The organism is Chryseobacterium pyrolae (assembly GCF_025153485.1).
Taxonomy (GTDB): domain Bacteria; phylum Bacteroidota; class Bacteroidia; order Flavobacteriales; family Weeksellaceae; genus Chryseobacterium; species Chryseobacterium antibioticum.
The window spans coordinates 230,686-345,045 of sequence record NZ_JANZQH010000005.1 but is presented as its reverse complement, the minus strand read 5'-3'; the positions used below and the strand labels follow the sequence as shown (position 1 = coordinate 345,045).

At 38.1% G+C, this 114,360-nt stretch carries 106 protein-coding genes and 2 tRNA genes (1 of these 108 only partly in view); 44 read left to right on the top strand and 64 right to left on the bottom strand.

Annotation, left to right across the window (positions count from 1 at the left end; translation table 11 throughout):
- Positions 1-207 precede the first annotated feature (207 nt).
- The 3 genes from NZD88_RS13075 (at position 208) to NZD88_RS13065 (ending at position 2,791) form a co-directional block, all read left to right on the top strand.
- The gene (locus NZD88_RS13075) at positions 208-573 is read left to right on the top strand and encodes a hypothetical protein (RefSeq protein WP_259829733.1); all 366 of its coding nucleotides are present in this window, start codon (positions 208-210) and stop codon (positions 571-573) included.
- Positions 574-614: 41 nt separating this feature from the next.
- Positions 615-2,033, top strand: coding sequence for an aminotransferase-like domain-containing protein (locus NZD88_RS13070; protein WP_259829732.1), 1,419 nt, complete (start codon positions 615-617; stop codon positions 2,031-2,033).
- A 272-nt stretch (positions 2,034-2,305) separates the two neighbouring features.
- On the top strand, positions 2,306-2,791 hold the full coding sequence (locus tag NZD88_RS13065; RefSeq protein ID WP_259829731.1) for a GNAT family N-acetyltransferase: 486 nt from the start codon (positions 2,306-2,308) through the stop codon (positions 2,789-2,791).
- Between the two features lie 222 nt (positions 2,792-3,013).
- On the opposite strand, the gene NZD88_RS13060 is transcribed toward NZD88_RS13065, so the two are convergent.
- The 6 genes from NZD88_RS13060 to NZD88_RS13035 form a co-directional block, all read right to left on the bottom strand.
- The gene (locus tag NZD88_RS13060) at positions 3,014-4,867 is read right to left on the bottom strand and encodes a LamG-like jellyroll fold domain-containing protein (protein WP_259829730.1); all 1,854 of its coding nucleotides are present in this window, start codon (positions 4,865-4,867) and stop codon (positions 3,014-3,016) included.
- A gap of 265 nt (positions 4,868-5,132) precedes the next feature.
- Positions 5,133-5,801, bottom strand: coding sequence for an HAD-IA family hydrolase (locus NZD88_RS13055; protein ID WP_259829729.1), 669 nt, complete (start codon positions 5,799-5,801; stop codon positions 5,133-5,135).
- 6 nt (positions 5,802-5,807) lie between these two features.
- A complete protein-coding gene (locus tag NZD88_RS13050; RefSeq protein WP_259829728.1) occupies positions 5,808-6,962 on the bottom strand; it encodes a TIGR03364 family FAD-dependent oxidoreductase in 1,155 nt (384 codons plus the stop codon).
- 2 nt (positions 6,963-6,964) lie between these two features.
- A complete protein-coding gene (locus NZD88_RS13045) occupies positions 6,965-8,272 on the bottom strand; it encodes a DUF5690 family protein (protein ID WP_259829727.1) in 1,308 nt (435 codons plus the stop codon).
- Positions 8,273-8,282: 10 nt separating this feature from the next.
- Positions 8,283-11,108 (bottom strand): TonB-dependent receptor, encoded by a 2,826-nt coding sequence (locus NZD88_RS13040; protein WP_259829726.1) that lies wholly within the window; start codon positions 11,106-11,108, stop codon positions 8,283-8,285.
- A gap of 358 nt (positions 11,109-11,466) precedes the next feature.
- On the bottom strand, positions 11,467-12,036 hold the full coding sequence (locus NZD88_RS13035) for a helix-turn-helix domain-containing protein (protein ID WP_259829725.1): 570 nt from the start codon (positions 12,034-12,036) through the stop codon (positions 11,467-11,469).
- A gap of 162 nt (positions 12,037-12,198) precedes the next feature.
- Here NZD88_RS13035 and NZD88_RS13030 point away from each other — a divergent pair, with 162 nt between their 5' ends.
- The 10 genes from NZD88_RS13030 to NZD88_RS12985 all read left to right on the top strand — a co-directional run bounded on the left by NZD88_RS13030 (position 12,199) and on the right by NZD88_RS12985 (position 21,949).
- Positions 12,199-12,906, top strand: a complete 708-nt coding sequence (locus NZD88_RS13030; protein WP_259829724.1) for a response regulator transcription factor — start codon at positions 12,199-12,201, stop codon at positions 12,904-12,906.
- Between the two features lie 3 nt (positions 12,907-12,909).
- Entirely contained in the window at positions 12,910-14,328 is a 1,419-nt protein-coding gene (locus NZD88_RS13025; RefSeq protein WP_259829723.1) for a sensor histidine kinase, read from the top strand.
- Positions 14,329-14,608: 280 nt separating this feature from the next.
- Complete coding sequence (locus NZD88_RS13020; protein ID WP_259829722.1) at positions 14,609-15,103, top strand: hypothetical protein; 495 nt, start codon at positions 14,609-14,611, stop codon at positions 15,101-15,103.
- Positions 15,104-15,136: 33 nt separating this feature from the next.
- Complete coding sequence (locus NZD88_RS13015) at positions 15,137-15,964, top strand: YoaK family protein (RefSeq protein ID WP_259829720.1); 828 nt, start codon at positions 15,137-15,139, stop codon at positions 15,962-15,964.
- A 623-nt stretch (positions 15,965-16,587) separates the two neighbouring features.
- Positions 16,588-18,384 (top strand): DNA mismatch repair endonuclease MutL, encoded by a 1,797-nt coding sequence (gene mutL / locus NZD88_RS13010; protein WP_259829719.1) that lies wholly within the window; start codon positions 16,588-16,590, stop codon positions 18,382-18,384.
- 2 nt (positions 18,385-18,386) lie between these two features.
- Positions 18,387-19,112: a rhomboid family intramembrane serine protease gene (locus NZD88_RS13005; protein WP_259829717.1), complete on the top strand. Its 726-nt coding sequence runs from the start codon at positions 18,387-18,389 to the stop codon at positions 19,110-19,112.
- Positions 19,113-19,120: 8 nt separating this feature from the next.
- Entirely contained in the window at positions 19,121-20,110 is a 990-nt protein-coding gene (locus tag NZD88_RS13000) for an endonuclease/exonuclease/phosphatase family protein (protein WP_259829715.1), read from the top strand.
- Between the two features lie 78 nt (positions 20,111-20,188).
- Positions 20,189-21,163, top strand: coding sequence for an endonuclease/exonuclease/phosphatase family protein (locus NZD88_RS12995; protein ID WP_259829714.1), 975 nt, complete (start codon positions 20,189-20,191; stop codon positions 21,161-21,163).
- Between the two features lie 4 nt (positions 21,164-21,167).
- A complete protein-coding gene (locus tag NZD88_RS12990) occupies positions 21,168-21,530 on the top strand; it encodes a hypothetical protein (protein WP_259829713.1) in 363 nt (120 codons plus the stop codon).
- 38 nt (positions 21,531-21,568) lie between these two features.
- Entirely contained in the window at positions 21,569-21,949 is a 381-nt protein-coding gene (locus NZD88_RS12985; RefSeq protein WP_259829711.1) for a hypothetical protein, read from the top strand.
- Positions 21,950-22,134: 185 nt separating this feature from the next.
- Here the strand turns inward: NZD88_RS12985 and NZD88_RS12980 are convergent, their stop codons facing one another.
- From NZD88_RS12980 to mraZ, 17 genes are all read right to left on the bottom strand, one after another.
- Positions 22,135-23,649 carry a GH3 auxin-responsive promoter family protein gene (locus NZD88_RS12980; RefSeq protein WP_259829709.1) on the bottom strand — a complete coding sequence of 505 codons (1,515 nt, stop codon included), beginning with the start codon at positions 23,647-23,649 and terminating at the stop codon, positions 22,135-22,137.
- A 105-nt stretch (positions 23,650-23,754) separates the two neighbouring features.
- The gene (locus tag NZD88_RS12975; RefSeq protein ID WP_073328644.1) at positions 23,755-24,165 is read right to left on the bottom strand and encodes a BrxA/BrxB family bacilliredoxin; all 411 of its coding nucleotides are present in this window, start codon (positions 24,163-24,165) and stop codon (positions 23,755-23,757) included.
- A gap of 458 nt (positions 24,166-24,623) precedes the next feature.
- A complete protein-coding gene (locus NZD88_RS12970; RefSeq protein WP_259829704.1) occupies positions 24,624-25,070 on the bottom strand; it encodes a GatB/YqeY domain-containing protein in 447 nt (148 codons plus the stop codon).
- Between the two features lie 90 nt (positions 25,071-25,160).
- Positions 25,161-27,083, bottom strand: coding sequence for a cell division protein FtsZ (ftsZ, locus tag NZD88_RS12965; protein ID WP_259829699.1), 1,923 nt, complete (start codon positions 27,081-27,083; stop codon positions 25,161-25,163).
- 120 nt (positions 27,084-27,203) lie between these two features.
- A complete protein-coding gene (gene ftsA / locus NZD88_RS12960) occupies positions 27,204-28,589 on the bottom strand; it encodes a cell division protein FtsA (protein WP_259829697.1) in 1,386 nt (461 codons plus the stop codon).
- A 112-nt stretch (positions 28,590-28,701) separates the two neighbouring features.
- Complete coding sequence (locus tag NZD88_RS12955; RefSeq protein ID WP_259829696.1) at positions 28,702-29,667, bottom strand: cell division protein FtsQ/DivIB; 966 nt, start codon at positions 29,665-29,667, stop codon at positions 28,702-28,704.
- A gap of 72 nt (positions 29,668-29,739) precedes the next feature.
- Positions 29,740-31,098 carry a UDP-N-acetylmuramate--L-alanine ligase gene (gene murC, locus NZD88_RS12950; protein ID WP_259829695.1) on the bottom strand — a complete coding sequence of 453 codons (1,359 nt, stop codon included), beginning with the start codon at positions 31,096-31,098 and terminating at the stop codon, positions 29,740-29,742.
- A 60-nt stretch (positions 31,099-31,158) separates the two neighbouring features.
- Entirely contained in the window at positions 31,159-32,268 is a 1,110-nt protein-coding gene (murG, locus tag NZD88_RS12945; RefSeq protein ID WP_259829694.1) for an undecaprenyldiphospho-muramoylpentapeptide beta-N-acetylglucosaminyltransferase, read from the bottom strand.
- A 105-nt stretch (positions 32,269-32,373) separates the two neighbouring features.
- Positions 32,374-33,627: an FtsW/RodA/SpoVE family cell cycle protein gene (locus NZD88_RS12940; protein ID WP_259829693.1), complete on the bottom strand. Its 1,254-nt coding sequence runs from the start codon at positions 33,625-33,627 to the stop codon at positions 32,374-32,376.
- 55 nt (positions 33,628-33,682) lie between these two features.
- A complete protein-coding gene (gene murD, locus NZD88_RS12935) occupies positions 33,683-35,008 on the bottom strand; it encodes a UDP-N-acetylmuramoyl-L-alanine--D-glutamate ligase (RefSeq protein WP_259829692.1) in 1,326 nt (441 codons plus the stop codon).
- Between the two features lie 84 nt (positions 35,009-35,092).
- The gene (mraY, locus tag NZD88_RS12930; RefSeq protein WP_259829691.1) at positions 35,093-36,334 is read right to left on the bottom strand and encodes a phospho-N-acetylmuramoyl-pentapeptide-transferase; all 1,242 of its coding nucleotides are present in this window, start codon (positions 36,332-36,334) and stop codon (positions 35,093-35,095) included.
- A 50-nt stretch (positions 36,335-36,384) separates the two neighbouring features.
- The gene (locus tag NZD88_RS12925) at positions 36,385-36,753 is read right to left on the bottom strand and encodes a four helix bundle protein (protein ID WP_259829688.1); all 369 of its coding nucleotides are present in this window, start codon (positions 36,751-36,753) and stop codon (positions 36,385-36,387) included.
- A 23-nt stretch (positions 36,754-36,776) separates the two neighbouring features.
- Positions 36,777-38,237 carry a UDP-N-acetylmuramoyl-L-alanyl-D-glutamate--2,6-diaminopimelate ligase gene (locus NZD88_RS12920; RefSeq protein WP_259829686.1) on the bottom strand — a complete coding sequence of 487 codons (1,461 nt, stop codon included), beginning with the start codon at positions 38,235-38,237 and terminating at the stop codon, positions 36,777-36,779.
- 65 nt (positions 38,238-38,302) lie between these two features.
- Positions 38,303-40,294: a penicillin-binding transpeptidase domain-containing protein gene (locus tag NZD88_RS12915; RefSeq protein ID WP_259829685.1), complete on the bottom strand. Its 1,992-nt coding sequence runs from the start codon at positions 40,292-40,294 to the stop codon at positions 38,303-38,305.
- Positions 40,278-40,643 carry an FtsL-like putative cell division protein gene (locus tag NZD88_RS12910; protein ID WP_259829684.1) on the bottom strand — a complete coding sequence of 122 codons (366 nt, stop codon included), beginning with the start codon at positions 40,641-40,643 and terminating at the stop codon, positions 40,278-40,280. The genes NZD88_RS12915 and NZD88_RS12910 overlap by 17 nt, the downstream gene beginning before the upstream one ends.
- A 100-nt stretch (positions 40,644-40,743) precedes the next feature.
- Positions 40,744-41,637 (bottom strand): 16S rRNA (cytosine(1402)-N(4))-methyltransferase RsmH, encoded by an 894-nt coding sequence (rsmH, locus tag NZD88_RS12905; RefSeq protein WP_259829682.1) that lies wholly within the window; start codon positions 41,635-41,637, stop codon positions 40,744-40,746.
- A 43-nt stretch (positions 41,638-41,680) separates the two neighbouring features.
- Entirely contained in the window at positions 41,681-42,139 is a 459-nt protein-coding gene (mraZ, locus tag NZD88_RS12900) for a division/cell wall cluster transcriptional repressor MraZ (protein WP_073328675.1), read from the bottom strand.
- Positions 42,140-42,411: 272 nt separating this feature from the next.
- Between mraZ and NZD88_RS12895 the strand changes: the two genes are divergently transcribed.
- The 3 genes from NZD88_RS12895 (at position 42,412) to NZD88_RS12885 (ending at position 44,301) form a co-directional block, all read left to right on the top strand.
- A complete protein-coding gene (locus tag NZD88_RS12895) occupies positions 42,412-43,173 on the top strand; it encodes an alpha/beta fold hydrolase (RefSeq protein WP_169233374.1) in 762 nt (253 codons plus the stop codon).
- A 64-nt stretch (positions 43,174-43,237) separates the two neighbouring features.
- Positions 43,238-43,861 (top strand): ribosome biogenesis GTP-binding protein YihA/YsxC, encoded by a 624-nt coding sequence (gene yihA, locus NZD88_RS12890; protein WP_259829679.1) that lies wholly within the window; start codon positions 43,238-43,240, stop codon positions 43,859-43,861.
- Positions 43,861-44,301 carry a GNAT family N-acetyltransferase gene (locus NZD88_RS12885; RefSeq protein WP_259829675.1) on the top strand — a complete coding sequence of 147 codons (441 nt, stop codon included), beginning with the start codon at positions 43,861-43,863 and terminating at the stop codon, positions 44,299-44,301. The genes yihA and NZD88_RS12885 overlap by 1 nt, the downstream gene beginning before the upstream one ends.
- A gap of 79 nt (positions 44,302-44,380) precedes the next feature.
- Here NZD88_RS12885 and NZD88_RS12880 read toward each other — a convergent pair whose 3' ends face one another.
- The 6 genes from NZD88_RS12880 to NZD88_RS12855 form a co-directional block, all read right to left on the bottom strand.
- The gene (locus NZD88_RS12880) at positions 44,381-44,683 is read right to left on the bottom strand and encodes a hypothetical protein (RefSeq protein ID WP_259829673.1); all 303 of its coding nucleotides are present in this window, start codon (positions 44,681-44,683) and stop codon (positions 44,381-44,383) included.
- A gap of 49 nt (positions 44,684-44,732) precedes the next feature.
- Positions 44,733-45,107, bottom strand: a complete 375-nt coding sequence (locus tag NZD88_RS12875; RefSeq protein ID WP_259829671.1) for a DUF6232 family protein — start codon at positions 45,105-45,107, stop codon at positions 44,733-44,735.
- Between the two features lie 12 nt (positions 45,108-45,119).
- Positions 45,120-45,425, bottom strand: coding sequence for a DUF3892 domain-containing protein (locus tag NZD88_RS12870; RefSeq protein ID WP_259829669.1), 306 nt, complete (start codon positions 45,423-45,425; stop codon positions 45,120-45,122).
- Between the two features lie 123 nt (positions 45,426-45,548).
- Positions 45,549-46,214: a response regulator gene (locus NZD88_RS12865; protein WP_169233365.1), complete on the bottom strand. Its 666-nt coding sequence runs from the start codon at positions 46,212-46,214 to the stop codon at positions 45,549-45,551.
- A gap of 15 nt (positions 46,215-46,229) precedes the next feature.
- Positions 46,230-47,855 (bottom strand): tetratricopeptide repeat-containing sensor histidine kinase, encoded by a 1,626-nt coding sequence (locus tag NZD88_RS12860; protein WP_259829667.1) that lies wholly within the window; start codon positions 47,853-47,855, stop codon positions 46,230-46,232.
- Between the two features lie 77 nt (positions 47,856-47,932).
- Positions 47,933-48,157: a hypothetical protein gene (locus NZD88_RS12855; RefSeq protein WP_259829664.1), complete on the bottom strand. Its 225-nt coding sequence runs from the start codon at positions 48,155-48,157 to the stop codon at positions 47,933-47,935.
- 376 nt (positions 48,158-48,533) lie between these two features.
- On the opposite strand from NZD88_RS12855, the gene NZD88_RS12850 reads away from it, so the two are divergent.
- A complete protein-coding gene (locus NZD88_RS12850; RefSeq protein ID WP_259829663.1) occupies positions 48,534-49,349 on the top strand; it encodes a hypothetical protein in 816 nt (271 codons plus the stop codon).
- Positions 49,350-49,401: 52 nt separating this feature from the next.
- On the opposite strand, the gene msrA is transcribed toward NZD88_RS12850, so the two are convergent.
- The 9 genes from msrA to NZD88_RS12805 form a co-directional block, all read right to left on the bottom strand.
- The gene (gene msrA, locus NZD88_RS12845) at positions 49,402-49,956 is read right to left on the bottom strand and encodes a peptide-methionine (S)-S-oxide reductase MsrA (protein ID WP_259829662.1); all 555 of its coding nucleotides are present in this window, start codon (positions 49,954-49,956) and stop codon (positions 49,402-49,404) included.
- A 382-nt stretch (positions 49,957-50,338) separates the two neighbouring features.
- A complete protein-coding gene (locus NZD88_RS12840) occupies positions 50,339-51,307 on the bottom strand; it encodes an ROK family protein (protein WP_259829661.1) in 969 nt (322 codons plus the stop codon).
- A gap of 84 nt (positions 51,308-51,391) precedes the next feature.
- Positions 51,392-52,603, bottom strand: a complete 1,212-nt coding sequence (locus tag NZD88_RS12835) for a PepSY-associated TM helix domain-containing protein (RefSeq protein ID WP_259829660.1) — start codon at positions 52,601-52,603, stop codon at positions 51,392-51,394.
- Between the two features lie 51 nt (positions 52,604-52,654).
- Positions 52,655-54,772, bottom strand: a complete 2,118-nt coding sequence (locus NZD88_RS12830; RefSeq protein ID WP_259829659.1) for a TonB-dependent receptor — start codon at positions 54,770-54,772, stop codon at positions 52,655-52,657.
- Positions 54,772-55,968 carry a PepSY-associated TM helix domain-containing protein gene (locus NZD88_RS12825; protein ID WP_259829658.1) on the bottom strand — a complete coding sequence of 399 codons (1,197 nt, stop codon included), beginning with the start codon at positions 55,966-55,968 and terminating at the stop codon, positions 54,772-54,774. The genes NZD88_RS12830 and NZD88_RS12825 overlap by 1 nt, the downstream gene beginning before the upstream one ends.
- Before the next feature lie 40 nt (positions 55,969-56,008).
- Positions 56,009-58,153, bottom strand: a complete 2,145-nt coding sequence (locus NZD88_RS12820; protein ID WP_259829657.1) for a TonB-dependent siderophore receptor — start codon at positions 58,151-58,153, stop codon at positions 56,009-56,011.
- A 153-nt stretch (positions 58,154-58,306) separates the two neighbouring features.
- Positions 58,307-61,381 (bottom strand): preprotein translocase subunit SecA, encoded by a 3,075-nt coding sequence (gene secA, locus NZD88_RS12815; RefSeq protein WP_169233355.1) that lies wholly within the window; start codon positions 61,379-61,381, stop codon positions 58,307-58,309.
- A gap of 125 nt (positions 61,382-61,506) precedes the next feature.
- Positions 61,507-61,728 (bottom strand): DUF2795 domain-containing protein, encoded by a 222-nt coding sequence (locus tag NZD88_RS12810; RefSeq protein ID WP_002662059.1) that lies wholly within the window; start codon positions 61,726-61,728, stop codon positions 61,507-61,509.
- A gap of 142 nt (positions 61,729-61,870) precedes the next feature.
- Positions 61,871-62,893 carry a GDP-mannose 4,6-dehydratase gene (locus tag NZD88_RS12805; protein WP_259829656.1) on the bottom strand — a complete coding sequence of 341 codons (1,023 nt, stop codon included), beginning with the start codon at positions 62,891-62,893 and terminating at the stop codon, positions 61,871-61,873.
- 75 nt (positions 62,894-62,968) lie between these two features.
- Between NZD88_RS12805 and NZD88_RS12800 the strand changes: the two genes are divergently transcribed.
- Genes NZD88_RS12800 through NZD88_RS12790 form a run of 3 tightly spaced genes read left to right on the top strand, consistent with a single transcriptional unit; the run spans position 62,969 to position 67,554 of the window.
- Positions 62,969-64,027, top strand: a complete 1,059-nt coding sequence (locus NZD88_RS12800; RefSeq protein ID WP_259829655.1) for a DUF389 domain-containing protein — start codon at positions 62,969-62,971, stop codon at positions 64,025-64,027.
- 38 nt (positions 64,028-64,065) lie between these two features.
- Positions 64,066-64,863: a DUF2797 domain-containing protein gene (locus NZD88_RS12795; protein ID WP_259829654.1), complete on the top strand. Its 798-nt coding sequence runs from the start codon at positions 64,066-64,068 to the stop codon at positions 64,861-64,863.
- 36 nt (positions 64,864-64,899) lie between these two features.
- Complete coding sequence (locus tag NZD88_RS12790) at positions 64,900-67,554, top strand: hypothetical protein (protein WP_259829648.1); 2,655 nt, start codon at positions 64,900-64,902, stop codon at positions 67,552-67,554.
- 37 nt (positions 67,555-67,591) lie between these two features.
- Here NZD88_RS12790 and NZD88_RS12785 read toward each other — a convergent pair whose 3' ends face one another.
- Positions 67,592-67,942, bottom strand: coding sequence for a hypothetical protein (locus tag NZD88_RS12785; RefSeq protein WP_259829643.1), 351 nt, complete (start codon positions 67,940-67,942; stop codon positions 67,592-67,594).
- 172 nt (positions 67,943-68,114) lie between these two features.
- Between NZD88_RS12785 and NZD88_RS12780 the strand changes: the two genes are divergently transcribed.
- Positions 68,115-68,309: a hypothetical protein gene (locus NZD88_RS12780; RefSeq protein WP_259829641.1), complete on the top strand. Its 195-nt coding sequence runs from the start codon at positions 68,115-68,117 to the stop codon at positions 68,307-68,309.
- Between the two features lie 126 nt (positions 68,310-68,435).
- A complete protein-coding gene (locus NZD88_RS12775; protein WP_259829639.1) occupies positions 68,436-69,482 on the top strand; it encodes a PA0069 family radical SAM protein in 1,047 nt (348 codons plus the stop codon).
- A gap of 84 nt (positions 69,483-69,566) precedes the next feature.
- On the opposite strand, the gene NZD88_RS21380 is transcribed toward NZD88_RS12775, so the two are convergent.
- Positions 69,567-69,737: a bacteriocin-like protein gene (locus tag NZD88_RS21380; protein WP_423738666.1), complete on the bottom strand. Its 171-nt coding sequence runs from the start codon at positions 69,735-69,737 to the stop codon at positions 69,567-69,569.
- A gap of 239 nt (positions 69,738-69,976) precedes the next feature.
- Positions 69,977-70,138 (bottom strand): bacteriocin-like protein, encoded by a 162-nt coding sequence (locus NZD88_RS12770; RefSeq protein WP_164466347.1) that lies wholly within the window; start codon positions 70,136-70,138, stop codon positions 69,977-69,979.
- A 241-nt stretch (positions 70,139-70,379) separates the two neighbouring features.
- On the opposite strand from NZD88_RS12770, the gene NZD88_RS12765 reads away from it, so the two are divergent.
- Positions 70,380-70,646 carry a bacteriocin-like protein gene (locus NZD88_RS12765; protein WP_259829638.1) on the top strand — a complete coding sequence of 89 codons (267 nt, stop codon included), beginning with the start codon at positions 70,380-70,382 and terminating at the stop codon, positions 70,644-70,646.
- Between the two features lie 305 nt (positions 70,647-70,951).
- Here the strand turns inward: NZD88_RS12765 and NZD88_RS12760 are convergent, their stop codons facing one another.
- Positions 70,952-71,902, bottom strand: a complete 951-nt coding sequence (locus tag NZD88_RS12760; protein ID WP_259829635.1) for an isopenicillin N synthase family dioxygenase — start codon at positions 71,900-71,902, stop codon at positions 70,952-70,954.
- Between the two features lie 86 nt (positions 71,903-71,988).
- Between NZD88_RS12760 and menD the strand changes: the two genes are divergently transcribed.
- Positions 71,989-73,665: a 2-succinyl-5-enolpyruvyl-6-hydroxy-3-cyclohexene-1-carboxylic-acid synthase gene (gene menD, locus NZD88_RS12755; protein WP_259829634.1), complete on the top strand. Its 1,677-nt coding sequence runs from the start codon at positions 71,989-71,991 to the stop codon at positions 73,663-73,665.
- On the opposite strand, the gene NZD88_RS12750 is transcribed toward menD, so the two are convergent.
- Both NZD88_RS12750 and NZD88_RS12745 read right to left on the bottom strand, forming a co-directional pair.
- Positions 73,662-74,288: an aminotransferase class IV gene (locus tag NZD88_RS12750; RefSeq protein ID WP_259829633.1), complete on the bottom strand. Its 627-nt coding sequence runs from the start codon at positions 74,286-74,288 to the stop codon at positions 73,662-73,664. The genes menD and NZD88_RS12750 overlap by 4 nt on opposite strands.
- Positions 74,272-75,249, bottom strand: coding sequence for an aminodeoxychorismate synthase component I (locus NZD88_RS12745; RefSeq protein ID WP_259829631.1), 978 nt, complete (start codon positions 75,247-75,249; stop codon positions 74,272-74,274). Before NZD88_RS12745 ends, NZD88_RS12750 begins: the two co-directional genes overlap by 17 nt.
- Positions 75,250-75,296: 47 nt before the next feature.
- Here NZD88_RS12745 and NZD88_RS12740 point away from each other — a divergent pair, with 47 nt between their 5' ends.
- The 4 genes from NZD88_RS12740 (at position 75,297) to NZD88_RS12725 (ending at position 78,150) form a co-directional block, all read left to right on the top strand.
- Complete coding sequence (locus tag NZD88_RS12740) at positions 75,297-76,016, top strand: hypothetical protein (RefSeq protein ID WP_259829629.1); 720 nt, start codon at positions 75,297-75,299, stop codon at positions 76,014-76,016.
- Between the two features lie 72 nt (positions 76,017-76,088).
- The gene (locus NZD88_RS12735) at positions 76,089-76,826 is read left to right on the top strand and encodes a beta-carotene 15,15'-monooxygenase (protein ID WP_259829627.1); all 738 of its coding nucleotides are present in this window, start codon (positions 76,089-76,091) and stop codon (positions 76,824-76,826) included.
- A 2-nt stretch (positions 76,827-76,828) separates the two neighbouring features.
- A complete protein-coding gene (locus NZD88_RS12730; RefSeq protein WP_259829625.1) occupies positions 76,829-77,920 on the top strand; it encodes an AI-2E family transporter in 1,092 nt (363 codons plus the stop codon).
- A 2-nt stretch (positions 77,921-77,922) separates the two neighbouring features.
- Positions 77,923-78,150: a DUF3820 family protein gene (locus NZD88_RS12725; RefSeq protein ID WP_259829623.1), complete on the top strand. Its 228-nt coding sequence runs from the start codon at positions 77,923-77,925 to the stop codon at positions 78,148-78,150.
- 76 nt (positions 78,151-78,226) lie between these two features.
- Here the strand turns inward: NZD88_RS12725 and uvrB are convergent, their stop codons facing one another.
- The 3 genes from uvrB to NZD88_RS12710 form a co-directional block, all read right to left on the bottom strand.
- Positions 78,227-80,218, bottom strand: coding sequence for an excinuclease ABC subunit UvrB (gene uvrB / locus NZD88_RS12720; protein WP_169233337.1), 1,992 nt, complete (start codon positions 80,216-80,218; stop codon positions 78,227-78,229).
- A gap of 154 nt (positions 80,219-80,372) precedes the next feature.
- On the bottom strand, positions 80,373-81,809 hold the full coding sequence (locus tag NZD88_RS12715) for a M56 family metallopeptidase (protein WP_259829622.1): 1,437 nt from the start codon (positions 81,807-81,809) through the stop codon (positions 80,373-80,375).
- 1 nt (position 81,810) lies between these two features.
- Positions 81,811-82,182 (bottom strand): BlaI/MecI/CopY family transcriptional regulator, encoded by a 372-nt coding sequence (locus tag NZD88_RS12710; protein WP_259829621.1) that lies wholly within the window; start codon positions 82,180-82,182, stop codon positions 81,811-81,813.
- 107 nt (positions 82,183-82,289) lie between these two features.
- Between NZD88_RS12710 and NZD88_RS12705 the strand changes: the two genes are divergently transcribed.
- Complete coding sequence (locus tag NZD88_RS12705; protein WP_259829620.1) at positions 82,290-83,507, top strand: PQQ-dependent sugar dehydrogenase; 1,218 nt, start codon at positions 82,290-82,292, stop codon at positions 83,505-83,507.
- A 48-nt stretch (positions 83,508-83,555) separates the two neighbouring features.
- Here NZD88_RS12705 and NZD88_RS12700 read toward each other — a convergent pair whose 3' ends face one another.
- The 8 genes from NZD88_RS12700 to NZD88_RS12665 form a co-directional block, all read right to left on the bottom strand.
- Positions 83,556-85,985, bottom strand: a complete 2,430-nt coding sequence (locus tag NZD88_RS12700) for a TonB-dependent receptor plug domain-containing protein (protein WP_259829619.1) — start codon at positions 85,983-85,985, stop codon at positions 83,556-83,558.
- A gap of 162 nt (positions 85,986-86,147) precedes the next feature.
- A complete protein-coding gene (locus NZD88_RS12695) occupies positions 86,148-87,305 on the bottom strand; it encodes a pyridoxal phosphate-dependent aminotransferase (RefSeq protein WP_259829618.1) in 1,158 nt (385 codons plus the stop codon).
- 4 nt (positions 87,306-87,309) lie between these two features.
- Positions 87,310-88,395, bottom strand: a complete 1,086-nt coding sequence (locus NZD88_RS12690; protein ID WP_259829617.1) for an FAD-dependent oxidoreductase — start codon at positions 88,393-88,395, stop codon at positions 87,310-87,312.
- 23 nt (positions 88,396-88,418) lie between these two features.
- Entirely contained in the window at positions 88,419-89,339 is a 921-nt protein-coding gene (locus NZD88_RS12685) for a DsbA family protein (protein WP_259829616.1), read from the bottom strand.
- Positions 89,340-89,486: 147 nt separating this feature from the next.
- Positions 89,487-90,104, bottom strand: a complete 618-nt coding sequence (locus tag NZD88_RS12680; RefSeq protein WP_259829614.1) for a DUF502 domain-containing protein — start codon at positions 90,102-90,104, stop codon at positions 89,487-89,489.
- A 24-nt stretch (positions 90,105-90,128) separates the two neighbouring features.
- A complete protein-coding gene (locus NZD88_RS12675) occupies positions 90,129-90,707 on the bottom strand; it encodes a MiaE family protein (protein ID WP_169233328.1) in 579 nt (192 codons plus the stop codon).
- 75 nt (positions 90,708-90,782) lie between these two features.
- Positions 90,783-91,871 carry an acyltransferase gene (locus tag NZD88_RS12670; protein WP_259829613.1) on the bottom strand — a complete coding sequence of 363 codons (1,089 nt, stop codon included), beginning with the start codon at positions 91,869-91,871 and terminating at the stop codon, positions 90,783-90,785.
- A 114-nt stretch (positions 91,872-91,985) separates the two neighbouring features.
- Positions 91,986-92,873 (bottom strand): neutral zinc metallopeptidase, encoded by an 888-nt coding sequence (locus tag NZD88_RS12665; RefSeq protein WP_259829612.1) that lies wholly within the window; start codon positions 92,871-92,873, stop codon positions 91,986-91,988.
- A gap of 405 nt (positions 92,874-93,278) precedes the next feature.
- Between NZD88_RS12665 and rplU the strand changes: the two genes are divergently transcribed.
- From rplU to NZD88_RS12650, 4 genes are all read left to right on the top strand, one after another.
- Positions 93,279-93,854 (top strand): 50S ribosomal protein L21, encoded by a 576-nt coding sequence (rplU, locus tag NZD88_RS12660; RefSeq protein ID WP_259829610.1) that lies wholly within the window; start codon positions 93,279-93,281, stop codon positions 93,852-93,854.
- Positions 93,855-93,866: 12 nt separating this feature from the next.
- Entirely contained in the window at positions 93,867-94,124 is a 258-nt protein-coding gene (gene rpmA, locus NZD88_RS12655) for a 50S ribosomal protein L27 (protein ID WP_034726841.1), read from the top strand.
- Positions 94,125-94,321: 197 nt separating this feature from the next.
- The gene (locus NZD88_RS21375) at positions 94,322-94,489 is read left to right on the top strand and encodes a bacteriocin-like protein (RefSeq protein ID WP_423738665.1); all 168 of its coding nucleotides are present in this window, start codon (positions 94,322-94,324) and stop codon (positions 94,487-94,489) included.
- Between the two features lie 118 nt (positions 94,490-94,607).
- Complete coding sequence (locus tag NZD88_RS12650) at positions 94,608-94,775, top strand: bacteriocin-like protein (protein ID WP_259829608.1); 168 nt, start codon at positions 94,608-94,610, stop codon at positions 94,773-94,775.
- Between the two features lie 46 nt (positions 94,776-94,821).
- Here NZD88_RS12650 and NZD88_RS12645 read toward each other — a convergent pair whose 3' ends face one another.
- From NZD88_RS12645 to NZD88_RS12620, 6 genes are all read right to left on the bottom strand, one after another.
- Entirely contained in the window at positions 94,822-97,350 is a 2,529-nt protein-coding gene (locus NZD88_RS12645; RefSeq protein ID WP_259829606.1) for a DUF5686 family protein, read from the bottom strand.
- 619 nt (positions 97,351-97,969) lie between these two features.
- Positions 97,970-98,043: transfer RNA gene (locus NZD88_RS12640), tRNA-Asn, on the bottom strand.
- A gap of 137 nt (positions 98,044-98,180) precedes the next feature.
- Positions 98,181-98,900, bottom strand: coding sequence for an AAA family ATPase (locus NZD88_RS12635; protein ID WP_259829605.1), 720 nt, complete (start codon positions 98,898-98,900; stop codon positions 98,181-98,183).
- 86 nt (positions 98,901-98,986) lie between these two features.
- Positions 98,987-99,063, bottom strand: a tRNA-Asn gene (locus NZD88_RS12630).
- 81 nt (positions 99,064-99,144) lie between these two features.
- Positions 99,145-100,626, bottom strand: a complete 1,482-nt coding sequence (gene rseP / locus NZD88_RS12625) for an RIP metalloprotease RseP (RefSeq protein WP_259829604.1) — start codon at positions 100,624-100,626, stop codon at positions 99,145-99,147.
- 103 nt (positions 100,627-100,729) lie between these two features.
- Entirely contained in the window at positions 100,730-101,170 is a 441-nt protein-coding gene (locus NZD88_RS12620) for a DUF6646 family protein (protein WP_169233323.1), read from the bottom strand.
- 101 nt (positions 101,171-101,271) lie between these two features.
- Between NZD88_RS12620 and NZD88_RS12615 the strand changes: the two genes are divergently transcribed.
- Together NZD88_RS12615 and NZD88_RS12610 are read left to right on the top strand one after the other, a co-directional pair.
- The gene (locus tag NZD88_RS12615) at positions 101,272-102,027 is read left to right on the top strand and encodes a nitrilase-related carbon-nitrogen hydrolase (RefSeq protein ID WP_259829740.1); all 756 of its coding nucleotides are present in this window, start codon (positions 101,272-101,274) and stop codon (positions 102,025-102,027) included.
- 117 nt (positions 102,028-102,144) lie between these two features.
- The gene (locus tag NZD88_RS12610) at positions 102,145-102,966 is read left to right on the top strand and encodes a hypothetical protein (RefSeq protein ID WP_259829598.1); all 822 of its coding nucleotides are present in this window, start codon (positions 102,145-102,147) and stop codon (positions 102,964-102,966) included.
- Between the two features lie 120 nt (positions 102,967-103,086).
- Here NZD88_RS12610 and NZD88_RS12605 read toward each other — a convergent pair whose 3' ends face one another.
- The 3 genes from NZD88_RS12605 to NZD88_RS12595 form a co-directional block, all read right to left on the bottom strand.
- Positions 103,087-103,386, bottom strand: a complete 300-nt coding sequence (locus NZD88_RS12605) for a thioredoxin family protein (protein ID WP_034701246.1) — start codon at positions 103,384-103,386, stop codon at positions 103,087-103,089.
- Positions 103,387-103,451: 65 nt separating this feature from the next.
- Positions 103,452-103,826 (bottom strand): rhodanese-like domain-containing protein, encoded by a 375-nt coding sequence (locus NZD88_RS12600; protein ID WP_259829589.1) that lies wholly within the window; start codon positions 103,824-103,826, stop codon positions 103,452-103,454.
- Positions 103,827-103,830: 4 nt separating this feature from the next.
- Complete coding sequence (locus NZD88_RS12595; RefSeq protein WP_259829583.1) at positions 103,831-105,240, bottom strand: MBL fold metallo-hydrolase; 1,410 nt, start codon at positions 105,238-105,240, stop codon at positions 103,831-103,833.
- 377 nt (positions 105,241-105,617) lie between these two features.
- Here NZD88_RS12595 and NZD88_RS12590 point away from each other — a divergent pair, with 377 nt between their 5' ends.
- The 9 genes from NZD88_RS12590 to NZD88_RS12550 all read left to right on the top strand — a co-directional run.
- Positions 105,618-107,144 carry a DUF853 domain-containing protein gene (locus tag NZD88_RS12590; RefSeq protein WP_259829581.1) on the top strand — a complete coding sequence of 509 codons (1,527 nt, stop codon included), beginning with the start codon at positions 105,618-105,620 and terminating at the stop codon, positions 107,142-107,144.
- 35 nt (positions 107,145-107,179) lie between these two features.
- Positions 107,180-107,344 carry a hypothetical protein gene (locus tag NZD88_RS12585; RefSeq protein ID WP_259829580.1) on the top strand — a complete coding sequence of 55 codons (165 nt, stop codon included), beginning with the start codon at positions 107,180-107,182 and terminating at the stop codon, positions 107,342-107,344.
- Positions 107,316-107,528: a hypothetical protein gene (locus tag NZD88_RS12580; RefSeq protein WP_259829579.1), complete on the top strand. Its 213-nt coding sequence runs from the start codon at positions 107,316-107,318 to the stop codon at positions 107,526-107,528. The genes NZD88_RS12585 and NZD88_RS12580 overlap by 29 nt, the downstream gene beginning before the upstream one ends.
- Before the next feature lie 11 nt (positions 107,529-107,539).
- Complete coding sequence (locus NZD88_RS12575; RefSeq protein ID WP_259829578.1) at positions 107,540-108,763, top strand: 3'-5' exonuclease; 1,224 nt, start codon at positions 107,540-107,542, stop codon at positions 108,761-108,763.
- Positions 108,764-109,023: 260 nt separating this feature from the next.
- Complete coding sequence (gene lysA, locus NZD88_RS12570) at positions 109,024-110,223, top strand: diaminopimelate decarboxylase (protein ID WP_259829577.1); 1,200 nt, start codon at positions 109,024-109,026, stop codon at positions 110,221-110,223.
- 330 nt (positions 110,224-110,553) lie between these two features.
- Entirely contained in the window at positions 110,554-112,287 is a 1,734-nt protein-coding gene (locus tag NZD88_RS12565) for a thiamine pyrophosphate-dependent enzyme (protein WP_259829576.1), read from the top strand.
- A 1-nt stretch (position 112,288) separates the two neighbouring features.
- Positions 112,289-113,533 (top strand): MFS transporter, encoded by a 1,245-nt coding sequence (locus NZD88_RS12560; RefSeq protein ID WP_259829575.1) that lies wholly within the window; start codon positions 112,289-112,291, stop codon positions 113,531-113,533.
- 117 nt (positions 113,534-113,650) lie between these two features.
- Complete coding sequence (locus NZD88_RS12555) at positions 113,651-114,136, top strand: hypothetical protein (protein ID WP_259829573.1); 486 nt, start codon at positions 113,651-113,653, stop codon at positions 114,134-114,136.
- Positions 114,137-114,145: 9 nt separating this feature from the next.
- On the top strand, positions 114,146-114,360 hold the 5' portion of the coding sequence (locus NZD88_RS12550; RefSeq protein WP_259829569.1) for an energy transducer TonB. The gene runs 196 nt beyond the window's last position; 215 of the gene's 411 nt are visible here — the first part of the coding sequence; it begins with the start codon at positions 114,146-114,148; its stop codon lies beyond the right edge, outside the window.

The window sequence follows — 114,360 nt, the reverse complement described above, 5'->3', positions numbered from 1 at the left end:
AAAGCAAAAACAAATTTGCTCTGGTTTAATTATTTATTTTTGTCCTGTAATATGTATCGGATTTTCAGGACTAGTCACCAAATAATAACTTTCTTCCTTCCTCTTCCAACTTCCCTCTTTACAATCTGTACCCAATATAATGGTAACTTCTGTATCTGTATCCAAATTTGAATACTCCATAACTTTGCTAAAGTAAAGCAGAACACTATGGAAACGTTACGACAAACCCCCAATCAGCTTCTTTATGCTGAAGTTTATATTTCAGACATGTTGTCTCTGAAAAATATTTTTCTACAGACACAGACCCTTAAAAAACTGAATCAGAACTTTGGTGTACCCTTTCTTTTGGTGAAAAAGAAGACTGAGGTGGCAGCATTTGCCAGCCTCGTGATCAATGAAAAAGGAGAAATTGCTTTTAAAATATATGAAAACAGCCTTTCCGATGCTGAAAAAAGAAATTTTACTACGCGCACAGAAAGTTATTTCAGAAAAAACAATACAGCCAATTTCCGTGATCCGGAGCAGCTTAAAAGCAGTATCAGCAGACTAGTTAGTTGGCTGAACGTTGGATAACCCTGAATGAAATTTGTACATTTACTTAAAATCCAGATCGCATGTCCAGAGACGTTCTCTACCTTAAAATAGCAAAATCTGTCACCGAGCAGATTAAAAGTGATACTCTGCAGTTTGGAGACAGGCTGCCTTCGCTCAGAAGTGCCCAGAAGCTCTATAATGTGAGTCTTAATACGGTAAAACAGGCTTACATGGAGCTTGAAAGCCGTTCCCTGGTAGAATCACGCCCGAAATACGGCTATTTTGTGAGCCAGAGTTCCCAAAGAAAGCTGGCGCTGCCGTCTGTGGCGCCTATGAAAGTGGCGGAAAGAGAAAATACCGCTGAGGTTCTTATCGATAAAGTGTTCGGAACCATTGATGGATCCGATGATGTTACGCAGTTTGCTTTAGGGATTCCCGGGAAGAGCTTTCTCCCATTGGCTAAGCTGAAGAAATCTATGATCAATGTGATTAATAGAAAGACTGACAGCGGAACAGATTATGAACCGGTGCAAGGAAACGAATACCTGCGACGGGAATCTGCAAAATGGGCTTTGGTGCTGGAAGGGAAGATCTCGGAAGACGACCTGGTGATCACCTCAGGCGCGATGAATGCAGTGTATACCTGCCTGATGGCGGTAACGAAACCCGGAGATTCTGTTGCGGTGGAAAGCCCTGTCTATTTCGGAGTTCTTCAAGCTATTCAGCAATTGGGACTGAAAGTGGTGGAAATTCCTACCCATCCTATTTACGGTGTTGATCTGGATGCATTGAAAAAAGTACTGCCTTCGCTTTCTGCCTGTTGTTTTGTGACGAATTTCAACAATCCATTAGGCTTTCAAATGCCTGATGAAAACAAAAAAGAATTGGTAAAACTGATCACGGAATATAATGTTCCGCTGATCGAGGATGATATCTACGGCAACCTGTATTTTGGAGCAGAAAGGCCGAAACCCTGTAAATTCTATGATGAGGCAGGACTTGTGATGTGGATAGGATCGGTTTCTAAGACTCTTGCCCCGGGGTACCGGGTGGGATGGGTCGCTCCGGGAAAATTTAAAGAACAGGTGATCCGGCAGAAATTGGTGCAGACGGTATGCAGCCCGTCCATATATCCGGATGTCATTGCAGATTTTCTGGAACACGGGCGGTATGACCATCATTTGAGGACATTCAGGAAAAAATTATACGCCAATTATCTTCAGATCCAGAAGTCGGTGACAGAATATTTTCCGGATAATACCAAAATTTCAGAACCGAAAGGAGGTTTTATGCTGTGGCTGGAACTGGACAAAAGAATCTGTACGGAAGATTTATTTGATGAAGCGATGAGTCAGAAAATCAATTTTGCCCCGGGAAGAATGTTTTCCCAGTACAATCAGTATCAGAACTGTATGCGCCTGAACTATGCGCTGGAATGGACGGACAGGGTAGAAAGTGATCTGGAGAAATTAGCAAAAATGGTAAAAAAAAGGATCTAATTTTCGGTAATCCGATATAAAAAGGACGCTTAAGATTAAAAAAAAAATTGGAGATTTTTAAAAAAATGCTTTGAAACATTAAGTGAGATTAAGGTTTTAAGATCATTAAGTGAGCTTCGCATTAAGGATTACAGCTTATAAAATCTTTAGATTTTCTCTTAACGATCCTTACCTCCTTAACAGATCTTAATGTTTAAAAAATATTAGAAAACACTGCGGTATCTGAAACCTGCGCAAAATATAAATAATAATATCAATTAAACCCTATAGTGATGAATGATACAAACAATGAAGTACAAATTATAAACTACGTACCTCAATATAAAGAAGCTTTCAAGGCATTAAATGAAGAATGGATTAAAACGTTCTTTACAATGGAAGCCGGAGATTACAAGCTGCTGGACAACCCCGAAGAACATATTATAAATAAAGGAGGACACATTGTTTTTGCACTTCTGGATAACGAAGCCGTAGGAACCTGTGCATTGGTGAAAATATCAGATGAGCCGCTTAGATTTGAACTGTCCAAGATGGCTGTAAGCCCAAAAGCGCAAGGGAAGAAAATAGGATATCTGGTAGGGCAGGCATTGGTGGATAAAGCAAGGGAGCTAGACGCTGAAAGCATTTTTCTTGAAACGAATTCCGTGCTGGTTCCTGCCATAAAACTATACGAAAAACTGGGTTTTAAGCATATGCCGGTTTCAGGTTCGGCCTATGAGCGGTGTGATACTCAAATGTTACTGAAATTCAATGATTAAGCAAAAAAAGATATTAGAACTTGGATACAAATATCTTTGTTCTAATATCAAAAAATTAAATCTAATGCGTCGGTAGAGTTAGGAAGCTGGAAGAGGGAGGATGGAAGTTTCTGTTAGCCATTCATCTCAACAGTTTCCATAAAAAGTGATTAAAACCCACTGCAATTTTGGCTTTAGGCTAAGATAACTTCCATCTTCGAGCTTCAAGCTTCCAATCTTCACCTATTTCTTAATGAAAGTCTTGGTCAGAGAATTTTTATTTCCGCTGATTTTTATGAAATACATTCCTGCCGTAAGACTTTGAATGTTTATTTTTTCATGAAACAAACCGTTGGAAGATTTTAAGTTTTTTGTTGAAATCAGCGATCCGTTTGTATCAATGATTTCTAATTTAATTTCCTTATAATCAGATTGATATTGTACGTTGATGCTCTCTGAAGCAGGGTTAGGATAGAGCTTGAAATCATTCATGGCCACTTTAGTGTCTTTCACGGCCAAAGCTCCGTTGATACATACCGGAATTCGGTTTACCCCATCGATTCCCCAAGATGGCTGTACCGGAATACACATCCAGTTCAGAACGGTTGGGAAATGATCCGTTTCTCTTGTTGTAGAGGTGTAATCATGGATTTTAAATGTATTGGTAGTACCTGCAGCATACGCAGGAGATCCTGTTACTGTCAGGTTATTGGCATTTGGGCTTGAATCAGTTAAAATATTTCCTGAAGTTCCGTTGCATTTCCAGTCTGCCAGTAATTGAGTGTAATAAGGATGGGAAGGAGTAATATCCTGGTTGGCCCAGTTGACAATCACATCATTCGGAAGAGCAGATTTCCAGATTCTTATATCTTTATAGGATGCGGCAAGATTCTCTCCATATACATTTGTTCCGTCCTGGTTGATGGTAAATGGCAGCCCGGAATCTATATTCCCAATCGTATTCATTTTAGCAAAAGTCACCGGAACACCGTCTTCATACATGGTTACAAGTCCGTCTCTGTCGAGACTTACTGCAATATGTTTCCACTTTCCCGTTTCCACTTTTCCACCTGTCATGTCAATTCTGTTCACACCATCACCGATGTTCATTTTGAAGTTCTGTCCCGAACTGCCGGATATCACAAACCCTTTGTTTTTTCCATTCGCCCAGTTTTTATTGCTGATCATTACCGGGTCACTTGAATAGGCCGCATTTGGCTTTACCCAAAATTCAACCGTAAAATCCTGAGTGGCTCCGAAATTGAAAGGCCCCTGATTAGCCGGTTTTGCATAGGTACCTGCCGGAAAACTAAGCTGGTTGAAAGTTTTATTAGACTCCAGAATCGTTTTGCTGATCTGTTGAGGGGTAAATCCAGGATTGGAATATATGTTAAAGATATTACGTTCAGAAAGGTTTCCGCCACCGTGAGAACTTTGGATGGCACCGTGATCTGTTGTTAGCACCATTAGCCAGTCTTCATTATGATAAGTTGGTCTGCTTTTCATGGCGTTCACGATCTCTCCGATATAAGAATCGGTAGTCTGGATAGAGGAAACATACTGAGGAACCGTACCTGCGAATCCGTAAGAATGTCCGGCGTGGTCTACATCATCGAAATCTACGAAAAGAATATCAGGATTGTCATTCTGCATAGCACTCACGGCTGCATTTTTTACGGCCAGATCAGATCCAAGATTGCTCTTTACATCAGCAGTCTTTACAATCTTGTCATTAAGCGGAGCCCAATTGACCAAAGACATCGTTCTTAAGTTAGGATTGTACGTTTCGGCTCTTGTAAGAAAATCAGGATAGTTGACATAATTGGGGCTCGTGAAATTGTTGTCCTGAACATTGTGTTTTGTGTGCCATACGCCTGTAAGCATGGTGCTCCAGCCGTTTCCGCTCCAGGTTGTAGCGGCGCATAGACCGTCCAGAGAGTAAATGGATTGATTGACAAGGTTTTGGATGTTTGGGATATTGCTGGACATCATGACGTCTGCGCGACATCCGTCAATACCAATGAAAAGAACTTTTTTAGTCTGAGCTCCGAGGAAACAGCTCATAAAAACGGTCATTGAGAATAATTTTGTTTTCATAGATAAAGATTTTAAAAGAAAAAGTTTACAAATAGTAATTTATTTTTAATAATTGTAAAATTAATTTACTATTTGTAAACAAGTGTAAATTTAAAGTTAATAAATTGACAACTAAATGTTTAGAGGTTTTTAAACACAAACAGCACAAATAACCTCACGAATTTCCACAAATAATAGCGTGGTGTCATTAGTGGAAAGTATTTGTGCCATTAGTGTTTAAATAAAAATGAGGCTGAAAAAAGTAAGTATGATTTGAAAGAAGAGTTTAAAGTAGATCTTCAGCCTCAGAAATTGTATTAAAAATATAGTCAGGATTGGCCTTTTCCAGTTCTGCTCTGTTTTGCGCTCCGGAGAGAACGGCAATGGTAAGCCCGCAGCCTGCATTCTTCCCTTCTTCAATATCAATCACAGAATCACCCGCTTTTAAAACTTTGCTGGCCTCAAGGATATTGAACTTTTTCATCGCAAGGTTGATCATATCAGGACTTGGACGGCTTTCAGAGACATCATCGGCTGTGATCAGGGCATCGAAATGGATATTTTCTTTCCACTGTAGTTTATCTAAAAGCTGCTGTGCGATCTCGAAAGTGTAGCCTGTATTCAGAACGACTTTTTTATTTTGAGCTTTCATTTTTAGAAGAAAAGCTTCCGTACCATTGATCGGTTTTACTTCCAGTTTTTGATAGGCTTCTTTTAATTGTTCAGAAAAGTTTTGGAAAATAACAGAAGCATCTTCTTCATTTCCATGGATCTCTTTCAGTAAACTGGTAATGGCTTCCAGTTTTTCCATTCCGGCACAGGTTGAAAGAACCTTATCCAAAGTCACAGGATAGCCGTGATTGTTCACAGCCTGAGCTAACGTTTTGTACACTACATTGTCTTCGTCAATCGTTGTTCCGGCCATATCCAGAACCAGTAATTCTATATTCTTCATTGAAATTTATGTGTAAATTTTATCTATATTAAATTTGGAAAAGCCTCCGCTTCCCGTCATTCCTTTTCCTCCGATTCCTGTTACGATGTGGATATTTGGGGAAGGATTGTGTTCGAAAATATCTTTTGTTTTGCACTGGGAATAGACCCCGAACCATCTCCTCTGAATTTCGTAAGTGGGGAGATCTATAATTTTTTTGGCTTCGTGGATCATGAATTCGTCGATTTCCATGCTCAGATCGTACCCAAGATCATCGGCATTTTTAGCATCCGCATACTCGTGGGAGTCTCCCAGAATGATAGATCCGTCAAGCGCCTGTTTAAATAGAATATGAATTCCGAACTTTTTTTCAAATGATTTCGGGTCTTCAGATTCCTTAATCTTCTGAAAGGAAGCACATTCACTGAAGGACTCATACCTTCTAATGGATAACCCTGTCAAAATATTCCCCGGCAGCGAATAAATACCCTGAGGTTTCGTCTGCAGCATCTGCAGTTTACTCACTTCTAAATCACTTTCATCGAATACTTTAGGATATAATGTTTTGAACTCATGCCCACCACAAATGATGATCTTCGAAGCCGTAAATTTCGTTCCATCTGCACTTATGGCGGAACAGTTATGACCGTTTTCACCCGTTTCAATAATGGTGGTATTGTAAAAGATTTGAAGTCCCAGTTTTTCCTGCAACAGCTTATGAAGCTTGACGATCATGTCTGCAGAGTCTACCGAAAGTTCCTGCGGGAAAAAGAGTCCTCCTTTACAGTAATCCGAGCGGAGGCCATCAAATTTCTTGATGCAGTCATTCTTGGATAACAGAACAGATTCATACTCATTATTCCTGTTAATCTCATACAATTCTTCAATGAGCTGAATTTCTTCATCATTCGAAGCGATATATACAGAGCCGTTTTTTCTGATAGTAAGGTCTGCCTGGGTATGAAGTTCATTATATATGGCCAGACTTTCTCTTCCGTAGTTCTGCCATGTAAGATCCATTCCGGAGGGAACTACCTGTCCGAAATTTCTCGCCGTTGCGCCCTGGGGAACAGAGTTTCTTTCCAGTAAAGCGACCTTCAGACCTTTCTTTAGGGCATGATAGGCGTGGAATGTTCCCAGAATTCCGCCTCCCACAACGATTAAATCAAATTTTGCTGTCATTGTTATTTTAATTTATAAAATTTCGACGGATCGAAATTGATGAATTGATTAGAGTTTGAGTTCGGTTTTGCCTTTTTTTTGAAAGCTAAAAAAGCAGTGACCGAAAGAATAAAAACGGCGGCTGTAATGATATAATTCAGATGAATATAAAAACTAAGCCACGAAGTCTGTGCAGAACCGAAGTTTTTGTACAGCAGGATAAGAACACTTCCCAGGTAACCGAAAGAGTCTACGGTATAGATCAGAAACCCTACATTTCCCTTGATGTCAAAGGCTGCAATCATCCGGTCAAAATAAATTCCGTTGAAGGGAATATAGCAGATGTACATTCCAAAACCGGAGATGACCATCCATAAAAAAGGGGATAAGGAGCCGTTCTGAAATAAATACGTTGACAATCCGACTGTAAGAATGCCTGCAAAAAGGATGTAGTGGTAATACGCAAAGGCTTTTTTATTGTTTTTCACCTTAACCATAAAGCTTAAAATTAAAAGCACCATTACTGCTATTGGAATTTCTGTTAGGGTGAAAATGGAGCTGTTAAAAGTAAAATGCAGCCCGTCCCAGATCTCGCGGTTGAAATTATCTCTGAAATCTCTTAAAACCGTTAAACAGATATACAGAAAAATAATACACACAATGGGAATGAAAAACTGACGGATCAGCTTTTTTCTTTCTGCGCGAAGTAAGGGTTGTCTTTTGTTTTTTAGCAGGATATCTTCTTCTGAAGGCTTAGGAATCCTATTTAAAAGGAACGCAAAAATAATAAGTGGAATGATGAAAATCAATCCTGTGCAAAATGGCATCCAGAATTCGGAAACAGGGAAAGTATCCATTAAAAATTTCCCTGCAGATTTTGTAAACCCTGAAGAAACCACAAAGCTTGAACACAGGAAAAGTCCGATGATTTCTGTTGTTTTCCGGCCTTCAATATAGGAAAATACGATTCCCCAGATCATTCCCAGCGGAATACCGTTGATGAACATAAAAATGATATTGTAGGGAGCGGGAACCAATGCAAAACCCAGCAAGGCCAGTTCTGCCACTCCGATGAATGTCAATAAGTAAGCTATTCTATTCTTCGGTTTCAGCTCTGAAATAAATTTAATGCCGATGAATTTTGAAATAAAATAACCGACAGCCTGCGCAATGATGATCAGAATTTTATAGTCAACCCCGAAATAGGTGAGCCCTTCAAAAGAGGCTACCGTAAAAGGTTTTCTGAAACCGTACATGCAGAAGTAGACCCCGAAAGCGGCTAGGGCAGCCTTCAGTGTTACTAATTTTTTTTTATTGATACTTTGAGCCATTGATGGTGGTTTAGAAGTTCAGTTTTATTCCCAGATTACATCTTACTCCGTAATATTCTACCTGCTCAGGACGGTCTTCATTCTTTCCGAAATGATAAATCAGCGGTTTGTTCAGGATGTTGTTGACATCTGCATAGAGCATAATATGTTTCGTGAACTGGTATGATCCTCCGAAATCCAAGCTGCTGTATTTTCCGTAGTATGAATGATTGATGTCATCTTCAGAATATTCTACAGCATACTTTCCTTTGTAGTTGTAGGCCAGTCTTGCATTGAATCCTTTTTTCTCAAAGAAGACCTGTACGTTATACAGCTGTTTAGCCTGATAAGGAAGAGCTACTTTTCTTCCGCTCGGTTTCTCCATTTCCGAAGTCATGAACGTCGCATTCAGCTGTGTTCCGAAATACTGAAGAAACCCGGGTAAAAAGTCGAATCTTCTGTTGATTCCCAGTTCAACGCCGCCCAGCCATGCTGCATTTCCGTTATTGGGTGCCGTAAACTGTACACCTGTCATTCCGTTGTAGTTTCCGATGAAAGAATCCTGGAAAATAGGATCTGTGATGGATTTATAGAAAACACCACCGCTTACGATCCCGACATTGGAGAAATAATATTCTCCCATCAGGTCAAAATTTAAGGAATAGGTTGGATTAAGGTTTGGATTTCCCCCTTTGAATTCGTTGTCTGCTTCGCTGTACGTTCCGCCTGGTGTGATATCCCCGAAGTTCGGTCTTGAAAAGGTTCTGGTTGCTGCAAAACGAAGATTGGTTTTCTCGTTCAGAGTATATTTGATGTGAAGCATCGGAAGAACTGCCAGATAGTTTTTGGTATGTTCAACGGGTGTCAGAACATCCTCAACTACATTATATCCTTTTACTCTTGTATGGGTATTGGATAATCTGATTCCTCCTAAAATGGTGACCTTGTCACTCAATTTATACGTTCCCATTCCGTAAGCATCCGCATGTTTCTCAAAAACATCAAAGTTTCTTCCTAAGGCCTTATTATATTCCAAAGCTTCAGAATCAGTAGGATTAATCTTCAAATTTCCCTGGTTTTGAATCCAGAACTGATCCATGCCTGTTGTAGAAAGTACCGGTCCGAAAGTGTTTCCGATATGGGCATTCATTTCACTTAAATATTTCGGTCCGTTCGCCTGTGTGGTGATGTAGGGAGCGTAATCAGACAGAAGAGGAGCTGTTCCACCATTCCAGTTGTAGAAAATATCCGAGAATCTGGCATTTCTTTCTTTGTCTCTGTATTTGAACCCGTATTTTAAAGTCAGTTGATCTGATGCGTTGATTTCATGATTGAAAGCCGCTACGATCTTGTCCTTTTCCTCAACAAAAACTTTATAAAATTCAAGGTCTGTAAATTTCATTTGCGAGGCGTCCATCTTGAAGCCGGGATCGTTGTAGAAACCAAATAAAGCATCAGGATTTTTATAGTCTAATTTTCCGCCATCTGCTTTCCAGTAAGCTCTCGGGCCACTTCCATGGTTGGAAATATAATCAGGGTTAATGCCTACTCCGGATTGCGTGTATTTAATGACATAATACGAATTGTTTTGCTTGTCAGGAATGTTTCCGTATTTGAAACGGTTGTCATAATAGGATAGATCCCAATCGATTTTTCCTTTATTTAAAGTATGAACTCCACCTAAGGATACAGAAGTAAGTTCTGTGATCAGTAAGTTGTGGATGTTCTGAAGTTCCACTCTTGCGGTATTATTCGCAGAGCTGAATTTATCAAACCTGATTCTGTGCTTGTAATGGGTTTCATCATCTGAAAGCGTTCCGTACATTCCTTTTAGATAGAATGTGTTTTTTGGAGAAAGGACGTATTCAAAAGCTGCATTCACACCCGTTGTTTTTCGTACTCCGTTATAATCGCGGAGTTCCATTCTGAAAACGCCTTCGTCACCACTTCTTCTCGCCTCAAAATTGTCTGTAGACCAGTTTCTGATAAAGTGGGCCACATTAAATAAGTACCCGAATTTTTTATCTTTCGTTCGGCCTCCGTAAAGAAGTCCAAGATTGTAAACCCCTTTGTCAGCTTTTGCATTGTAGCCGCTTCCCAGAGTCGCTTTGAACTCTGTTTTCATCGGTGGTGTTTTCGTGATGAAATTAACACCGCCTCCGATTCCGTCTGCTTCCATATCAGGGGTAAACGACTTGTTTACATGAACATAGGAGATCAGTTCGGTTGGGAAAAAGTCGAATGCTGTCGCTCTTGAAGTCGTTTCTTCCTCTGCAGTTGGCAATCTGTTTCCGTTGATAGTAGTGGACGCCCAAAACGGGGGAAGTCCTCTTAAGGAAACAAATCTTCCTTCGCCCTGATCTCTCTCGATAGACACTCCCTGAACACGCTGAACGGTTTCTGCGGCATTTCTGTCCGGAAGCTTTCCGATTCCGTCTGAGGCAATGACATTGGTAATATTCACCGCATTTTTCTGAAGGTTTAAGGCTCTTGCTTCCGTGTTTTTTAAAGTTCCGGTCACCAAAACTTCGTCGATGTTCTTTCTCTGCTGGGATAATTTGATAGAACCTAAGTCTACCGTTTCTCCGGATTTTACATCCACATTAATGTCTGCTGTTTCGTAACCGATATAGCTTATCTGCAGATTGTATTGCCCTTCTTTGATATCATTCACCGTGAATTTTCCATCAATATCTGTAGCGGTATTTTTTGATAAACCTTTTATTTTGACTGACGCGCCTGGAAGGGGTTGGCTGTCGTCAAAAACAGTTCCTATAATTAATTGCTTCTGTGCTGACACAAAGAATATGAAACAGACAAAAGCAAGGGTAAGTAATTTCTCTAATTGGGTCTTCATTTTTACATATATTAAATTTTCACTGCAAATCAAGCTAATAATTTTAATATATATAAATATTTTGTATTAAGTATTGTTTAACAAATAAGGGGAATTTGTTACTTATATTTTACTTTATCAGGCGTTAAGAAAATCAGAACTAAAATCATCAATTGTAAGTTTATGCCTTTATTGTAAAGGTTTTTACGTGTATTGAAGAAATGTTTCTATAACAGGTAACTGCAACAGAAATAATCCTGTTGGTTAACATAATGTTAATTTTGTCGAAAAATAAAGAAACAAAAAGTTTACTATTTGTAAACTTTTATCGTAAAATTTAGAAATAAACAGATCTAAATTGGGTTAAAAAAAATGAGTTTTATGCCGTATAAAAATAAAGGACAAGCATAATACAGCTTTCATCGCTGATGCTTACGGGAACGTGTGGAAATTTTCCGTTAAAATAAAGAGAATCACCTTCCTTTAAGATGATTTCTTCGTTATCGATGAGGTATTTTACTTCGCCTTTCAGAATGTATTTGAATTCCCAGGCATCTGTAATCACTTTTTCCCTTTTGGAATTCGGCTCAATGGTCAGTAATACCGCTTCAAAACCTAAAGAGTGCAGGCTTTTGCTGAAAATATGCATATACTTAAACCCTTCGGCTTCCACTTCTTTTTCAATGACCTGTTGGTTGTCTTTGGGAAGATAAATGAATTTAGCGCTGGATTTTTTCTCAACGCCTTCAAAGAAATAGCTGGCATCAATCTCCAGGGACTGGATCATATCCAGCAGCACAGGAAGTGAAGGAATGGTTCTTCCGTTTTCGATCCGGGAAACAAGGCCGTTGCTTACATTAGCTTTGGAAGCCAGTTCATTAATGGTTAAATTATTCTTTTTTCTGATATCCTTCAGTCTCTTACCGATACCTATTAAAAAATCATTCATAGTGTTTACAATTTAACCTTCAATTATTTTTCGTCATGATAGATGAAAAGCAAAGTTAGTATTATTCTATATAGCTTTTGTAAAGTCCGGAATCAATTCATTGAAAATTGTTATTGAGGCTATTCGCTCTTTTTCCCTATTTTTGTAAAATTCCTTATTTCAATGAAAAAGATTATCCTCATCGAAGACGAAACCAGCGTTGTATCTTTTATAAAGAAAGGGCTTCAGGAAAGCGGGTACGAAATTTCCGTTGCTTTTGACGGCCGTACAGGCGTACAGCTTGTACAGGCGAATGATTTCGATCTCGTGATTTTGGATATTATGCTGCCGGAAATGAATGGCCTGGATGTCTGCAAAGAGATCAGGAAAACCAATCAGCATGTTCCGATTCTGTTTCTGACTGCTTTGGGTACTTCTGAAAATATTGTGCTGGGACTGGAAAGCGGAGGAGATGATTATCTCGTAAAACCTTTTAAATTTATCGAACTGGTAGCAAGAGTAAAATCTCTGCTGAGAAGAAGTAACGGAATAAGTCCTCAGGAAATTACTGAACCGGAACCGGATAATGAACATGTATTTCAGTTTTCTGACCTGATCGTTAATGATTACACAAAGAAAGTGACCCGCAGCGGTGATGAAATTTCACTGACTTCCACAGAGTATAAACTTCTGCTGTATTTCCTGAATAATCCAGAAAAAGTAATTTCCAGAGCCGAAATTCTGGATGCTGTTTGGGGTGTCAATTACGAGCTGGGAACCAACGTAGTCGATGTTTACGTGAATTATTTACGAAAAAAGCTGGACAGCCAGGATGATAATAAGTTGATTCATACCGTAATAGGGATGGGATATGTACTGAAAAAAGCTTAATAAATGTTTAATAAAGTTGTCACAAATCAGACCAAAACAATGGTGCTTTTAATGCTGGTGTTTACGGCCATCATTCTGCTTTTCAGTGGTTTGGTTTATTTTTCGATTGTCAACTTTTCGCATCAGAGGTTTTATGAACTGCTAAAAATACGTACCACGACGATTGTTCAGATTGAGAAAAGCAAAGATCATCTCGATCTTCCTGAAAACTATATCCTCAACAGTCTGAATGATGAGGAACTTCCCATGGAAAAAGATTATGTTTTTGCGGTTCCAGCAGATTCCAACTTTAAAAAGATTTCACAGGAAGTCCATATCCCTGATTATTTTTTCAAAAGTATCGTCAGAAAGGGAGAGGCTAACTATAATGATAAAGAATTCTATTATATCGGTCAGACCTTTAAATATGATGATAAAGAATACATTGCTATTGCTTCTGCCAAGAATCATTATGTAATCTATTATCTGGGATTTTTAAAGAGAACGCTGATCACCTGTATTGTACTTTCCCTGTTCTTCAGTATGATCTTTTCTTTTTATCTGTCTAAAACTTTATTCAGACCCATACTAAAGATTACGGGCAAAGTAAAGGAAATCAGTTCAGAAAATCTGCACCTTAGACTGGAAGCTCAGCCGGACAATAAAGAACTGAATGAGCTGGTAGACACTTTCAACGGAATGCTGAACCGTATAGAAACTTCATTTGAAACCCAGAATCATCTGATCGGAAATGTCTCCCATGAATTGAGAACGCCTTTGACGTCCATCATGGGCGAAGCTGACGTAGCGCTTTCCATCAACAGAACAGCAGAAGAATATAAAGATACATTACAAATAATCCTGGACGAAGCTGAAAAGCTGGATAAAAAGATCAAAGCCTTACTGATGATAGCTGAAACCGGTTTCGACGGCAAGATTCAGAAAATGGATAAGGTAAGAATCGATCAGCTGCTTTGGGATGTGATCGAAACACTCAGGAAAATCGATTCAAGAAATAATATCTATCTGGATATCAGTATGCTGCCTGAGAATCCTAAAAAACTAAAAGTTCAGGGTAATGAACAGTTGCTGCATCTTGCCGTGGCCAATATCATCAGCAATGGCTGTAAATACTCTAATTTCCAGCAGGTAAAAGTTTCTCTTGGCGCCACAGATACCGATGTCTATATCATTATAAAAGATTTTGGAATCGGAATTCCTGAAGTAGAGATGAATAAAATCTACGACCCATTCTTCAGAGCTTCCAATACCAAAAACTATGAAGGCTATGGAATCGGACTTCCGCTGGCAAGAAACATCGTAAGAATGCACCACGGTGAACTGATCGTAAGTTCCGACGAAAATCAGGGAACTACGGTACAGATGCGTTTTCCTAATTTCTATACTGCAAGACCGGAAAGGGCAGAGAAAACCAGGGTTTAGCTTAATGCTAGGCCGAGGCTGAGGTCGTCCCAATATTCATTGATCTATAAAAAAACCTAGAGGATAGGGTTGAATAATAAAGGCTGAACTTACCGTTCAGGCCGTTTTTGTTATGGATTGGGGTTTATATCATTTCTTTATATTAACGGCTGTTAACAATATTCTAATCTCATTCTAATCTCTTTAATCACATTTTAATGCCATTCCAAAGGGCTTCTAATCTTGCCGCTTTAGTTTTGTAGTATCAAAATACGATAACACAAACCTAAATCTAAAAGATATGACCAAAACCATTTTAATCGCCACGGATTACTCTCTTGAGTCACTGAATATATTAAAAAAAGTACTGAAAGAGAAGGAGGCTTCTGAAGACCCTAATCAGTATAATGTTCTTTTGGTTTCAGGATACGAGGCTGGAGATTCCATCAGAGATCTTCTGTTCAATACAAAAAACACGGTTTTCAATAAGATCAGACCTCAGGAGTTCTGTGATGCCTACGGGATCATTAAGAATAAATATCCTCAATTAGTCCGTAAGATCATCTGCGATATTTTCACGGGAAGTTTTCAGAGAACCTTCAACAATTACGTGAAAGCAGAGAATATTGAGGAAGCTTATTATTCTCCATCTATCAAGAGTAAGGGCAAAGGAAAATTTGATATTGCGCCTTATATCAAAAAATGCAAAGATCTGGAAGTTCGGGAAATCAAAGTGGAAATGCCTGAGAGACTTCCGGAAAGAGGAAGACTGGCCGAGATCTTTGTAGAGGTCTAGAAATTAATAAACACAATACTAAAAAATAAAAAAATGTTAAGAAATTATAGTAACAGCCGAACGTTGGGAGACAATATCAGATTGGGGACGCTGACTGCATTCACTGCAGGTACTATAAATATTGCCTCCCTGCTAATATTTCTCTCTTTTACGTCCAACGTAACAGGACACTACGCCGTATTGGCGGCGGAAATCAGTAAAGGAAACTGGACGCAGGTGGCCGTAGTAGGAGCATGGATTTTCCTGTTCTTCTTCGGAAGCTTTCTGTCTAACTTTATTGTCATCAACTTCAATAATAAGAGTAAGTATTTTGCCCACTCCATGCCAATTGTGCTGGAAATCATATGCTTGTTATTTGTCGGGGTGTATGGACAGTTTTATTATCAGAAAACACTGGAAGAAACAGAATATCTGGTAGCGCTGATGCTTTTTGCAACCGGCCTTCAGAATGGCCTTACCGCAAGTATCTCCAACTTCTCGGTGAAAACTACCCACCTTACGGGTACCACTACCGACCTGGGAATTCTGCTTTCGATGTTTACGAAAAAGAAATACAGAAAGAGTGGCGAACTGATTGCAAGAGCAAAGCTGCTGACGAGTATTATGGCGGCCTATGTTTTAGGAGCGGTGTTCTCGGGACTTACTTATTATTATCTTGAGTTCAGGGTATTTTATGTGATCAGCCTTTGTCTTTTAATTGTCATCGGGTATGATGCCTATAAAATTCATATCAGACACTTTAATACCAAATACCGCTACAGCAGGATTTATAAAAAGCCTAATATGTTTGCTTATTTGTATGATAAGGTCCACGGAATTCCAAAAAGAAAAGAAAAAAGAACGCTTGTCTTTGATGAGTAAGCGAAGAAATAAATATCAGTATTATTTTTTGTGTAAACTAGCTGTGAGGCACCCCTTTTCGATGGTAGAGAAGGGGTGTTCTTTGTTTATTAAAACACAAAATTTTAAACATGTTATCATTTAACACAAAGGTTGACTTAAACCTGTTCATATTTAAGCCTGCAAAGTTTGAATCAACCAGACAGATGTATTATTCATTGGCTTATTCAGTGGCGAAGCCACATCCCTTTGCTCAGCTTAAACTTCGGGCATGTCACCTTTAATCTTTGCGTTAAAAAACAAACATATTTAACGCAAAGATTGATAGTAAAGCCTTTTAGCTTTTAAGCCTGCAAAGAAGGAATCAATTTCATTGATTCGACTAAGCGTACGTGTTATCCAGCAGCTTATTCAGTGGCGTAGCCACATCTTTTTGCCCAACTGAAAATTAAAGCAATTCATCATTAAACTTTGCGTCACAAAAGCATCGGTCCCTTTTCAGTATTTTTTTCCTCTATCAGGGATAAAAATAGAACTGGACGGCAAATTGTGATTAAAATGTTGATAATTAAATTTTAATTCACGGTTTTATTGTTTTAATTCCCGTTTCCATTGACTATTTTTGTAAGTTGATTACACGTTTTATGTCAGATATTATTCAGCTTTTACCGGATCATGTAGCTAACCAAATTGCGGCAGGGGAAGTGGTGCAGAGACCTGCGTCCATTGTGAAAGAACTTTTGGAAAATGCGATTGATGCCGAAGCGTCCAAGATAGAATTGATTATCAGGGATGCCGGAAAAAACCTGATTCAGGTGGTAGACGATGGTAAAGGAATGTCTGAGACCGATGCCAGAATGGCCTTTGAAAGACATGCTACGTCAAAAATCAAAGGAACGGAAGATATTTTTAAGATCTCGACCAAAGGATTCAGGGGGGAAGCTCTGGCTTCTATTGCTGCGGTTTCACAGGTTGAACTGCGAACCAAGCAGAATGATGCCAAGATTGGAACCAATATCTACATTGAAGGCGGTGTTTTTCAGTTTCAGGACCCGATACAGACCGTAGACGGATCTAATTTCCTGGTGAAGAACCTTTTTTACAATGTTCCGGCCAGAAGAAAATTCCTTAAAAATAATAATGTTGAATTCAGGCATGTCATCGATGAATTCCAGCGTGTGGCATTAGCGCATGAAAACCTGGAGTTTTCTCTGTTTCATGATGATGAAGCTGTTTTCAGACTGAGAAAAGGAAGCCAGATGCAGCGTATTGTAGATGTCTTCGGACGCAAACTGCAGCCGCAGCTGATTCCTATCAAAGAAGATATTATCTGGTGTAAGCTTCATGGATTTGTGGCTAAACCTGAAGGCGCCAAAAAATCGAGAGGAGAGCAGTTTCTTTTCGTTAACGGAAGGTATTTCAGAAGCCCGTATTTTAATAAAGCGGTTCAGGAAGCTTTTGAGGGGCTGCTTCAGCCAGGCTATGTTCCTACATTTTTCCTCTATCTGGAAATGGATCCGGAAAAAATAGATGTGAATATTCATCCTCAGAAGACAGAGGTGAAGTTTGAGGACGAACACCTGATCTTTGCTCTGCTTCGCTCCACCATTAAAAGATCTTTGGGAATTTATAACGTTTCCCCGAGTCTTGATTTTGATAAAGATCCAGAAATGGATGCGATGATGAATAAGCCTTTTCCAAGCAAAGGAAACGGTGGCAGCGGGATGATCAAGATGCCTGAAATTATTGTAGATAAAGACTACAATCCATTTATTGAAGAAAGAAATGTACGTCCGGAAGAGATTCAGAATCTTACGGAAATGTATCACCAGAATATCACCGCAGAACCGTCGAAGATCAATTTATTTGAAGACGAAGATTTTGATGAAGACCTGATGAGGTTGCCGAATGGGTACTGGTTGTTCAATAAAGGAGACGTAACCCTGATGTTGGATTTGGGAAGAATGCACAGACTGGTCGTTGCTGAAAATAACAAAACGTCAAGGAAAAGCAATCTCAATATCAACCCAAACAGCCATTCGCTTTTGTTTTCTTTGGAGTATCATATGAACGAGATAGAGAAGAATAAATACAATTCTTTCAAAAAATTTCTTCCGGAACTCGGGTTTGACATGAAAATTGCACATGAAAGCGTGCTGAGAATAGATGCGCTGCCCGAAGGATTGAAAGAAACCCAGGCTATGAAGTTCCTGGAAAACCTTTTTGAGATCCTTGAATATAAGAGTGAAGAGGAATTTATGCAGTATTATCTGAACCAGTGGAGCAAAATGCATTCGAAATCAAGGTTTGATTTTATCTATAAAAAAGATGCGGAGCAGGTCATCAAAGATTTTACAGCTTTAGGCTTCCCGGAATTTTTACCGGATGGCAAAAGATGTTTTTATGAAGTTCCGTTTAATGATTTTAAAAACAAGTTTTAAAAATGTTTAACAATATACCGCCCATCACCAGGAATATTATCATTATAAATATTGTAGTATTTATTTTGACATTCTTCATGCCTAATTTAGATAATAGCTTTTCTGCTTATTATCCTTTTTCCCCCAATTTTAAATCATGGCAGATTATTACGCATATGTTTATGCATGGTGGGTATATGCATATTATTTTCAATATGCTGACATTATATAGTTTTGGACCTATTCTGGAGCAAGCATTAGGCGAGAAAAAATATCTGATCCTCTATTTCTTAAGTGGACTTGGTGCTTTCTTTTTATTTAATGTATGGAATTTTGTGGAAATTCAACAGCTTACTTCAGAGCTTGAAAGAATGAATGTGAATGTTTCGGAAATTTATGCAAAAGCAAATCTTTCTGTATTTGATTTTGATCCTAGGCCTTACTTAAATAATGAAAAGGTATTGAACTTATACCTTGGTTTGACAGGGCGAATGGTGGGTGCTTCGGGAGCTATTTTCGGAGTGGTAGCCGCTTTTGCTACTCTTTATCCCGATTCCAAAATTATGATGATGTTTATCCCGGTTCCTATAAAGGTAAAATATCTGATGCCTATCGTCATTGTAGTTTCTGTCTATCTGGGTGTTTCCGGTAACGGAGGAGGTATTGCTCACCTAGCTCACGTTGGAGGGGCATTAGTTGGCTGGATTCTTGCAAGGATCTGGAAAAAACATCTGTATAGATTCAATTAAAAAATTCTGTGAAAGTTTTCCGTCTTATCATACTGATCCTGCATGTGGGCATTTTGTTCCTGCTGCTCGGTACTTTAATGAATGCCTATGTTCCACCTAAAATATTTCCGTGGTTCAATCTGCTTTCTTTAGGGTTTCCTATCCTTATTATTCTGTATGCTGTATTCACGCTTTTCTGGCTTTTCAGCTGGAAAAAGAGAACTTTTGCGTTTATGTTGGCAGGGCTTATCTTTATGAATCCTGTACAAAGATGGGTGAATTTTTCTTCTGATAAAAAAGAGACTGCCGATCTGAAAATCGTTTCTTTTAATGTCAAGGCAGGTTTGTTAGGAACCACAGACATTGAAAAATACCTGAACAGTGCCGATGCTGATGTCATTTTATTGCAGGAATCCGGAAGTAAGATTTCGGTGAAAGGAATGGAGAAAAGTGGTGAGAATGGAGTCTTAAAAGTCTTTTCAAAACATAAATTGATAGACTCTAAGGAATTGATAAAGAGTGATTTTGAGACCAATAATGCGTATGCTTCCCAGACAGATATTGAAATTAAAGGGAAAATATACCGTTTTATTAATATCTATCTGGAGCCTTTTAAATTCGAAAAAGGGATGGTTAAACTAGATGGGGTGAAAGAAGAGGACGAGCAAAAATTGAAAAATATTGTTAAAAGACTTATTCCTGTTTTTAAAAAGCATCAGGATCAGGTAGATACTATCAAAGAAGCTATTGAAACGTCTCCTTATCCAGTTATTATTGCAGGAGATCTTAATTCTGTCCCCAATTCTTACGAGTACTACCATTTAGCGAATGGGCTGGAAGACGCTTTTGTAAAAGCTGGAAAAGGCAGTGCTACCAGTTTCCACGACTATAAATTCCCGATCAGGATCGACTATATTTTTACGTCAAAAACCATACAGCCGGTGAGCTATAAAGTAGACCGAACTGTAAAGCTTTCAGATCATTATCCTGTGGTGGCAACATTTTCACTAAATCACTAATAATCATAAAATTAGTTAAAGCTTTAGTGCTTGGTAGGGTTTTTGATGAAGAGAAGGTCGTACCTAGATTGTTATTTCATGAAGCCGAGCCAGTTATTACTATTTGTTCATATTGTTGTTGCCGTGTTGCTGTTATGCACATTGGGGAATGCGTGGATTCCGCCTAATTTTATGGGCTCCCTGAATCTTCTTTCTCTAGGCTTTCCCTATCTGATCATAGTATATTTTCTTTTAACGATGGTTTGGGTTATTAAAAGAAAGAAAATAGCCATTGCTTTTGCTTTTGGGCTGCTTCTTTTTTACAATCCGGTAAGACGATGGGTCAATTTTTCCCCAAAAACAGAAAGTTTAAAATCGATAAGAGATATCAAAGTTCTTACGTTTAATGTAAAATACGGAGATTTCGGCTGGGAAAAGGTGAAAAAATACATCCAGGACCAGGATGCCGATATTATTTTGGTTCAGGAAAAAGATACCAACAGAGCAATAAGTAAGGATATGGTAAAATATCCTTCAGTCATTCTGAAGACAAAACATAAGATTTTAAGACAAGAACAGCTGATTGAAGATAAAGCAAGAGGCAATTCTTTCTATGCCGATGTAGATATCAATGGAAAGATCATAAGAGTAGTCAATGTATATCTGGAGCCTTTCAGACTGCATAAATCAATGCTTAAATTTGATGGCTTTGCAAAAGAGGGAGGTAAAATTGCTAATCTTATTTCCCATTTGACTCCTACTTTTCAGGCCCATGAAGATCAGATCAGAAAGATCAGAAAAGTAATTGATTTTTCACCTTATCCGGTGATTCTGGCGGGTGACTTTAATTCTGTGCCCAATTCCTACGAATATTATAATCTGGGAAAAGATCTGCAGGATGCCTTCCTGACAGTAGGAAATGGAGCTTCTACGAGTTTCCATGACTATAAGGTCCCCTTGAGAATTGATTATATATTCACTTCAAAATCAATCATTCCTTTAAGTTATAAGGTAGATCATTCTGTAAAATTATCGGATCATTATCCTGTAATTGCAGAATTTCTACTAAATTAGTTCCATGAAAAATTTACTGTCTGTGGTTTTTATTGTATCCCTGTTGTTGATGGCCTGTTCAAAGAAAGAAACGCCAGGTTTTGCAGCAGATCAGGAGATGAAAATTCACTATGATACGGTAGCTGTAGACTCATTTTCAGCAGGAGCAACATCAGTAGATATTGTCCGCCAGATCAGAATGTCTTCGCAAAAATATCAGGATTCTATAAAACAAGCTGAAAAACTACAAAAAGAAGAACAAAAGCTGAAGGAAGAGCTGGAAAAAGAAAACAAAAAGAAACGGGAAGAGGAAAAGAAAAAAACGGAAGCAGAAAAGAAGCAGACCGTTTCTGACACTCCACCAGCCAACGGAACGAAGACCAAGTAACGCTTACTCACATAAAAAACATTTTAAAAATATACAATATGAAAAAACAAATCTTAGCAGCAGCTGCCATAGCATTATTTGCTGTATCGTGTACAAAATCTACCACTAAAACAGAGCAGGTTGAGGGTGCTGACGGATCAGTAACCACTACGACGACAACCGTTTCAGAAACGCCTACTCCGATTGTAGATTCGGCTAAAATAGACAAGGCTAAACAGGATGTAAAATCCAAAGTAGATGAAGCCGGAAACAAAATAGACAATGCCGCACAGAAAACTAAGGAAGACCTTAATAAAGCAGGAAAAGACATCAAAGCCGGGGCAAAAGAAGTCGGACAAGATGTGAAAGATGCTGCTGCAAAAGGCGCTGCCAAAGTGGAAGAGGGAGCAAAGAAATTGAAGGAGGATTTAAAGAAATAGTGAAATACTACAATACAGAAAACGCAATCAGAATTTTGATTGCGTTTTTTTTATGCTAATTTTTTGATGGAAGAGAGAAGATGGGAGCAGGAAGTTATATTTGTCCTTAGTTGTAAAGCTGAATATTGGTTTTTATGACCTCAATAACTTCCATCTTCCAGCATCAGGCTTCTTTTCTGTATACCTTACTTATTAAGCTCCAGCAAAGGATCTATGTATTCCCGGTCATTACTCAGTCTCGGGACTTTATTCTGCCCGCCCAGTTTTCCTTTGGATTCCAGCCACTGGTAGAAAAGATCTGGTTTTGCAATATGAACGATGGGTCTTTTCAGCGTCAGATTATTGTATCTTTTAGCTTCGTAGTCTGAATTGATCGTTTTTAAATGGTGATCAAAAGCATCGGTAAAACGGTCCAGATCATCCGGATGATGGCTGAATTCGAAAATCCACTCGTGGGCACCGCCTTCGTTCTCTTTCATGAAAACAGGAGCGCCTGTAAAATCCGTGATGCTAGCTCCGGTCACCTCACAGGCTTTTGAAAGGGCAGATTCCACATTGGTGATCATCAGTTCTTCCCCGAATGCATTGATATAATGCTTGGTTCTTCCCGTAATTTTTATTCTGAAAGGATTGATGGATGTAAATACAACGGTGTCACCGATCAGGTATCTCCACAGTCCGCCGTTGGTGGTAATCACCATTGCGTAGTTTTTTCCTATTTCAACATCTTCGAGGCTCACCACTTTCGGATTGGAAAAGTGAAACTGATCCATGGGAATGAACTCGTAGAAAATACCATAATCCAGCATCAGAAGCATTTCATCACTGTCCGATCTGTCCTGGATCCCGAAGAAGCCTTCAGAAGCATTGTAAATCTCGTAGTAATTGATCTTTTTGCCGATGATCTGTCTGTACTGGTCCTTGTAGGGCTTGAAACTAATTCCACCGTGAAAAAAGACCTCTAAATTAGGCCAGAGCTCAGAAATACTTCCGCTTCCTGTTTCTTTTAAAACTCTTTGTAGAAGAACCATCATCCAGCTGGGTACACCAAGAATACTTCCCACGTCTTCATTTTTCACTTCGGAAGTGATGGCTTTGAGCTTGCTTTCCCATTCAGACATCAGGGAAACCTTTTTGCTGGGTGTTGTGGTGATCTCTACCCAAAAAGGCAGATTATCAATTAAAATAGCAGAAAGATCCCCGAATTTGGTGTTGAAATCGGCGTGCAGCTCAGAACTGCCCCCCAATCGCAGGTTTTTATTGGTGAATAACTGGTTTTCCGGATGGTTATTGGCATAGATGGAAACCATATCCTTTCCTGCCTTCATATGACAGTATTCCAGGCTTTCCGTGGAAATAGGGATGAATTTGCTCTTAGCGTTTGTGGTTCCGGATGATTTGGCAAAATGTTTAATGTATCCGGGCCAGCTTACATCTTTGTGTCCCTGCCTTGCTCTTTCAATAAAAGGCTCAAAATCTTCATAGGTAACGATGGGAACCTTATTTTTAAAGTCCTGGTAGCTTGAAATTGAATTGAAACCATATGCTTTGCCGTATTCAGTGTCTTCAGCATGAAACAGCTGAGAAAAGAGTATGCCTTTCTGAGTTTCAATAGGATGATCCATGAAATTCTGAATCTGATCTATCCTTTGGCGGATAAACCAGTTGACGACAGTATTGAAAAGTGCCTTTGTTGCCATTCCAACAAATATAATAATATTTGGATTTTTAAAGAATTTTTATCGTATTAAATAAAAAAACCGCTACAAATAATGTAACGGTTTAATATTTAGCTTTATTGTTTCTTAGCAATACTCGTCAAAAGCAGCCTGAAGATTTGCTGCAATTGCCCCTGCAGGGTTTCCTTCAATGTGGTGTCTTTCCAGCATGTGAACCAATTCTCCGTCCTTGAAAAGAGCTACACATGGAGAGCTTGGAGGGAATGGAGCAAGATGTTTTCTTGCCTCTGCTACAGCTTCTGTATCAAATCCTGCAAAAACAGTTGTTAAATGATCAGGTTTTTTATCTCCTGTCAAAGAGTAAACAACACCTGGTCTTGCTGCTCCAGCTGCACATCCGCAAACTGAATTGATGACCAATAGAGTTGTTCCCGACTGCTTTAAAGCCTCTTCTACCTGTGCTGGAGATGTTAGATCTTCGAAACCTTTATCTGTAAGTTCTGCCTTCATTGGCATTACTAAATCTGTTGGATACATATATTTTGTTTTTTATCACTACAAAGTTAATCATTTCTTGGCTTTCGTTCAATATATAAAAACTATCAATCGTTTAGTCAGATAAAATTAATGCAATATTAATATTGTAATAATATTCAAAAAAACATGAAATAAAATTATGAATAATGATAATTATTTGTTAAATTTGAAATGATTCTGAAAAACAAACGACCATGAAAAAAACATTTACTGCTTTCCCTCGAGCACTCAAATTATTTAACAGCGCATGATTGTAGTTAAATAAACACCTATTTCAGTTTTGAATACTACCGAACTGAATTATTAATTATGAATATCCAAAAAATGAAGCCCTGAACGTTAACGTTCAGGGCTTCTTTAATCAAATCGATATGCAAAGGTTGGATATCCTGTTTTTTGGGTCTTGTTTCGTGATTAGGATTAAATACATCCCGGCTCGCGAAAAACGGATTCCGCTTTTACGAAAGGAGCTTCTTGGCCATTTCGGAAATACTTTTTCCGTCTGACTTTCCGGCTAATGCTTTTGAAGCCGCTCCCATCACTTTTCCTAAGTCTTTGGCAGACTCAGCTCCGGTTTCTGAAATAATATTCTTAATTTCTGCTTCCAGTTCTTCCGGACTCAGTTGTTTAGGCAGATACTTCTCGATCACCTTCATCTGAGCATCTTCTACTTCTGCAAGGTCATTTCTTCCCTGTGCTGAAAACTGTTCGAAAGAGTCTTTACGCTGTTTGATCATTCTCTGCAGAATGGCAATTTCCTGTTCAACAGAAACTTCGGTACCTCTAGCTTCAGTTTGTAGATTTAAAATTTGAGCTTTTACAGCTCTCAGAGAATCCAGAGCAACTTTGTCTTTCTCTCTCATGGCTGTTTTAATAGCTTCGCTTATGATATTTTCTAAACTCATGGTATATAATTTATCAATGTAAAAGTGTATCAATGTACCAATTTGAACAAGCAATTGTTACACTGTTAAATTGATACATTGTTACATTATTTAGTCAACGTCTTTATTTAAAAATCTGTTCTCTCTCACCTGCATAGATCCATTGTTGTCAGACAGATAGGTGTTGATATTCTGGTCTGATGCATTGTTTCCATCAATAGAGATATTCTTTCTTTTGAAAGCCGGTACAGATTCGAATTCGCTTGTGCTGTCAAAGCTTTGATAGCGGGAATTGAATTCTTTTAATTTATTTCTTCTTTCTACGATTCTTTCCTGATCAACCGCTTTATTCACGAAAGTGAATTCTGATTCTGCAGGTTTTGGCGTTTCAATTTCTATTTTTTCTTCAAAAGCTGGTTTTGTTTCAGCTTTTGGCTCTTCATATCTGGTCTGGAAGATCGCTTCAACAGCCTGAACAGGAATTTCGGTTACTGTACTGGCGGGAGCCGTAAACTCTGCTTTTGGCTGTCCGTAATCTGTTTTAGGCTCATTAGATGAAGGCTGATTGTTGACAAAGAAACTGAACTCAACCGGTTTTTCGTCTGAGAAAGCATGGGTTGCCGGTGAAGAGGGAGTATCTTCTTTTCTGGAATCAAAGTCAAATTTGAAAGACTCTATTTCCAGATCATTTGGATCTTCTCCTTCTTCATCATAAGAGAATAAGCTGTAGGACTCTTCCTCCGGTTCTTCTTCATTTCTCCAGTCACGGGCAGCGTTATTAGGTGTATCTTCCTCTTTATCAAAGAATTTTATTTCAGTTTTAATCTGCTCTTCCTCAATAATCATTTTTTTTTCAGAAGAAGTCATCCCGAATTGTGGGGCATCGCTGTCCTCATCATCCAGTCTGAAGGTATGTTTTCCTCCAAATTCACGGTTTTTTTCAGAAGGTGTTTCTCTTTCTTCCCTTGTTTTAAAAGGAGATGTTTTTGGAGCATCAAAACTGTCATTAAGACTGATTCTGATCTTCTCAGTAGGGCCTGCAAATCTTTTGCTGTCATTTGAAAAACCTGTAGCGATTACAAGAACGCTTACAGAATCTCCTAATTCCTCATCAGCACCCACCCCGAAAATAATATCAGCTGTATTTCCTGCTTCTTTCTGGATGTGGTCCATAATTACCCCGATCTCGTCCATAGTCACTTCTTCAGCACCACTTCTGATCAATAGAAGTACGTTTTTAGCACCGGTGATCTTGTTGTCGTTCAACAACGGAGAGTCAAGGGCTTTTTTAACCGCTTCTTCGGCTTTGTTTTCTCCAGAAGCAATTCCTGTAGACATAAGAGCAGTACCAGAGTTCTGAAGTACAGATTTAGCATCTCTAAAGTCAATGTTTACATCAAAGTAACCGGTAATAACTTCTGCCATTCCTTTCGCGGCATTGGTTAAAACTTCATCGGCTTTTGAGAATCCCTGCTTAAATCCAAGGTTTCCGAACTGCTGTCTTAATTTATCATTATTGATCACAATCAGTGAGTCAACATTATTTCTTAGCTTTTCAAGACCAATTTCGGCTTGTTCAAGTCTTCTTTTACCTTCGAAGCTGAAAGGAACGGTAACGATACCTACCGTCAAAATTCCCATATCTTTAGCTACTTTGGCAATAACAGGAGCTGCTCCTGTACCTGTACCACCGCCCATTCCGGCAGTAATGAACACCATTTTGGTATTCTGGCCCATACATGCTTTAATTTCTTCGATGCTTTCTATAGCAGATTTTTCTCCTACTTCAGGATCCGCACCCGCACCCAGTCCTTCTGTGATGGTAGTACCAAGCTGTACTTTGTTGGCAACGGGGTTATTATCTAAAGTTTGGGCATCTGTATTACAGACCACGAAATCTACTCCGTAGATTCCTTTCTCGTACATGTGTTTCAATGCGTTGTTTCCACCGCCTCCTACACCGATTACTTTTATGATGGATGAATTTCCTTTTGGCAAATCAAATGAAAATCCTTGTGTATCTATATTTTCCATAACTATGCTTTTTATAATTGACGATTGATGAATGATAATTGATGAGTGATAAATGGCGCCATGCAATAAGCCGTGTGCTTTTTATTTATCAATTATCAATGATCTTCTATCATTTATATTTTACTCTACTTCTTCAAAGAATTTTTTAACTTTTTCCATAAGCGACTGCCCAAAGGTGAGTTTCGCTCTTCTGTTTTCCTGCTGTTGGGTAACAACGGCCTGTTGCTCCTGAACTGTAGCTGACGGCTGAAGTTGCTGAGTTGTTTCTGTCTGTATTTCAGTAGTTTCTGCTTTAGCAACTTCTTCCTCAACGAACGCCTCTTCTTCAGCGCCCTGCTTTTTGTCCCGAATCTTTAAACTCTCCATCAGCAAGCCGATTGAAGTAGCAAATTCCGGGCCTTTCAGGTACTGGTTTTTGTCGTTGGCAATATATTCATTTGCAAAACCGATTCTGCTGTCAAAACCTGTTGTATAATTGGCCAGCTGACGAAGGTGTTTCAAGTTGGATCCGCCTCCTGTAAGGACAATCCCTGCAATCAGCTTTTTCTTTTGCTCAAATGCTCCATACGCTTTTAATTCGGTGTTAACCATTTCCAGAATTTCTTCTACTCTGGCATTGATGATCTGTGCCAGGGTTTTAAGAGAAATCTCCTTGTCCGGTCTTCCGTGAAGCCCTGGAATAGTAACAAATGTACTGTCTTTTTCCAGTTCCGGAACTGCAGAACCGAATTTTACTTTCAGTTGTTCTGCATGTTTCTCAATGATGGAGCAGCCTTCTTTGATATCTTCCGTAATAATACCGCCTCCGTAAGGGATTACGCAGGTATGACGGATGATATTGTCTTTGAAGATGGCAATATCTGTAGTACCGCCTCCTATATCTACTATAGCAACGCCGGCTTCTTTTTCTTCTTTAGTTAGTACAGCTTCTGAAGACGCCAAAGGTTCCAGGGTAAGGGCTTCCATTTCCAGGCCTGCTTCTCTTACACATCTTGCGATGTTTCTGATGCTGCCCATCTGTCCTACTACCACATGAAAATTGGCTTCCAAGCGTTTTCCGTGCATTCCAACGGGCTCCTGTATTTCGCCTTCGGAATCCACTTTATATTCCTGGGGAAGAACATGGATGATTTCTTCTCCGGGAAGCATGACCAGCTTTTTTACCTGATCTTTCAGTGCTTCGATGTCGTCGTCTGTAATAAATTTGTCCGGATGCTCACGCATAATATAGTCGGAATGCTGCAGAGAACGGATGTGTTTTCCTGCAATACCCACCGTAACTTTACGGATAGGAACTCCTGCGCTGGATTGTGCTTCAGAAACGGCAGCCTTGATTGAATTAATGGTTTGTGATATATTATTCACAATACCCTTATGAACTCCAAGACTTTTGGCCTTCCCAACGCCGAGAATTTCTATCTTCCCGTGTGCATTCCTCCGTCCGACTATCGCGACAATCTTCGTTGTCCCGATGTCCAGACCTACTGAATACTCTTGATTTTCCATTTTATGTCGATTTGATTTTTTTCTACTTTTTCATGTCTGGGACGATGTCCCTTTTTTTAATCAAATTGGATCTTATCCAATTCTATGCTAAATGGTCCCTTTGGACTTGTCTTTATTCTATTTTTACTTTTGCCTTGGGCTTTGTAGCTGCCGGCTTTTTCTCTGTCTTTTTAGTTTCCTTTGGTTTGACCGTCGTTTTGGGTTTTATTTTTTCCTTCGGCTTTACGGAAGGGGCTTTTGTTTTTTTTGTATTCGCAACTTTAGGCATGGCTTCCGGCTTTTTTGCTGCTGCCAGGAGCGGGGCCTTTGCCAGTTCCAGATTTCCTGCTTTCAGAATACTGTCGTTTTCTTTGAAATAAGGATTTAAAGTGGTTACAATCTGGTTCTGGTATTTTACAGATACTAAGCTGTACTTTTGGGGATCCTGGAATACCAGATATTTTTCCACGAAGGTTTTTAAACCTTTTACCTTAAACTCTATATTGTCAAGATCTCCTATTTCTACTTTGTAATTTCCATCACTGGTCAGAAGATTATAATCGCCTCTACTTTTTGAAATCCCGATAAAGAATTTTTTGCTGAAATCATCTTTATCAATCTTTTCAACCAGCTCAGCCAGTTTTTCATATTCATCCGGTTTCACATCTCCTGTTACGAGCATACAAGGATGCGAATAGGTCCTGGATATGGGGAACTCGGTTCCTTTTTCATCTACATAAAAGTCTTTTCCGTCTTTATTCAGTCTGAAAACAGGAATTCTTTGTCTGATATCCAGGTAGAGTTTTCCGTTCAGGTTCAAATAGACATTGGCACTGTCTACCGCAGGAAGAGAGTTGATCTTCTTTTCAAGCACGGGTATATTCAGGTCTCCGACTTTTCCAGAAGGGTTTTCTTTTTTTACAATTTCCCGGATATCTTTTTCATCTATGAAGTATACCGGAGTTTTTTCATTCATTTTTACAGAAATCTTATTGTCCGTAATCTTCTGGCCGCTGAATCTCTTCAATGAGAAACTCAGCAGTAATCCAAGGATGATCACTGTGACAGCAATTTTTAATATTCTGTATTTATTTTTCATAATTATAAGATGTCAGATTTCAGACGTCAGATATCAGAAACTGATTCATTTTTCATTATTAATTTTTCACTTTTATTTTTTTGAAATCCATTCACAAATAGGGTCATACAGGGTATCAATGTTTCCTGCGCCTACGGTAAGGAGGATGTCAAAATCTTTTTCTTTTATTTTTTCAAAAGCACCGGATAAGTCCGATTTTTCTTTTTTATCTAAATTCACTTTTTCCAATAACCAGTCGGACGTTATTCCTTCAAAATTTTCCTGAAGCTCTCTCGCAGGATAAATATCGAGAAGGATCAGCTCATCCGATTTACTTAAGCTTTCTGCAAATCCGTCAGCGAAATCTCTTGTTCTGCTGAAAAGATGTGGCTGAAAGACCACTAAAAGTTTTTTCTCAGGGTAAAAAGTTCTGATAGAGCTTACTACCGCATTAATTTCTGTCGGATGGTGGGCATAGTCATCAATATAAATTTTACTGTTTGGATAAATATGTTTGGTATATCTTCTTTTAATTCCTTTAAAATTGGCAATAGCCTTTTTCAGTGTTTCAAAATCTACGCCTAAATTGTGAAGGATAGCCAGGGCTGCAGTCGCATTTTCCACATTATGGATTCCCGGAACATCCCACACAAAATCTTTTATGGTTTCTGAAGGAGTATGGAAATCAAAATAGATTTTATCGTGATCCATACGCAGGTTATCTGAGTAGTAATCTGCTGCTTCATTCACGGCATAGGTCTGATGTGCTCTTCCTATATCCAAGCCTTTTCTTACAAACAACTGTCTGTCATTCGGAACAAGGGCTGCAAACTGCTTGAAACCTTCTTCAATGTGGCTTTTATCGCCATAAATATCCAGATGGTCTGCATCGGTAGACGTTACTACGGCCCAGTCCGGAGAAAGGTTCAGGAAGCTTCTGTCATATTCATCGGCTTCTACTACGGAGTATTCTGTTCCGTTGTATAAGAAGTTTGATTTAAAATTTTCAGAAATACCGCCTAAAAAGCATGAAAATGGAAGATTGGCTTCTTTGCACAGGTGAGAAACCAGTGTAGAAGTTGTTGTTTTTCCATGGGTTCCTGCTACAGCGATACAGTCTGTATTTTCTGTGATCAGGCCTAAAACCTTAGCCCGTTTTAAGACTTCAAACTGATTTTGGTTGAAATAATCTAAAATTCCCAGCGTTTTAATGGCAGGAGTATAGATCACCAATGTATTTTCTTTTTGAAGTGTAGTTATTTTTTCGTCAATGTTATCTTCGAAAACGATATCAATTCCTTCTTTCATAAGCAGGGTAGTAAGCTTGGTATTGGTCTTGTCATAGCCCAGCACTTTTTTGCCCGAAGCATTGAAATAACGCGCCAAAGCACTCATTCCGATACCTCCGATGCCTACGAAGTAATAATTTTGATATGTTTCTAATATGTTCATTCTTTTTTGTATTAATGTATAATGTATAATGTACAATGTATTTTTATCGTTGAATATATTTTACATTGTACTTTTTACAATTTTAAATATCTCATCTACAATTTCTTTTGCGGCATTGGGCTTGGCAAAATATTCGAGGTTGTGAGACATTTCTTTTCTTAAATTTTCACTGCTGCAGATCTCTTCCAGTGTATTCCAGAATTTTTCCTGCATTTCAGAGTCTTTTACCATTCTGGCTGCATTTTTTTCAACCAGGTTCATGGCGTTTTTAGTCTGGTGGTCTTCTGCCGCAAACGGGAAGGGTACCAGAAGAACAGGTTTCTTAGCTACTGCTAACTCTGAAATGGCAATGGCACCTGCTCTTGAAACAATGATATCTGCCGCAGAATAGGCTGTTTCCATGTCTCTGATGAATTCATGGATCTGGATGTTTCTGCTATCGTTATCTTTTGTTTCTTCTATTATATCTTGATAATCAAGCTTTCCGGTCTGCCAGATCAGCTGATAATCTTTTTTTACAAGTTCGTTTAGATTAGATCTCCAGGCATTATTTAATGTTCTGGAGCCTAAAGAGCCGCCTACAGAAAGAATCGTAAGCTTATCTTTATTTAATCCCATTTTTTCTTTCGCCTGTGCTGTTTCTGTCATTCCTGTGATGATATTCTCACGAATAGGATTTCCCAGGAATTTTATTTTTTCAGCAGGGAAGCCTTCTACTTTTGGATAGGCCGTGAAAACAGCTTTTGCCTTCTTACTCAAAATTTTATTGGTAACTCCGGCGTGTGCATTCTGCTCCTGAATAAAGATGGGAATTCCCAGTTTACTTGCTTCATACAAAGCGGGGCCGCTTGCAAAACCTCCTGTTCCTACTGCAAAATCCGGAGCGAAATTTCTAATGATCTTTTTTGATTTAGATAAACTTTTCAAAATTTTGAAAGGCAGTCCTAAATTTGATAGCATATTTCCTCTGTCTATTCCGGCAATATCAATTCCTTCAATTATATAGCCTGCCTGCGGAACTTTTTCCATTTCCATTTTTCCGTTGGCACCTATGAACAAAAATTCGGTATCAGGAAATCTTTTTTTGATTTCATCTGCGATGGCAATAGCCGGGAAGATATGTCCTCCTGTTCCGCCGCCGGATAATACTATTTTTAATTTTTTGTTCATTTTTTAAATCGTCCCCTTGGGACTCTTTGTTGTTGTTGCTATATTTCTTTGACAGGATTTTATCCTATCCTGTGTTAAACCGTCCCCTTGGGACTCTTTGACAGTTTATGCGATATCATTAATTTCCGCTACACTTTGTTTTTTGCCCATTCCTTCTTCATCGTATATCTGGATTCTTGAGCTTATATTTAAAATAATTCCAAGCTGGAGATAGGTAACCAGCATGGAGGTTCCTCCATAACTTATCAGGGGCAATGGCTGTCCTGTTACCGGGATCAGATTGACTGCTACCGCAATATTGACTGCAAGCTGTATAAAGATCATCACCCCGAGACTGAGCACGAGGAGTGAGCCAAAAAAGGCCGGCATCTTACTGGCAATCATCACAATCCTGATCATCATAATAAGGTAGAGACAGATCAGGAATGCTGCGCCAATAAGTCCGTATTCTTCTACAATCACTGCGAAAATAAAGTCGGAGGCAGATTGTGGAAGCATTTGTTTTAATGCACTTTTTCCAGGTCCCATTCCGGTAATTCCACCGTGAACAATGGCTGCTTTGGCCTGCATTACCTGATAATTTTTTGCTTTTACGCTTTCGTCATCCACATCAGCTGACTTTGCCTTACTGGATGTAAATGTTTCGATACGGCTCATCCATGTATGAACACGGTTTCCGCCTATCAGGTTGGTATTTAATGCAACAATCAGGAATAAAACAATGGCTATAAATGAGGAAGAGATAAAGCCTGCAATGTATTTCCAGTGAAGCTGTCCTATGATCAGGACAATTACGGAAACCATAAGGATCATCAATGCCGTAGAACCGTTGTCTTTTGCTACCAAAACAAACACCAGCAGGATAGGCCCGAAGATGTACATAATGTTCTCTATAGGAAGCCTTTCCCTTGTTATTTTTTTGGTCAGATATCTGCAGAGATAAATGACCAGCATTAAAAACGCAAATGATGATGGCTGGAATGAGATAGGGGTTCCGGGAATTTTCAACCATCTTGAAGCACTGGCTCCGTCAATAGTTTGCCCCGTAAACATGGTGACTACAAGCAGGACAATCATTAAACCTAGCAGAATACTGCTGAGCTTTCCGATGTACTCGTATTTCACCATTCCAACGACTCTCATGATTACCAGACCTAAGACCACAAAGAACATATGTTTGATCACGTGACCGGTAGTGGTCCCGTTATTAACAATATATTCCAGATTTGAACTTGCAGAATATACAGGGAAAATAGAGAAAATGGAGATCACAAGGATGACCATCCAAAGTACTTTATCGCCCTTTAGCAATTCAATTCTGTTTTCTGTGTTCTGTTCGTCCATATTTTTTGTATTCATGTAAAATGTATGTTGTACAATGTACTTTTTACATCCGACATTTTACTTTTTACATTTACTTTAATACTTGTTCTTTAAACTGTTTTCCCCTGTCTTCATAGCTTTTGAACAGGTCAAAACTTGCGCAGCACGGAGAGAGCAAAACGGTATCTCCGCTCTTGGCCAGTGATTTTGATATTTTCACGGCTTCTTCCATGCTTGAAGTGTCATAGATGAATTCTTTTTTGTCTTTAAAGAAGTCTATGATCTTCGAATTGTCTATTCCCAAGCAAACAATGGCTTTTACTTTTCTTTTAACGAGTTCCTCAATTTCTGAGTAGTCGTTTCCTTTATCCAATCCTCCTACGATCCAAACCGTCGGGGTTTTCATGCTTTCCAGGGCGTAATAGGTAGCGTTTACATTCGTTGCCTTGCTGTCGTTGATGTATTTTACACCATTGGTTTCTGTCACGAATTCAAGTCTGTGTTCTACCGCCTGGAAAGTCATTAGAGAGTTTCTGATACTTTCGTTGTTGATTTCCAGTATTTTACCGGCAATAGAAGCCGCTAAGCTATTAGCAACATTGTGATTTCCAAGAAGGGAAAGCTTATCAATCTTCATTGAAAATTCGTCCTTCATTTTTACCACAATCTGATCGTCATCAATGAAACCACCTTCAGACAATTTTTCTTTTGTAGAGAAGGGAATCATTTTCGCCTTTATTTCAAGCTTTTCAAGGATATTTTTGCTCATTTCATCATCTTTATTGTAGATGAAGAAATTATCATTTTCCTGATTTTCAGCAATTCTGAATTTAGCTAAAGCATATTCTTCATAATTGTAGTTGTACTGATCCAGGTGATCCTGGGACAGGTTCAACAATAGGGAAATATAAGGTCTGAAGTTCTGAATATCATCCAATTGGAAAGAACTTACTTCCAAAACATAATATTCATGATTCTCGTCAGCCACCTGTTTTGCAAAGCTGTATCCTATATTTCCTCCCAATCCTACGTTCAGTCCGTCATTTTTCAGGATGTAGTAGATCAGGGATGTTGTTGTTGTTTTTCCGTTGCTTCCTGTAATCGCGATGATTTTGGCATCGGTAAATTCTGAAGCAAATTCAATTTCAGAGGAGATTCTTATTCCTTTTTCATGAATTTTATGGATGATCTCAGCCTTTTTGGGAATTCCCGGGCTTTTCACAATCCATTCGGCGTTTAAAATTCTTTCTTCGTTGTGGTTTCCTTCTTCAAATTCAATTTCATTTTCGGCTAAAAACTGTTTATAGTTATCCTTAATAGCTCCTTTGTCTGAAAGAAAAACCTCCAGACCCTGTTTTTTCGCTAAATAAGCGGCTCCGCATCCGCTCTCTCCACCTCCTAAAACAACTATTTTCATATTTATTCTTTTGTAAAATGTATAATGTAATATGTATTAATGTAATTTGGTTTTGTATTAATACGTCATACTTTACACAAGGTTTTATCTCATTTTTAATGTGATCAGGCATACAATAGCCAGCACTACACCGATGATGATCATTCTGTTGACGATCTTACTCTCATGGAAACCTCCTTTCTGATAATGGTGGTGTAATGGTGACATTCTAAAAAATCTATTATTCTGAGCATATTCCAGCCCGTATTTTCTTTTTCTGTATTTGAAAACAACGACCTGCAGCATTACAGATACGTTTTCAATCAGGAAGATTCCGCATAAAACAGGAATCAGAAGTTCTTTTCTCAAAATGATGGCTAAAACAGCAATCACTCCTCCGAGCATTAAACTTCCTGTATCGCCCATAAAAACCTGGGCAGGGTAGGTATTGTACCAGAAGAAACCGATCACGGCACCTACCATGGCTACCGCAAAAATGGTGGTTTCCCCCATATTTGGGAGGAACATGATATTGAGGTAATCCGCAAAAATAATGTTCCCGGAAAGGTAGGCGAACAGGGCGAGGGTAAGCAGTATAATGGCACTGGTTCCTGCCGCGAGCCCATCGATTCCGTCTGTGATATTAGCTCCATTGGAAACGGCTGTCACGATGAAAATAACGATTGGGATAAAGACAATCCATGCCCACTCATGGGCATCTTTATCATTCATCCAAAACAGGATTCCACTGTAATCGAACTCGTTGTTTTTGGCAAACGGAACGGTAGAAACGGTGATCTTTTCTGTTGGCATGAAGTTCTGCTCTACATTATTTCGGTTCACCACTTTTGCATCTGCATATTTTCTTTTAACGGTAATGTCAGGGTGGAAATACATTGTTATTCCGACAATTAGCCCTAATCCAACCTGGCCTACAATTTTAAATTTTCCGCTCAGACCGTCTTTATTTTTCTTTATTTTCTTTAAATAATCATCTACAAAACCTATAGCACCCATCCATAACATGGAAACAAGCAGCAGAACGATATAGACATTGGTGATTCTCGTAAAAAGTAACACGGGAATGATGGTTGCGATGATAATGATCAGTCCACCCATTGTTGGTGTTCCTTCTTTCTGCTTTTGTCCGTCTAATCCAAGGTCACGCACCAGCTCACCCATCTGTTTTCCTCTCAGGTAATTGATGATCCTTTTTCCGTAGACCAGGGCAATGATAAGAGAAAACAGCACGGCTATTCCTGCACGGAAAGAAATGTATTTCAGCATTCCCAATCCCGGTATATGGATTCCCTGACTGGTTAGATATTCGTATAGATAGTATAGCATGTCCTTATTATTGATGTTTGATAATTGATGATTGATATCTGAAACGGATATTATTCAATTTTACTATTTAATTTACTTTTATAGGTAGATGTAACTTTTAAAATTTCTAAAGATTCTTTCATCAGTTCATCTATTTTTATTTGAGAAATCATATTTAATTCTTCAATGACTTCCAGCCAAAATACGGTTTCATCAGCTTCCTCTACAACAATGCAAATCTTTGCATATTTTTCCTTATCAGATCTTGCTCTGCACATTGCTCTGTAATTGGCTGCTGTAGAACTTGCGCATCGAAATATTTGTTTTCTGATTACTGAAACTTTATCTGAAAATGGTAATTCTGATAGTTCATTGATAATCTTAATAGCTAAATCTTTTGTTCTTTTAGCGAAAATCTGATTATAATTGTTTTCCATCATTCATTATCAATAATCATTTATATCTATTTACTCATCAACTTCCAAAGTTCGTTGATCGTTTCTTTGTCGTCAAAATGATGTTTTACACCATTCATGTCCTGATAGGTTTCGTGGCCTTTTCCGGCTACTAAAACAATATCTTTTGGCTCTGCAAACTTGATCGCCATTTTGATGGCTTCTCTTCTGTCCGGAATGGAAGTGTATTTGCTGAAGTTTTGAGATTCAACACCAGCTTCAATTTCTTTGATGATCTGTGCAGGATCTTCTGTCCTCGGATTGTCTGAAGTAATGATTGCCAGCGTTGATTTCCTGGTGGCAATATTTCCCATTTCAGGTCTCTTGGAGTGGTCTCTGTCGCCTCCGCATCCGAAAACGGTAATCAGTCTTTCGTTTTTGGTTCTGATATCATTAATGCTGTCCAAAATGTTTTCTAAAGCATCCGGAGTATGAGCATAATCTACGATGAAAAATATGCCGCCTTCCGATTTGAAGGTTTCAAATCTTCCGGAAACTCTCTTTAGCTGACTGATCGCCTGCAAAATTTCATCCTGCTCAAAACCGAGTTCTGATGCAATTCCGAAAACCAGGAGTAAATTATAGACATTGAACCTTCCTGTCAATGTTGTCCAGAATTCTTTTCCGTTGAAATTCAACAGCATTCCGTTGAAGTCAATTTCTAAAGATTTTCCGTGGTAATCTGCCATAGTTTTCAAAGCATAAGACTTTTTCTGTGCCTTAGTGTTCTGAAGCATGACCATGCCATTTTTATCATCAACATTGGTGATGGCTATGGCAGTATCTTCGAGTTCGTCAAAAAACCTTTTCTTCGTTTTAAGGTATTCGTCGAATGTTTTATGATAATCCAGATGGTCATGGGTAAGGTTGGTAAATCCGGCTATTTTAAAATGCAGGCCTTCAATCCTGTTCTGTGCAATTCCGTGGGAGCTTACTTCCATGAAAGCGAATTCACAACCTTTTTCAACCGCCTGAGCCAGCATTTTATTGATGGTAATCACATCCGGAGTGGTATGTGTGGCAGGAATAATTTCATCGGCAATTCTGATCTCCACCGTGGAAAGCAGTGCCGACTCATATCCTAGATTTTGGAATACATCAAAAAGAAGGGTAGAGACCGATGTTTTTCCATTGGTTCCCGTAACGCCTATCAATTTAAGTTTCTGAGATGGATTGCCGTAAAAGTTGGATGCCAGATGTCCTAGTGTTTTAGATGAATCTTTCACCTTTATGTAGGTTACATTTTCATCCATTGTTTCAGGGAATTCTTCGCAAACAACTGCTTTTGCACCTTTTTCAACAGATGATGCAATGTATGAATGTCCGTCTGCAACGGTTCCTCTCACTGCAACGTAGAGTGAGTTTTCCGTGATCTTTCTGCTATCGAAAACCAATTCTGAAACCTCACGGGCGTCGTCGCCGTGAATTTCTAAAACTGGGATTCTTTTTAATAATTCTGTTATTATCATTTTTTATCAATAGGATTTCATCCTATCCGTTATTAAATCGTCCCTTGGGGACTTGGTTTTCTATTTTAATTCTGCAGAGACAAATAAATTCTCTGGTTTTTACTGATTATGGTGCCTTCCAGCGGGAATTGTTCTTTAATTCGTCCAACTCCTTTAAAATCAACTCTGTATCCTAAGTTTTCCAGTTGGGGGATGATGTTTTTACCGATCATTCCCACTACGCTTGGCATTTGCTTATTATTTACAGCTATTTTAACATTAGGTTCAATCAATTTATTGAGGTTTACCTTTCTGTCTACAAGCATTTCTTTTTCAATATTCTGAGGTGTTTTCAGGAATGTTTTTCCAGCGATTTCTTTAAACACCGGTGCTGAAACCGTACCTCCATAAAAGCTTTTTGCTGTATTAGGCTCACTAATCATCACATAACAGGTGTATTTTGGATTATCAGCCGGATAAAACCCTGCGAAAGAAGCTCTGTACTTCATTGGGCCGGGAAGCCAGTATTCAAATCTTGCGGTTCCTGTTTTTCCTGCCATTTTTAGGTTGGGTGTAAAAATGCTTCGTCCTGTTCCTTTTTCTACGGCTTTGGTCAATGCGCTGGTCATCATTTTGATGGCTTTTTCAGAGGCCATTTTGTTCACAATGACTTCCGGTTTTGCGCTGTACATTACTTTCCCGTCTTTCATGATCTTATCAATGAATAGAGGTTTAAGCATTTTACCGCCGTTAGCAACCCCATTATAGAACGTTGTTAACTGTAACAGATTGATGTTTGATGAATATCCGTAAGAAATAGAAGCCAAAGTGGCGGCGTTCCATCTCTTGTTCTGTGGGGTTACGATCTTGGGTTTTGTGATTCCCGGCAGCTCGATATCCATTTTATCGAATAATTTCCATCTCTTCAGGTGATCAAGGAAAATCTGTGGTTTTTCTGCGTAATATTTTGTGATCAGTTTTGCTGTTCCCACGTTGCTTGATTTGGCTAAAACATCACTTATATCGTAAGTTCCTCCTCCGTGACCGTCTGAAATCCTTTGTTTTGCATAAGTCCAAACCCCGTTTCCGACGTTTACGGTTGTGTTTTCATCGATGAAGCCGTCATCCATTGCTGCTAAAAGGGAAATCGTCTTAAAGGTAGAACCCGGTTCAATATTATCTTTTATGGCATAGTTGTAAGAATCTTCGTAATTGCCATCTTCATTTTTTCTTAAATTAACCAATGCACGAACCTTTCCGGTTTGTGTTTCCATGACAATTACTGTTCCGTGTTTTGCTTCATAAGTGATCAGTTGCTTCTCTAAAGCAGAGTGCGCAATGTCCTGAATTCTAAGATCTAAGGTGGTGTAAACATCTTCACCATCCACCGGTTCTTTTACTTTCCAGTAATCAATCGGCTTCCACTGTGAGGAATTGATTCTTTGTTCCAACCTTTTTCCGTCGGTTCCGGTAAGGTATTTAGAGAAAGCACCTTCCAGTCCGGCTTTAACTTCACCGTTGTCGATACCTATGGTTCCTGCCCCAATCTCCGAAGTAGCGAGTTCTCTCTTATAGTTTCGGTCTACGATAAAACCTCCTTTGTTTTTACCTTTTTTAAAGATGGGGAAGTTTCTTATTCTGTCGTATTCGTCGAAATCAAGACCTTTTACCAGGGTGTAGTATTGGTTTTTCTTTTTCTTCTGTTCATCAAATTTCTGTCTGAATTCTCCTCTGGATTTTCCAAACATTTTGCTTAAGGAATCTGTGAGTGCACCGATGTTGTTGCTGTAGATCGTATCCTTCATTGTTTTGAAATCAAGATAGATGTCATAGCGCATTACGGTTGTTGCGAGAATAGACCCGTCTGATGCAAACAGGTTTCCGCGGGCAGCTTTTAAAGTGGCTTCGCGGTAGTTTTTATTAATGTAATCGTCTTTAATTTCCTGAACGTTAGTGTTTTGCAGGATCACTATTCTTGTCAGAAACAGCACAAATACGCACAGGACTCCTACTGCGAAGAGGTAGCCCCACCTTAACGTTTTTTTACGTTTGCTATCGTATTCATTTTGCTTTTGCATCTGTACTGTCTAGTTTTATGAGCAGTTTATGAGGATGATTTTCCAAAGTCATCAATGAGTCCTTTGCTACTTCCTTCCCCAGTTGCGATTCCATTTTCACTTTGATCAGCTTACTCTGAGCGTAAGCGTTTCTCGATTTATATTCTTCTGTTTCTTCTTTTAAAGCATTGACAATTTTAATCTTCTTGTTGACGAGGTGATTGCTAAAGATCATCGCCATCATCAGAATGAACAACAGTAAAAAATACTTGTAATGAGTTTTGATCTCATCACGGTTCAGAAAGTTTCCTTTTATAATGTCTATAAAAGTGAGTCTTTTCTGAGGGCGGTTTGTTGTTCTTTTTGCCAAAGTTTTTTATGTCAATTTGTTTACAGTGAATTCACTTCATTTGTCAATTGTCAATTTTTTATAAGTTTCAAATTCACAATTGGCCATTCACCATTCACTTTTATACTTTTATTCCTGTTCTCATTTTAGCACTTCTTGCTCTTGAATTTTCTTCAATCTCCTTGTCGTCGGGGATGACGGCTTTAGTCTTAAGCAATTCAAATACCTTTTTATAATTTCCGTAGATGTCTCTTTGCTGTTCTCCTTCAAACATTCCATTTTTAAGGAATCTTTTTACCAAACGGTCTTCTAATGAATGGTAAGAAATCACAACAAGCCTTCCTTCGGGTCTTAAGATATTGTAAGCCTGAACAAGCATTTCTTTCAATGCTTCAAGTTCCTGGTTAACCTCTATTCTTATTGCCTGGAAAAGCTGTGCATAGAATTTATTCACCTTATGAGGCGGAAGATAGCTGAAAAGCTTTTTCAGATCTTCGGTGGTATTGATGATTTTTGTTTTTCTGTGATGAACTATGTCTCTTGCCAGTTTTCTTGCTTCTCTTAACTCACCGTAGTAATAAAATATATCGGCAAGCTCAGTTTCTTCATATTCATTGATCACTTTCTTGGCATCAAGGCTCTGCATGACATTCATTCGCATATCCAGAGGGGCATTGTTTCTTGTAGAAAAGCCTCTTTCCGCTTCATCAAACTGATGGGATGAAACGCCAAGGTCTGCCAATACGCCGTCTACCTGAGGAAAACCATACATCAGCATGGAGTTTTCCAGGAATCTGAAATTCTGATTGACCAGGGTAAATCTCGGATCATCAATTGTATTTTTAAGGGCATCCAGATCCTGGTCAAAACTGAAAAGTTTTCCTTTCTCTGAAAGCCTGCTCAGAATTTCTCTTGAGTGGCCTCCTCCTCCAAAAGTGCAGTCCACATATATTCCGTCAGGATTCGTCACCAAATCATCAACACTCTGCTTCAATAAAACGGGGTTGTGGTACATACTTAATTGTGTTTTTTACCTTGCCTTTTACAGCAAGCGCGGTTTATTCTTCATCTAAAGAGCCCATTACATCTTCAGCAAGGCTGGCAAAATCAGCTTCATTGGTCGAGATCACCTTTTCATAGGCTTCTTTATCCCAAATCTCAAAAAGCTCTCCTGCGCTTGTAATAACAGTGTCTTTCTGAAGGTTTGCAAAATGAACCAGATCTTTTGAGATCTGAAGTCTTCCTGCATTGTCCAGTTCTACTGTTTTTACACCTGCCGTAAACATTCGAATGAAATCAGCATTCTTTTTAATGAATCTGTTTAGCTTATTAATTTTGCCCATCAGTTTGTCCCATGCATTCATGGGATAGACCTCCAGGCAAGGTTGGAACACAGATCTCTTGACTACAAATGCCTTATCGTCGAAGTTTTCCATCTGATTGATCAGGGAGGAGGGAACTTTTAAACGGCCTTTGTCGTCAATTTTACACTCATATGTTCCAATGAAACTTTTCATTTGGGACAAATTTATATAATAATTTCCAAAATTTCCCACTTTTTCCCACTTTTTGACTTAATGTTAATAAGTTTTATTAAAGATTGAATTTCACTGGGGTAAGTATTTGATATATGGACTGTTGTAAAAAGTATTATTTAGGCCATAGTAAAGAGGTTTTGAAAAAAGTAAAGAAAAAGGATGATATTATATTATTTTTACTTTAAATTAGGGTAATCAAAAAATTTTTGAGGTTTAATTTGTATTTTTGCAGAGCTTTATTAAGGCATTTTATGATATTTAGTACAAAAAAAGAAAAGAAATATACTTTTATAGAGGCGGGAGAAGGACATCCATTGGTGCTGTTGCACGGTTTAATGGGTGGTTTGAGTAATTTCGATAAGATGGTAGATTTTTTTTCGGAAAAGGGGTTCAAGGTATATGTTCCTCAGTTGCCTATCTACGATCTGCCGGTACTCAATACTAATCTTACCACTCTTGCAAAATATATTATCAAGTTTATAGAGAGTCATATGACTGAACCCGTCACCATTGTAGGAAACTCTATGGGTGGGCATGTAGGATTGATTATGACTTTAGCAAGACCGGACCTGGTTAAGAATCTTGTTTTAACAGGAAGCTCGGGATTGTATGAAAGAACTTTCGGGGATAGTTTCCCGAGAAAAAATGACCGTTCCTATATAAGGAAGAAAACGGAAGAGGTTTTCTATGATCCTGCTATTGCTACAGAAGCTCTTGTAGATGAGGTTTTTTCTGTAGTGAACGACAGGATGAAAGGAATAAAAACAGTAATGCTGGCAAGAAGTGCCATCAAACACAATATGTTACATGACCTTCCTAAGATTACGACGCCAACGTGTCTGATCTGGGGGAGACAGGATAATGTAACGCCTCCAGAAGTGGCTGAAGATATGAATAAGTTTATTCCGAATTCAGATTTATTCTGGATTGAGAAATGCGGACATGCTGCGATGATGGAAAAGCCGGACGAATTCAATGAAATTCTGTACAGCTGGTTAAAAGATAAAGTTTAAAACAAATATAATAAACCATTAAGAGCTTTTCTTAATGGTTTGTTTTTCTAAAAAATATTCAAAAATGGTTATAAAAACGGCAGAATTTGTAAAAAGTAGCGGAAAATGGCAGGAATGCCCTGAACCTACGATGCCTGAGTATGCTTTTATCGGAAGGTCGAATGTTGGAAAATCTTCATTGATCAATGCAATGATGAATCATAAGGACTTGGCAAAGACTTCCGGAACTCCAGGGAAAACTCAGCTGATCAATCATTTTTTAGTGAATGAAAACTGGTATCTGACGGATTTACCGGGTTATGGATATGCAAAGGTTTCAAAATCAATCAGAAAGGATTTTGAAAAACTGATCACCAATTATATTTTGAACAGGAGAAACCTGGTAAACCTTTTTGTTCTGATAGATGCAAGACATACTCCACAAAAGATAGATCTGGAATTTATCCAATGGTGCGGGGAAAGCGGAATTCCTTTTTCGATTGTTTTCACTAAAGCGGATAAACTGAAACCGAATGTTATCATTCAGAATGTAGAAAATTATAAAAATGAACTGCATAAAACGTGGGCAGATCTGCCTGAAATATATGTGACTTCTGCAGAAAAGAAAACCGGAGGGGATGAGATCCTTAATTTCATTCAGACAACGAATGAGTTTTTGAAAAATAACAGTGTAAGTTTTGAGGAGTAATGATCTGGAAAATTAAAACCTTTGATGAGTTTACGGTTCCTGAACTGTATGCTGTTTTGAAAGCCCGTATTGATGTTTTTGTGATCGAACAGAACTGTCCTTATCCTGATCTGGATAATTACGATCAGAAAGGAATTCATATCTGGGCTGAAGAAGAGGGGCAGATCCTTGCTTACTGCCGTGTGTTTGATAAGGGAATCAAGTTTGAGGAAACTTCTTTAGGGAGGGTTCTTACCACAGAGCAGGCGAGAGGTAAAAATCTGGGCAGACAACTGATCAGATATGCTGTAGAAACGATAGAAAACCGTTTTCATACTTCTGAGATCAGGATTTCAGCACAGGATTATTTATTAAGATTTTACTCCGAATTCGGATTTATAGATACCGGAAAAAAATATCTGGAAGACGATATTCCTCATACGGAAATGATCAGAAAATAAAAAAGCGAAGAGAAATCTTCGCTTTTTTTGGTATATGTAGAATGTTTTTAGTTTTTTAGAGTTTTGACCTGAATTCAGGTTAGTTGCAACCCGAACAATAGGACCGGTCTACATATTGTTTACTGCTTCCCGTGTAGTAATAGCAGCCTCCTCTTTTTCCTACATACAACTGACTTCCATTATAAGTGCATCCTCGACTTTGTGAATAAGACTTTGACCTTTTAGAACTAGAGTTGGAGCTGCTCTTGCTCTTTTTCGCCTTTTTCTTTTGTTTTTTAGAGGATAGTTCTGTTTTAGAAATGGTGGTGTTTCCTGTTGCTGTAAAGCTTGACGGAAGCATTAAACCTGCAGCCAAAAGGGCTGTGAATAGTAGTTTTTTCATGGTGTTTTTGTTTTTATATGATAAGAGTTTTAATGGTTATGAGTTTAATTTAACCTCTATGAATGATTGCATTATTTAAGGCATTAACAATTTTTTGAATATAATCTTTGTCTTTTGAAATAATACTATTGGCCTCTCCTGCATTGGTGCTTATTCTCACAGCATATTCATTTTTAATAGAAAATAACCACCAGATTCCAAGTGTAATGACGATTATTCCCACCCAAAAAATATCTTTTGAAAAAAGAAGGAGGACTCCGAAAATAGCCATCAATATTGCTTTTGTCTTACTTTTAATGATTTCAAAAATATGAACAGAAGAGATGTTTCTCATTGCATATGTTTTTGATTGGGTAACAAATCTAGATTGTGTGACTGTTACAGAACTATCCTGATAAAATTTAGTTTCATTTTGAGTTTCCATAGCTAATAGGTTTTAAAATTTCAACCAATCATAATCAATCAAGTGTGATAAATTATCAATAGTTTTATTATTATGCTTTGTTCTTAAAAATTTTCCTTCTACAACTTCTATTTCTTCTCCATTCTTCCAAAAAGAATTTTGATAGTCCCAGACCCAAGTTATAGCGCTATTACCAGCTAATTGAAGACGTCTTACTGCTTCTGATTTTTCTACTTTTTCTGCTCTTGAAGTAGTTGTCTCGTTGATTTCGTGAAAAGCGTAGTGAGTAATTGTGTTTTTTGAATCCTTCCAAACACCTGAAATTTTAAATTTTGCCATTTTTTTATTTTTTGGTTAACATTCCAAAAGTATAAAGCTTATAAACATTTTCCTTACGGGAATCCGTAAACAAAAAAACCTTTCAATGAACTTGAAAGGTTTGTCTGCTATATTAAAAAAGGATTAAATAATTCCCAGGTCCTTGCAGAAGGCAACCAACTGCTCATTGCTTGCTACATTGAGGTTTTCTTTTAAACTGTTCAGTCTTTTTTCTACACTGCTCAGACTGTTGGGTTTAATATTATTATTCTGAAGATAGGTGGGAATGTTTTTTTGCAACACTCCTTGAGAAAGAAGGGAAACGAGTGTAATGTCATAAGACGTAAACTCATAGCTGTTGAGCTTTTTCACTTCCTGTTTAAGATCTAGAGACAGGTAGTTTTCATTGACGTATACGGATGCTATTGCTTTTTTCAGGTCTTTGGAATCATGTCTGGCTTTGCGGACAAAACCGTTGATTTTATATTCGTTAAAAAGAGAATCTATCACTCCTGATTTATGTTCTCCGGAAAAAACGATCACTTTGAGAGAAGGGATTAATTCCCGGACTTCAAGGATCAGTTCCTTTCCTTCTTTGATGTTTTGTTCACGGTGATCCTCTTCAAAAGAGAGATCGGTAATAAGTAAATCATAAAGGTCATTCTCGCGAATGGACTTTTTTACTTTAGCGACTGCATCATCACAATAATACACATAATCAGCATGAGAAATATTTAGATCTTCCAATGTTTTTTGTACAGAAATGCTGCTGCTTTCGTGGTCTTCGGCTATTAAAATTTTTTTGAACATTCTTTAGGTCTTTTTTTAAGAAACAGGAAATGAAATAGTAATCTTCAGTCCTTTTTCGGATTTATTGTCAAAAATAATTTCTCCACGGATAGCGGCAATACGGGTTCCCGTATTTGTCAGTCCATTTTTGTAGATCATTTCACCGGGAATCCCAACTCCGTCGTCGGTGTACTGGATTTTGACCCAATTATTGATTCTTTCAAATTTAAAAATAACACGCGAAGCCTGGCTGTGCTTTTTCATATTAACGAGCAGCTCACGGATCACCTGATAGACATCTTCAAAGGAGGATGAGGAAATTCCGTTCCATATTTCATTTTCGTTTCCAACGATATAGGTGTCGGTCATATCATTTTTAAAAGAGGCAATAAGGGAGGAGATTCTATCTTTATTGTCCTTTATATCATTTTCAAGATCAGGTTTTTCGTAGGAAATATCTCTGGATTTCTCGTAAACAAATTCCAGTTCGTCCAGGGCTTCTTCTTTATCAAAATATTCCTGATTTTCTATTTTGGTCATCACCTGGTAGATGCCGTTGGCTACGACATCGTGGACTTTTTTGGAGATTCTTAATTGGTCATTCTTTATCTTTAATTCATTTTCTTGTTTCAGCCTTTTCTTTCTTCTTTTGTACCAAAAAAAGCCACCAATTAAAAGTACTGATAAAGCACCTAAACCGATATTTCTTTTCAAGAGCTCCGCTTCATTTTCTGCTATTTCATTTTTCTTTTTTTCTACATCGTATCTTATTGTGGCAAACTGATTTTTAGCTTTGCTTCTGGCAATCTGTACACTATCATTAAGGGCTTGAAATTTTTCAAAATATACTAAGTAATGTTCTGGATCTAAGTTTATTATTTTTTGTAAAGCTTGTAATCGGTCTTCCGGACTGTGGTTTTTTTCGGCAGTATTCAGCATTTTATTTGCATAGTATAATGCTTTATTTTTGTCTAAAGAGAAAAAATAATTGGATAGTGCTGCATAGCTTGAATTTTCATCTTCTCCTTTTTTTTGTCTTATTTCAAGGGCTTGATTAAACTCAGGAAGAGGGTTATATTTTTGATCTTCGTAATGTTTTGCCCTGGCCATATTATTAATGAACATTGCATATTTTAAACTGTCTTTTGTTGGCAGTGCAAGTTTTATACTTTCCTGAGCTTCTTTATACTTTTCTAATGTTATCAGTGCAGCTCCCAAATTATTATGATACATATATTTATTTTCTGTATCATCAGAGTATTGAAGTGCTTTTTGATAGTATTCTATAGTTTCATCAAAATTGTAAAGATAGGATGAGCAGATTGCCATATTATTAAAGCTAGAGGCTAGTATTCGTAGGCTTAGGCTGTCTTCATTTTTCTCCAGACAACGATTGGCTTCAAGTGAGGTTTCGATGCTTCCATAATAATCTCCTTTACCTTCTTGGATAATGGCCATATTTACCAATGATCTAGCTCCTTCTATAGAGTCGTTTGCTTCAAAGTATGAATTTTTAGATAGATTGTAGTAATAGAAAGAGGAACCTGTTGTATCTGCCCTTGCTTTATCAAAGTATGCTTTGGCAGTAGCAATTTTTTCAGATTTATTATTGTTGCAAGAAAAAAGCAAAATAGATAAAACGATGAGAAAAAACATTTTCATGGATGTTGGTTTTTTCTTACAAATTAAAAAAAAAGAACAGATTATACAATCTGCTCTTTTTTAATTAGTTTGTTAACTTATGGCTGAGTTGAAAATGGTGGTGTTTGTCCCGTATTTCCTCCTGTATTCCCGCCGTTTCCATGGCCATTTCCGTTTCCGTTTCCATCCCCCGGATCTAAACCTTCTCCCGGATCACCTACCAGTTGCACTGTTGGCTGTCCTTGATTGTTAGTACATGTTGCCGTATTGGCGTTATTATTTGAAAATGCTAAACTTAATAGCATTAATATAAACTGGATCATTTCCTTAAAATTTTGAAGTTTTTAGACTGTTTTTCTTCCTCTCGTGGTTTTCGATCACGAGCAGTACACGTTTAAAATTTCGAAGCGCTTCTAATTTTTTTGGGAAGTGAACCTTCAAAAACGGAGGAGAAACATCTGCTTCCCAACCCGGAGTTTTCCTCCGTTTTATCTGGTGTTTTTTGAAATCAGTTTCGTAAATTTGTTTTTGTAATGTTTTGTTTCTCACTGATTTCTATGGCAAATTAACGACGAAAGAAAGGGCGAGGGTTAGAAAGTTTTCGGAAAGTTTTTGGAAAGTTTTCCTCGGTGGGATGTACGGAAAACCGTAATTTTTTTGACTTGAGATTTCTTAATTTTCACAGTAATAACCATGAGTATGTCAAAATTTTTATCTGAAAAAAAGAAATTATTAGAAGATGTCTACGAAAAAGCTTCAAATGAAGCTACAGAAACATCATTTAATGGGATTCTCCTACACCTTGAGCAAATTTTAAAAGATGATTTTGAACCACTGAGTTATAAATCTTTTGAAAATTATTACAAGGCAATAGTTGAGCAAGGTGAAGACTATAATATAAAAAGGCAGGTTTTGGATAACCTAAGCCGATATTTGGGATATGATACTTTTAAAGATTACTGTTCGGAATGGAGGACATTGGAATATAGTATTCAACAAGCAATCTCTAAAATTGTGATCACTATTATTAATAAGCCAATCCTCGTAATGCCTGAGTTTATGAAACAGAATGGATTCGGTATTATAGAAATGGCATTTCTTTTATGTCTTGTTACAGGAAATTTAGTTTTCTCTAATAACAAGAAAAGTTCTAGCAACTCTTCATTTCTACTAGGTTTAATGTCAAGTGTACAGCCTGGTACAGACAAAAAGTATATGTATTGGGATGGAGAAAGGTATATTGCCACGGATAGTAGCTTTATCAGACCCGGGCTTGAAGTAAAAGCAATGGATGAGCATTTGTTTCTACATTTCAAAAAGAATACTAGAAAAGATACATTGACTGTTGATAATGCATTAGGTGTTACCTGGTATTCGAAATTTTATGGAAATGTGGAGTTTTTCACAATGGATGGAGTAGATCCAGAAAATGGAAAGGAATTGAGAAAATCAACCTCTTTTATTCTTGATAAATATGCAGGCAAGCCAAAAGATTCGATAGACGTTGAAGAATAATTTAGACATAAAAAAAGCGAACATCCATTGTGGATATTCGCTTTTATATTTTTTACGCCTCATTCAGCATTCCCAATTCTCCAAAATGTTTTTTAAACTTCTGGATCTTCGGGCCTACTACGGCACTACAGTAAGGTTGGTTGGGATTCACGTTATAATACCCTTGATGATACTGTTCTGCTGGCCAGAACTTCTCAAACCGGGAAACTTCAGTAACATACTTTCCAGGCCATTTTCCTGAAGCTTCAGAGGTTTTCAGGGCATCTTCTGCTTTAGCCTTTTCAGCATCATCTTTATAATAAATAACGGAGCGGTACTGTGTTCCGATGTCATTCCCCTGTCTGTTCAGTTGGGTAGGATCGTGAAGGAAGAAAAAGACATCCATCAGCTGTGCATAAGAAATGATTGCAGGATCGAAGGTGATCTGTACCACTTCCGCATGTCCGGTTTCTCCGGTGCAGACTTCTTCATACGTAGGATTGTCTTTGTGTCCTCCGGAATATCCTGAAATTGCAGAATGCACTCCTTTAAGCATATTGAAACAGCTTTCCACACACCAGAAGCATCCGCCTCCGAAAGTGATCTGTTCTAAATTATTATTATCCATTGTTCTTAAATTATGTATTTGTTGGTTTTTACCGATTCAGCCGTGGCATAAAATGGGTAAAAAACCAATCAAAAGTAAGAAAAACTTTTTCATTTTGGGTGAGAAATCTGATGATTTAAAACAGAATTGAGCCCAGCCTTTTTAACCACTGAAGATGTGGAAGTGATATGATTTATTCGCGCAGATCTCACAGATTAGATGGATCATTGCGGTATTGAATTTCTGGAATAAAAGGAATTTGTAAAATAAAGTATGGAAAAATCATATATACACTGTATAAGATCTGTAGAATCTGTGGGAATTCAAACCAGATACAAACCTGTTCAAAACAGAAAAAGCACCCAAAAGGATGCTTTTATTATTATTTTAATGTCGTTTTTAGTTATTTTTCCCAAACCAGGGCACTTGCTCCAAGAATGGCAGCATCAGCTTCGTCCAGTTCACTGAAAACTAATTTTACTTTATTTCTAAAGATCGGAAGAAGGTTTCTTTCCATATGAAGTTTTGCGGGCTTCAAAATAAAATCACCGGCTTTGATCACGCCACCAAATAAAAGAATGGCTTCAGGTGAAGAAAACATCACGAAATTAGCCAAAGCCTCACCCAGTTTCTGTCCCGTATATCTGAACACCTCGATCGCAATAAGATCACCTTTCAGTGCACATTCATGAACCGTCTTCGAGTTGATGGATTCTTCAGGATACTGGTTCAGTATGGATTCAGGAAATTCAGCCCTCATCTTCTTAGCGGTGATCGCAATTCCTGTGGCTGAAGCATAGGCTTCCAGACTTCCTTCAGATCCTGTACTCCAGTGCTTTCTTCCGCCAGGTTTTACAATGGTGTGACCCAATTCTCCTGCGAAACCGTCGTGGCCGTAAATCAAGCTTCCGTTGGAAATAATTCCACTGCCCACGCCTGTTCCCAGAGTGATCATGATAAAATCTTTCATTCCTCTTGCTGCTCCGAAAAGCATTTCTCCAAGAGCTGCGGCATTCGCATCATTAGTAATGGTACACGGCAGGTTGAATTTGGCTTTCATCAGCTCACTGAAAGGAACTAATCCCTTCCATGGCAAATTGGGAGCCTGTTCTATGGTTCCTTTATAATAGTTGGCATTGGGAGCACCTACCCCGATTCCGTCAAAGTTGGTCTCAGTACCGTACTTTTCGATCAGGGGTTTCACCTGTTCATATAAAGCATCGATAAAGTCTTCTACTTTTCCGTATTCATCAGTTCTCAGATTTCCTTTTTCCAGAACTTCACCGCGGTGGTTGACCACTCCGAACTTGGTATTGGTTCCCCCGATATCAATTCCTAGAGCAACTTGTTTTGATAAATCTATTAATGACATTTCTATTTATAAATTCTAAGGGGTTAAAATTATAAAAAAGATTGTATTAATGGATTATTAACAAAACTTTTATTTAAAAAACTTTTAGGCTGTTTTGGTCGGTTTCTTTTTTCTTCTTCCCCACCAAACCATAAATCCGGTTACAGGCAGTGATGCACAGATGAGACTGACAATGAATGCGATGATCTTTGTAGGCAGTCCTAAAATAGAACCCACATGAATATCATAGTTGGCTCCTACTGCTTTTTCACCAAAGTTTTTGTCTTTGGGATCGTGGGTGTGAAGCAGTTCTCCGGAGTTTTCATCAAAGATCAGGCTGCTGCTTTTATGATAAGAATAAGAAAGGTGTTTTACATACACTTCAAAGTTCGGGTGCTCGTGATCGTCCATATGCTTGTGACCCAGGTCAATCGCAAAACCGAAAGCATCAGGATATTTCTGAATAACGGTACTGATGACTTTGTCCAGTGTTCCTTCTGTTCTTAATTCTATAGGTGCTTTTGTTTTGATGTGAGAGAAATCCGGATATTTCGTTTCTCCACCGGAAAATATGACGTAGATCATCGCCTGTACAACGAAGTACGCATAAAACAACCCTGTGATCGTGAAGATTAAAGCAAAGATGGAGGAATAGAAACCCAGTATGTTGTGAAGATCGTAGTTCTTTCTTTTCCAGCTTTTGACATTCTTCCATTTGAAAGAAAGGCGCTGCTTTCTTGCGGCTTTGTTTTTAGGCCACCAAAGCACAATTCCGGTGATGAGCATGATCAGGAATATAATCACGGGAATTCCCACGACATACGGCCCCCAGTCCTGCTTTAGCAGAAAGCTCCAGTGGATCATTTTTACAATATTGAAGAATCCGTTCTTTTCATCGTAGACCCTAAGGACTTTTCCCGTGTAAGGGTTTACATAAGCCGCTTTATAAACCGGAAGTTCATCAAAATAATTCCAGGCTTTCGTGTTGTGCTCATACCAGTAAAATAGGTAGGACATCTTTTTGTCGATGGGAACGTTTACCCAGTGAACCGGATATTTTTCCTTTACCTGTTCAACAACAGATTTCTCCATCATTCTGATAGGAAGAACGTTTTTCTGTTCTATATTCTGTTCGTTATGATAGATAACATCCTTTCTTGTAAATTTTTCCAGTTCGTCTTTAAAAACATAGAGTGCTCCTGTAATGGAAATGATAAAGATCAGAAAGCCAATCCCCAGACCAAACCAAAGGTGCAGTTTGGCAGACCATTTTTTAAAGAAGCCCGGTTTATTTTTATGATGATGTTTTTTCTTCATATCGCAGTTCAAAGTATCGCAAAGATAAGTTTTACTTTTTATTTAGATTAATTAAAATTTATATTCAAGCATCAGGGTGCCTCTTCTTCCCAGTGAGTTCACGAATTCACTGTCACGGGCAGACCACCATGCAATCGCAGGTTGATACATTCTGTTGAATACATTTTCAACCCCTGCAGATACCCTCCAGTTCTTATTGACTTCGAAGCTGGCTTTAAAATTAAAGACCGTGTAGTCGGGAACATAGCCTTCTCCGTAGACGAACAATCCGGTCTTTGCATTAGGTTGGAATCTGTCCTGTTCAAACGCATGAAGCATATCAAGTCCAATAGATAAAGACTGTATGGGTCTTGCCTGAATGTAAGCAAGTACTTTAGGCGCAGAAATCCGGCTGTTGTTGATCTTTGCTGAATAATCTCCGTCGTCTTTGATGGAGGTAATTCCTTCCATCCAGCTGTAGCTTCCTCCGAAATTGATCCATTTGGTGGGCGTAAAATGTAAGAATCCTTCGACACCGTACACGATTTCCGGAGATCTCTGTATCGTTAATGCTCTGTCCGGGCTCTGTACAAAAGATGCTCCCAGTTTTGACGTACTTACATAAGAAGTGATCTCGTAGTTGATCCATTTTGAAATCTGTCCTGTCGCACCGAATTCATAGTTGTTGACGATGATCGGTTTGGTTTCAAGGTTTTGAATGGTTCCTTCTGTAGAGGTTCTCAGGATTCTTCCTAATTCATTAATAGAGTAGGACTGTGAGAAGCTTCCGAACAGATTGATAAAAGGTTCAATATTATAACGGATCCCTAAATTGGCGACCAATGCATTGTATTTCAGATCTCCACCGGTCACAAAGATACTTTTGGTGAAGGTCCCGTCACTTTTAACCGTAGAAAGGGTATTAAAATCTCCGACTTTGACGCGCATGTTTTCGTAACGAAGGCCTCCTTTGATGGTTAATTTTTTTAATAAATCAATTTTAATCAATACAAAAGGGGCCAAGTTGGTCATATTCATGTCCGGTGTCCAGTAACGTCCGTCTTCCAGCTTCTGAACCGTCTGATCGTTGAGGATATCCATTCCGTACATCACTTCACCCTGTGAATCTTTAGCAGTCCACAATTTGGTGTCAAAATTGAATCGGGCTCCGTATTTTTTTGAAATCACATTGGACTGACCTCCTCCGAAGAAGGTGTCGCTGTATCCGTATACTGTCCTGAAATCCTGCATGTAAGCATTGACATTCAGTGAAGTAGTTCCGCCAAAAAGATTCTGGTTGTCATAATTGATTCTCAAATTATGGTTTCTCGGTGTTCCCTGTGGTGTAGTTTCAAGATTTTTCCCTACGCCTTCCCCAATGGTTGGGGTGATTCCGTATTTTCCCGTTACCAATCCTAAGTTGAGGTCAGATCTGGATGCATATCCGATGTAAGAGGCTTCCACTCTCTGATCCTTATTGATATTGTATCCTACTTTAAGCATCCCGTTGTAGTTATCCATTTTCGCAGGACTGTAGGTTGGCGTAAGGTTGATACCGTCGGCATCTTTCATATAGCCTGTTCTTTCGTAGGCGAGAGAGAAAACGTAATCAAACTTATTCACCTTTCCTGATAATAGCTGGCTGGCTCTTACGCCAAGAGTTCCGCCATAGGTTTGGCCTGTAAAACCTACCTGAGTAAGTCCGGAAATATTCTTATCGGATTTGCTTCTTCTTGTGATATAGTTGATGATCCCGCCATCTGCCCCATTTCCGTAGATGGATGACGCTCCTTTGATCACTTCAATTCTTTCAATCACGGAAGGATCGATAGACCTTAGATCTCTGGCTCCGTTTCTGAGTGGAGTAGACTGAGGAATACCGTCGATCAGGACAAGAACCTGACGACCTCTCAAGGTTTGACCTGTATTGGAGGTCTGTCCCGAGTTGGTTCCTAAACTGGGAACGGTATACTGAAGAATGCTGGTGATATCTGAATTAACGGTCAGCTGAGACTGGATATGCTTTTCTGCAACAATCGTTACGGAACTGGGTATTTCTTTGATATTTTCTTTTTTTCTGGAAGCAGTCATCACGACTTCGTCCACGCTGTTGGTCTGCAGGCTGTCTTTAACCTGTGCAAAAATGGTAGCTGAACCTAAGCATGCAGCTGATATAAGCGCTTTTTTCATTATATTTTCTTTCCTTGTTTTTTTTGTTTTCCCCACCATACCAGAAATCCTGTTACAGGAAGTGAAGTACAGATGAGTCCGGTAATGAACCATAGAATTTTTCCGAACAGCCCGAAGTAGGATCCTGTGTGGATGTCATAATTGGCATTGGCATATTTTTCAGCATTGCTCAGTTTTTGATGAGGTTTTTCGGCCAGCAGTTTTCCTGAGTATTTGTCAAAGATCAATGCATTTCTTTCGCTAAACCTTCCTTCTTCACCGTAAATAGTAACCGGGATATTTTTCAGTTCTTTCCCTTTCTTGTTTTTTCCGTTCAACGGAATTCTGAAACTGGAAGACGAGGGATACATTTTTCTGGTTTCCTGAGCAGTAAGGTCATACACTGAGGCATTTTTTCCCACAAGAGAATCCGGAGATTTTATTTCCTTTTCTTTTGGGAGCTCTGTAGAACCTGAAAGTGTAAAATTGAAGGCATTTTTCACATACGGATAGGCAAAATAGATTCCTGTCATGCTAATAACTAGAGCGAAAAATGAGGCATAGAAACCCAATACATTATGAAGATCATAGTTTTTACGTTTCCAGGTTTTCACGTTTTCCCAGCTGAACCAGAAGCGTCCTTTTCTAGCTTTTTTGTTCTTTGGCCACCATAAAACAATTCCCGTGATCAGCATGAAGATGAAAATGACGGTAGGGATTCCTACGACATATTTTCCCCATTCGGAGTTCAGAAGAAGGCTCCAGTGGATGAATTTCAGAATATTGAAAAAGCTATATTTCTCATCGTAAACGGCCAGAATCTTTCCATTGTACTGATCCACATATACGAGCTTATTGATCTTGACTTCTTCAAAATAATTCCATCCTTTTTTGTTTTTTTCGTAATATGAAAAACGATAGGATCTGTTTTTATCCAAAGAGATTTCTACAGCGCTCAGCGGATATTTTTCATTGAGCTCAAGACTGACTTTTTCTTTAAGAACAGCAATAGAAAGTGGTGATGCTGAAGGTTTCTGTACATACATCGCTTCTTTTCGGAGGCTGTTCTGTATTTCATCCTTAAAAACATATAAAGTTCCGGTAAGCGAAACAATAAAGACAATGATACCAACGGACAAACCCAACCACAAATGCAGTTTGGCAGACCATTTCCTGGTAAAAGAAACTTTCTTTTTATGGGGGTGCTTTTTCTTCATAGAAAAAAGTTAACCTCCGGAGAGGCTAACTTTTGATTATTTAAAATTTATATCCGATTGATAATCTCCAGTTACGCGGAGCATTGTAGATCCATGCATACGAACCGTCATCTGATCTGTAGCCACTGTAAAGCTTTCTGTTCAGAACGTTGTTGAGCAATAGATTAACATCGAATTTTTTAGCAACATAAGAGATTCCGAAGTTGGTATCAAAGTAATCTTCCAGACTCTGATCATATTTTGCCGTTGTTCCAAACCAGGATTGTCTTCCTCCCTGATATTGGTATCCGGCCGAAATACCGAATCCTTTTAACTGGCCGTGTTCAAATCTATAGTTTAACCAGGTATTCTGTACGTTTTTGGCATTTCCGGGAGATTGTATCCCTATTCTGCTTGCATCGGTATCTTTAACTGTTTTGGCATCCGTATAAGCATAGTTTACCACAATGTTTAATCCTTTTACGATTTCCCCTTTAATATCAGCTTCAAAACCACGTGATCTTTGTTCTCCAGTTGGAATCATAAAAGCATTTCCGTTGTTATCGTTTGAATTTCCGGCAACCAAAATGTTTTTTCTTCGGATTTCATATACGGCAAAAGTAGAGTTCCATTTTCCTCCCAGCCAGTCTTTTTTTAATCCAAATTCAATATTCTGTCCTTTTAAAGGATCTGTGATTGAAGATCCATTAATCCCTATTGCAGACTGAGGCGCAAACGTTTTATCAAAAACTCCGTACACTGAAAAATCATCTTTAATAGAGTAGCTGACACCAGCTCTTGGTGTAAATTCTCCAGCTTGATCAGCTTTTATCGGATCTAAATTAGGATATCCCGAGAATGTTGTTCCACTGGTATATCTTCCTGCCAGTGTAATACGGAGCTTATTGTTAAGCATTTCTATTTGATCCTGAGCATAATAAGAAGTGTATTTTACTCCCTGATCATTATAATAATTAGCATTTCTATTTAGATAATAAGCGCTTTCAGGGGGTAATGTACTAGGATTTACACCGTAAACAATATTGTGAACATCAATAGATCCTCCATCTCCTAAATAAGAGAAATCAGCCTGGTATTTTCTATTTCCGTAATCGAATCCGGCAATGACTTTATGAGTAATATTTCCTGTTTGTAAACTTCCTCTAACGTAGGTCTGGAATATATTGTTTTTTCCAAGAGCCTGCCAGTTACTTAAAGATCTGCTTAAAATATTGGGGTCTGAACCATAGAAACCACCCCACCATGAGCCACCGTCATAGTTCATGTCCATATAAGCATACTGTGTACTCCAAACCCAATCTTTGAATAATTTCTGATCTAAGCTTAAAAATAAACTCTGATCTTTCACCTCCGTTTTTTTGAAGTTAGGATCATTAAAATTAGTATGAACATTTAATGAAGCATAGCCGTCATTAGACATCAAGTAAGCACCCGGCTGGTTGAATTTTAAGAACTGATAATTATACTGAGCCGTGAATGTCGTTGTTTTTGTAGGTCTGAATGTAATAGACGGAGCGATGATTATTTTGCTTGTCTTGTCATTTTCTGACCATGATTTGTTGGAGCTTCCCATTAAGTTTAAACGGTAGTCTAAAACGCCGTCCTTCACGATAACACCGTCAAGATCTGCTTCTCCTCTAAAAAGATTGTAACTTCCGGTTGTGAATCTTACACTGTTGGCAAACTTACCGGTTGGTTTTTTCGTTACCACGTTGTAAAACCCTGCCGGATCACCCATAGATCCCATGAATCCTGCCGGTCCTTTTACGAACTCTATTCTGTCGATAATGGATGCATCCGGATTAATTGGTCCCCAGGTAGAAGAGACATTCATTCCGTTCATATACGTAGCAATACTCGCTCCTCTCATAAAAACATTGGAATAAACGTTGTCCCAGTGTTCTACTTTTCTGGCACCACTGACATTACGGACAATTCCTTCGGACATATTTAACGTGATCTGATCATTCAAAACCTGCCCACTGATGGACTGTACGTTCTGTGGAAGTTCAATAAGCGGAGTTTGCAGTCTTAGAGAACCGGAGACCTCATTCAATTTATATTTTTGATAATATCGCCCGCTGACAACAACTTCTTCAATATCATTAGATTTTATAGTATCTTTTTCCTGAGATAAAACCAGCATAGAACCCAGCAATGAGGCACAGATCAGTACATTTTTCATGAAAGTCAAATTTTCTGCAAATATATTGTTTTTAATTGTTCTAAATAAATAACAGGATTGATATTTATCATGAAATTATTAGGTGCTGAATAGCAAAACCCCGCATCAGACGGTGCTGATGCGGGGTTTTTATGAGATTTTATTATAGATTTCTTAAGCCGGAATTTCTCCTTTGTATAAGAAAGAAATAATTTCTTTGTTCATTTTGTCAACCATTTCACTGAATAAGTGGAATGATTCCTGTTTGTAGATGACCAATGGATCTTTCTGTTCATAAACGGCACCTTGAGAAGATCTTCTCAGGTCATCCATTTCACGAAGGTGAAGTTTCCAGTTTTCATCGATGATTGATAAAGTAATGTTCTTTTCAAAATCGTTGATCAGGCTTTCACACTGAGTGTCATATGCTTCCTTAAGATCAGCTACGATAGTCATTGTTTTGTGTCCGTCTGTGAAAGGAACCTGGATCATTTTGAACATTGAACCTTGATTCTGGTATACATTCTCAATGATAGGGAATGATTTTTCTTTCAATAGGTTCAGTTTCATTTTGTAATCTTCCTGAGCTGCCTTGAAAACAAGATCCGTTAATTCCGGAAGCTGCTTGCTCTTGAAATCACTTTCAGAAACAGGAGATTCCATGGTGAAGAACTTAATGATGTCGAATTCGAAATCTTTATAGTTTCCTGAAGCCTTTCCTTTGGCAACGATTGAATTGGAAACATCGAAGATCATATTTGTAATGTCATACTTCAGGTGATCACCGAATAGAGCATTCTTTCTTCTCTTATAGATTACATCACGCTGCTTGTTCATCACGTCATCATACTCAAGAAGTCTCTTTCTGATCCCGAAGTTGTTTTCCTCTACTTTTTTCTGAGCTCTTTCAATAGACTTGCTGATCATAGAATGCTGAATCACTTCACCTTCCTTATGACCCATTCTGTCCATCATTTTCGCGATTCTTTCAGAACCGAACAAACGCATTAAGTTGTCTTCAAGAGATACATAGAACTGAGAGCTTCCAGGATCTCCCTGACGTCCCGCTCTACCTCTTAACTGTCTGTCTACACGTCTTGAATCGTGTCTTTCTGTACCGATAATAGCTAAACCTCCCGCTTCTTTTACTTCTTTAGAAAGTTTGATATCCGTACCACGACCTGCCATGTTCGTTGCAATCGTTACAACTCCCGGCTGTCCTGCTCCGGCAACGATCTCCGCTTCCTTCTTGTGAAGCTTCGCGTTCAATACCTGGTGTGGGATTTTTCTTAACTGCAGGGCTTTGGAAAGCAATTGAGAGATTTCAACAGAAGTTGTACCTACCAGTACTGGTCTTTTTGCTGCTGTTAATTTTTCAATTTCCTCAATTACGGCATTATATTTTTCACGGTTAGTTTTGAAAACTAAATCCTGTTTGTCATTTCTTAAAATAGGACGGTTGGTAGGAATTACCACAACATCTAATTTGTAGATTTCCCAAAGTTCTCCCGCCTCTGTTTCAGCAGTACCCGTCATCCCCGCAAGCTTGTTGTACATACGGAAATAGTTCTGAAGCGTTACCGTAGCAAAGGTTTGCGTAGCAGCTTCAATCTTTACATTTTCTTTAGCTTCGATCGCCTGGTGAAGCCCGTCTGAATAACGTCTTCCTTCCATGATACGGCCTGTCTGCTCGTCAACGATTTTTACTTCACCGTCTATCACTACATACTCATCATCTTTTTCAAATAATGTATAGGCTTTCAATAGCTGGCTCATCGTATGTACACGCTCAGATTTTTCAGCGAATTCAGAGAAAAGTTTTTCTTTAGCTTCGAATTCTTCTTCTTTGGATAAGTTTCTGGCTTCAACTTCAGCGATTTCTGTTCCGATATCCGGAAGAACGAAGAAGTTGTTGTCAGAATTCCCCTGAGACATATATTCTACTCCTTTGTCTGTAAGGTCTACCTGATTGTTTTTCTCTTCGATAACAAAGTAAAGGTCTTTATCTACGATTGGCATGTCACGGTTGTTGTCCTGCATGTACTGCGCTTCAACTTTCTGAAGCAAGGCTCTGTTTCCGCTTTCCGATAAGAATTTGATTAATTGTCTGTTTTTAGGAAGTCCTCTGTATGCCTGAAGCAATTTGAATCCTCCTTCTTTGGTGTTTCCTGCAGCGATTAATTTTTTCGCTTCATTAAAGATAGCAGAAACTGTTTTTTTCTGAACGTCAACAATTCTGTCGATAGAAGGCTTAAGAACATCAAATTCCTGTCTGTCTCCCTGAGGAACCGGACCTGAAATAATTAACGGTGTTCTGGCGTCATCTACCAATACGGAGTCAACTTCATCCACAATAGCAAAGTTTAATTCTCTTTGTACCAATTCTGAAGGTGAAGTTACCATGTTGTCTCTCAGATAATCGAAACCGAATTCGTTGTTCGTTCCGTAAGTAATATCTGAATTGTATGCTTTTCTTCTTCCGTCTGAGTTCGGCTGGTGGTTATCGATACAATCGATAGACATTCCGTGGAACTGATAAAGAGGTCCCATCCACGCGGAGTCTCTTTTGGCAAGATAGTCATTCACAGTTACTACGTGAACCCCTCTTTCTGTAAGAGCATTCAGGTAAATAGGTAATGTTCCTACCAGGGTTTTACCTTCCCCTGTTGCCATTTCGGTGATTTTCCCGCTGTGAAGAATAACCCCTCCAATAAACTGAACATCATAATGGACCATGTCCCAAACTACAGGAGTCCCGGCTGCGTCCCATGAGCTTTTCCAGATTGCGGTATCTCCCTGAATTTCTACGAAATCTTTACCTGCCGCCGCCAATTGTCTGTCCCAATCTGTTGCAGTAGTACGAATTTGTCCGTTCTGAGCCCATCTTCTTGCTGTTTCTTTTACCAGTGCAAAAGCTTCAGGAAGGATCTGGCCAAGAACTTTCTCTTCGATCTCGTATGATTCTTTTTTAAGAGTCTCAATCTTTGTGAAAAGAGCTTCTTTTTCATCAACGTTTGTTGAATTTTTGATCTGCTCTTGTACTTGTTCTATTTGAGCTGTGATTTTGCTGGTTGCAGTTTTGATATTTTCTTTAAACTCAGCAGTTTTCTCTCTCAAACCATCATCAGACAATTGCTGAATAGTTGGTTCAACAGCTTTGATTTTTGTTACAACTTTTTTTACTTCTTTTAGGTCCTGCGCTTTTTTGTCTCCCAAAAACCCTTTAAGAACTTTGTTTAAAAAACTCATAAATTTTTTGCTTTATGCTTAAAGTAATATGCTTTAAGCGTTGTATTGATACGCTTATCGTGTGAATTATATATAAAAAAAGGGCAAATAAGCTCTAAGCTACTGCTTAAAGCTTATTGCTTTAATTAATATTCGTCTTCGTTCCAAAGGAAATCCTCGTCGGTAGGATAATCGCTCCATACCTCTTCGATAGATTCATAGATCTCTCCTTCGTCTTCAATAGCCTGAAGGTTTTCTACGACTTCCATTGGTGCACCAGTTCTGATTGCATAGTCAATAAGTTCTGCTTTTGTCATTGGCCAAGGTGCGTCACTTAAATAGGAGGCTAGTTCTAATGTCCAGTACATAATTTTCTAATTTTTTTGCAAAAGTATAAAATTAGCTTATATTATGCGCTTTTTTATACTTGATTTTCAATTCTTTTTGATTAATTTTTGTTCATTGTCCGTCATAGACTGCATTACAGCTGCACCGGAAACTTACATGATGTCATTTTCTCAAAAACCATTCCACAAATTTTTTTATGCCATTTTGGAAGTCTGTGTCTGGTTTGTAGCCTATTAATGTCTTTGCTTTTGTGATATCTGCATTGGTTTTCTGGACATCTCCCGGCTGCATTGGCAGAATTTTTCTCGTGGCAGAGATTTTCAGGGTGTTTTCTATGGTAGCCAACATTTCAGACAAGGTTACCACTTCGCTTTCCCCAAGGTTAATAATTTCATAGACCCCGGAATGGGTTTCTAAATAAAGGATAGATTTGGTAATTCCGTCTATGATGTCATCAATATACGTATAGTCTCTGGCTGTATTTCCATCGCCGTAGAAAGGGATTTCCTGGCCCTCTGAGATCAGCTTGGTGAATTTATGAATGGCCAGATCCGGTCTTTGTCTCGGGCCATATACCGTGAAAAAACGTAAATGGATCATGTCTATATGATATAGGTTATGATACACGTGTCCTATAATTTCTCCACTCTTTTTTGTGGCGGCATAAGGTGAGATAGGATTGTCCACATTATCTGTTTCCGCAAAAGGAACCTTTTCGTTGTTTCCGTAGACGCTCGAAGAAGATGCACACACGAATTTCTTGATATTGAATTCTTTGCAGAGTTCCCAAAGGTTCATGGTACCGCGTACATTCACCTCTTCGTATTCCAAAGGTCTTTCAATGGAAGGGCGTACGCCAGCAAGGGCTGCAAGATGGATAACAAGGTCTATCCTGTGGTCTTTAAAAATATGTTCAAGTCCTTCTTTATCACGGATATCCTGATAGTACAGATGATAGGTATCTGACTGGGAAATGTCAGTTAAACGTCTGATATCGGTCTCTTTGTCCGAAAACTCAAAATCCGAATTTTTATCAATAGACTCTAAAGTATTTTTAATTTTTATCTGATAATTATAGAAATCATCAAAATTGTCAACGTTTATGACAGAATGTCCATTTCTTAATAATTTTTCTATTAAATGGGAACCTATGAATCCGCTTCCTCCAGTTACAAGATAAGTCATTTGTGGTTTTTTAATGGCAAATTTATTAATAATACTTGAATGCTGTTTTCATACTTTTGTTAGAAAATATAATAAATGATCAATTTCCGAAAACTATTTGTATTACCCAAGGAAGAAGATGAAGAATTTACATTTCATGAAATAGAAGAGGGAATTTATTTTCGGGGACACAATTTGTGGCTTCTGGTGATTTCTATGGGTATTGCATGTGTAGGACTGAATATCAATAGTTCAGCGGCTGTTATTGGTGCGATGCTTATTTCTCCGTTAATGGGGCCAATTGTAGGAATGGCCTTTGGTCTTTCTACAGGAAACAAGAGACTTATAAAGCTGGGAATTATCAATTGGGTTCTGATGATTGTTGTTGCGATTTGTTCTTCCGCCTTGTATTTTTTTGTTTCTCCTTTTCACTCAGAAACTTCACAATTGGAAAGTTTTAAAACAGCTACGATTTTTGATTGTTTTTTGGCTTTATTAGGTGGCTTCGCCTGGTTTCTGGGGATTGTAAGGAAGGAAGCGGTAAAAGTAATTGCGGGCGTTGCGGTTTCCACGGCATGTATTCCGCCTCTTTGTACAGCCGGTTTCGGAATAGCAAATGCAAATTGGGAGTATTTTTGGGGAGGTTTCTATTTTTATCTTATCAACTGCTTTTTTATAGGTGTGGGGACGTGGATATTAAGTATATTTTTAGGTTACCAGAGGTATTATAGAATGAAGGATAAATCTCACAACCGTAAAATTTCTGGTTTAATTAGCCTGCTTTCCATCGTTATATTATTTCCAAGTATTCTTCTGACGAAAAAGAAATGGGAGAAGGAAAGGCTAAAGGAGCGTGCGGAAAATTATATTAAAAACATTAAAGAAAACCACTCGGAACTAGCTATTATCAGTTATGAGGCTTTTAAAGAAAACGATCAGGATTTTTTGAGGATAACACTTTTGAATGACAGTGTTGCTATCAGTAAAAAAAGGCTGGATGCCCACAATGATTTGGTAAAAGATATTCACCTGATATGGCAATATTCTCCAGGGGCAAGAAGTGGTGGAAAATCGGAAATGCTGAGGCTCCAAAGTCAAATAACAGCTCTGAAAGATGAAATAGACCGTATAAAATCTCAGAACAAAATCAAATAAATTTAATTTTAATATATTTACGTATAAACAGAACAATTATGCAGTTTCAAGGGCAAATTTTAAAAATGACGAGCTACGATGCACAGCCGATCCAATATTATCTTAATCTTTCAGGAGATCTCATCCATATGAACGAGCTTTTCGGAAAAGAGTTACGTATAAAGCATGTCGGATTTCAGTGTGTCAACTGCGGAGAAAACAAGCCTATTTATAGGATGGGATTCTGCAAAAGCTGTTTCTTTGAAAGTCCTTATGCAAGTGATACAATCATTCGTCCTGAGCTTTCCACTGCCCATTTAGGAGTGGGTGAACGTGATCTGGAAGTGGAAAAACAAATCCAGTTGCAGCCTCATACCGTATATCTTGCCTATACAGGTGATGTAAAAGTGGGAGTAACAAGAAATACCCAGATCCCTACAAGATGGATCGATCAGGGAGCTACTTTTGCACTGCCGATCGCCAGAACAGAGAACCGTTATGAAGCAGGAATGATAGAAGTTGCTTTAAAAGAACATCTTCCGGACAAAACAAACTGGAGAAAAATGCTTCAGGATGATTTTGAGGGAGAAATGGATCTCGCCGATTTTCAACAAAAGATCAGGCAGTATTTTCCTGAAGATTTTCAGAAATTTTACAGCGAAGGAGAAGATCTTTGGAGATTTGATTATCCTTTTGAAAAGCCGGAAAAAGTAACCTCATTCACACTCGATAAAAAACCTGAGTTTACAGGAAAACTGACAGGAATAAAAGGACAGTATTTAAGTTTTCACGGAGGAGATTTCATCAATGTGAGAGGGCACGAAGGCTATGTGATAGAGCTGGAGATTAAAAACTAATCTTACTTTAAAGCTAATAACCACCAAATCAAAAATATGAAAAAATGGGTCAAAAAGTTATTAATAAGCCTGGGAATTCTGCTGCTGATTCTTCTTGCCGCGAATTTCGGTTTGAATATATGGCTTAAAACCCAGCTTCCAGATTATATCAAGAAAAACACAAATTACAAAGTTTCCTATAAAACCCTGGATGTGGATTTGGGTTCAGGAAACATTTTTGCTGCGGGAATTACCGTAAACAGCAAAGATCCTCAAAATACGAATGTTATTGGCCTCCAGGGAACGATCGATACATTGAAAATCAGTCGTTTTGGGATTTATGATGCTATTTTTAATAAAAGAATCAGTTCATCAGACCTTCTGCTGACGAAGCCGAATTTAAATATCAGCCTTGCAAAACCGGTAGACCGTAAAACCGGAAAAAAACGAAATCCTTTTCTGTTTGAAAATATCAGAATCAATAAAGGGACGATCAATATTTTCAAGCATACCAAACAGAAATTTTTATCTGTTCAGCAGCTTGATCTGTTTGTAGAAAATCTGCAGATGAACGAAGAATCATTAGAAGATAAACTTCCTGTGGTTTTTGACCGATATGATATTAAAGGAAAGAATTTTTTCTTCCGGCCGAATGAGGTGTATGCCGTCACGACCAATACGATCACAACTTCAAACGGGCAGATGTCTGTCGAGAATTTCCGGCTTATTCCGCTTCTGTCTTTCAGCCAGTTTAAAAGATTTTATCCTCAAAAACCCAAACTCTTTGAGTTTTCCATTCCCAAAATGGATTTTAAAGATGTGGTTTTAGCTAAAAATAAAATTTCCCTGGCCAATGCTGATTTCCAAAATCCTGTCTTTACTGTCTATAATACAGGAGTAAAAGCCAAAAAGCGGGAGAAAAAGCTAAATTTTGAAGTTAATTTAGAAGATATAAAACTTACCAATGCCTCAGTACTGATCAATAAACCTGATGGAAACAGGCTACTATCAGTAAAATCACTGAATGTAAAAGTTAATCAGCTTAAATTGGATAAGGTGACTGCAGAAGAGGTAATTCCTGTAGGATATAAAGATTTCCATTTTTCTGGAAAAGATATTCAGTACTCCAATCAGCAGAATTTTATGGTTGAAAGCATTGCTTTAAACCCCAAAAGCGGCGAAATCAGGAACCTGATATTGTCTCCCGGAACTCCGGAAGCGGGAAAAGGTTCGATGGATCTGAAAATCGGACATATTGCCTTTCATATCAACAAGCTTGAGTTTGTAGAAAAAAAACTTAATCTGGACCTCAAAGATATCCTTGTTGAGAATGTAAGCGGAACTATAAAAGCAAGCGAGAATAAGCCCCAAAAGAATCCTCGTCCGGGAATTATAAATTCGGTCATCGTCCGGAAAATGTCCCTTAAAAATTCTGATATCATTTATGACAAAGGAAAACAGCCGCTGGCCTTTCATGATCTGAATGCGACGGTCAATACCATTGAAATAGCACCTAAACCTAATAATCAAGGGCTTTCTTTCAAGGTGAAGGATTATTTCCTGACCACGCGGAACTTTGCGTACAGAACACAATTTTACAATCTGAGCGCCGGGCTTTTAAAATTAAATAAAAACAAGATACAGGTTAATAATTTTGTGATGAAACCTCTCATTTCAAGAGCCCAGTTTATCAAAATGATACCTGTGGAACGCGATCTGTATGACTTCAAAGTTTCCCAGATCTCAGCAGACGGACATTGGGATTTGTTCTCAGATCATCAGTCAATCAACGCATCCAATGTGACGGTTCTTGGGGCGGATGCCAATATTTTCAGAAGCAAAATCCCGAATGACGACCCAAAAGTAAAGCCGCTATATTCTAAACTGCTCCGTTCCATAAAAATACCATTGACGGTTAATAATCTGGATCTGAAAAACTCAGTTTTAGTCTATGAAGAAGATACTCCGGAAAGTGCAGGACCAGGAAAGCTGGCCTTTGCTAATTTTAATATGAACGTTAAAAACCTGAACTCTGCAAAGACAAAAGGAAAGCCTACAAAAGTTGATATCAGGATCAACTGTTCGTTTATGAATCTGGCGCCGCTTTCTGTGAACTGGAATTTTGACGTAGCAGATCATAATGACGGTTTTGCCATTTCAGGAAAAACATCCAACCTCCCGGCAAGCGGCATTAATCCATTTATCAGGCCCTATCTGCATGTAACGGCTACTTCCGGAACGATCCAGGAAATGTTGTTTAATTTCAAAGGTAATCCTGCGGGGCTGCATGGAACATTTAACCTGAAACATAAAGATCTTAAAATTGCAGTCCTGAATAAGGACAACCATGAGAAAAAAGGATTACTGACGGCAGTTGCCAATCTTTTTATCAGATCTGATTCCGGGAGATTTCCGGAATCCGTGGCCGTGGAAAATGTTGAACGAGATCCCACGAAGTCATTTTTTAATCTTTTCTGGAAAGGAATCGAGCAGGGGTTAAAGAAAACTCTTATCGGAAAGAATGTTGACAAAACAGAAAAAACGGTTAAAAAAGCAGTCACTTCTGTAAAGGAAGTAAAGCAGACGGTAAAAGAACTGAAGCAGGAGATCAAAACAAAAAAGGAAGAACCTAAGCCACAGGAAGAGAAAAAGGAAAAGAAAGGCTTTCTAAAGAATGTGTTCAAGAAAAAAGAAAAACCCGAAGCTGAATAGTTTCGGGATGTATCTTGATGTTCTCATTGAAGTGAGATCAGAAATTAAATTCGTCGCTTTCCTGCACTGGAATATCTCTTAGAAATTCATCAAATTTTTCACCAGGATAGTTGCTGTCTGCTCCATAAGAATCTATGATCATTCCTCGGTTTCCGGCATTGTCTTTTACGACATATAATACCGCACTATCATCCGGGTTACTGTCGCCTTCGAAACGGTATGTTTTTAAAATGGTAAGTTCAGACGGCTGATACACTTTTTCCGAATTTTCAAATTTCATTTCGCAGTTTTCATTCATTCTGAATTCCCGGTGTATTCCTCTTCCCGCAAGGGTATTCATGACCTGGCTTAAGGTGGTCATTCTATCGCTATACTCAGAATTATCCATAATATTTTTTTTAAAGTAAGTACAATAATTAAACCATTAATCTGGTAAATTTAATTAAAAAAGCGATTATGTTTTTGATCGAAATAAAGTTTAATGTTAACAAAATTTATAATTTGAAACAAATAAATAGGTATGCTTTTTGCAGTAACGACATTAATAAATCGGACAAAATATGAAAAAAGAAGTTGGCGTTTTACTGGCAGGAGGTGTTGGTCTTTTGGCAGTATTAGGTTTTATTGGACTAAAAAAGATACTGACTAAAAAAGATAAAAAATATATTGATACCTACTCGGATTATCATAGACATTTTGATGAAAAAAACCACGAAGATGAATATCATGGAGTGGAGTTTTATGCGCTGAAGTAGTAAAAGAATATATTTTAATTATGTTGAAATCCGGTTCCTTATTAAAGGAGGCGGATTTTTTTTGTGGATAACTTTAATGTTAAAACTCATTATTTTATAGAAAAAGCATTCTAATTTTACATGACCATGCAGAACGAAAATTTCATAAAAGGACAGGGAGCACAGCGGAACGTTATTAATCGTTTCGACAGGTATAGCTATGAGCCTGAAGATGAAGATTTCGAAGCGGTAAAGACCACTTTTACAGAAGTTTTTCCTAAAACCATTGTCAATCAGGTGAAAAGCGAGGATCTTCCCATGGAATATTCTATGAATCCCTATCAGGGTTGCGAACACGGATGTTCCTACTGCTTTGCAAGACCCACTCATGAATATTGGGGCTACAGCGCAGGAATTGATTTTGAAAGACAAATCATGGTCAAGAAAAATGCTCCGGAACTATTGGAGAAATTTTTTCAGAAAAGAGGCTATAAACCTGCACCCATCCTTCTTTCGGGAAATACCGACTGCTACCAGCCTGCAGAAAGACAGTTTGAGATCACCAGGAAATTGCTTCAGGTGTGTCTGGATTACAGACATCCTGTCAATATTCTGACAAAAAATGCACTTGTTCTGAGAGATCTGGATATTTTAAAACCTATGGCAGAGCAGAATCTGGTTTCTGTATCTTTAAGTATTCCTACTATTAATGAAGATCTTAGACGAAAAATGGAACCGCGGACCAGCTCGGCCCCTAATAAATTAAAAGCGATAGAGGTTCTTACAGAGAACAAAATTCCTGTACATGTTATGGTGGCACCTATCATTCCGGGATTGAATAGTGATGAACCATTGGCTATTTTAAAAGCAATTTCAGAGGCAGGAGCTTTGAGTTTCGGTTACACCCTGGTACGGCTGAATGACACGGTAGAACCTGTTTTTGTAAAATGGATTGAATCTCATTTTCCGGACAGGGCACAAAAGGTTTTGAATCTTATCCGTTCTATGCGGGGCGGAAAACTCGGAGATAAAAGATATTTTGAACGACAGAGGGGAGAGGGTAATATCGCTGAAATGATTCACAATACATTTAAAATCGGGAGAAAGAAATTTTTCGAAGGCAGAGAATTTCCCAAATTATCAAGTGCCAACTTTACAGGAGCAAAAGATCAGCAGTTACGGCTGTTTGAGTAATTTAAAATTTTCCGGGTTTATATTTTGATAAGTAAAAGAAAACCACCCCAAAAGGATGGCCTTTCACATATAAGTCGATTTTTTCTAATGAATAATGGGCTCTTCACCATCAGGACAAAGAAATTCACTGCGGCATAAGGCGCGATAAGTAATTCCGTCACTACATACATAAAAACAGTCTCCGGGATAAGGGTAACTTATTCCTCCTGAAATAGTTTTCAGTTTGCTTTTAGTCAGCTTTTTTAAATTTTTCATATTATTTTTATTGGGTATGTCATAAAGATAATTAAAATAATATTAAATCAATCAGCTTTGAATTATTTTTAATATGTATGATTTGGTAAATCTTACGTTGGGCTTATTTCCGTTGTTCATTGGAATTTTAACGATGATTTGTCTTATTTGAAATGGCAGAAAAAGATGCTTTTTTTGGATTAAAACTAAAAAACCGCTCCAAAAGGAACGGTTTTTTTTATTCGGTATGATTTTCAATCTTACATAGTGTTGTCCGGACATTTGAAATCATCACTGCAAGTGGCACAAACTACGGTACCGTTGCAATAATACATACAGAATTCCGGTTCCGGAAGTTTAATTCCTCCTGCTCCGGAAATGCTTTTTAATTGGCCTTTGTCTAGTTTTTTTAGATTTTTCATATTGTTTTAATTAAAAATTTGATAGTAAAGTAAATATAATTAAAATATTTTTAACCAAAATCAAATATGGTAGATTTTTATATTAAATGTTTTCAGACAAAGAATTATCCACTATAAATATCATTTTATAGTGAATAAAATGGTTTAAAGCTTTGATTGTTAATGAAAAAATATTTAATTTTAAATAAAACAAAGCGTTATCCGAAAAGCTGATAGAGTAGGAAACCTAAAAACAAAAACTATGAAAAATCTAAAAAAACTTTCCAGAGAAAACCAAAAGAAAATTTCTGCCGGAGATCTGACACCTTCTTTCTGCTTTGAAGGAGAAGGGCCGGGTACCGGAGGCTGCTCAGCGGGTCAGATCTGTTCCGGAGGCAAATGTGTACCCTATGTAGATCCCGGAACCGGAGGCGGAACTGGCGGCGGCGACACCTACACGTGTATTTGTCCCTGGGGCACTTTTACGCAGACCACTCCATGTCCTGAATTTTATTGTATTACAGGGTAAAACCCATTACAACAAACTATAACTGTGAAGGATTTAAAGAAAATTGAGTGAAAGGATCTGAAAAATATAATTGGAAAATCAAGAAAATGTTTGGAGATAAGAGATACATTTGAAAACCTTTGTGAAGAATTGGCAGGTATGGGATGCAATCGATTTAGCAGCTGTGCGCTGTCCTGTGAAGGAATGCCTTGCGGGCTTGGTTTTTAGCCAGTTGCGGGTGTGAAAAATAAAAGTCAATAATTAATCTGAGAGTTACAACACAGTGTGGATAACTAAAATACAGATCAATTATTGACTTTTTTATGTTACTTTTTGATAAGACCTAATTCTATAAGTCTTTCATGTAAAAACTCTCCAGCAGTAGTATCTTCATACAGCTTAGGATTGTTTTCGTCAATACAGTTTTCAAGAGCATTAAGCGACATTCCGCTTACCGGATGCATGAAGAAAGGAATTGAATATCTTGAAGTTCCCCACAATTCTCTTGGTGGATTGACCACTCTGTGAATCGTAGATTTCAATTTGTTGTTCGTATGTCTTGACAACATATCTCCAACATTGATCATCAATTCGTCCGGCTCTGCAATAGCATCTATCCATTCCCCATTATGGTTTTGAACCTGTAAGCCTTTCCCCTGAGATCCCATCAGCAGGGTAATCAAATTGATGTCTCCATGAGCTGCAGCTCTTACGGCATCATCTGGCTCCTGAGTGATTGGCGGATAGTGGATTGGTCTTAAAATAGAGTTTCCTTCTGCGATCTTATCGTCAAAATAAAACTCATCCAAACCAAGATACAATGCCAAAGCTCTTAGCACATACTTCCCTGTTTTTTCAAGCATCTGGTAAGTTTCTTTACCTACCTCGTTGAATTTTGGAAGTTCGTCAACGATTACGTTATCAGGATATTCCTGTTTGTATTTTGAATCATCGGACACATACTGTCCAAAATGCCAAAATTCTTTCAGGTCTCCTTTTTTGAAACCTTTTGCAGTTTCTTTACCGAACCCTACATAACCTCTCTGCCCTCCAATTCCGGGAATCTCATACTTCTGTTTAGTTTCCGTTGGAAGTTCAAAAAAGTTTTTCACCTCTCCATATAAGCCTTCTACTAATTGATCGTCAAGAAAATGGCCTTTTAAGGCTACAAAACCAATTTCTTCGTAAGCTTTTCCGATTTCATTTACAAATTTCTGTTTGCGTTCCGGGTTGTCCGAAAGGAAATCACGCAGGTCTACACTAGGTATTTTATCCATTTTTAGAAATTTAACGTGGTGCAAAATTACATCTTTTTTGAATTAAATGTTTTTAGAATTAAGTATTTATAAGTTAAATTTGCTGTATGAAAAAATATTCTTCAAAGAGAAGTATTCAGATACTTGCCCATCTTCTTCAGCAGTACGGAATTTCAGATGTCATCATTTCCCCGGGATCCAGAAATGCACCCCTGGCGATTCATTTTTCAGAAATTGATGCATTCAACTGTTACAGTATTGTCGATGAGAGGAGTGCAGCTTTTGTGGGAATAGGTATGGCTAAGAGTGAGAAAAAACCAGTGGCAATAACTTGTACCAGCGGTTCTGCGGTGGCCAATTATTACCCGGCAGTCACAGAAGCTTTTTACCAGAATGTTCCGCTTTTGATCCTGACTGCCGATCGTCCTACAGATTTTGTAGATATTTTTGATGGGCAAACCATCAGACAGAAGGATATTTTTCATCAGCATTCTTACGGGGACTTCCAGCTCGTGGAAGACAGCAAAGAAAATGCGGAAGACATTAATTTTGACATTATTAAAAAAGCAATCGAGCTCTGTTTTGAAAAACAGGGGCCGGTACATATCAATATTCCATTGGAAGAGCCTTTGTATGAACTGGTTTCGGAACTTCCTTCTTTTCCTACCGTTGAAAAAACGATCAGGCATAAGGAGTATGAGGTTCCTTCCAACTTAATTGCAGACTGGCACACCTCCCAAAGGATTATGATTCTGGTGGGAACCAGAGATTATAGCCCGGAGTTGGAAAACCAGTTGACACAACTTGTGAAAAATCATTCTGTTGTTGTATTGAGTGAAGCAAACTCCAATCTGTATCATGAAAAGTTCTTCAGACATATTGACCGTTATATCTTCAATTTCACAGAGGAAGACTATAAAACCTATGCTCCGGATCTTCTGATTACAGTAGGGCAGAACGTAGTTTCCAAGAAAGTAAAGCAGTTTCTGAGAAATGCACGTCCCAAAAAGCACTGGCATCTGGATGAAGTCTGGCAGCCGGATACCTATTTCTCCCTTACAGAAAAAGTGGAGGTGAAGCCTGAAGTTTTCTTTTCTAAACTTTTAAAATTTATCAATCTTGAGCCAAGACCTTATTTTAATCTTTGGGATGTTTTAAGGGATAAAAAAGATGCTAAACACGAACTTTTCCTTAACAAAGCGGAATTTTCAGATTTTTATTTCTTTAATAAAGCTTCGCAGACGATTCCTCAAAACTATAATATTCACTTCAGTAATTCTTCAGCGATCAGATATGCGCAGTTGTTTGATTTCGGGAAAAGAAAAATGTATTGTAACAGGGGAACGAGCGGTATAGATGGCTCTACTTCTACAGCGATGGGGTTTGCTATAAAAAATGCCAATCCGACACTGCTTATTACAGGAGATTTAGGGTTTTTCTATGATATCAACGGGCTTTGGAATCAATACATCCCACCGTTTGTGAGGATCATCATTTTCAATAACGGTGAAGGGAATATCTTTAAGATCATTCCGGGACCCGGAAATGCGAATCCCAATACTTTAGACGAGTTTATTGCAACCAAGCACCGCAAGCATGCTGAACATTTAGCAAAACATTTCGGCTTCTCCTACATTAAAGTGGAAGATGAGCCTACGCTGGACAGAGTGCTGGAGAACTTCTTTAAACCAGATCTGCAGCCGAAGATCCTGGAAGTGAATACATACGGGAAAAACAGCGCAGATGTTCAGAAGGCCTACTTCGAGTTTATGAAAGGAAATTAATAGTCCAGGTATTCTTCGTTTCCCGGCAGATTGTTAATCTTGTCGATAGGATAAATAAACATATTGTCAAAATCATTCAGGGCATTAATCAGTTGGAAATGAGAAAACTGTTTAATGTTCTGAAGGGTGACTTCAGTTTCTTTTATTTTCTTATGTTTCAGAAGGTTCTGTCTCTGTACTCCGTTCAGAAGGTAAGTATTGGGCGTAAACCAGTCCTTCCCTTTTAGGAAAAGAATATTGGAAAAAGAAGTATCTGTGATGTGGTTGTTTTTGATAATAATGATCTCCTCTGCTTTGGATTTCATCTTCATTTTCTCCAGTTCTTTACGGTCCTCAAACTTGAAAGAATAATCAAAAATGTTATTTTCAACCAGCTGGAAGCTTTGTATCTCGGGAATCGCGTATGGAATCATCTGGGTTCGGACTCTTTTATCAAGGTCATAAGAAAGTCTCAGCTTGAACAGACCGTCTTCATCATGTTCAAGGTTTTTGAAAATCTTACCCAGATCAATAGAGCCCTCTTTTCCGAAATGGGCAAACGTCTGGTTAACACGTTTTTGATGTAGTTCCAAAAGGAAAATATCCTGATCTTCTACCTTTATGCTTTCAATGAATTGGGACATAGATTTTATTTTTCATTTCCTGATATTCGTCTTCTAATTTACTCATGTGTGTTATACCGCCACCACTTTTGAAATAAAGGAGGTCTCCTTCTTTTTCAATAAAGCGTATCATAACGCAGCTGTCGAGGTTCTCACCGTCAAACCAGCCGCATACTCCGGTATAATATCCTCTGTCGTATCCTTCTGCTTCCAAGATTATTTCCAGCGTTTTGGGCTTTGGAGCTCCGAGAATTGATCCGGCAGGAAGCAGTTTTTTCATCATGCTTCCGATCTTTCCTTCAAACTCCGGCTTTACCTTTCCTGAAATTTCAGAACTCATGGCATACAGATCTTTCTGTTGGGTTCTGATGAGTTCTATATGCTGAAACTGATCAACTTTTACATCATCTGCTACCATGCTCAGATCATTTCGAAGAAGATCCACTACAGTATAATGTTCGGCTTTTTCTTTTTTGTCATTTTTCAAAACTTCAGCCGCGTTTTCCAATGATGCATCAATAGTGCCTTTCATAGGATAGGTTAAAATTTTGCCGTCTATAATCTTTACAAAAGTTTCAGGAGAAAAAAATACAAAAAAATCTTTACAAAACACTTTGTACTTTGCAATTGAGTGATAAAAAATTTCTTCGAGGCTTAAATTCGTCTGGACTTTGGTCTTTCTGGTATAATTGGCAAGGTAAGAATTTCCGAGACGGATATTTTTCTGAACTTTGTCAAATCCTTCTTTAAAGCTTTCCAGCGTCTCAGGAAACGCCGTCCACTCAATTTTTTTATTGAGATTATGTTTCTGTTCTGAGTTTGAAAAGCTTTGAAAATCAATTAATAAGCCTGATTCTTTGATTTTATCTTCTCGATACACTTCTACATTTTCCGAAAGGAAATCGATCATGAAAAAATAGGGAACCTTCTGAAGGGAAAGTTCGTCCATTTCCAGAAATTTTTGATGATTCATTGAAAACATCCTGCAAAAATAATTAATGATGACTACTTTTGTGTAAAATTTTTTTGATGCAGAGTAAATATCCTCAGAAACCGGGAATAGATTTTATATTGAAGCAGGCTTTTTTCTATTGGAATAAGACCCTCTTCTTTCAACTGGTATTTTCAATCTTCTATTTTGGAATCTTTTTTTCAGTGCTTTTCTTCTTAGACGGAAGGTATGGGGTTTTAACCCAGTACATAGAAGCCGCTAAAAATGTAAACCTGGGGATGAATGCCTCAGAACAGATGTTAAAGATGCAGTCCAATCCCGGACTCATCTATTTTTCCTGGGCTGTTATTGGAACAATGGTCTTTCTTTATCCCCTGAATATTGGCTTTTATCATATTTACAGGAAGATTGACCTGAAAGAAAAACTAGAGCTGGGAGATCTTCTTGTGGGATACAACGGGCTTAATTTTTTCAAATATATAGGATATTATATTTTCTGGTTGTTTGTCTATATCTACACATTTCAGACCATTATACTTGGTGTTGCGTGGGTGATGGTCACCATTTTTGTGGCCCCGCTGATGTTTTTTACAGACAAAAGGATTTTTGAAGCGATTTCTTTAAACTTTCAGGCGCTCAGAAAGTACTTTCTGGAAATACTGGTATGTATCATAGTCGCTCTTTTCTTTAAATATATCGGCTTCGCACTGTTTTTTGTGGGTGGTCTGTTCACGTTTCCTTTTTGGAATGCCATGATTTATTCCCTGTATAAAACAATTTTCTCGGAAAAAAGTTAAAATTTACATAGGTTTAATATGTTTTTTTACTAAAATAAGTTAATTTTGGTAAAAATCATTAAATATTAAACTATGTCAGAATTTAACGAATTTGATCAGCAGGGGTCCATTCCGAACAAAGATACGGGATCTATTATTTCGCATTCTTTTGAAATGTATAAGGGAGTCTTCTTATACGGTATTGTAGCAATGGTAATTTACATGATAGCAGGTTTTGCGATCCAGTTCATTACCGGATTCAATTCTGCTTCCATGATGGAGGAAATGAAAGATGCAGGAGGGGATTATTCTTCCTTTAGCTACTGGAATGTACCGGGATTTTCGCTTTACCTTTCATTGTCAGGTCTTTTGGGAATCTTAATAGCTCCAATATATGTAGGTTTAATCTACATTGTTAATAAGTACAATACTAAAAGCCAGATCGATTTTGCTGATCTGTTCATCGGATACAAACAGAATTTTGTTAATATCCTGATCTACAGTATTATTTCAGGGATTATTTCCAGTGTTGCGATGGCATTGTGTTTCTTCCCGTTCATTTTTGTTTACCCTTTCCTTTTGTTGGGTTATCCCATCTTATTATTTGAAAACGCATCAGCTACTGAAGCATTAGGAAAGTCTTTTAATATTGCAAAAGAAAATTATGGAACGTTTCTTGGAGCAACGGTTGTAGGAGGCTTGATTTCTATTGCAGGAGTTATTTTATGCGGTATCGGTATTATTGCAACAGCGCCATTTATGATGATTGTTATGTATTCCGTTTACTGTGCATTTTTAGGAAAGCCAAGACAGATTGAATTTAAAAAATAAATATGATAAATAAGGATAAGCAGATAAGCAACGTTGCGATAAAGCAGGTCGCTTTGCTGGCTATAATTTTGGTTTTGGCTGGGTTAATCTGTTTTAACCTTTCCCTTTTTATACCGTCCGTTCTCGGGGCGATCACCATTTATGTGGTCTGCAGAAGGTATAATTTCTATCTGCAGGAAGAAAAAAAGTGGAAACCCTGGCTCGCAGCCCTTGTTTTGATGCTGGCAAGCCTTGTTATCCTTATTCTTCCCATCTATTTTATTGCCGATCTGCTGATTGAGAAACTGGGAAATGCCCAGGTTTATATGACTAAATTCAATGTATTTCTCGATAAAATACATTCATATATCTACTCTAAAATAAATTTTGATATTCTCAGCAAAGAGAATATGGATAAACTAAAGAGCTCTGCCGGAAGGGTTTCTACTTCTGCAGTTAGCGGGACTTTCAACACTCTTACTGTGGTGATGTCTATGTATTTTATTCTTTATTTTATGCTGGCAAGTCCGAGGTTGTTTGAGAGAATTCTCAGTTCTTCCGCTCCATTAAAGAGAGCTAATATTTCTTTGATCGGCGAGAAACTTAGAAAACTGATCATGGCCAATGCCATTGGAATACCTGTTGTAGCATTAGGACAGGGGATTGTAGCACTTATAGGGTACTTCATTTTTGGAGCACCAAGTCCAATCCTTCTTTTCGCATTGACGGCTGCAGCTTCTATGGTTCCGGTTGTTGGAGCAGCTATAATTTATGTTCCAGTCTGTATCTTTATGATCGCAGAAGGGAATACGGGTCAAGGGCTTGGCCTTGCTGCCTATTGTTTGATCGTTGTAGGGCTTACCGATAACCTGCTCCGTTTTACGCTCTTAAAAAAGCTGGAAAATATCCATCCGCTGAATACCGTATTCGGAATTATCATGGGGATGAATTTATTTGGTTTTATGGGGCTTATTTTCGGACCCATTCTTATCTCGTTTACCTTACTGCTTGTTCAGGTGTACAGAAATGAATTTTCGGATGAAGATACACCGCCTGAGCTTGAGTTGCCCAATGGAGATAATGATCAGGAAAATAGAGTTGATTTAATTGTATAAAAGTGGAGGGAGTAAATTCAGAAATATTAAAAGAGATCTGCATCGTCAAGATGCCTTTTGGAAAATATCAGGGAACAGTGCTTGCTGACCTTCCGATAAGCTACCTGGAGTGGTTTAACAGAAAGGGAATGCCTGCTGGAAAGCTGGGTATGCAGCTTGCAACGGTTTACGAAATTAAGCTGAATGGTCTGATGGAGTTGCTGATACCAATCAGGGCTTCTTTGAGATAGTAGGTTTGTTCCAAAAAATCATAAATTTAGGGGCGGCATCTTCGATGCCGCCCCTAAATTATTTTATATCAATCGATTATTCTTTTAAAGCCGCAATCTCATCTCTTAGCTTGGCTGCTTTTATAAAGTCAAGATTTTTAGCTGCTGCTTCCATCTCTTTTTGCTTCTGCCCGATGATTTTTTCAATGTCTTCCCCTCCATAGCTGGCTTTTGTTTCCGCTGCTTTTTGCAGGATTTCCTTTTGGGTATATTTTGGATCAGGGAAATCTTTGCTTCTGCCGACCAGATTTTCAGAGATCTTTTTATTTAAGGCTGTTGGAACCTTATTGTTGTCTTTATTGTATTGTATCTGCTTTTCACGGCGATAGTTTGTTTCATCTATCGTTGCCTGCATAGATTTTGTCATTTTATCGGCATACAGAATAGCCTTACCGTTAAGGTTTCTTGCAGCACGGCCCACCGTCTGAATCATTGATCTTCTGCTTCTTAGCATTCCTTCCTTATCTGCATCCAGGATGGCCACCAAAGAAACTTCAGGTAAGTCCAAACCTTCTCTCAATAGATTGACCCCAATCAAGACATCGAAAAGTCCCACACGCAGATCGTGCATGATCTGGATACGTTCCAGCGTTTCCACATCCGAGTGGATATATCTTGTCCTGATCCCGAACTTTACAAAATATTTAGTCAGTTCCTCAGCCATTTTCTTGGTTAGGGTGGTCACAAGAACCCTTTCGTCAGCATCAGATCTTTTCTGGATCTCTTCCATTAAATCATCAATCTGGTTTAAACTTGGTCTCACCTCAATGATAGGGTCGAGAAGACCGGTCGGACGGATGATCTGTTCAACGTACGCTCCCCCGGATTTTTCAAGCTCATAGTCTGCTGGTGTTGCAGAAACATAAATGACCTGATTTTGAATAGATTCATATTCTTCAAATTTCAATGGTCTGTTGTCCATCGCAGCAGGAAGACGGAATCCATATTCCACTAAAGCTTCTTTTCGGCTTCTGTCGCCGCCGTACATAGCGTGCACCTGAGGTACTGTAACGTGGCTTTCATCAATAACCATGAGATAGTCCTTCGGAAAATAATCCAATAAACAGAATGGTCTCGATCCCGGGAGTCTGCCATCTAAATACCGGGAATAATTTTCAATCCCGGAGCAATATCCAAGCTCTTTTATCATTTCCAGATCGAGCTCAGTTCTTTCTTGTAATCTTTTGGCTTCCAGTGGTTTTCCTATTTCGCTGAAGAAATCCACCTGTTTCACCATGTCATCCTGAATATTCTTAATCGCTCCGTTCAATGTTTCTTTTGAAGTAACAAAAAGGTTGGCAGGATAAATCTGAATTTGGTCAAAACTCGCAGTAACATTCCCTGAAACCGGATCAAAACTCTGAATTTTTTCGATTTCATCACCATAAAACTGAATTCTCACCGCATTATCTGCATAAGCAGGAAATACATCTATCACATCTCCCTTTACCCTGAATGTACCTCGTTGAAAGTCGCTTAAGGTTCTGGAATATAAAGCATTAACTAGCGAGTGAAGAAAAGCCGTTCTCGTCACTTTCTCTCCAATAGCAATTGATATCAATGACTTATGGAACTCTGCGGGATTTCCCACACCATAAATGCAGGATACTGAAGCAACGATTAAAACATCCCGTCTTCCGGAAAGTAAGCTTGCAATAGCGGAAAGACGTAGTTTTTCAACTTCTTCATTGATGCTCAGGTCTTTTTCAATATAGGTTCCCGTTGTCGCAATGTAGGCTTCCGGTTGATAATAATCATAGTAACTTACAAAATATTCTACAGCGTTTTCAGGAAAGAATTCTTTAAATTCCATAAAAAGCTGTGCTGCCAATGTTTTGTTGTGGGCCATGACAATCGTTGGTTTTTGTACATTTTGTACAATATTGGCAACGGTAAAGGTCTTTCCGGAACCTGTCACTCCCAGAAGGGTCTGGTATTTTTCGCCGATCTCAATACCTTCGGTAAGTTTTTCGATCGCTTGTGGCTGGTCGCCGGTAGGTTTATATTCTGACTGAAGATTGAAGTTCATAGGAAATGATGTATACAACAAAAATACGAAAGAAATTTTTAGCCTTCATAAAGTATTTGGAGATGAATAGTTGGATCATCCATTTTTCATCCATCTGTGCTGAATACAAAATAACAAAAACGCTACACGGGTAGCGTTTTTTCTTATGATGGATTTACTGGAAACTCATTGTGGCTGGCAGCTTATAGATGCTTGCTATAGCTTTTCCATTTCTTGTGGCTGGTTTCCAGGCAGCTCCATTATTTACTACAGTAATGGTTTTGATCATTTCTTTATTGAAATTTTCATTATCACCTGAAGCTGTTATCTGACTTACTTTCCCGGTTTCATCAATGTGTATAAATGCCGTTGTTTTTACGAATTTCTCTTTTCCGCTAAATATGTTGGTATCAAGCGTTGATACAACTTTTGAACGAAGTGATTTTACCCCTTCAGGAAATTCCGCAGGGATAATATCCTTGTCCTGTTGCATGTTTACATTTGTGTTAATACCTTCATTGCTGGCTGTTTTTCTTGGAGAAATAGTATCCGAAACTACTTTTACCATTTCATTTTTGATTCCCATTGCGGACTGTGGTTTTACGTCCACTGTTTTTTCGAAATAATTTTGGGCAGTCAAATTAGCTTGTGGCGATTGATGTTTTTTTGGCGTCCCCGCATTGTTGGAGACCTGCATGGTTGATGAAATTCCCGTTCCTTTACTGTTCGCTTTTTGAGTGTCTGCTGTAAGCGCGGGGCTGACAGCGTATGTCCTTTCCGCGAATAAAGCCGCAGCGGTAATCATTGCTGTGATTCCAGCCGCTTTTTTCAGGACAACGAATTTTGATTTTTTTGTGGTCATCATAATAAATCGTTTTTTGGTGTTGTTAAAATTAAATGAATGGGTGAGTGGCAGATTCTGACGGGTAATAATCTCTTTAAGGATTAGATTCTGATACTCTTTAATATTGAAGCTGTTATTTAAAACAACTTCATCTGCAAGAAATTCATGATTGGTAAGGATCGCCTTTTTATAAAGAAAGAGAACAGGATTAAACCAGGTGAATATCTTAATAATATCCAGAAAAATGAGGTCCAAGCTATGTTTTTGGTCAATATGGCCCTTCTCATGGAGAAAAATCCTTGTATCAACCCTATTGTTTTCTATGTAAGTCTCACCTAAATAAATGGTGTTCCAAAAGCTAAACGGCGGAATGTTTTCTTTTGTTACTATAATGCTGTGATTCTGATATATCCGTTTTTCACCTTGTATTCTTTTAACAGCCCTGATCGAAAGAATACTTCTTATCAGTAAGAGAAGGGTAACCACTCCATAGATGATCCATATGGCAGTCATCCAGTTGAAACTTTCCTGTTCAGGCTGAGCAAGGGTGATTTGCTGTGCTGCATCTTCAAACAGGATTTTAACTTTGTTCTCAGGTTTTGGAAGATGCAGTGTGATAGAGATGAACGGGATCACATACGAAAAAATCAATGAAAGCAACAGATAAAACCGGTTGAACCGATACATTTTCTCTCTCTCCAAAAAAAAGTAGTACACACCGATGAAAATGGAAGAACAAAGAATGATTTTTAGAATAATGGGTAACATATTATTCCTTTATTTGCTGGTCTATAATGTCGCGGAGTTCCTTCAGCTGCTTTTGACTGAATTGAGCATTCGTAGTGAAAAAAGAAGCAAACTGAGTCACCGAGCTGTTGAAAAAACGGTCAATCATAGAGGTCATTTCCTCGTTGAAATATTCCCCTTTTTCTACTTTTGGATAGTATTCACGGGAATTTCCATACAGTGTATAGCCTACCAAATCCTTATTCTGCATTCTCTTCAGCAGGGTAGCGATGGTAGTGGCTGCGGGTTTCGGGTCCGGATAAGAATCCAGAATATCTTTCATGAAAATGCGCTTCTTTTCCCAAAGGATTTCCATTAGATTTTTCTCCGAATCGGTTAACTTTATATCTTTCATTCTACAATGTTGTAATTTATTCTACAAATGTAGAATAAAAATTTAGACCTGCAAATTTTTATGGCATTATTTTTCTATCTATCTTTTTATCATCTAATCACAACACTATGAAATTCAATCCTATTTACGTACCAGCGCTCAGTGTTTTTTTACTTTTGTCTTCGTGTAATAAGAACAATGCCAATGCCCAGCAGACCGGAAGCGATGGCAGTGTAGAAACTGAAAAGCCCAATACAAACTATAAACCTGCTTTCAAGGGGCAGACCAGAATCAAGGCAGTAAAAACATCTACCGCTTATAAGGTGGAAGTCCTGAATAAAGATCTTGGAAGGCCCTGGGGGATTATCAATCTTCCGGACGGGAAATTCCTGATTACCGATAAAAACGGCCACATGAACGTAGTTTCTGCAGATGGAAAAAAGGTTTCTAAAATTGATGGATTTCCAAAAGTAGATGCAAAAGGGCAGGGAGGAATGCTGGATGTAGCCCTTGATCCGGATTTCAAATCCAATAATATCATTTATTTCAGCTTTTCAGAACCTTTTGGAGAAGGGAATTTGACTTCTGTAGCGAAAGGTAAACTTTCGGCAGATCTCAGAAATATTTCAGAAGTTAAAGTTATTTTCCGTGCAGAACCTTCTTATGATGGTGACAAGCATTATGGAAGCAGGCTTGCATTTGACACAGACGGAAACCTGTTTGTAAGTACGGGAGAAAGATCGGATAAAGAAACGCGGGTGTATGCCCAGAAAACCGACAATTATTTAGGTAAAATTTTAAAAATCACTAAAGACGGTAAGCCAGCTCCGGGAAATCCGTTTATTGGAAAACAGGGATATAAACCTGAAATTTATGCCTATGGGGTAAGAAATCCACAGGGAATGGCGATAGATCCAAACGGAGCCCTTTGGGATGTTGAAATGGGCCCAAGGGGAGGAGATGAAATCAATCTTATACAACCCGGAAAAAATTACGGCTGGGGAGATGTCACATACGGAATTGAATATTCAGGAGCCAAAGTAGGAAACGGAATTACCCAAAAAGAAGGGACGGAACAGCCCGTATATTACTGGGATCCTGTGATCTCACCAAGTGGAGTAACTTTCTATACCGGAAACATCGAAGAATGGGAAGGAAACCTTATCATCGGATGTCTGAGTGGTGAACACATCAACAGGATTGTGATGAAAGATAATAAGGTAGTTGGCGAAGAACGTCTTCTGGCCGATCAAAAGGAACGCTTCAGAGATGTTCTCAATGGTATGGATGGCAATCTTTATGCAGTAACCGACAGCGGAAAACTCTATAAAATTTCAAAAAAATAAAAGAAAATCTCCAGAAATTTTCTGGAGATTTTTTTTAGTGATTTGTTTCTAAAACTTAAAATTAAGTCTTGCAAAGGCCTGTCTTCCTGAAAAACCCATCTGTACAGGATCGAAGATTCCTCCGGATTCTGTATTGCCGTCTACAGCAGCAGTTTGTAGTGTTGGATATCGGTTAAATAAGTTCTTACTGCCAATGGTTAGATTGAAATTCTTGGAAAACTCATATCCGAAAGAAATGTCAGTGGTTACTTTAGCGCCATAAAGCTGGTCAGCATCATTATATCCTATTAATTTCACTTTATCAAATCTTACGAGCTGAAGATTGGCGTTGAACTTATCAATCTTATAATTTAAATTCAGATTGATTTTTGTTTTCGGAGCAGAAGCTAAGATAAATGCTCTTTCTCTCGGGCTCATGTAAATGTTTTCTTTTCCTTGAAGTTTATCTGAAGTATTGACCTTGGTAATCTCCATTTCATTATAATTTCCTGCTAACGTGGCAGAAAGTTTACCCGGGCCAAGATTGTCGGTATAACTTACAATGATATCAACACCTTTTGTTCTGGTATCTATGGCATTGGTGAAAAACTGCGCCTGATCAATATGATTCTCAGCAAGAATTTCGCCTATCGCATCGTCATCCTGGGAAAAGTTGCCGGTCAGTACAATTCTGTCTTTTACCTTAATATAATAGCCGTCTACCGTTGCCGTGAATTTTCCCGTGTTAAAAGTAAATCCAGCGCTTCCGTTTAGTGAAGTCTCCTGTTTTAATTGTGGGATGCCTACCGTTTTTGCCAGATCACTGTCGTTAGCCGCAAGCTGTATGGTCACAAGATTTCCTCCCTGGAAATTCGTAAACTGCAGGCTGTAGTATTTCTGTGCCAGAGAAGGCGCCCGGAATCCTGTAGAAACGGAACCTCTGAACGCAAATTGAGGGGTAATTGCATACCGCGTGGCAAATTTACCATTCAAAGTACTTCCGAAATCATTGTAGTTTTCAAATCTTCCGGCCACGCTGATCATCCAGTTTTTAGTAATGTCAAGTTCGGTATCTACATACGCAGCAAAATTATTTCTGTTTTTATTAAACTCCTGCGAATAGCCGGGAAAGCCTTGGGAACCGCCGGGACGTACATCTCCTGAAAGAGGATTGGTAACCAGCAGGTTTCCGGGTGTATTGGAAGTAACAATATTTCCATTGATATCATACATAGCATAAGACGCTTCTTCTCCCTTAATGATTTCAAATTCTTCATACCTGAATTCAGAGCCTAAGGCTACGTTTAATCCTTCCAGTACTTTAAACTGTTTGGAAGCATTAAATCCTGTTGTATTCTGCAGAAGAGAATGTCCTCCCGCATTAAAACTTGTCGGTGATTTTATTCCTAAAGTAGCATTGATGGTATTGTCGATTTGATAAGTAAATCTATTGCTCCCGAATGCATTATAAAAATCTACATCCCAGTCTGCCACTTTAAATTTTAGCCCGTTGTCAAACGTGAAATCTGTAATGGTAGTATTTTCCATAGGATTAAAACCATTTGGGTACACCTCAGGAATATTTCCGTCCGCATCTGCGCTTCTTGTCCATGCATAGGCATTCGTCTTACGGTAGGAAAATCCCTGGCGAGAATAAAACTTCAATCCGTCAGATAATGGCAATTCTACATTGCCGAAGAAATACATATTCTGAGATTTTGCATCTCCAAACTTCTCTCTTGGAGAAGAATAGCCCTTTTCCGGGTTTGCATTTCTTATGGTACGGTCTTTATTGATAAATTCTACAGTGAAATTACCGAAACCTCCTTTGTTGCCAATTTTTGTTCCCAGATTTCCACTGAAATCAAAAGTAGTTCCGTCTATTTTATGATCTGATATGACATCTTTGTTTCCCGGGCTTTTAAAGAGATTCATTCCGTAAAATGCATTGCCTTCAAAACCCTGATTTCTGTCGTTAAGGATAACGTTGATTACTCCGGCTATCGCATCAGATCCATATTGGGCCGAAGCTCCGTCGCGGAGAACTTCAATTCTTTTAATGGCACCAATGGGAATCGTGTTCATGTCTGATCCGGTATTTCCTCTTCCTTTTGTCCCGAAAAGGTTGATCAGTGAGGATTGGTGATATCTTTTTCCGTTCAATAAAAGAAGGGTTTGGTCTGGCCCCAGCCCGCGAAGTGTTGCAGGATCTACAGAGTCTGCACCATCTGATCCGGATTGTTTATTTGAATTAAATGAAGGGGCACTGAACTGAAGAAGCTGATTCACTTCTATCTGCCCTGTCGATTGGCTTACCTGCTTGATATCAATCACATCGACAGGGACGGGTGTATTGGTAACCGTTCTTTTTTTATTCCGGCTCCCAGTAACAGATACCTCCTCTATTTTTGATTCTTTGGAGATGGTATCATTGGTATTTTGCGAGTAAAACATCGATACAGTCCCTAAAAAAAGAACACTGGTGTATATTATTTTCATATTCCATATTGGATTTGGTGATTGTTTCAAAAATATTGAATTTCATCCTCAAATCAATGTGAAATCTCGCTATTGTGTACGATTTTTTTAAATGAAGTTTATTTTTAGTTAATTTTAGTAAAATATTAATTAAATTGTTATAAAAAGTGGATTTTTTTAACCTTAAAAGCTTTTGATAATTCGATTAAGACCTTCCTCCAGGATTTCTTTTGACGTAGAGAAACAAATCCTGATATGTCCTTCAGCTCCTTTTCCAAACCATCGTTCAGAACCGGGAACAATGGCGACTTTCCCTTCTTTTAAAACATGTTGGGTAAAGGCGTCACTTGAAAACCCGTTTTCAATTTTTGGGAAAATCACAAAGGTAGCTTCAGGTAAATTCGGGGTTAAAATACCAGAGTTGCTGAGTATGCTGTAGGCAAGATCTCTATTGTGCTGAAGATGAGTCAGGAAGTCATTGAACCAGGGTTTAGCCTTCTCTATAGCCACACTTGCGGCGATTTGCGATAAAGTGGAAACGCCTTCAATGGTTGAATTGAACTCGGATTTCTCTGTAAAATCCTCCAAAAGTTCCTGATCGTTACATAAAACAGCACCAATTCTTAATCCTGCGATTCCGAAGGACTTAGAAAATCCAAAAACGGTAAAGCTTTTTTTCTTGGCAGCTTCTGAAACTGAAGAGTAGGTATTGAATTCTTTTTTGTCAAAAACAATATCACTCCAGATTTCATCACTCATTACCCATAGATCATGAGCTTCAGCTATTTCAGAAATCTTTTTTAAAACTTCTTTAGAATAGACCCTTCCTACCGGGTTGTGAGGATTACAGATGCTGATAAGCTTTGTTTTGGAAGAGATGAGGGAAGTCAGCATTTCAAAATCAATTTCTCCGGTTTTAGAATCAACAGAGCATAGTTTGATATTTCCACCTGCTGCTTCAACTGTTTTTTTGAACAGGAAATCAACGGGATCGAAGATAATGGCTTCATCACCGGGTCCCAAAACATATTTTGCCACCAGAAACATACCTTGGGCAGCACTGTTGACTGCTAAAACATTTTCCGGGGTAAAGCTTCCATTTTTTTCGGTATTGAAATGGTCTGCCACACTTTTTTTGAATTCAGGAATTCCTGAAAACGGGCCATAGCTCAGATAGCCGTCTTTTATATAGTCAATAATTCCCTGCTCGATCTCGGATGACATTCTGAAATCCGGATCTGCTGCTGTTAAAGGAATGATCCCGTCCTCCAGGGTTGCCCATCTTCCGTTGTAGGCTTTTCTTTTAAGGGCTTCGAAATTGATATCTTGATGTGTAAACATATGATTATTTGTATGAAATGGGTAATGTATTTTTTTGCTGTTCTTTTAATGGCAGGAGGAATTGGTTCAATAGTGCTCTTCCGTTATTGATATGAATTTCAATTTCAGCCTTTCTCTCCTCATTATACTTTTCGAAGGTCTCGGAAAGCGTATTTCCTTCCATTAAGAGATTGGTCAGCATAAAAGAGTCTTTCAGGGCTGAGGTAACGCCCTGGCTTGTAAAAGGAATCAATGGATGGGCTGCATCGCCTATGAATACCACATTTTCGTGATAAAAGGGATTAAGCTTTTCTAATTCATAAACTCTCCAGATATGTGCATTTTCATAAGATGAATCATTGATAATAGAGGAAACCAGAGGATTCCAGTCACCGAAATTATCGAGAATGAACTGTTTGATGCAATCAGGGGTGTAATCTTCATTGATAAAGAATCTGGTAATATCAAACTGGCAGTACCAGAGAATTTTTGTTGGGGAAAGCTTTAAGACTCCGAAAGTAAGACCGCCATCTTCATGATGAAACTTCAAAAAATTATTGTCGAGTTTGCTGGCGATTTCTTCATTTTCTATGATATTTACCACTTCATTTTCCAGGACAGCTTTCATTTTTTCGTCTTCAAAAGTTTTTCTCCTTATCCTGCTTCTGGAACCGTCTGAAGCGATCACAACATCAGCTTCTAAAGATGCAGTGTCATTGATCGTAATGCACGCTTTTTTTTCGGAATAACCATTAAGGGTGACTGTTGTGTTGTATGATATCTTATCGGCAGGTATACCTTCGGCCAAAATCTCTATCAAAGTACTTCTTGAAACCACAAAAACATCTTCCAGGTCTTTTTCGGAAAGAATCTCACCGTTTTGATGGTAATGAAGATACTTTTTCAAAAAACGGCCCTTTGTGTAGAGATCATTGATATCAATAATGTTGGAAAGAAATTCAATACCTTCTTTAGGAAGGATAAATCCATGTCCTTTGAGGTCATTTTGGGTTCTCCTTTCGTAGATATGGTAGTCGATATTGTTTTTTTCCAAATAATTGGCCATGCTTAATCCCGATACTCCTGCTCCAATGATTGCAACTTTGTACATCCTTATTAGTTTAAATAGTGTTATTAGTTTTTATTAAAAATCCAAAGATCTCCGTTTTTATACTTTTTGCGGGAAACTTTGTTTTCTTCTGTGAGTTTCTGAAGTTTTTCAAATGCTTTTTCGAAAGACATATTTGAAAGGACTGCAAATTCCTGAGTCGTTAAAGTGGGATAAATGGCGAATAGCTGATCAGGTTCTAAAGAATATTCTTCTTTTTTAGCGTCAGCGCTTATTTTTTTTATTCTGTGTTCAAAATCTGCGTAAGGCTTCACTCCGTAAAGGATGTCTAAAATTTCATCGTCTTTGGTAAAGATCAGGGTAGGAAAGCCTCTTACCCCAAGCTGACGTCCAAGATCAAGGTCTTTTTTGAATTCGATCTGAGCTTTGGATTCATAATCTTCTTTCCATTGACTTACATTTAATCCGGATAGTTCCGCCGCCTTTTCAAGATGTTCAAGTTTTGTGATGTTTAATTTGTCAAGAAAAACCATTTCCCGGAGAACCCTCAGATAGACTACTGCTTTCTTCTTATCCTGCATTTGTGCAGCTTTAAAAGCAATTGACGGTGGATATGAGGAATTTAACGGGTCCGTAATCCAGACACCTCCTTCAATAGGCATTTGGTAATATGGGCTTACTTCTTCCCAATGGTGGGCAACATCACTGGGCTTGCTGATTCCCCCGGAATTGTAAATATCCCAAGACGGTAAAAGTCCTCCCATTCTATAATCTAATTCTACAGCATTTCCGTATTCTAATTTCAGTTTTCTCAACTGTGGCTCAATTCCCCAGCAGGAAGAGCAGATAGGGTCTGTATAATAAATAATTGTGATCTTGTCTTTGGTGCCGTGCAGCTGTTCTGCTGAAGATTCTGCATCTGGTGTTTCAAGGATTTCACATACACCTTTTTCGTAATCGCAATTGAGAAGAGGATTCTTGTTCATATTATTGGTATTTGAGTTAAATAAGTTAATGAATAAAAGTAGATAGGTAAAAATGTCCAAAATGATTTTTTTGGTTAACATAATATTTAAAAGAAATAGAGGAATAATAGCCGGATCAGCTATTATTGAAAGAGTCTCGGAGTAGAATTACTCCGGAGCTTTAAATATATTGTCGTCAGAATGGAACCCTGCTACACCACCGCTTACGGCAAACTTCATGGCAGAAGCCGCATTCATTCCCACTACAGGTTTGATGTTTTTTTCTTCAGTAACAATTACCCACCCTGAAATAGCGTAGGAATGAGGCAGATAGACTGCAACGTAGTTTTGCTTCTCAACGTCTGACATCTCTTTTTGGGTCAGAAAACCGATTCTCCAGATTTCCGGATTTTCATTCGTCTTTACCCAGACAGGATCGTTGAATTTCTTTTTGTCTCCTACAAATGAGGACATGACGTCTTTTGTAGGGGTATAGATATGTTTTACCCCCGGAGTTTTTTCCAGCAGGCTGTCCATAGTGTCAAAAAAGAATCTTCCCACTACGAATTTATTTCCCAGGTAGCCCAGAATCGCAGTCATCAGAATGGTTGAAACGAAAACCAGCCCGGGAATTTCCTTTGCAACGGATGGAATGATATTGTCAATAGCACTGACAATATACCAGATCACAAAGATGGTGAGTCCAATAGGACCAATAATAACCAGCCCCTGAAAGAAATTTTTCAGGAAAAAATTAGCAATATTTTCGAAGGTTGGTTTTTTCAACGTGGATTTTTTACTTTTTTATTTTTAACCGTGGATGGTTTCTTTGTTTCCGTAAGATTTTATGATACTCGCTTCATATTCCAGCCATTCTTCCCAGCGTTTGTTTACCTTTTCGATATCGCCCAACTGTCTTGCAAAGCCAATAAAAGTCGTGTAGTGATTGGCTTCTGATATCATTAATTCTTTATAAAATGTTTTAAGCTCTTCATCTTTGATATTCTCGGTAAGAACTTTAAACCGTTCGCAGCTTCTTGCTTCAATCATAGCAGCAAAAAGTAATTTATCAACAATTAAATCTTCTCTTCTACCCTGAACAACAAATTTAGCCAGTTCGTTGACGTAATCATCCTTTCTGGCTTTTCCGAAAACGAATCCTCTTTTCTTAATAATCTCATGAACCTGGCTGAAATGGTCGAGTTCTTCCTGCGCAATAGCAATAAGTTCCGTTACAATTTCCGGATATTCTGGGAGCATATTGATTAAACTGATGGCATTTGTTGTGGCTTTCTGCTCGCACCACGCATGATCTGTTAAAATTTCTCCTATGTTTCCTTCTGCAATATTTGCCCACCTTGGATCGGTAGGAAGTTTCAACTTAAACATGTTTTGAATTTTTTGTAAAATTAAAATAAATTGCGATACTAAAGATTATTTTATTTCAAATTGGCTGTAAAAGTATTAAGAAGCCGTTTTTCTTCTTAAAAATTCCAGAATTCTCCATCCCAGATCGTCTACTTTTTTTAATCCTGCTGCAATAATAAAGGCAAGGATAATATTAAGGATATAGATGAAGACCATCAGCGCCCACCAGGGCATATTTTCCTTTAGGGCTACAACAATGAAATAGACCAGCGAAGAACTTATTCCCTGGGCGAAATAAAAGAAAATCGCATTCTTTCCGATGTGGGTAACAAAGTTTTCTTTCGTGATTTTTAATCTGTTGTAAAGGACAAATAAGGTAGTAAGAGAGAACAGTGACCAGACGATGTAGGGAATCTTTGGCGGGAATTTGTTTTTATTGATTTTATAAAAGATTTCACTCCCATAATACCAGAACATCCATATCAAGGCTGCTGCGACCACTGCGTAAACGACAGGAATCAATTTTGCAGGAATTTTCTTACCCCGCATTCTATTGGCAATTAAAAAAATAGCCAGATAAAAAGCTACATACCCAACCTGCCCTGTAGGATAGATTTCGGGGAAAATGTTGAACAGTAAAGTTAAAATAAGACACAATCCTATAAACCAATTGACGTGTTTTGGGAAAAATCTCAAGATCAGGACTCCGAAAACGGCAAGAATGAAATATACTTTCAAATACCAGAAGCTTCCCATAACGACAGGGAATGTATCTGCGTTGGTATACTGGTGAAGGTACCAGTTTCCGAGATTCTGCCATTGGGGAATGTTAGAAACTCCTGTTGTGGCATATTTGGATCCAAAGGTGGAATAGAAACTCTGGAGCCATTCCATAGAGAAAAAGGTTAATCCAAATACTTTGAAAAAGTAATCCAGAAAGAACAGAAAGCTTACAAAGATCATATACGTGATCTGAAGTTTTAATAGCCTGTAGAATGTTTTTTCTATGTTCGATCCTGAAGTAATTCCACTCAGGGCGTAAAAAAGTGCCACATCAAATACCAGAGAAAATACCCTGACCTCTGTGGGAATGTAAAACTGTCCGGACCAGAAAGCGGTATGGATGAATATAATGGAAAGTGTAGCCATTCCCTTGGCAAAATCAATGTAGAGGTCTCTGTTCATTGTTGTACGATATGGTTCAAAAGTAAATAAACTTTGGGATATTTATTCATAAAAATGAAAAGAGACAGGACATCGCTGCCTGCCTCCTTTCTTAAATATGCTAAAAATGAATGTTTACTGAAGTTGTTTAAATTCTTCTGCGGAAATTTCTCCGGTCTGGATTTTTCTAAGTTCATCCATGTATTGGCTCATATAGGCATCGATCTCCGGGTTTACAGAGTTTTTGCCCATTTTATAAGTGCCATTTAATACACCCTGGTAATAATAGAAGAAGTTATAATCAAAATTGGCCGCATTAAGATCATACTGGCCTAAAAGGAAACCTAAACGTACTGCAGATCTTCTTTGCGGCGGCGTTCCGTGGTGGTTTGCACTGTTGGTTTGATAATCTCCGATGCTCTGTGCAAATTCATATGCTGCTGCAATTTCTGCAAAACTCGTTTTGTTGTATCCGTTGGGTCTTCTTAAGTAATATCCTGCGAAGCCATCTGCTTCCAGTTCGTTAGGTCTTGCTGTAGATTCATTAACAGTAGGCAGGCCAAAAATGTATTGTAACTGATGACCATATTCATGAGCAAGGATCATGGCATTCACAATGTCTCCGCCTTTGTTTTTTGCATCATAATAAATAGCATAGCCATAATAAATCTTTCCTGTGGAATAAGAAATGGCATTGTACGTAGAATTGAAATTGGAAGGATCATTTACAAATCGAAGGGTAGGATTGCTTCTTCCCCACAAACTTGCGATTTTTGTCATCTGAGAATTCATAAAGTTGGTGTCTGTTGAATTCTGAAGAGTAGTGTACAGTAAGGAAGATGAGCTCCAGTTTTGATCTACATATGAGCAGCTCTTTTGAAGATCTCCCGGCTGTTCGATCTTGGAGCTTGCAGATTGAGATTCAGGAAGAACAGATTCTTCCATTTTGTCATCACGACACGCTGACAGTGAGAAAGCGGCAATGGCTCCTGCTAATAAGCAGAATTTGAAGTTTCTTTTCATATAAAATTTTTTTGGTGAACACGAAGGTATAAAATTATCTGTTAAGTATGAGCACTTTAATGCAAAAAATTATTCAAAACATAGTGAATTTATATTTTTATATTACTTTTTATGAAAAAAATAAACCTATTTGTGAATATGGATAGGAATTTATACAGGTGATTTTTGTTTCTGCTTGGATATAACTAAGAAATAGGCATGAATATACCTTTGAGTACTGATTTTAAACTATAGACAAGAAGAAAGTATTTTTTTTCAAAATGTGTTTGCGATTGAATATTTTACTGCCGGGAATTCTTTAAATGACTGTAAATTGTTTTTCTTAAAAAATACAGATCTGATTGCAAGCTATTTAGAAATTTATTCATATATTTGCACCTCGAAATAACTAAAAATTTATAAACAATGTTTGCAATTGTAGAAATAGCAGGGCTTCAATATAAAGTTGAGCAAGACCAGAAGTTGTTTGTAAACCGTTTAAAAGGAGAAAAAGGAGACAAGGTTTCTTTTGATAAAATTCTTCTTACTGTAAACGGTTCAATCACTGTTGGCGCCCCAGCTGTAAGCGGTATCACTGTGGATGCAGAGATCCTAGACCATGTAAAAGCTGATAAAGTAATCGTTTTCAAAAAGAAAAGAAGAAAAGGTTACCAAGTAAAGAATGGTCACAGACAATCTTTAACTCAAATTCGAATCACTGGTATTACTGGTTTCGAAGCTGGAGCAAAGAAAGTGACTAAAAAAGAAACAGCAAAAACTGAAATTCTTTCTGACAACGCAACTGTTAACTTTGGTGAAGATCACGAACTGAACTATCACTTAAAGAAAAACAACTTGTCTCAGTCTAAAGAGAACAGAGAAACTTTAATTACTTTAGGTAAAGCAGTTAAAGTGGAATTAGAAAAAACTATTCTTACTCACGAAGAAGTAGATGCTGCTATCGTTAAGAATATTGATACATTTAAAGCACTTAACAAATAATCCAGTAATAAAATGGCACACAAGAAAGGAGTCGGTAGTTCCAAGAACGGTAGAGAGTCTCACTCTAAGAGATTAGGTGTGAAGATTTTCGGTGGACAAGAAGCTATTGCCGGAAATATTATTATCAGACAAAGAGGTACGCAACACCACCCAGGTGAAAACGTGGGAATGGGTAAAGACCACACTTTGTTTGCATTAGTAGACGGTAAAGTAGTTTTCAGAAAGAAAGCAAACAACAGATCTTTCGTATCTGTAGAAGCAAACGCATAATTTAAGCGTTTTATAAAAATTTAAACCTCGGCATTTGCTGAGGTTTTTTTATGCCTATATGGGGCGAAATCAAAATTATTTTCGTTAATATTCCAATTATTGTGAAATATTTATATATTTGTCAACTATCAAATAACAAATCATTTGCGGATGCCGAAAAGCATATAGAGTAGGCCAACAAATTAAAACAAAGTATTATGAAAAATTTGAAAAAATTATCTAAAAAAGAATTAAGAACAATAGAAGGAGGCGCTTTAGCTTGTCCACCTCCTGCCACAACTTGCGGAGAATGGTGCTCGTGGACACCACAGCAGAGACTTAGATGTATTAATATGGTTATGGACCCAGATCCGTGCCCATGTTAATATAAATAATGTTATTGAAAAGGATCCTCGACTATGTTGAGGATCTTTTTACTGTCAGTACTTATAATGGTATGAAAGCCAAAAGGCAAACAATAAATATAAACTAAAACAAAATTCTATGAAAAACTTAAAAAAATTAGCAAAAAAAGATTTGAAAACTATTAACGGAGGACGTGGTTTAGATTGTCCGGTTCCTGCAACATGGTGTGCAGAATGGTGCCAGTGGACCGATCAGCAAAAGAGAAAGTGCATGAATATGGTTATTGATTTCTGCGAAGTTTGCTAAAAAGATCTAAAAAAAGCCCCTTGTTGCTCAACAAGGGGCTTGTATTTTAAAATCCTACCTGGAATCCTGCTTTGATTCCAAATGTAGAAATATCCGGTCTGTCGAGGTAATTTCCTCTCCAGTTAAAGTCTACCCTGAATATTCTAAGGTTTCCGATTCCGATATTTTCAATTCCGAATCCATATTCAAAATAGATTTGCTCACTAGGTGCAGAATATTTAAATCCATCTACATTGATCGCTTTAGAAGCGTCGCTTAAAGTTCCATAAGCACTTCTGATGAATGCAATCTCCCTAAGTTTCAGCTTTTTAATTAATGGAATAAATGAAAGTATTTTTCCATTGAAGTGATGCTCCAGGTGAAGGGTGGAATAGGTATCAGCAACAAATTCATAATAATTAAGCTGTGAAAATGTGTTCTGTGCCAGACTATATGATTGGTTTCCGGGAATTACATTCTGAAGTCCCAAAGGAACATTGTCGAAAGTTTTTCCTGCCTCAAAGCTTATAAGCGTCTTACCCCAGCTTCCGATCAATACCGGTTTGTAGAACATAAACTGAAGTCTGTTATAATTAAAGTCTCCGTTGAAAAGGCCTTCGATTCCTCTCGTGTATTTCAATATAATGGTTGGTGCCAGTGTTCCGTGCTCGTAGCGGTCTACTCCGGTCTGGGAGAATTTTGCCCCGGGTCTTGCAATTAAGCTAAGGGTAACGTGAGAGTCATTAAGCGTTTTTCTCAGATCACCATCACGATAGTACATCAGGCTAAATTTTTCGGGATTAGCAGATTTGATGCTCTGCAAAGTTCCGTCCACTCTTACCTGGAAGTTTTTCCACGGCTCAATAGCTGCAAAGATATTGGTCTTGTTTATAGAGCTCAAAGAAGCATTTTCTCCTCTTGCAAAAAGAGTGGATGATGCAAAAGTACGAGCCATAATTCCGTCATCGGTGGTAAGTTGTACTCCCAGCTGTTCTATGTCTCGTTTGGTTCCTGCCCCAATCATGAATCTGTTCACTCTGTTGAACATATAGCGGGCTTCAGCTCCATATTTTACCTGTTGATCTTTGAATCCGTATGCGGTGTAAAACTGCACTCTCCACGGGTCGTTTTGTCCAAAATAGGTTCTGGCTCCAAGTCTTATCCGGTCTCCTTCAACTTCATTTTTACCGTAAATTGAAAAGATAGGTCCTATATCGATACCTTTAAAAGCGTTGTAATATCCTGATGCCAGTGTCTCGTAGATTTTAACGATACGGTTGAATTTTGGTGTCTGCTGAAGCTTGTCAAGCATCTCGTAGACTCCCTGCTCCGATTTCGATAATGAATCCGGTCTGGCCTGAACCCAATAGGCATCGTCTTTGTCTACAAACTTAGCGTCGTATTCTTCCTCTCTGCGAGTGAATGCCTTATCATCAAGAGGTTTGTTGAATTCATATTGAGAATAATCCACCGACCGTTTGGCAATAATGCTTTTTGAAGTCCTCTTTTTTGCAAAAGGAGTCAGTTCTATTTCTGTAATGAATTTTTTAGGAAGGAATGTATTCTCGTCGGGATTATCATATTCCAGCTCTGTGGAAATACTGTTGATAAAGTTGACATTGATCTTCTGTGTAGATTTTAAAGTAGCCCCCAAAACAGCATAGTTGTCTGTGTCTATGTAAAGGTATCCCTGGAAGGCTAATACGTCTTTCCTTTTGGGTTGGTATCTTATCTTGTAAGCATTCTCGCCATGGATAGAGATCGTATCTGTTAAATTATAGTCATAGGTACTGAATCCATTCGTACCCACAGGGCTCGGGAATCCAATGTCAAAATAATTTAACGTATTGTCGTAAATATTGATATCCCTGTAGAGGTTTTTGGCCGTAATAGTGATGACCTGGTTGTCTTGAAATCCTGAGGTTTTCTGAGCGACCAGCAGTCTTTTTATTTTTTTTCCCGGTTTGTTTTCCCCGAAATTTTCATAGATAGACTCATTCAGGAATATGGGAAGTCCTATCTTTCCGCTGGCTGTAGAATCTGCATAGTCAAAAATAAAATCCAGCTTATTGAAGATCTTTTTACTCATAAAAGCGCTGTCCAGATTATTGGCGTCAAACTGGATTTTCTCGTATTCTTTATAAGTATAGGTGTCGAACTTTTCTAAGCCGTTATTTCGTTTTCTTTTCCATACTTCCTGCATAATAGCGTAAGCCGGATTTTCCTTCTTATTTTTATACTTAGGTTTTTCGTTATGAATCACAATCTCTGCAATTGTGTTTTCCTTTTCCTGTGAAAGTTTTACGAAAATATTGTTTGCCGTTTCAGGGGTAATAGTAACGGTTTCAGGGGTGTAGTTCTTTTTCGAAAATTTTAGTTTATAAATAATACTGTCTGACTGAACATTGAAACTCCCCACGGAAGTTTTCAAAAAAGGCTCAGTACTGTCGTTGATAAAGATATCTACACCTGAAATTTCTTTACTGGTTTTCGCATCGGTGATCTTGCCATTTGCTGTGTTTTGGGCATACGTCAAGCAGGTTATAAAAAGCAGAAAAAAAAGGTTGTAATATTTGGGGTTGTTATTTAACATCATTTGGTTCTTCAGGCAATTAGCAAAACAAAAAGCGTGCTGTTTATTTAAAAAAGATCATATTTTTTTAACGTTTTCTGTGAAAAATCACAAAACTACAAATGTAACGAAAATAACAGTAAAAGATTGTGGTAATAAATGCCCTGATTACGGTGAATTTTAGAATAAGATAAACAAACGTGAATGGGTAGGGTGGGAAATTTATTTTTTTTTACTATTCACAACTTTTCCACAATATATCCTGATTAAAAGAACGGTTACCAATAGACGTTTAACATGTTTTCGTCAGGTTATCCACATGATTCTCACTTGTATATATGATGTTTTCCATGATGTATTAATAGCTTCTTAATAGTTTTTCCACAGGTTATTAACAATTATAAGTATTTTATTTTCACCAACTTATTTATATTTTATGCTGTTTTTCCACAAATAAGTAAAGCAATTGGTATAGGTGAGATGAGTGGGAAAAATAAAGATATAATTAATACCTTTTACTTTTTGTAGAAATCATTAATGGGGAATGCTTTTAAATAACTAGAGGTGATGTAAATATTGCTAATGTCTGTTACATTTGAAGTCTGGACATAAAAAAAGACCTACATTTCTGTAAGTCTTTTTGCTCCTCCTGCTGGGCTCGAACCAGCGACCCTCTGATTAACAGTCAGATGCTCTAACCAACTGAGCTAAGGAGGAATTTTCCTCTGTTTAAGGTGCTGCAAATATAAAAGGAATATTAATATCAGGCAAGTTTTATCCCCAATTAACGGTGGTTTTTGAGCAAAAAGGTTGAATTTCAGGGACAAATATTTCAACATCTTTTTTATTTAACGTTAATCATCTTCAAATAAATGCCGGAAATAGAGTTCTGGAGATTCTAAAAAATTTCTGGTGAGCTGATAGTGCTCTGTCTCTTTGTAATGGGTTCGTTGAATTTTGTCGTCCAATAAATAAATTTCGGCGCCGGGATAGCTCATTAAAATGGGAGAGTGGCTGGAAATAATGAATTGAGCTTTTCCTGCTTTTTCTAATTTATGAATAACGGATAATAGTGAAAGTTGCCTCTGTGGCGACAGTGCAGACTCCGGCTCGTCCAGGATATACAGGCCATTCTGGAAATGATTATGGAATAATGAAAGGAAAGCTTCGCCATGTGACTGTTGATGCAGGGATTTCCCTCCGTAGGCGTCTAGTACCCTTCGGTCTTCTTTGGCAACTTCATCGATGTAAGTGGCAAAGTTGAAAAAACTTTCCGCTCTCATAAAGAAACCCTGGCCGGTTTTGGTTTTCCAGGATAAAGTAAGGTATTCAGAAAGTTCAGATTCGGTTTTATGGAAATTATAGTTATGATTCCGGCTTCCTCCTGCGACATTAAAATCACACTTTTCTGCAATGGCTTCCAATAAAGTAGATTTTCCTATTCCGTTTTCGCCAACGAAAAAAGTAACATTGCTTTTAAGTCTTAGATCTAAACCTTCCTTCAAAAAAGGGAGATTGAAGGGATAGTCGTTTGGATGGTTGTCCTTTAAATAAATCCGGGATAGGTGGGGCATCGTGCTTATTTGATTAAATAGAGTCAACTTCCATCAAGCAAAATGTATGCAAAATAAAAAAGACCTACATTTCTGTAAGTCTTTTTTGGCTCCTCCTGCTGGGCTCGAACCAGCGACCCTCTGATTAACAGTCAGATGCTCTAACCAACTGAGCTAAGGAGGAATGTCCTTTGTTTTAAGTGGTGCAAATATAGGACGAATATTTATACCGTACAAATATTTTTTAGAAAAAATTTCAAAAAAATTATAAACTGCCGGTAACCGCTTTAAAGATATCACTTCCGAAGATCAGGACCATCAATCCTAGCAGGAAGATAACCCCGATCATCTGTGCATTTTCCAACACTTTCTGAGGAACAGGTTTTCCCGTAATCACTTCCCATAACGTGAATAAAACGTGGCCTCCATCAAGACCTGGGATAGGAATCAGGTTCAGGAATGCCAACCATACAGAGAACATAGCTGTAAAACTCCAGAACATGCTCCAGTTAACCGATACTGATCCGTCTTTCGACTTCTCTACCGGCATATTCTTGATGATCGCCAAAGGACCACCTACTTTCTTATATCCCTGAACTTTCTTGTTGAATACCAGTTTAAACTGCTTCACCTGATACGTTAAACTTTCAATACTTCTGGTAAATCCTCTTCCGATAGACTCTACAAAAGTAAAATGCTGTGTATTGACGAACTTTTGCATTTGCTTATAAGACGCAATTCCTAATGTACCCTCTTTAGAAACCTGAAGGCTTAAAGGCTGTAATGCACCAGCTCTTAATACTTCCATTTTAATTGCTTTTCCTGCATTTTTTACAACAACCCCTTGCAGTTCGTCGTAATAACTGATTTTTTGCCCATTGACTGAAACTACCTGATCACCTATTTTTAAACCTGCTTCAGCAGTTTTAGGATTCACAATAGTGTCAATAACAGGTGCATATCTTGGCGTAAGGAATGCTCTTGGGTTCTCATCTTTGAAAGCCAGTGCTTTTCCGTCGTCATTCGTGTTGAAAGTAACGTCTTTACCTTTTCTTAAAACAGTTACCTGATCGCTCAATAAAATATCTAAAGACAGTTTATCCAGATTGTTCTGAACTTTTCCGTCTACTTTTAAGATCTTATCACCATCCTCAAAGCCCATTGCTTTCGCAATATTGGTATAATGCATCGGGGTGTCTACTTTCGTGGTATCAAAAGAAGTTTCTCCGTTGAAGTACGAAAGGCTTCCGAAAATGATCCAGGCAAGGAAAAAGTTAACAGTAACCCCTCCAAGCATAATGATCAGTCTCTGCCATGCCGGTTTAGATCTGAACTCCCATGGCTCGGCAGGTTTTTTCATCTGCTCAGTGTCCATGCTTTCGTCGATCATTCCCGCAATTTTTACGTAACCACCGAAAGGAAGCCATCCGATTCCGTATTTTGTCTGCTCAGGATGTTTTCTCCAGTCGTTGTCAGAAAGTTTTGATATATCGATAGGAACTTCTTTCTCTTTTCCGTCTACTACGATAGTTTCTGTGTCCGGAAGGTTTTTAGAAAGAACCTTATACTGCCATTTTCCGTTGATTTTCTTCATGGAAAAGATAGAAAACCATGGATCGAAAAACAGGAAGAATTTCTCAGCTCTGGTCTTAAACCATTTTGCCGGTAAAAAGTGTCCAAGCTCATGAAGAACCACTAAAATAGAAATACTTAGTATGAACTGGAAAATCTTGATTGCTAATTCCATTAATAATTTTTAGATTTTAATTTGCAAAGGTAAGAATTATCAAAACTATGCCAAATAAAAAAGCCCCTCTAAATGAGAAGCTTTGTCATATATTGGGCCGATCTTACAGATTGAAAGAAACACCTATACTGCCGTTGTTGCCTACTTCTGCAAAAACACCCACTTTCTCTGTGAAAAAGTAACGCGCTCCGATGTGGGCTCCTATCCCAAAATCCTTACCTAATACACCAACATCAACTCCCGGGTAGATATCCCATTTAGAAGGCAGGTCAAGGGCTTCCTGAAGATGGAAATTCACCCTTCCAAATACAAAAACACGATTGTCTTTGTCATTATCTTTATAATCACTAAAGTAAGCATTAAGCCCTGCTCCCACTGATACAAGCTTATTCAGTCCATAGTCATAAGTTCCTGTAACTCCTGTTCCATATCCCCAGGCACTCAGTCCAAGCTGAATTTTCTGGTCGCCTTTTCCGGTGTAAGCCTGTGCATTGGCTGCTGTCCCCAAAAATGCCATCATCAACACAAAAAACAATTTCTTCATAAATTTTACTTTTAAATGATACGAATGAAAAATATCCTCATCAAAAATAGAACCGAAATCATTGAAAAATCGTATTTTTAGTGGAGTTTTTAACAAAGTTTATGAGAATTGCAGGGCTTAATTTAGATATTGTCTGGAAAAATAAGGACAAAAATTTTCAATTGATCGAGGATCAGCTGAAGGATCAGGAAGCTGATATTTTCCTGCTTCCTGAAATGTTCTCTACCGGTTTTTGCATGGATGCGGCTGAAGTTTCGGACAGATATGAAGAGTCTCTGGAGTTTCTGAAAAAGATGTCAAAAGAAAAAAATGCGACCTTCTGTGGAAGTGCTCCGGTAGAACAGGGTGGGCATTTTTATAACAGAATGTATTTTGTACAGCCTGATTCCGAAAGTGTTTTCTATGATAAAAGGCACCTGTTTTCTTTTTCGGGAGAAGATAAAGTGTATACGCCCGGAGATAAAAGAGTTATTGTAAATTATAGAGGCTTCAGGATTTTATTGCAGGTCTGCTACGATCTCCGTTTCCCGGTTTTTGCAAGAAATAATGATGATTATGATGCTGTTCTATACGTAGCCAATTGGCCGGAAAAAAGAGTGGGAGCCTGGGAACACCTTCTGAAAGCCAGGGCAATAGAAAACCTGTCTTTTGTTTTTGGTTTAAACAGAATCGGGACAGATGGGAATGGTCTTTTTTACCAGGAAAGCTCACATTGTTTTTTTGCAGATGGGACAGAAATTTCACAAAAGAATGGAAATATCATTTCTGCAGAACTGAATATGGAGGAACTGAAAGATTTCAGGCAGCACTTCCAGTTTCTGAATGACAGAGATAATTTTGAGATCAAAATTAAATAATTCGAAAGTTAAGATTTTAAGATTTTTATTGAATGTTTTGAAATGTTTTTTATTTTTTTCAAAAGGATATTGTAATTTTTTTTAATTTTAAATATATAACTAGAAAAAATAATATATATGAATAAAAAACTACTGTTTGTTGTCTTCTGTGTTTTGAATTTGGTTATGAACGCGCAGGAAAATACACGTAATCAAGAAAATGATATTGCTGAATTTCAATTGGAAGATGGATCCTCATTTAAAGCAAACTCTGTGAATGCAGTTACTAAAACTATTAATGTGGGACAAATAATAGTCCACAACAGAATATCTGCATTTCAATATACAACACAGGCAGGTGAGAAGACGAAAGAAATAAACTCTAAAGATGTAAAAAAGATTATTTATTATAATGGTGATGAAATTTCTCAAATTCAGGAAAAAATTAAAGTAAAAACGGTAGATAAGAAAGGAGATCTTTCAAATGATACAGCCGAAACGTTCGAATACTTACTCTATGACGGTAAAATTAAATTATACAGTTCAAATGTATTTGAGTGTATGGGATTGAATGCATGCTATTATACTCATTCAAACTTTTATATCCAAAAAAGTGGTGAACCTTACACGGTTTTGGCAGTAAAACAAAAGAGTCAGTTCAATTCTAAGATGGGATCATCCATTGAAAATATCGTTGATGCTTTCAGAGCAATTGCCGGAGATTGTAGTTCATTTAATCAGTATTTAAATTCTTTTGAGAAAGAAATGATGCAGGAAAAGCATTTGGATAAAACTTTACAAAAAGAATATCAGGAAATTTATAAAACTACTTTACAAGAAGTAAAAAAGGATAGAGAGCAAGCCAAAAAATTATTTTATATCGTTGGAGATAAAATACAGAACAGGCAGGCTGAAATTTACATTGGAATCATAAAAGAGTATGAGAAGAATTGTCCGTAAATATACTGGTAATTCGTTATAAAAATCCCATGGATTTCACGAATCGAAACGGATTCTATTCTCAATTATCTGTGTAAATCTATGGGATATAAAAATAAAAAAACTGTGAAAAATCACAGTTTAAGAATATTGTTTAAGCAGTTCCGTGAGTGTATTCACATCATGGACACCGCTTTCTTTCCATAAAAGTTCCCCGTTTTTGAAGACAGCCAATGTCGGAACACCTCTTACTCCATATTGTGCTGCCAAAGCTGGATATTGGTCTACATCTACTTTGATGATTCTTGCTCCTTCACCTATATTTTCCTTTACGGTATTTAACACTGATGACTGTACTTTGCATGGCTGGCACCATGTGGCAAAAAAGTCAATAAGTACAGGTCTCTCCGAATTGATGATTTCCTGAAATTTTTGTGACATAGTTTTAGTTTTTATCTAAATCATCAAGATTTACCGTGATCAATCTTAATAATTTAATTGTATTTTTATTTTCCGGATAGTTTCTCATCCTGAATCGCTTTTACATTTTTCCAGCTGGTTCCGTCGTATGCTTCCACACCGTTTTTATTTAGGATTTCCATAGCCTGGTCTGCCTGTATTCCTTTATTACAGAAAACAACTACTTTTTTGCCTTTCAGCGAATCCATCGTATTCTGTAGTTCAGCTAATGGAATGTTGATGGCGTTTTTTGCAGTTCCTGCTTCGTACTGTTCCGGAATTCTTACATCTACTAAGATAACATCTGAACTGTTGACCACTTCTCTGAGGTCTGCCTTTGGACCAATGTCGAGACCTTTTGTTTTACACGCTGTTAGCACTAAAGCTGAAGCTAAGATAAATCCAAAAATCCTTAATTTCATTATCCTATAAAGTTTTTGACTGGCATACAAAATCAGTAGTTGGTAATTTTTCTGTCTTTTTAATACCGCCAAAGCCTCCTTCAATTTCAGTAAAGTTTCTAATTCCGTGTGCGTTAAGAATGCTTGCTGCAATCATGCTTCTGTATCCTCCGGCGCAATGCAGGAAGAAATGTTCGGAATCATCAATGGTCTTTACCCAATCACTTATTGTATCCAATGGTTTGTTGAATGCATTGTCAACGTGTTCTGCAGAATATTCGCTTAGTTTTCTCACATCTATCACTGTAGCATTCTCTGTAAACTGCTCTGCAAATTCAGAAGGGGAAATTCTTTTGATCTCATCAATTTCTTTTCCGGCATTTTTCCATGCACTGAAACTGCCGTTAAGATACCCTACCACATTGTCGAAGCCAACTCTGCTTAATCGGGTAATAACTTCTTCTTCAGTTCCTTCATCAGTAACCAGTAAAATAGGATGTTTTACATCTACGATCATATTTCCCACCCATGGTGCGAAATCTCCTTTTAAGCCTATATTGACAGAATTAGGAATAAATCCTTTATGGAACTCTGCCGGGCTTCTTGTATCTAAAATCAAGGCCCCTGTATCTTCTGCGAAGGCTTCAAAATCTTCTGCATTAATTGGACTTAAGCCTTTAGTCATTACAACATCCAGACTCTCGTATCCACCTTTGTTCATGGCTACATTCATTCCGAAATATTTCGGTGGAGCGGTAAGGCCGTCAAGAACCTCTTTGATAAAGGATTCCTTGTCCGGTTGGTTAAGTGCGTAATTGGTTTTTTTCTGATTTCCCAGGATATCCACTGTTTCCTTCTGCATATTCTTTCCACATGCTGAACCGGCGCCGTGTGCAGGATAAACGGTAATACTGTCGTCCAGTGGAATGATCTTGGAGTGAAGACTGTCATACAGAATTCCTGCCAGATCTTCCTGAGTAAGATTGGTTGCCTTCTGCGCAAGGTCAGGTCTACCGACGTCACCCAAAAATAGAGTGTCACCCGTGAAAATAGCCGTTTCAACGCCGTTTTCATCGATTAGCAGATAGGTTGTGCTCTCCATGGTGTGTCCCGGAGTATGAAGTGCTTTTATTTTTATTTTTCCGATCTCAAAGATCTGGTTATCTTCAGCGATGATAGCCTCAAATGCCGGCTGAGCAGTAGGTCCGTAAACAATAGGGGCTCCTGTTTTTTGACTTAAATCCAAATGTCCCGAAACAAAATCAGCATGGAAATGGGTCTCAAAAATATATTTTAAAGTAACATTGTCTTTTTCAAGACGATCCTGATAAGGTTTTACCTCTCTCAATGGATCAATAATGGCAGCTTCATTTTCTGATACAATATAATAGGCACCCTGAGCCAGACAGCCCGTATATATTTGTTCAATTTTCATTGGGTCTTTTTTAAATTTTAGATAAAGATACAAAGTATTAGATGAAATGTAAATGAAATGTTAAATCCACGCGATAGTTTCTTTCAATATTCTGTGTGTGGCAGCCTTAAAATCCCTTGTTTTCAAACGGAAAAGGTGTCTCTTGGAAAAGTGATTTAATACAATGTTTTTTATCATGTCCGGAAAATCGAAATAATTGTTTAGGGTCAATGGTTATAGACATTCTATGATTCCTTCTTGTTAGTGGTTTAAAATTTGCTGATGATGGCTTTCAGGGGGATTTTCAGAGTTTATTAACCAAGTTTATTCTGGAATATCACTTTAATACCCGAATATTTTACAAAAACTTTTATATTTAGATGTTAAAAAAAGATCAAATGGCAGATAAAGCACAATTTATTGAAGAACTGAATACAAGATATACTCCAAAAGGAGAGCACATTATACTGGGAAAAGGAATGCTGGACGGGGAAGTGGTACCGGAAGTCAACGTAACGATTCCTTTGAAAACAATCAACCGTCATGGTCTTATCGCAGGGGCAACAGGAACAGGTAAAACAAAAACACTTCAGGTTTTTGCGGAACAGCTTTCTCATGCAGGAGTTCCTTCCCTGGTTTTGGATATTAAAGGAGATTTTTCAGGAATAGCCGAAGCTGGCCAGATGAACCCTGTGATTGAAGAAAGATATGCTAAAACACAGCTCCCTTATAATCCGCAGGCCTTTCCGGTAGAGCTGATGAGTATTTCCGGTGGAAAAGGGGTGAAACTAAGAGCTACCGTGACAGAATTTGGGCCGGTTTTATTAAGCAAGATCCTGGAACTGAATGATACCCAACAGAGTATTATGTCTATTGTTTTTAAATATTGTGACGATAAAGGTCTTCCGTTAATCGATTTAAATGATTTAAAGAAAGTTCTGCAGTATGTCACCGACAATGCACAGGGAAAAGCTGAACTGTCCGCCAACTACGGATCCATAGCCCCGGCTTCATTAGGAACGATCCTGAGATCTATTGTTGCCCTGGAACAGCAGGGTGCATCTGATTTCTTTGGAGAATTAAGTTTTGATGTGCATGATCTTCTTGAAACCAGAGATGGAAAAGGAGTCGTCAATATATTAAGAGTTGCTGAAATACAAAGTAAACCGCAACTTTTTTCCACATTTATGCTTTCGCTTTTTGCGGAAATTTATATGACTTTTCCTGAAGAAGGAGACAGTGGAAAACCTAAATTAGTCCTTTTCATAGACGAAGCCCACCTGATCTTTGATGAATCTTCAAAAGCACTGCTTTCACAAATTGAAACCATGGTAAAACTGATCCGCTCCAAAGGGGTCGGGATCTATTTTATTACACAGATTCCGGGTGATGTTCCTGAAAACGTTTTATCACAATTAGGACTGAAGATCCAGCATGCATTGAGAGGTTTTACGGCAAAAGATAAAAAAGAGATTACCAAAGCTGTTGAAAATTATCCTACAACAGAATTTTATAATGCATCCAGCCTGATCCAGAATCTTGGAATTGGAGAAGCATTTATCACCGCTTTAGATGAAAAAGGGATTCCTACACCACTTGTACACACTTATCTGATTTCTCCTGAGTCCAGAATGGATGTTCTGAGTGATGCGGAAATTTCAGAACTGACGGGAAATTCTTCTTTAGTCGCTAAATACGAAGAGCCCGTTGATAAGGATTCGGCTTATGAAATGTTAACGAACAGAATGGAGCAGGCAGCCCAAAATTCTGCACCGACCCAAAAAACAAAACCGGTGAAAGAAGAACCGGGAATGTTTGAACAGGTGCTTCAAAGCAAAGCCGGAAGAACTTTTACCAGCACATTGATGCGTGAAGGGGCAAAAGCCATCCTGGGAATGTTCGGACTGGGTGGAAGAAGGAGATAGGATTTTAAAATTTATTCTATAAAAAATAATCTGCTATGAAAAGAGTATCAGCTTTTTATTGTATTGGACTGGCCATTTTAAATCTGGTGATGGACAGTATCAATACACGTTTTACTTTTTTTGATATATTTTTTGTTATTTTAGCCGCACTGCCTTTATTGGTAAATAAAAATGGCTGTATCAGTTATTTGGCAGAATAATTTCCTTTATCAGCCTGTATGTATTTTTGCTGTATTGGGTTCCAATATCAAAGATGTGCAGCAGGCACAATTACAGCCGTTATGGACATATGGCATGGGTTATGTACTAAGCGTCATAACGTTAAGCTTTGGGTTGATGATGACCGGGATTATTAATATTAATATAAAAAAATTAGCAGTATAATTAAAAATTCAATGTATTCGATTATAGATATAGAAAGTAATGGTGCAGGTTATAGAGACGAATGCATTATAGATATAGCCATCTACAGGTATGATGGTCAGAAAATTACTGACCAGTTCATCTCTCTCGTTAATCCTGAAAGCGATATTACCCCTTTTGTGCAGAAACTGACAAGTATAACGCCTAAAATGGTTAAAACCGCCCCAAAATTTCATGAAATAGCAAAAAGAGTCATTGAAATTACTCAGAATACCACACTTGTGGGGCACAATATTGATTTTGACTATAGAATGCTCCGCCAGTCTTTCAAAAGGCTTGGGTATGATTTTCAGACCAGTACTTTAGATACCATTCCTTTAGCGAAAAAAATGATTCCGGATGAGGTAAGCTATTCATTAGGAAAACTCGTGAAATCTTTGGGAATTCCATTGACGAATCATCACAGAGCTGATGGGGATGCAAGGGCAACGTTGGAACTGTTCAAGCTTTTGATCTCAAAAGATACAGAGAATGAGATCATCCAGAAACAGCACGACGAAACCAATTCGAAAACATACATCAATAAGATCAAGATTCTGACTCAGGACCTGCCCAATGAAAAAGGATTCGTCTATTTCCAGAATGAGGCCGGAAAAATTATTTTATCCGATTATGTTCAGGATATCAATAAATTTTCAAAGAAAATCTTTAATTCCAAGTCCAAAAAGTGGGAACAGATCCAGAAAGATGTAGAGCAGATCAATTATGAACTTACAGGAACGGATATTATTGCAAAGCTGGTCCTGAATTCCAAAAACATCAAGAAAAAGGAAGTATTTCCGTTTGGGCTTTATTTTAGAAATAATAAATACATTGTTGAAAAGAATAAACTGAACAAAACAGAAAAACCCCTCCTCAAATTCAAAGCATTTACCCAGGGAACAAAAGCCGTTCAGTTCATTAGCCTTCAGGAAGAATTTAATGATATTAATACGTTTATTAAAAAAATAGATTTCAGAAAAAGAAATGAACTCTGGCTCGGTCAAGGCCGAAAGTTGGGAGAAAAAATGTTCCTGATCATTGAAAACGGAAAAATAATGTCGTATGGTTTTTATGACCTGTTTACCCAGATTCAGACCATGAGCAAGATCTCAAAACTGAAGATTGATCTTCCTTTACCTTCTACAGATTTGCATAATGATCTGCAGCTGGCATTGCTTCGTGGCGATTTTGAGACCTTACCATTGCCGAAATAACAGAGAAATTTAAACTTTAGAAGTTTTTATCAAAAAGAAGATGCTTTTAAATCAATTTTCCTAAAATAAAAAATAAATAGTATTTTTGTAAAAAATAAAATAGAGCAATGCAAAATTTTAAACATATTAAAACTGGAAAAAAGGGAACTATAAAGTTCTCTAAGGTTTGGAATATTTAAAAGACTTGTCTTGCATAAAAATAATTAATGTGGCAGGCTCTTTATCTAAGAATCTGCCTTTTTTTATGTTAAAATGAAATTATGAATTCAAAAGAATTATTAAAGATTGCCACTGAGTTTGGCACCCCGGTGTATGTTTATGATGCTGAATCCATCAAAGTTCAATACGAGAAACTTACATCTTCTTTTTTAAAACACACAAAGTTTTTCTATGCGGCAAAGGCGTTGACGAACATCAACATTTTGAAGTATGTCAAGAACCTGGGTGCTTCTTTGGATTGTGTATCTATTAACGAAGTTAAACTTGGACTAAAGGTAGGATTTCCGAAAGAAAAAATATTGTTTACTCCCAATTGTGTTGACTTGGCTGAAATAGAAGAAGCAATGGCTTTTGGAGTTCATATTAACATAGATAATATTTCTATTCTTGAGCAATTCGGGAATAAATACGGAAGTACATACCCCATCCTTGTAAGAATCAATCCGCATATTTTTGCAGGTGGAAATTATAAAATCTCAACAGGGCATATCGACAGTAAATTCGGGATCTCCATTCACCAGGTTCGTCATATCGAAAGAGTGATGAAAAGTACCAACCTTAATGTGGAAGGCCTTCATATGCACACAGGAAGTGAGATCAAAGACCCGGACGTTTTCCTTCAGGCACTGGACATCATGCTTGAACTTGCTGAGCATTTCCCGAATCTTAAATATCTGGATATGGGAAGCGGTTTCAAAATTCCTTATCAGGACAGTGAAGAAGAAACGGATGTAAAAACCTTAGGAAAAAAAGTAGAAAACGTATTGTCTCAGTTCACAAAATCTACAGGAAGAAAGTTCGAATTATGGTTTGAGCCTGGAAAATTTCTCGTAGGAAAGAGCGGTTACCTTTTGGTGAAAGCCAATGTGATCAAGCAGACCACGGCTACTGTTTTTGTAGGGGTAAACTCTGGATTTAACCACCTGATCCGTCCAATGTTCTATGACTCTTACCACAAGATCGAAAACCTTTCAAATCCAAAAGGAGCGGAAAGGATCTATACCGTAGTAGGAAACATATGCGAAACCGATACTTTTGCATGGGACAGAAAGCTGAATGAAGTAAGAGAAGGCGATATTTTGGCGTTCCATAATGCCGGAGCGTACGGTTTTGAAATGAGTTCTAACTTCAATTCAAGATTGAAACCTGCTGAAGTATTATTTTTAGACGGAAAAGCACACCTGATCCGTAAAAGAGACGAATTTGAGGATCTATTAAGAAATCAGATAGAAGTAATCTAAGCTCAGATAGAAGCTATATAAACTCCGCAGTAATTTGCGGAGTTTTTTTGTTTGAAAAAAAAATAGGATATATTGGATTTTAACCATTGATAGTTAAGTTTTAAGAAGATGAATTTGAACTTTATTTAAAAAAAATGCATTAGTTTAAAACTTTCTTCTTCGAGTATTACTATGCCGATTTGTTGAAATTTTAATAGTCTGTTGGGATAAAAATTATAATTTATTAGCTAAATTTGAGAGAGGTAAGGATTTTTTTAATACTAAAAATACCTTTCAACCCACTTTCTCTTCAGTATTCTATAACAACAATAAACACCAAAAAATAATAGTATGGCTAAAAACATAGCAGAGCAGATTGTCGAAATGCTCGAAAATGCCAATGTAAAAAGAATCTATGCAGTAACCGGCGACAGCCTTAATCACCTTAATATTGCCGTGAAAAAAAGCAGCATCGAATGGATTCATGTACGACATGAAGAAGTTGGTGCGTATGCAGCAGCAGCAGAAGCGGAACTTGATGGTTTTGCGGTTTGTGCAGGAAGCTGCGGTCCCGGACACGTTCATTTGATCAACGGAGTCTATGAAGCACACAAATCTCACGTTCCAATGTTGGTCATTGCTTCTACCATTCCAAGTGACGAAATGGGAATGGATTATTTCCAGGAAACCAATACCATAAAACTGTTTGATGATTGCAGTCACTATAATCAGATGATTACAAGACCCGAGCAGGTACAGAGAACATTACAGACAGCCATTCAGCATGCCATTTCGAAAAAAGGAGTTGCCGTGATCGGGCTTCCGGGCGATGTGTCGGAGCTGGATGCCGAAGAAGGATCTACCTCTGCCCAAATATTCAGGACCAATCCTGTGATCAGACCTTCTGATGAGGAATTGAAAAGTCTTGCGGATCTGATCAATGCAAGCAAAAAAGTGACGCTTTATTGCGGAATCGGAGCGGGAGAAGCAAATGCTGAAGTGGTAGAGCTGTCAAAGTTTTTAAAAGCACCTGTCGGTTATTCTTTCCGTGGAAAAATGGCTATTCAGCCTAATAACCCCAATGAGGTAGGGCTTACGGGACTTCTGGGACTTCCGTCCGCTTACCACGCCATGCATGAAGCTGATCTTGTGATCCTTCTGGGAACCGATTTTCCGTATCAAAAATTCATGCCTGTAAAAAATAAAATTGTCCAGATCGACGAAAGCCCAGAAAGATTGGGAAGAAGAGCGAAACTGGAAATGGGGCTTGCGGGAGATGTTAAGGAAACGATTAAAGCATTGCTTCCGTTGCTTGAAGAAAAAACAGATATTCATTTCCTTAACGAACAACTGGCATTTTATGAAAAAGTGAAAGAAAACCAGCTGGAATATGTGAAAGACTTTGGAAAAGAAGATGCTATTCAACCTGAATATGTAGCACATACCCTGGATCAGCTGGCTAAAAAAGACGCTATTTTTACGGTAGATACGGGAATGTGTTGCGTTTGGGGCGCGAGATTTATCACAGGAACCGGTGAAAGAAAAATGCTGGGTTCTTTCAATCACGGATCAATGGCCAATGCGATGCCGATGGCTATCGGAGCAGCACTGGCTCATCCGGGCAGAGAAGTGATTGCCATGTGTGGAGATGGAGGTCTTTCGATGCTTCTCGGAGATATGGCAACGATCTTTCAGTATAAGCTTCCGGTAAAGTTGATTGTTTTCAATAACAGAACCCTTGGAATGGTAAAACTAGAAATGGAAGTCGGCGGAATGCCGGATAATGAAACCGATATGATCAATCCTGACTTCGCAATGGTAGCACAGGCTATGGGATACCCGGGGAAAAATGTTCACAAACCCGAAGACGTAGAAAATGCGATCAAAGAATGTCTGGCCTATGATGGGCCTTATCTTCTCAATATATTTACCAATCCAAACGCATTGGCTCTTCCTCCGAAAGTAGACTTCGACCAGGTTCTGGGAATGACTAAATCGATGGCCCAGCTGATGCTTGGCGGTAAGATGGAAGAAGTTCTGGACACCGTAAAAACCAATTACAAACATATAAAAGGACTGCTGTAATATGAATGCATCCTTAAAAAGATTGTATGTCATTGCCTGGTTGTTCGGGCTGGTGTTCTATTTTCTGGATTATGTAGTCCGGTCAGCACCTGCGGTAATGATACCCAAGCTTGTTAATCATTTCAGCACAACGGAACTGAAGCTGGTCAGTCTCATCGGAACCTATTATTATACCTATTCCACATGCAGTTTGATCGCCGGAATAGCTTTGGATAAATTCGGTGGAAAAAAATCACTTTTTGCCGGAGCTTTAATTCTTGGTGTCGGCTGTTTGCTGTTTGTGGCGTCTGCCTATTCCGGTGGTGTGGCAGGCAGACTGCTTCAGGGAGCGGGCTGTGCTTTTGCATTTCCGGGTTGTGTATATCTGGCAAGTAAAGGATTTTCCTCAAAATCTCTGGCTACAGCCGTAGGATTTACGCAATGTATCGGAATGCTGGGTGGAACTGCCGGACAATTTGTGGTAGGACCATGGGTAGAAGACGGGATGAACATCAATACCTTCTGGCTTTGGTCAGGGGTTATCACGGTGATTACAGCGTTTTGCCTGTTCTTTGTAACTCCTGGAGAAAAACAGTCGGAAGCAGAATCTGGTGACACGCATAAAAAAGTAGGATATTTAGAACCTTATAAAATCGTTTTTACAAATCCTCAATCCTGGATGTGTGGCCTTATTTCAGGACTGCTGTTTGCGCCTACCACCATCTTTGCCATGACGTGGGGAGTCGCTTTTTTTCAAAAAGATAAGGGATTTGTATTTCACGATGCAGCCATCACGAGTGCAATGGTCGCGTTTGGCTGGGTTTTCGGATGTCCGCTTTTGGGCTTTATTACCGATAAGATCGGAAGAAGGAAACCCGTATTGGTTGGCGGGGCAGTTTTAATGATCCTGAGCTTCCTGCAATTGGTATACCTTCCGGAGCTTTATTCTGCCATGATCAGTATGTTTATTTTCGGGCTTGGCTCAGGAGCTGCCATGATCCCCTATTCTATTATTAAAGAAGCAAATCCGGATTATGTAAAAGGAAGTGCAACAGGTGCTATTAATTTTATCACCTTTGGAGTCACTACATTGGTGAGCCCCCTGTTCAGCAGATGGTTTGGAAAAAGTCTGGATATTTCTTCCGGAGAGATACATTTTCAGCATTCCATATTATTTTGGATAGGAGGAATTGTACTTGCTGTTCTGATTTCATTACTGTTAAAAGAAACCGGAAGCAAAGCACAGACTCAGGCTCTAAATACGTAAGATCAATTTCAATAATTCATACAACTTCAGGTGAAAGCCTGAAGTTTTTCTTTTTGATACAACATTTAAATAATTAACTTTGTTAAAGTAATTTTAATAACCAATGAATAAGGTTCTATGAAAGCTTTTACATTATTTATAGCACTTCTTGTGGCGAATTTCACATTGGCCCAGCAGGATGTTGAAGACAGAGATGACAATCCGATTACGGAGACCAATAAAAACCTTCTGAAAATAGACATCAAAGAACCGCTTCTGCAGATTGCAGTGAAGAATTGTAATGATTTTAAGCCCGCAGCATTTGAAGGGGGCGTAGCTGTTTATAAGGAAACACTTCAGAAATTTATGTATGATTACCTGAATTCTGATTTTTATGTCCTGAACGGAGATTTTACCTTTACCCTTACCGTAGATAAGACCGGAAAAGTAACCCATATCGAAGGGAGCCCGAAAGTTTCTAACAGTACTTACTTTTTTGATGATATGAAATACGTAGTAAGGCGTATCAAAAAGAACTGGATCCCGGCTTCATGTAATGGCGAGCCTGTTACCTCACAGATCAAACTTAAAATGAATTTCTCCTCAATAGCAACAGATCTATAACCTGATCAGATGAAAAAATACCTTTTATTACTGCCTTTACTATTCATTGGAATTAAAGGATTTTCCCAACAAGCTCCGAAGACTGAAGTAACAGCATATACTCAAAAAGCAGAATTTCCCGGTGGAGATGAAGCTTTCCGGAAACAGTTCATGGATATGCTTCACGCTTATGTAGATGCCCAGAGCTATGCCATCAACGGCAAAGTAACTTTTGTGATCAATAT

Excerpts from the sequence above, each read along its gene's own strand:
- NZD88_RS12765 (WP_259829638.1), top strand. The coding sequence starts at position 70,380 with ATGAAAAATCTAAAAAAACTTTCCAGAGAAAACCAAAAGAAAATTTCT.
- NZD88_RS12800 (WP_259829655.1), top strand. The coding sequence starts at position 62,969 with ATGATCAATTTCCGAAAACTATTTGTATTACCCAAGGAAGAAGATGAA.
- NZD88_RS13045 (WP_259829727.1), bottom strand. The coding sequence starts at position 8,272 with ATGGCTCAAAGTATCAATAAAAAAAAATTAGTAACACTGAAGGCTGCC.
- NZD88_RS13030 (WP_259829724.1), top strand. The coding sequence starts at position 12,199 with ATGAAAAAGATTATCCTCATCGAAGACGAAACCAGCGTTGTATCTTTT.
- NZD88_RS12865 (WP_169233365.1), bottom strand. The coding sequence starts at position 46,214 with ATGTTCAAAAAAATTTTAATAGCCGAAGACCACGAAAGCAGCAGCATT.
- NZD88_RS12675 (WP_169233328.1), bottom strand. The coding sequence starts at position 90,707 with ATGTTTAAGTTGAAACTTCCTACCGATCCAAGGTGGGCAAATATTGCA.
- NZD88_RS12955 (WP_259829696.1), bottom strand. The coding sequence starts at position 29,667 with ATGAAAAATAAATACAGAATATTAAAAATTGCTGTCACAGTGATCATC.
- NZD88_RS12705 (WP_259829620.1), top strand. The coding sequence starts at position 82,290 with ATGAAATTCAATCCTATTTACGTACCAGCGCTCAGTGTTTTTTTACTT.
- murC (WP_259829695.1), bottom strand. The coding sequence starts at position 31,098 with ATGAACATATTAGAAACATATCAAAATTATTACTTCGTAGGCATCGGA.
- NZD88_RS12700 (WP_259829619.1), bottom strand. The coding sequence starts at position 85,985 with ATGAAAATAATATACACCAGTGTTCTTTTTTTAGGGACTGTATCGATG.
- NZD88_RS12600 (WP_259829589.1), bottom strand. The coding sequence starts at position 103,826 with ATGAAATTAAGGATTTTTGGATTTATCTTAGCTTCAGCTTTAGTGCTA.
- NZD88_RS21380 (WP_423738666.1), bottom strand. The coding sequence starts at position 69,737 with ATGAAAAATTTAAAAAAGCTGACTAAAAGCAAACTGAAAACTATTTCA.
- NZD88_RS12925 (WP_259829688.1), bottom strand. The coding sequence starts at position 36,753 with ATGATGGAAAACAATTATAATCAGATTTTCGCTAAAAGAACAAAAGAT.
- NZD88_RS12880 (WP_259829673.1), bottom strand. The coding sequence starts at position 44,683 with ATGAAAAAACTACTATTCACAGCCCTTTTGGCTGCAGGTTTAATGCTT.
- NZD88_RS12580 (WP_259829579.1), top strand. The coding sequence starts at position 107,316 with ATGGCTGTATCAGTTATTTGGCAGAATAATTTCCTTTATCAGCCTGTA.
- mraZ (WP_073328675.1), bottom strand. The coding sequence starts at position 42,139 with ATGAAAAGTTTCATTGGAACATATGAGTGTAAAATTGACGACAAAGGC.
- NZD88_RS12835 (WP_259829660.1), bottom strand. The coding sequence starts at position 52,603 with ATGAAGAAAAAACATCATCATAAAAATAAACCGGGCTTCTTTAAAAAA.
- NZD88_RS13060 (WP_259829730.1), bottom strand. The coding sequence starts at position 4,867 with ATGAAAACAAAATTATTCTCAATGACCGTTTTTATGAGCTGTTTCCTC.
- NZD88_RS13015 (WP_259829720.1), top strand. The coding sequence starts at position 15,137 with ATGTTAAGAAATTATAGTAACAGCCGAACGTTGGGAGACAATATCAGA.
- NZD88_RS12990 (WP_259829713.1), top strand. The coding sequence starts at position 21,168 with ATGAAAAATTTACTGTCTGTGGTTTTTATTGTATCCCTGTTGTTGATG.
- NZD88_RS12870 (WP_259829669.1), bottom strand. The coding sequence starts at position 45,425 with ATGGCAAAATTTAAAATTTCAGGTGTTTGGAAGGATTCAAAAAACACA.
- mraY (WP_259829691.1), bottom strand. The coding sequence starts at position 36,334 with ATGCTATACTATCTATACGAATATCTAACCAGTCAGGGAATCCATATA.
- NZD88_RS13075 (WP_259829733.1), top strand. The coding sequence starts at position 208 with ATGGAAACGTTACGACAAACCCCCAATCAGCTTCTTTATGCTGAAGTT.
- NZD88_RS12940 (WP_259829693.1), bottom strand. The coding sequence starts at position 33,627 with ATGAATACAAAAAATATGGACGAACAGAACACAGAAAACAGAATTGAA.
- NZD88_RS13025 (WP_259829723.1), top strand. The coding sequence starts at position 12,910 with ATGTTTAATAAAGTTGTCACAAATCAGACCAAAACAATGGTGCTTTTA.
- NZD88_RS12875 (WP_259829671.1), bottom strand. The coding sequence starts at position 45,107 with ATGGAAACTCAAAATGAAACTAAATTTTATCAGGATAGTTCTGTAACA.
- NZD88_RS12840 (WP_259829661.1), bottom strand. The coding sequence starts at position 51,307 with ATGTCATTAATAGATTTATCAAAACAAGTTGCTCTAGGAATTGATATC.
- ftsA (WP_259829697.1), bottom strand. The coding sequence starts at position 28,589 with ATGGAAAATCAAGAGTATTCAGTAGGTCTGGACATCGGGACAACGAAG.
- NZD88_RS12975 (WP_073328644.1), bottom strand. The coding sequence starts at position 24,165 with ATGTATCCAACAGATTTAGTAATGCCAATGAAGGCAGAACTTACAGAT.
- NZD88_RS12775 (WP_259829639.1), top strand. The coding sequence starts at position 68,436 with ATGCAGAACGAAAATTTCATAAAAGGACAGGGAGCACAGCGGAACGTT.
- NZD88_RS12785 (WP_259829643.1), bottom strand. The coding sequence starts at position 67,942 with ATGGATAATTCTGAGTATAGCGATAGAATGACCACCTTAAGCCAGGTC.
- yihA (WP_259829679.1), top strand. The coding sequence starts at position 43,238 with ATGGTTATAAAAACGGCAGAATTTGTAAAAAGTAGCGGAAAATGGCAG.
- NZD88_RS12565 (WP_259829576.1), top strand. The coding sequence starts at position 110,554 with ATGGCTAAAAACATAGCAGAGCAGATTGTCGAAATGCTCGAAAATGCC.
- NZD88_RS12590 (WP_259829581.1), top strand. The coding sequence starts at position 105,618 with ATGGCAGATAAAGCACAATTTATTGAAGAACTGAATACAAGATATACT.
- NZD88_RS12855 (WP_259829664.1), bottom strand. The coding sequence starts at position 48,157 with ATGATCCAGTTTATATTAATGCTATTAAGTTTAGCATTTTCAAATAAT.
- NZD88_RS12745 (WP_259829631.1), bottom strand. The coding sequence starts at position 75,249 with ATGTTTTCAATGAATCATCAAAAATTTCTGGAAATGGACGAACTTTCC.
- lysA (WP_259829577.1), top strand. The coding sequence starts at position 109,024 with ATGAATTCAAAAGAATTATTAAAGATTGCCACTGAGTTTGGCACCCCG.
- NZD88_RS12790 (WP_259829648.1), top strand. The coding sequence starts at position 64,900 with ATGAAAAAATGGGTCAAAAAGTTATTAATAAGCCTGGGAATTCTGCTG.
- NZD88_RS12805 (WP_259829656.1), bottom strand. The coding sequence starts at position 62,893 with ATGACTTATCTTGTAACTGGAGGAAGCGGATTCATAGGTTCCCATTTA.
- NZD88_RS12995 (WP_259829714.1), top strand. The coding sequence starts at position 20,189 with ATGAAGCCGAGCCAGTTATTACTATTTGTTCATATTGTTGTTGCCGTG.
- NZD88_RS13005 (WP_259829717.1), top strand. The coding sequence starts at position 18,387 with ATGTTTAACAATATACCGCCCATCACCAGGAATATTATCATTATAAAT.
- NZD88_RS21375 (WP_423738665.1), top strand. The coding sequence starts at position 94,322 with ATGAAAAATTTGAAAAAATTATCTAAAAAAGAATTAAGAACAATAGAA.
- NZD88_RS12645 (WP_259829606.1), bottom strand. The coding sequence starts at position 97,350 with ATGATGTTAAATAACAACCCCAAATATTACAACCTTTTTTTTCTGCTT.
- NZD88_RS13040 (WP_259829726.1), bottom strand. The coding sequence starts at position 11,108 with ATGAAGACCCAATTAGAGAAATTACTTACCCTTGCTTTTGTCTGTTTC.
- NZD88_RS13020 (WP_259829722.1), top strand. The coding sequence starts at position 14,609 with ATGACCAAAACCATTTTAATCGCCACGGATTACTCTCTTGAGTCACTG.
- NZD88_RS12585 (WP_259829580.1), top strand. The coding sequence starts at position 107,180 with ATGAAAAGAGTATCAGCTTTTTATTGTATTGGACTGGCCATTTTAAAT.
- NZD88_RS12685 (WP_259829616.1), bottom strand. The coding sequence starts at position 89,339 with ATGAACAAGAATCCTCTTCTCAATTGCGATTACGAAAAAGGTGTATGT.
- rplU (WP_259829610.1), top strand. The coding sequence starts at position 93,279 with ATGTTTGCAATTGTAGAAATAGCAGGGCTTCAATATAAAGTTGAGCAA.
- NZD88_RS12795 (WP_259829654.1), top strand. The coding sequence starts at position 64,066 with ATGCAGTTTCAAGGGCAAATTTTAAAAATGACGAGCTACGATGCACAG.
- NZD88_RS13050 (WP_259829728.1), bottom strand. The coding sequence starts at position 6,962 with ATGACAGCAAAATTTGATTTAATCGTTGTGGGAGGCGGAATTCTGGGA.
- NZD88_RS12560 (WP_259829575.1), top strand. The coding sequence starts at position 112,289 with ATGAATGCATCCTTAAAAAGATTGTATGTCATTGCCTGGTTGTTCGGG.
- NZD88_RS12860 (WP_259829667.1), bottom strand. The coding sequence starts at position 47,855 with ATGAAAATGTTTTTTCTCATCGTTTTATCTATTTTGCTTTTTTCTTGC.
- NZD88_RS12605 (WP_034701246.1), bottom strand. The coding sequence starts at position 103,386 with ATGTCACAAAAATTTCAGGAAATCATCAATTCGGAGAGACCTGTACTT.
- NZD88_RS13065 (WP_259829731.1), top strand. The coding sequence starts at position 2,306 with ATGAATGATACAAACAATGAAGTACAAATTATAAACTACGTACCTCAA.
- NZD88_RS13070 (WP_259829732.1), top strand. The coding sequence starts at position 615 with ATGTCCAGAGACGTTCTCTACCTTAAAATAGCAAAATCTGTCACCGAG.
- NZD88_RS12665 (WP_259829612.1), bottom strand. The coding sequence starts at position 92,873 with ATGAAAAGAAACTTCAAATTCTGCTTATTAGCAGGAGCCATTGCCGCT.
- rpmA (WP_034726841.1), top strand. The coding sequence starts at position 93,867 with ATGGCACACAAGAAAGGAGTCGGTAGTTCCAAGAACGGTAGAGAGTCT.
- NZD88_RS12695 (WP_259829618.1), bottom strand. The coding sequence starts at position 87,305 with ATGTTTACACATCAAGATATCAATTTCGAAGCCCTTAAAAGAAAAGCC.
- NZD88_RS12735 (WP_259829627.1), top strand. The coding sequence starts at position 76,089 with ATGTCAGAATTTAACGAATTTGATCAGCAGGGGTCCATTCCGAACAAA.
- NZD88_RS12920 (WP_259829686.1), bottom strand. The coding sequence starts at position 38,237 with ATGATAATAACAGAATTATTAAAAAGAATCCCAGTTTTAGAAATTCAC.
- NZD88_RS12710 (WP_259829621.1), bottom strand. The coding sequence starts at position 82,182 with ATGAAAGATATAAAGTTAACCGATTCGGAGAAAAATCTAATGGAAATC.
- ftsZ (WP_259829699.1), bottom strand. The coding sequence starts at position 27,083 with ATGGAAAATATAGATACACAAGGATTTTCATTTGATTTGCCAAAAGGA.
- NZD88_RS12620 (WP_169233323.1), bottom strand. The coding sequence starts at position 101,170 with ATGAAGAAATTGTTTTTTGTGTTGATGATGGCATTTTTGGGGACAGCA.
- mutL (WP_259829719.1), top strand. The coding sequence starts at position 16,588 with ATGTCAGATATTATTCAGCTTTTACCGGATCATGTAGCTAACCAAATT.
- NZD88_RS12555 (WP_259829573.1), top strand. The coding sequence starts at position 113,651 with ATGAAAGCTTTTACATTATTTATAGCACTTCTTGTGGCGAATTTCACA.
- NZD88_RS12730 (WP_259829625.1), top strand. The coding sequence starts at position 76,829 with ATGATAAATAAGGATAAGCAGATAAGCAACGTTGCGATAAAGCAGGTC.
- NZD88_RS12635 (WP_259829605.1), bottom strand. The coding sequence starts at position 98,900 with ATGCCCCACCTATCCCGGATTTATTTAAAGGACAACCATCCAAACGAC.
- NZD88_RS13035 (WP_259829725.1), bottom strand. The coding sequence starts at position 12,036 with ATGAATGATTTTTTAATAGGTATCGGTAAGAGACTGAAGGATATCAGA.
- NZD88_RS12615 (WP_259829740.1), top strand. The coding sequence starts at position 101,272 with ATGAGAATTGCAGGGCTTAATTTAGATATTGTCTGGAAAAATAAGGAC.
- NZD88_RS12575 (WP_259829578.1), top strand. The coding sequence starts at position 107,540 with ATGTATTCGATTATAGATATAGAAAGTAATGGTGCAGGTTATAGAGAC.
- NZD88_RS12915 (WP_259829685.1), bottom strand. The coding sequence starts at position 40,294 with ATGCAAAAGCAAAATGAATACGATAGCAAACGTAAAAAAACGTTAAGG.
- NZD88_RS12650 (WP_259829608.1), top strand. The coding sequence starts at position 94,608 with ATGAAAAACTTAAAAAAATTAGCAAAAAAAGATTTGAAAACTATTAAC.
- NZD88_RS12820 (WP_259829657.1), bottom strand. The coding sequence starts at position 58,153 with ATGAAAAATGTACTGATCTGTGCCTCATTGCTGGGTTCTATGCTGGTT.
- NZD88_RS12740 (WP_259829629.1), top strand. The coding sequence starts at position 75,297 with ATGCAGAGTAAATATCCTCAGAAACCGGGAATAGATTTTATATTGAAG.
- NZD88_RS12885 (WP_259829675.1), top strand. The coding sequence starts at position 43,861 with ATGATCTGGAAAATTAAAACCTTTGATGAGTTTACGGTTCCTGAACTG.
- murG (WP_259829694.1), bottom strand. The coding sequence starts at position 32,268 with ATGAACAAAAAATTAAAAATAGTATTATCCGGCGGCGGAACAGGAGGA.
- NZD88_RS12715 (WP_259829622.1), bottom strand. The coding sequence starts at position 81,809 with ATGTTACCCATTATTCTAAAAATCATTCTTTGTTCTTCCATTTTCATC.
- NZD88_RS12970 (WP_259829704.1), bottom strand. The coding sequence starts at position 25,070 with ATGAGTTTAGAAAATATCATAAGCGAAGCTATTAAAACAGCCATGAGA.
- NZD88_RS12595 (WP_259829583.1), bottom strand. The coding sequence starts at position 105,240 with ATGAAAATTGAACAAATATATACGGGCTGTCTGGCTCAGGGTGCCTAT.
- NZD88_RS12610 (WP_259829598.1), top strand. The coding sequence starts at position 102,145 with ATGAATAAAAAACTACTGTTTGTTGTCTTCTGTGTTTTGAATTTGGTT.
- secA (WP_169233355.1), bottom strand. The coding sequence starts at position 61,381 with ATGAGTTTTTTAAACAAAGTTCTTAAAGGGTTTTTGGGAGACAAAAAA.
- NZD88_RS12895 (WP_169233374.1), top strand. The coding sequence starts at position 42,412 with ATGATATTTAGTACAAAAAAAGAAAAGAAATATACTTTTATAGAGGCG.
- uvrB (WP_169233337.1), bottom strand. The coding sequence starts at position 80,218 with ATGAACTTCAATCTTCAGTCAGAATATAAACCTACCGGCGACCAGCCA.
- NZD88_RS12750 (WP_259829633.1), bottom strand. The coding sequence starts at position 74,288 with ATGTCCCAATTCATTGAAAGCATAAAGGTAGAAGATCAGGATATTTTC.
- NZD88_RS12825 (WP_259829658.1), bottom strand. The coding sequence starts at position 55,968 with ATGAAGAAAAAGCACCCCCATAAAAAGAAAGTTTCTTTTACCAGGAAA.
- NZD88_RS12810 (WP_002662059.1), bottom strand. The coding sequence starts at position 61,728 with ATGTACTGGACATTAGAACTAGCCTCCTATTTAAGTGACGCACCTTGG.
- murD (WP_259829692.1), bottom strand. The coding sequence starts at position 35,008 with ATGAAAATAGTTGTTTTAGGAGGTGGAGAGAGCGGATGCGGAGCCGCT.
- NZD88_RS12780 (WP_259829641.1), top strand. The coding sequence starts at position 68,115 with ATGAAAAAAGAAGTTGGCGTTTTACTGGCAGGAGGTGTTGGTCTTTTG.
- NZD88_RS12830 (WP_259829659.1), bottom strand. The coding sequence starts at position 54,772 with ATGAAAAAAGCGCTTATATCAGCTGCATGCTTAGGTTCAGCTACCATT.
- NZD88_RS12670 (WP_259829613.1), bottom strand. The coding sequence starts at position 91,871 with ATGAACAGAGACCTCTACATTGATTTTGCCAAGGGAATGGCTACACTT.
- rsmH (WP_259829682.1), bottom strand. The coding sequence starts at position 41,637 with ATGTACCACAACCCCGTTTTATTGAAGCAGAGTGTTGATGATTTGGTG.
- NZD88_RS12770 (WP_164466347.1), bottom strand. The coding sequence starts at position 70,138 with ATGAAAAATCTAAAAAAACTAGACAAAGGCCAATTAAAAAGCATTTCC.
- NZD88_RS12980 (WP_259829709.1), bottom strand. The coding sequence starts at position 23,649 with ATGGCAACAAAGGCACTTTTCAATACTGTCGTCAACTGGTTTATCCGC.
- rseP (WP_259829604.1), bottom strand. The coding sequence starts at position 100,626 with ATGGAATTAGCAATCAAGATTTTCCAGTTCATACTAAGTATTTCTATT.
- NZD88_RS12985 (WP_259829711.1), top strand. The coding sequence starts at position 21,569 with ATGAAAAAACAAATCTTAGCAGCAGCTGCCATAGCATTATTTGCTGTA.
- NZD88_RS13055 (WP_259829729.1), bottom strand. The coding sequence starts at position 5,801 with ATGAAGAATATAGAATTACTGGTTCTGGATATGGCCGGAACAACGATT.
- NZD88_RS12690 (WP_259829617.1), bottom strand. The coding sequence starts at position 88,395 with ATGTACAAAGTTGCAATCATTGGAGCAGGAGTATCGGGATTAAGCATG.
- menD (WP_259829634.1), top strand. The coding sequence starts at position 71,989 with ATGAAAAAATATTCTTCAAAGAGAAGTATTCAGATACTTGCCCATCTT.
- msrA (WP_259829662.1), bottom strand. The coding sequence starts at position 49,956 with ATGGATAATAATAATTTAGAACAGATCACTTTCGGAGGCGGATGCTTC.
- NZD88_RS12760 (WP_259829635.1), bottom strand. The coding sequence starts at position 71,902 with ATGGATAAAATACCTAGTGTAGACCTGCGTGATTTCCTTTCGGACAAC.
- NZD88_RS12850 (WP_259829663.1), top strand. The coding sequence starts at position 48,534 with ATGTCAAAATTTTTATCTGAAAAAAAGAAATTATTAGAAGATGTCTAC.